The sequence below is a fragment of the Sporosarcina sp. P7 genome (assembly GCF_002743425.1).
Lineage (GTDB): Bacteria > Bacillota > Bacilli > Bacillales_A > Planococcaceae > Sporosarcina.
The window spans coordinates 1-115,343 of the sequence record NZ_PDZF01000001.1 but is presented as its reverse complement, the minus strand read 5'-3'; the positions used below and the strand labels follow the sequence as shown (position 1 = coordinate 115,343).

The window sequence follows — 115,343 nt, the reverse complement described above, 5'->3', positions numbered from 1 at the left end:
TCATTATGTTAATTTTAATTGGAGGAGATAGCTATGATGATCCCAAATTGGCTTGCGCAACGGGCCAAATTGACACCTGGAGCGTCCGCTTTAGTTACCGAACAAGGACACTGGTCTTATCAGGAACTATATGAGCAATCCCTTGAAATCGCACAACAACTTCATCATCTCGGTGTTCAGTCAGAGAGTAGGGTGGCGCTGCTAAGCCGCTCCAATGAACAAACGGTACTCTTCATCCATGCATGCTGGTTATTAAGTGTGCAAGTAGTCTGTCTGAACAATCGGCTGACAGAACAAGAATTACACTGGCAAATACGCGATTCCGAAGCAAAACTTGTACTTGTTGATGATCACATACAGATCCATCCGAATGTAGATGATATCGAGAGCTTATCTTATTCAGCAGTTCGAAAGTCTGAACGAAAAGAGTTCGTCATGTTAGAACAGTGGACTGAAGATCAGACGCTATCGATTATGTATACTTCAGGCACTACGGGTGTACCTAAAGGAGTTCGACAGACAGCGGGCAATCATACGTCGAGCGCACTTGCTTCTGCGCTAAATCTTGGGTTGTCCGATAACGATTCCTGGCTGTGCATGATGCCTTTATTCCACATCAGTGGACTTTCGATTGTCATTCGCGCAGTTATCTACGGAATGGAAATGCGTTTGTACGAAAAATTTGATGCAAAAGAAGCTGCTGCACACATTGTTGCGGGAAATGTAACAGCCATTTCGGTCGTTGCCTTGACGTTGGATCAAATTGTCCGTGTGATGGAAGCGGATCATAACAAAGCGCATCCTCAATTTCGTACTATGCTCGTTGGTGGCGGACCGGTGCCACTGGATTATTTGGAGCGCGCGACTGCATGTGGACTACCGATACTTCAGACATATGGTATGACTGAAACCTGTTCGCAAACGACGACACTTGGAAAAGCAGATGCAACGCGAAAGGTAGGTTCAGCGGGTAAACCGTTATTTTTTAATCAAGTTGCAATTAAAGATACCGTTCAACCAGGTGAAGTAGGAGAAGTGCTCATAAAAGGCCCTCACGTGACGCCGGGTTACATCGGAAGTCAAAGTACACGCAGTGCGCTGACCGAAGACGGTTGGCTTGCTACAGGGGATGCTGGCTATCTTGATGAGGAAGGCTATTTATTCATTGTGGATCGGCGTGCTGATTTAATTATTTCAGGTGGGGAGAATGTGTACCCTGCTGAAATTGAAAATGTGTTGCTAGCACATCCTGCTATAAGAGAAGCTGGCGTATGTGGTAAAGAAGATCCGCAGTGGGGGCAAGTACCCGTCGCATTTCTCGTTGGCTCAGCTGACACGGAAGAACTAGTAGAATTCTGTTCCCAGCGTCTAGCGCGTTATAAATTACCGAAAGAATTTCGCTTTGTGGAGCGACTGCCGCGTAATGCATCGAATAAACTAATGCGGTTCGAATTGAAAAAATGGTTATAAAAAAACAGTGGAGTATGCATCCACTGTTAGTCACCTAATGCTTTTTTTAGTACGTTCAGATTCTGTTCCATGAGAGTAAAGTACGTTTCTTCCTTCTGAATATCTTCTTCAGTAAGGACACTCAAATTATGCAGAGTAAGAGCTTCGGCATTCAGTTCTTTTTTGATGACTTCAGCTAATTTCGAGCTGACGTTTTGTTCAAATAAAATATACTGGATGTCTTGTTCTTTTGCATCTTTTACAAGTGAAGCTAGTTCTTTTTGTGAAGGTTCATTCTGAGAATCAAGACCAGATACAGCAAGTTGCTGTAACCCATAAGCTTCTGCTAAGTAGCCAAATGCTGCATGAGATACGAAGAAAGTTTTGTTTGGCGCTGCATCTGCCATTGTTTTAAATTCGCGATCCAATTCTTCTAGTTCATCATATAAAACATCAAAATTCTTCTTGAATGATTCTGCATGTTCAGGCAATTCATCAGATAACTCTTGCGTAATTTTTTCCGCGAGCTTCGTGCTGAGATAAGGAGATATCCAAACGTGTGGATCCACCGTGTCTTCATGTCCGTGCTCATCATGCGCATCTTCTCCGTGTTCATGGGAATGTCCCTCTTCCAACTCCTCGAAATCAATATAGTCAGCGATTGGAACAAATCGTACCTTTTCATTCTGCAATGTTTTCTCTGTTTTTTGCACAAAACCCTCAAGTCCAAGCCCAACATAGAAGAATAAATCCCCTTTTGCTAAGTTCATCATATCTTTCTGCGTAGGTTCAAACACGTGCTCATCTGTTCCAGGCGGATAGATGGATCTCACGTCAACATACTCTCCACCAATCCGCTCAGTGAAGTATTGTAATGGGTAAACAGTAGTGTAAACGAGTAATTGTTCGGATGACGTATCATCCGGTTCAGTAGTTGTACTATTGTTACAACCACTTAATACTAGCAGCAAAGCGGCTGCCAGCAGTAGTATACGATTTTTCATTCAAAAAGCCTCCGTGACGTAATCGGAATGATTACTATTTAGATTGTTTTCTCATCATACAAGATATGATGTATGTTTGCAACCTAGTACGGATTATTTAGTATCTGATTTTTTTGGAGGAACCGGATCAAATCCGCCTTTATGAAATGGATGACATTTTAAAATCCGCATTACCGCAAGCCAACTACCTTTTAGCGCACCGTGTGTCTCAATTGCTTCCACCCCGTAATGGGAACAAGTGGGATGAAATCGGCAAGAGGGCGGTGATAGGGGGGAAATAAACTTCTGATAGAACCGGATTATTTGTATACATGCTTTCTTCAGTATCTCCATCACCTTCTGACGTAATAAGGTTTAGTTTACCTATATTTGTGGTAAATGAAAAGAGAGAAGCATAAAACGATTAGGAGAGTGTTTTTTATGTCTAAGGAATTAATTCAAGAACTAAACAAACAAGTATCTACGTGGTCGGTGTTGTATGCGAAACTTCATAACTACCACTGGTATGTAAAAGGAAATCAATTCTTCACATTACACGCCAAATTTGAGGAATTATATAATGAAGCAACAGTGCATATGGACGAAATTGCGGAACGCGTACTGACTTTGGGCGGTGAACCAACTGCAACATTATCACAGCATTTATCTGAATCTGTGATCGACGAAGCAAAAGGCACAGAAAAAGCGAATGATATGGTGCAAACGTTAGTAGATGATTTTGACAAAGTAATGAAATCATTGAAAAAGGGTATGGAACTTGCATCAAAAGATTCAGATGATATGACAGAGGATATGTTAAATGCGGTTTATCAGAGCGTGGAGAAGCATCAGTGGATGTTAAACGCATTTCTCGGTGAAACAAACGAATAAAACCTTCAATCATCAAAATAGTAGCCGATAGTAGGAAGTGTATACCAGGAAGGAGTTGAACGATATGGATATCCATTCAATTATGTCCAGCCAGTTGAGAAGCTTGCAATCAACCGTTCAAATGAGCGTCATGAACAAGGCTCTTTCAATGGAGACTTCTGCTATGAATGATATGCTGAACGGCCTTGAAAACCAATCTGTAGCGTATCCAACAAAGGGCGTTTCAATTGATATTAAGGCTTGAATGAAGAGCACACATCTTGAATAAGTAGAGATGTGTGTTTTTTTATGGAAGTAGGCAGAAATACTGTAAAATATACTAAAATATAGTAGGGGGTATATTGAAGATGGCTCAAGGACAGTATTTGCGTAATTTAATTATCGAAACACCTTCTAAACCTGGGAATCTTGGCAAGGTAACTATGGCAATCGGTCAACTAAATGGAGATATTGGTGACATCCAGACGATTAAAGTAGGAACGCTTTCTACGATTAGAGAAATCGCGTTGCAATGTAATGATCAAGCGCATTTGGCTGAAATAGTGGTGGCGATTGAAAACTTGAAACAAGGTATTAAAGTTCAAGCGATTACAGATGATGTATTGCAAATGCATGAAGGCGGAAAAATTCATATGAAAGCCACTCATGAAATCCGTTCTCTGGCAGATTTACGGAGAGTGTATACACCAGGTGTGGCAAGTGTTTGCAAAACGATCCAAGAAGATCCGGAACAGGCAAATTATTTCACAGGTATTTCAAATACAGTGGCAATCGTGACAGATGGTACGGCTATTTTAGGGCTTGGAGATATTGGTCCTGTAGCGGGTATGCCGGTTATGGAAGGAAAAGCTGTTTTGTTTGATCAATTCGTCGGTATTAGTGGGATCCCTATTTTACTTGATACGAGCAATCCGGATGAAGTCGTAGAAACGATCAAACATATCCATCAAGGGTTTGGTGCGATTTTACTGGAAGATATCGGTTCCCCGCATTGCTTTGAAATCGAAGAGCGTTTGAAAAAAGAATTGCCGATTCCTGTTATGCATGATGATCAGCATGGTACAGCGGTCGTAGCATTGGCAGCAGCGCTCACAGCATGCAAGCATGTTGAAGTGGATCTGGCTAATGCTTCAGTCGGACAAATTGGTTTAGGCGCAGCCGGCTTAGCAATCAGTCGTATGTTTATGGCATATGGTGTAGCGGAAATGAAAGGAACAGATCCTAATCCCCATGCGAAAGAGATGTTAGCGAAGCACGGTGGGACTGTAGTTGAAACAATGGAAGAAATCATGGAGACATGCGATGTAGTCATTGCGACAACTGGTGTTGCTAATCTCATCAAGCCAGAAATGATTCGTAAAGGTCAAATCATTTTGGCTTTATCTAACCCCAACGCAGAAATCACTCCGGAAATCGCTTTGGAAGCAGGCGCAGCCTATGCGGCGGATGGTCGTCTAGTCAATAACGTCCTAGGCTTTCCGGGCATCTTTCGTGGTGCATTAAATGCAAATGCGAAAGCCATTACGTATCCCATGCTGATCGCTGCAGCTTTGGCCATTGTCGATAGCACTAAGCGTGACGATTTAGTCCCGCATCCATTAGATCCAAACGTACACATTAACGTAGCGTTGGCAGTTGAAAAAGTAGTGTATGAAGAACAAGATCAAGGAATTTAATTTTAAGGAGGCTGGGACACAACCTCAAAAGGTATGAAGAAGAAGACACTTTCATACCTTTTTTAATTCACTAAAACGTATTTATAAAGTTTAATTCGTTAGTAATCAAGAGTGTACCGAAGCGGAAAAAGGCCGACTCCTGCGGGATTCAGCGCGAATGTTGAGACCCCGCAGGTAGCGAGAGCCGTTACGAAGGACGGCTTTTGCGATTAAAAGCGGAGCGTTAAGAGCATGTATTTGCACTTAGCGACGAGGAGGCTCAAGCGCGCCCCGCGGAAAGCGCGCCTTTTGTAGCGTTGGGGAACGGACTGTTTTTTAAGTTTTGTCCAAGCCTCTTGTTTTTTCGTTGATGTAGAAAGCGTTCACCTGAAAGGTAGTTCAACGACGCTCCTGCATTCCATACATTTCTTTTGCTACATCAAAAAAGACGAACCCTATTACTGCAGGGTTCGCCATTTAGCATTGCAAGAAACAAATCAATCTTCATCGCAGAAATCGATAAACACATCATCGATACACTGAATGCCGCAGAAGCAGCTCAAATCAACCGTCAAGCATGTATTCGTAGGTCCAAAACCATTCACCTTACAAATTTTTTCATAACAGATTTTTCCGTCCGTCGTAATATCAAACGGGTGTCCGTTATACAAAGGCTGCAATACTTGAATGGTAGCACAGCAAGAATCAAACACGGTCTGTACACGAAAAAATACGGAAACACAGCTCGTATGTTTATGATGTGTCGATTTATGATTAGCTAGTGTCTCTTCTGCTGTCATTTTAGGATAATGCTTCCGTTTACCACCTCTAAATACGGCCTTGAAATAGTCCCCATTACCCGTCAGCAAACTGAACACGCGTGTGTTGACGCGGCCTCTAACCGGGCTAACCAAACTGCCAAGCGGCGCCATGAAACAATCTGTATCACACTCTACACAATCCACTTCCGGACACGTATTCTGGACGCGTTGGATAAAGCGTACTACTTCACAAATACAATTCGACTTATGACAGCCATCATGTTTGCTGTCTTTTTTTTCACATCCCACTACTGTCCACCTCCTGTTTGTCGTTCTCTATACTTTATGCATGGGTAATCGACATGACAGGGCGCTTTCCTCAATATGCATAAATCCGACATAAAAGATACATGCTAGACAGAAGGGAGGCGTCGCATTTGAAGAAGCTGAGTATATTATTACTTATTCTTGGTCTACTCACTGGTTGTAGTGAGAAAGGAACATATATTAAAAATACTACTCCGTACGATGAGCGTTCATTAGAGAATGTTTTGATGAGTAATGAACATGTGAAACTAGCAAAGGTACTGCTATATGAAGATGAGTTGCTAGCAGGGATTCGTGTCAATACGTTTTCCCGATTTCAAAAGAAAGCTATTGCCAACAAAATTCAAAAAAAATTGGAACGTGAGTATCCTGACTTAAAAGTCACAGTGTCGGCAGACAGTAAAATCTTATTGGAAACGGAGAAGCTGATCAATAAAAAAAGCGAGAAAAATTATCGAAAGAAAATTGATAAAATCAAATCAATTGAAAAGGAGCAAACCTAATGCAACAGGAAAAGTATGCCCAAATAGAGAAAGAGTTATCACCTAAACCACCCATTATGAAAAATGTCATTAAAGCTTTCTTAATTGGTGGTTTGATATGTCTAATTGGCCAATTTATTGCACTTTTTTATATTACGTACTTTGACTTTACGGAACGCACAGCGAGTAATCCAACTGTTGCCACAATGATTTTCATCGCCATGTTGTTAACGGGTTTTGGACTATATAAAAAGATTTCCCAATTTGGCGGGGCAGGTGCGGCGGTACCGATTACAGGATTCGGCAATGCCGTCGTCTCGGCTGCTATTGAACATAAATCGGAAGGATATGTACTAGGTGTTGGCGGGAATATGTTTAAACTAGCTGGTTCAGTTATTTTATTTGGTGTCTTTTCTGCCTTCGTTGTAGCGCTGATCAAGACTATCTTAGTGAAATTTGGTGTGGTCTCATGGTAAAACGAGGAGTGTTAACCTTTCATTCCAAGCCAAGTATTTATGCAACAGGTGTAACGGCAGGTCCATTGGAAAAAAAGAAAAGTGTGTTTGCGCAGCAATTCGACAAATCGTACGAAGATGAGCGTTGTGATTTGCCGACGAACGAAGACGGTCATAAGCAGTTAATGTATGATGCTGTATTGATTGCACTGAGTAAAGCGAAGAAACAGCCGGAGAAAATTGATTTCTTATTAACTGGTGACTTAGTCAATCAAATGACACCTTCTAATTTCACAGCCCACGCATTAGCTATTCCGTATATTGGTCTGTTTTCCGCTTGCGCTACTTCTGTTTCATCTATGATTACAGCGGCATTGCTCGCGGATGCGAAGCATGCAAACTGGATCGTGGCGGGTTCTTCTAGTCAACATAATGCAATTGAACGGCAGTTTCGATATCCGGTGGAGTATGGTTCACAAAAAGGAGCAACTGCACAGTGGACGGTCACAGCGGCTGGTGCTGTATTGATTGGACAACATAAACAAGGCACCCCAGTGATTGACTGTGCCACTGTAGGAAAAGTGATAGATATGGGGATGACGGATCCGTTGAATATGGGATCTGCAATGGCTCCAGCGGCCAGTGATACATTGATGAATCACTTAACAGGACATAGTAAAACGGTCGATGATTATGACACGATCATCACGGGGGATTTAGGAAGTAATGGTTTCAAAATCTTTAAAGCGTTGGCAAATGAAAATGGTTTACCGCATACGAAAAACTTTCGGGATGCCGGAGAAGAATTTTATGGAAATGATCCGTCCTTTAAAGCAGGAGCGAGCGGATCCGGTTGTTCAGCGGCGGTATTTTTTTCCGACGTGTATCAAAAGTTGCTGTCGGGAGAGTATAAGCGGGTTTTATTGCTGGCAACCGGTGCCTTACTATCCCCTTTGTCATTTCAACAAGGGGATACGATTCCGTGTATTGCTCACGCTATTGAACTGACAATGGATGAGGTGACGGCGCCATGATATCTATATACATTACATCATTTATAGTGGGTGGCTTGATTTGTGTCATCGGGCAATTACTGATGGATGTCGCAAAGTTAACGCCTGCTCACACATTATGTTCACTGGTTGTAGCAGGATCGGTGCTGGATGGTTTCGGCTGGTATGAACCGTTTATTGATTTTGCTGGTGCTGGCGCTACGATTCCCATTACTTCATTCGGGAACGCATTGACACATGGCGCGATGGCGGAAGCCGAGAAACACGGCTTGGTCGGTGTAGTAACGGGGATGTTTGAAGTGACAAGTTCGGGAATCAGTGCGGCAATTATTTTCGGACTAATTGGTGCATTGCTCTTTACTTCAAAAGGAAATATTTAAACTACCAAAACGCCCTCTCCAATTCATTCTTCTCTGCATATAGTAGAGAAGAAAGAAAGGAGGGGTTTTTCATGTACGGATGTTATCCATCTCAAGGTCACGGTGGTTACGGATACGGCGGAGGATGTGGTGAACGATATGGCGGTTCTTCATTCGTCTTGATTGTAGTTCTGTTTATATTATTGATTATTGTAGGCAGAAGCTATTTCTAAGGAGGAGAACTGAATATGAACGATTCATTCTTTAAAAAAATAGAATCTAAAACGGGCGTGCCGATGGAAGAAGTCTTCGCATTAGCGAATGCCATCCAATATGCCGATTTTAAAGATGAAAAACAAGTAAGAAAAATCATTCGAAAAGTTAGTCAAGTAGCTAAAAAAGACGTGCCACAATCAGTAGAAGATGAACTGGTTAACTCCATCCTGACAAGTGGAAAAGGATTGAATTTAAACGACATATCACAAATGCTAGGTGGTAAGTAAAATAAACTTACTAAAACAAGTTTATACTTCTAGCTAACTGGGTAAACTACTAATGAAAATATATTTAATAGGGGGTGCACATCATGGGTTATATCCTACCAATACCAAATTACCAAGCACAACAGTATGCAGAACGTATGAATAACGAACGTCATAATTTTGCTTATATCGGACGCGTAAATCCTGTGCGTCTGGAAAATGAGGAATCAAGCTATTGGGAAGATGTTCTGGCAGATGAGGAAAGACGTCGTGAAGAGCAGATGAAACAACGGAAAAATCGTGCACCTCAACCTTTAGTTAAAAATGGATTTATTGCGCCAAATCCAGCCCAATTCTCACCTGAAATTGCAGAAGTTGTAGGAAAGGGCCAATCGATTAACGCATATGTCTGACGCAAGGAAATACCCCTTACCACTAGAGTGGCAAGGGGTATTTTTTCTGTGCAATCAGTCGTTTAACAAACTTTTCTCCATGGCGCGATGAGGAATATCAGCGTCCATGAATTCGGGCGATGTTACGACGTAGCCTAGCTTTTTGTAAAAAGGCACAGCATAGGATTGCGCATTCAAAATAAGTTTTTTCATAGAATTCTTTCGTGCATGTTCTTCTAATGTATTCATAATTAATTTTCCAAGATGTTTACCGCGATGTTCAGGTAAAATACAGATTCTCTCTATTTTACCGTGTGCATTTACCAGACCTCTCATGCGGCCGGCACCGATTGGTTGATCTACTTCATCGTAGACGACGAAGTGGATAGCTTCTTGATCGTGTTCGTCCAACTCAAGGATCAGCGGGACGCCCTGTTCTTCCACAAAAACTTTCTTGCGGACGGAATACGCATCCTGCCGACCTTTTTCATCTGAGACGATTTTTACTGTAATCTGCAAATCAAGACTCACGATCAAGACGGAACGTTTCATAGACTGTCCACGATCCGTCTTCTAGTTGATAAAGTAAATGAATACGATCGATGACTTCCGTGTGGTCTACACCTACCATCTTCATTTGGTTAATCACATCATCGTGTTCACCAGAAGTCAGGTTTTGCGCAATTGTAACATGCGGAACAAAAGCATAATTGTTTTCATCGTGATAGAAGTTTACATTTAAATCCTTATGCAACGCGAGAATTTCGTCGTTCGGTACAACTTTAAAGTAAATCGTGTTCGTCGTTGGTGCGAACGAGCCAACTTTTGTAACTTTCAACTCAAAAGGGCTGTTTTTAATGGTAATTTCTTTTAACGCATTTGCTACTTCTTCAATTTCCTTGTCATTCGCTTCGAATGGATCTTTCAGCGTCATATGAGGTGTAATCAGCGAATAATGCGGATCATATCTCATCCGATAGCCGTTTGCTAAATCTTGAAGTTTTTTTGAAGGGAATGCAACAATACCGTATTTCATTTAAGTTTGCCTCCTTGTGAATTGACTGAATTTTAGGTACATCTATTTTAGTATATCAGAAAATAGTCCAACATGTCTCTTTCTATTACTAAAGGCTATTTATTTCAATCAGCGCACGGCGAATATCAGGTTGCCATGATTTCCATGTATGATCTCCATCTAGCTCTTCATAATAGTGAGGAAATCTTTTTTCTTTAATGATTTTATGCAGCTCTCGGTTAGGTGTTAGAAAATCCAATCTGCCGTCAGCAGTTGTGGGTACATCAGTTTCTTTATCACCGATCACATGGTAAATAGAAAGGTTTGCAGGGGTTTGATTGGCTTTAACTGCTTCGAGTACGTGTTCATTAACGAATGGTGAATGCAATACTACATTTCCAAAGCAGTTTGGATATTTTAAAGCGGTCAATAAGGAAATCGATGCTGCCAGTGAATCGCCCATCAACATTCTTGAAGAGCCCATTTGGTATGTTGGGTAGGTTTCATCAATATACTGAATTAACTCGTGCGCTAAAAAGCGGATATATGCTTTGTGTCGATCACCTTCTGGATGATACATACGTCTGCGTTCTTGCACCGTTTTGTATGGGATTCCTACGATGATGACCGGTTCAATAATTTCTTCTTCCATTAATTCATCGGCAATTCGACCAATCCGTCCGAGTTGAAAATAATCTTTGCCATCAGATACGAGCATGACATTATGTTTGTATAAAGGGGAATAGCGTGATGGCAAATATATCAATAGTTCCATTTCTTCTTGTAATTCATTACTGTAAAAACGAATTTCTTCAATTTTTCCTGGATTCATTTTGTAGGACCTCCATAATTAATGTACACTTACTAAATATCATACCGATAAATAACAGTGTAAAGCTAGTGAAAACTATTGCATATGAAGAGAGAGAGGGGAAATAATATGGATGAAGGTAAAAACATTGTTCATTCGGACGTTGTGACTGCGGCAACAAAAGACGCGTTGATCCGTCGTGGGGTTAAGATTGAAGATATTGCAAAAATTGTGTATGAACTGCAAGTGCCTTATAACAAAGGTTTGTCACTCGAACAGTGTATCGACTCAGTAGAAAGCGTTCTTCGTAAACGTGAATTGCAACATGCCATATTGGTTGGAGTTGAATTGGATGAAATTGCTGAAAGAGGTCAATTATCGGGACCGCTTCAGCAAATCGTTGAATCAGACGAGGGGTTATTTGGAGTGGATGAAACGATTGCATTGGGTGCGGTATACACGTATGGGTCAATCGCCGTTACTACATTCGGTCACTTAGATAAGAATAAAGTCGGCATCATCAACGAATTGGATACAAAAAAAGGAATTGGTATCCATACGTTCTTAGATGATTTAGTGGCAAGTGTGGCGGCTTGTGCGGCATCTAGAATTGCGCATAGAACGCGCGATTTGAAAGAAGCAGGCCTTACGTTTGAAGATGTACAAAATGGCAAGAGCTCATAATTAAAACGAACTGCTCTAGATCATCATTTCTAGCAGCAGTTTTTTTGTTGTAGATGAAATTAGTCAGTGCGTCTAGGATTACGGTTCTGTTATGAGGATGTGGTAAGCGGTGAGAGTGGAGAGTCCATTAGAACCACTACCTCTACCACGGCAGTCGCCTTCGCTGGAATAGGTGTTGGGGCAACACCTGATAAAGGCTATACATTTACGGGGGTCAAGAGCATAAAAGGAACAGGAAATAATATATAAATTATTATTATATTGACAAGTTAAAGCGCTTTCATGGTAGAATGGTAGTGTCTATGACTACAAAATGTAAAGGGGAGATGGTCACATGAAGAAAAATTCACTTCGCCTACTGGCGTTAGTTTCCATGCTTGCGCTTCTTGTGCTCGCAGCTTGCGGTAACGATGAAAAAGCCGACGGGAACAAAGATGAAGGTAAGACAGAGCAAGACTACAAGTTCTTGAGCTTACTTACTGGGGGAACACAAGGCACTTATTATCCATTAGGTGGATCTTTTGCTGAATTCATTACTGAAGAGACAGGAATCAAGACGACTGCTGAAGTATCTCAAGCATCTGCTGCAAACATGACAGCACTTAAAGATGGAGATGCAAACATTGCATTCGTACAAACTGACATCGCATACTACGCTTCTAAAGGTGAAATGATGTTTGATGGGGATGTAATTGACGACGTATCCGCTATTGGTGCACTTTATCCGGAAACAGTTCAATTGGTTACGTTGAAGAAAAACAATATCAAGACATTTGAAGACTTAAAAGGCAAAAGTATTTCAATAGGAGCGCCAGGTTCAGGAACAGCTGCTAACGCTGAGCAATTGCTTGAAATCCATGGTTTAGCTTTAAGCGATATCAAAGCACAAAACTTGGACTTCGGTGAGTCACAAGAAAGTCTACAAGCTGGACAAATTGACGCTGCATTCATTACAGCTGGAACTCCAACAGGTGCTGTTGAAGGTCTAAACGCTACTTCAGAAGTTTTCGTTATTCCAGTGGAAGAAGACAAAGCGGACGAATTAATCGAGAAATATCCATATTACACTAAAGAAATAATCCCTGCTGGAACGTATGGTTCCAAAGAAGAGACACCTGCAGTATCAGTAGGTGCAATGCTTGTGATGCAGAACGATATCTCTGAAGAACTTGGTTACCAGATCACAAAGGCAATTTATGAAAATGCTTCGAAAATCCAACATGCTAAAGGTGCTTTGATTAAAGCAGAAAACGGTTTGAATGGAATTGGTATTCCTGTACACCCAGGTGCACAGAAGTACTTTGACGAAGTGAACAAATAAACTGAATAAGTTATCGGATAGAATCATTTGGGGGCGGTAAAGCGAAAGCTTTATTCGTCCCATTCTTACTTTTTTAAAAACAATTAGCGGAATACATAAACTATTTTATCGTTTATATGTAATGAAACAGAAAGGATTTAGCGGATGAAATTACGAAAAATCGTTCTTCTGCTGACGTTTCTAATCGGAATTGTAATGCTGATCATCTGGTTTTATCCGTATAGACAAATGATCATATTTGAAGAGGTTCGGAGCGAACAACCAAAAGCGTATTATCTTCCATTACACGAGAATAGAAATTTTCAAATTCAATATATTCATTCAATCCATTTGTCCAATGTGAAAGAGCAGTATCGCATTACCGACAATGGAAAGCTCCGTTTCGAATTTATGCAGTATGAAGATGTAGCCATCGGTTTGCCGGGTTATGCAGAGGAAGGCGAAACACTGCAAGTAGAAGATGGTGTTTATACGCTTACATTCGAAAACCGCGTAATAGACTCGTTTGTTCTCTACGTAGGTAGGGTGAATACAGATCTGTCTTTGCGATATGAGCAACAAGATTATCATCTAAAAGAATTTCTTCAAAAGGGGCATTCTTATGAATTTCATGTGGCGAAGGTTTCAAATTATAAGATGTTAAAAGGAGTCAGATTAAATGAAAAATAATAAAGATCGGGAAAAAGATATTCCCGCTATCTCTGATGAAGAAATGGGTACACTTTCTGAACAAGAACAACTCGAAATTCTTCAAAAGTACGACCCTGAATCCAATACGAGAGATCTGAAAGGTCTTATCGGGAAGATTGTATTTTTCGGTTTGTTAGCATTTTCGATTTTCCAGCTGTATACAGCGATTGGAAAACCATTTACAGCTCAAATCCAGCGATCGATTCACTTAGGATTTGCTCTATCACTTATTTTCCTATTGTTCCCTGCTAGGAAAAAGATCAGTGTGCGTCGTGACAAAGTTCCGTTTTATGATATTATTTTATCCTTATTGGCGATAGCAGTTGGTTTATACTGGCCACTATTTATCGACGAACTAGTATTTCGTGTGGGGCGTGTATCCGATGTCGATTTAATTATCGGTATTTTAGCGGTTCTCCTCACACTAGAGGCAGCAAGACGTGCGGTAGGAATGCCGATCACAATCATTTCCGTAGTGTTTCTAGTTTATGCGTTCTTTGGACCTTATTTCCCAGGGTTCCTTGCACATAGAGGGCAAAGTGTGGAAAATCTCGTTCAACTCATGTTCTTTACAACGGACGGGATTCTCGGTACGCCAATCAGTGTATCCGCCACTTTCATATTCGTCTTCCTGTTGTTTGGAGCGTTCTTAGTAAAGACTGGTGTTGGTAACTACTTTAATGACTTGGCGGTAGTATTGGCGGGACGTTTGACTGGCGGACCGGCAAAAGTCGCTATTTTCTCAAGTGCTTTGCAAGGTACAATTTCAGGTAGTTCTGTAGCAAATGTCGTGGGATCTGGTTCGTACACGATCCCGATGATGAAGAAGCTAGGGTACCGAAAAGAATTCGCAGGCGGAGTAGAGGCAGCTGCGTCTACAGGTGGGCAGATTATGCCACCCATCATGGGGGCCGCTGCATTCCTGATGGTTGAATTTATCGGCGGCGTTACGTATTGGGAAATTGCCAAAGCAGCAGCTATCCCTGCGTTGCTGTACTTCACCGGAATTTGGATCATGACCCATTTCGAAGCAAAGCGTGTTGGTTTGCAAGGGATGGATGCCTCGCAAATTCCTAATCGTAAAGAAACGCTAAAAAAGATTTATTTATTACTACCGATTATAGGTATTATTGTCTTCCTATTAATAGGTATTCCGACGATGAAAGCGGCTTTACTCGGTATCGTATTAACCATTGCAGTAAGTGCAATTAGTAAAGAAACGAGAATTGGCTTTAAAGATATGATTGAGGCGTTAGTAGATGGTGCCCGTACAGCATTGGCTGTAGCAGCTGCAACAGCTTGTGCGGGTATTATTGTCGGTGTTGTCGTCAAGACGGGTCTTGGGCTTAGCTTGGCAACCGGCTTGATCTCGGCAGCCGGCGGTAACATCTTGCTCACATTAATTTTCACGATGTTCGCGGCAATCATTTTGGGGATGGGCTCTCCAACGACGGCAAACTATGTTATTACATCTACAATCGCGGCCCCTGCTATCATTACATTATTGATGCTAGATGAGCCTACAGGTGCAGCTGTGCCGATTGTAGTGGCGGTATCTGCACACTTATTCGTATTTTACTTTGGTATCATTGCAGATATCACACCGCCTGTTGCACTCGCTGCCTTTGCAGCCTCTGGTATTTCAGGTGGGGATCCGATCAAGACTGGTGTCACTTCCGCAAAACTAGCAATTGCTGCATTCATCATCCCGTACATGTTCGTCTTTAATCCGGCGATGCTGATGCTCGACTCGAGTATACTAGAGATTGTTTGGGTGACTTTGACCGCCATTATTGGTATGGTCGCAATCGGGGCGGGGATCATTGGTTTCTGGTATAGTAAACTGAACTGGATTCTGCGAGTCATCACGATATGTACAGGCATGTTGTTGATCTACCCAGAAACTATCACAGATATTATCGGTTTAGTATTATTCATCGTCTTGCTGGTGTCTCAGTGGATGGGTAATAAGAAAAATAATTCGCCAACATTGGCTTCAAATTAAATAATTTCTAAAAAGACTTGCCAGCTCGAAATGGAGCTTGCAAGTCTTTTATTTTACTAATGAAAGATAAGAATTTTCAGAAAGTTGTACACGCTCTTACATCTCTATAAATCTTGTTGGCTGAAAAGAACTAGATTAAATAGAATTTTTACTAGAGGACGGGTCTACTATATAAGGATTCCATCGAAACTTGAATTTCAAAACACATGATAAAATAAAAGTCAAGAAGCCGAAGGACCAAAAATAAGTCAAATTATTTTGGACTAATTACGCAGTTTTACCAACACGAGTTATGTATATACTACATATAAGCGAATCAGTCATAACGAATAAACTATATAGATCGGTACAGAAACCAATCAAATCAAAAAGGAGAGAAAATACTATGAGTACACAAGAGACATGGTGGGAAAACGTTTTTGAAGGGCACTTGGCACATGGTTTCAACAAAGAACGTATGAGTGAGCTGGATCATGAAGAGTTTTTATATTTTGAGAATGAATCAACAGAAGAACAATTAAACCCTATGCAGTAAGTGAAGGGAGAAGCGTCTCTGAATAGTCTAATAAACGTCCATAAAAGTCGGTAATTTTTCTAATGGTATAGAAGAATTATCGATTTTTAATTTCTTTGTTTACAACAAGGAAAGATAATGCTATTATAGTATTTGTGCTTGAGAGCCTAACTAACTCACTTCAATAGGCACATCCTAGTATGATCGATTCCGTAGCTCAGCTGGGAGAGCGCCACCTTGACAGGGTGGAGGTCGCTGGTTCGAGCCCAGTCGGAGTCATAGGTGCCAAACCTAAGTTATTTACCGTAGGAACACGGTTTATAACAATAAACAGTCCTATTAGACCGAATGTCTAGGGGCTGTTTTTTTATGTCTAGATTTTTTCACATGTACTGTCAAATGATATTCAAGCGCACCATCCGTCATGCGGTGAATAGTTATAATACGAGCACCTATTTAAATAAGCAGGAGGGCTAACATACAATGAAAAGAAAACAGATTACATCTAATGTACAAAAATATACAGTGGAAGAACAGATAGAGCTCTTGCCGTATTTATTGAAGGTTATGTCAAAAAGCAGTAGAAATTCAGTGAAATCCATTCTTACACGTGGCCAAGTTATGGTGGATGGTCAGATGACAACAAAGCATAATCAGCCGTTAGCGCCTGGACAAAAGGTGGAAATACAAAGCAATAAAACGGCTATAAATGTCTCTAAATTAGTCGGTGTATCTATTCTCCACGAAGATGACGATATTATCGTGATCAATAAAGATGCAGGCATTCTTTCTGTAGCTTCTGAAAAAGAAAAAGATCAGACTGCCTATAGAGAAATTACAAAGTATGTGAAGAGGAGTCATCCTGAAAACCGAATTTTTGTTGTGCACCGTCTGGATAGAGATACATCGGGTGTGATGATGTTTGCTAAAAACGAAGAAACCCAGCAAGCGTTGCAAAGTACATGGAATGAATCGGTAAAGGAACGTTTGTATACTGCGCTTGTCGAAGGGAAAGTACGTACACAATCAGGAACTATTTCGTCTTGGTTAACGGAAAATAGTGCATTCAGAGTATATTCAAGCCCAACTGACAATGGAGGACAACATGCCATTACACATTATAGAAGAGTACAAGCGAATAAAAGTTGCTCATTGTTGGAAGTTCTTCTGGAAACCGGCCGAAAAAATCAAATCCGTGTGCATATGGAAGAATTGGGTCATCCAGTGATGGGTGACAAAAAGTATGGTGCTACAGGCAACCCTTTGCGTAGAGTGGGACTTCATGCCACAGCTTTGTCTTTTCTACATCCACGTACAGGGGAATTAGTTCGATTTGAAGCGGAAGTACCGCAAATCTTCATTACGCGCTCAAAATAAAAAATGGTTCATTTTGCAGTTCCTTAGGATATCCAAGGAACTGCTTTTTTATGTGATTTCATTCAAATGTATAGTTGAATGGCTAAATTGACAAAATATCTTGAATTGCATATACTAAAATTAATCAATCAAACGGACGGTTGAATGTTGAAAGGTAAAATGAACGAATTTTTGAGAGGACTGGTCACATGGCTTCTGAGAAAAATGTCTATCGCCTGCAAAATTTATCGTGCACAAGTTGTGCTGCGAAATTCGAGAAAAATGTCCGGCAGATTGAGTCTGTGGAAGATGTGCAGTTGAACTTTGGTGCATCCAAATTAACCGTTGCGGGAGAGGCTTCTATTTTGCAATTAGAAGAGGCTGGGGCATTTGACGGTATTAAAGTGTTTCCTGAAAAACAGCGGATTAGTAAACAACATACGCCTTTTTGGAAAAAACGTGAAAATCAAACGACTATTACTTCGTTAGTTTTGCTACTAGCAGGGTATGCAGTATCTACCGCAAATGGTGATCATAACTGGCTGTCGATTGCTCTGTTTCTCTCTGCCATTATAATCGGTGGATTCAGTTTGATGAAGGAAGGATTAACGAATCTTTTTAAACTTGAATTTGATATGTCTACATTGATGACAATCGCAGTCATTGGGGCTGCACTCATTGGTGACTGGGCAGAAGGTGCGGTCGTAGTGTTCCTCTTCTCTGTCAGTGAAGCATTGGAAAGTTATTCAATTGATAAAGCGAGAAATTCCATTACATCACTAATTGAAATCGCCCCTACAACGGCCATTGTACTTCGCGGAAATAATGAATTGGAAGTAGATGTAGAGGATTTACGAATTAATGATGTGATTTTGATTAAACCGGGACAAAAGATTGCGATGGATGGTGAAGTGATCCAAGGTGACTCATCCGTTAACCAAGCCGCCATTACAGGTGAGTCTGTGCCCGTACACAAAGTACTAGGAGACGAAGTGTTTGCAGGTACCTTGAATGAGGAAGGTGCAATGCAAGTCCGCGTGACGAAACTAGCTGAAGATACTACGATTGCCAAAATCATTCACTTAGTAGAAGAAGCTCAGGCGGAAAAAGCACCGACACAACAATTTGTCGATCGCTTTGCGAGATACTATACACCAGCTATTTTAGTTATTTCTTTACTGATCATGATTATACCTCCACTTTTAATAGGTGGAGTATGGGGTGAATGGTTCTATAAAGGTCTTGTCGTATTAGTAGTTGGCTGCCCTTGCGCATTAGTCATCTCCACGCCTATTGCGATCGTTACCGCGATTGGGAACGCTGCACGCAATGGTGTATTGATCAAAGGTGGCATTCATTTAGAAGAAACGGGACAAATCAACGTGGTAGCTTTTGATAAAACAGGTACGCTGACTGAAGGACGTCCGGAAGTAACAGATGTCGTGTCGGTTTCTTCATTAACAGAAGATCAAATAGTGCAACAAGCAGCTTCTATTGAGAAGTTTTCCCAACATCCATTAGCCTCATCGATTATGCGGGCAGCGGAGAAATTACCGCTTGGATTACTGTCGGTACATCAATTCCAATCCATTACAGGCAAAGGCGCAAAAGCTATGATTGGAGAGCGTGTCGTACATGTGGGAAGTCCTAATTTATTCCGGGAAATGAACACAGTGGCAGAATCCATTGAACAGCAGATTTTAGCGTTTCAGAAACAAGGTAAAACCGTTATGCTCGTCTGGTCTGAAGCGGGTTTAGAGGGAATAATAGCAGTAGCTGATCAAGTGCGTAAAAGTAGTGTGAAGGTTATCCAGAAGCTTCATGAGATGGGTAAGAAGACGGTGATGCTAACGGGTGATAATCAATCGACCGCTCTAGCAATTGGAGGGCAACTTGGGTTATCGGAAGTCAAAGCAGAATTATTACCCGATCAAAAAGTCGAGATGATTAAATCATTAGGTCAATATGGTAAAGTAGCAATGGTGGGTGACGGAGTGAACGACGCGCCAGCATTAGCTACAGCAAATGTCGGTATTGCAATGGGAGGTGCAGGAACAGATACTGCACTTGAAACGGCAGATATTGCATTGATGGCAGATGACTTGGAGAAACTTCCCTATACGATCAAATTAAGCTCGCGCACGAAACAAATCATTGTACAAAATATCTCGATCGCACTTGGTTTAAAAGTACTTGCGCTACTTCTCATTATTCCAGGTTGGCTGACATTATGGATGGCGGTCATGGCAGATATGGGTGCGACGGTCATTGTCGTATTAAATTCATTGCGACTCATGAAAAATAAAATATAAAATACGTAGAAACTTCAGTCGAATCAATCGTCTGAAGTTTTTTCTATTGAATAAAATGGTAGACTGATAACAACAACAATCATGAGGAGTGTGGATAATTTGGCAATGACCAGTCTGGAACTTGAAATGATTATGAACAAACAGAAGCAATATTATGTCTCAGGAGTAACGCGTAGTATTTCATTTCGAAAAATGATGCTGGAAAAGCTGTATAAAGCGATTCAAAAGCATGAGAAAGAAATCTCGGATGCATTGCATAAAGATCTACACAAACCTCCGCTCGAAGCCTATGTAGCAGAGATAGGCTTTGTGTTATCCAGTATTACACATATGATGGATCACTTGGAAGAATGGGCAGCGCCTGAAAAAGTTAAGACACCACTCCATTTACAACCGGCAATGAGCTTTATCGTGAAGGAACCATATGGCACTGTATTGATTATCGGACCCTTTAACTATCCGTTCCAACTGTTGATTGATCCGTTAATAGGCTCGATCGCAACAGGGAATTGTACAGTGTTGAAACCTTCGGAAGATGCATTGCATACAGCTGCTGTCGTAGACAAAATCATTTCAAGTGTCTTTCCAGCGGAGTATGTAACCGTTGTGCATGGTCACAAAGAAGAGACACAACTGTTACTTGGCGCACCATTTGATTATGTATTCTTTACCGGAAGTGCAAAAGTAGGGAAAATCGTCATGAAAGCTTGTGCGGAGAGATTGACTCCATTGACACTAGAATTGGGCGGAAAAAGTCCAGCCGTTGTCGATCATACCGCAGATATCAAAAAAGCGGCAGAGAAGATTGTTTGGGGTAAGTATATGAATGCAGGTCAAACATGTGTAGCACCAGACTATGTATTAGCTGACGTTTCGATTTACGATGAGTTGTTAACTGAAATGAAGAGCGCTATCCAACGTTATTACGGGAAGGATGCACAGAAGAGTGCTGACTACGGTCGCATAATTGCGGATCGTCATTTCGATCGGCTGGCGAAAATATTAGAGCAAGATCAAGCATATATCGTAGAAGGCGGCAAGACAGATGCTGCGGATAAATACATCGAGCCGACGATTTTAGCGCTTTCGGACTGGAATAGCGCAAGTATGCAAGAGGAGTTATTTGGGCCGATTTTGCCTGTTCTTCCGTATGATAATTTAGGTGTGGCCATTCAGCACATTAGCATGTTACCTAAGCCGCTTGCTGCATACCTTTTTACTGAAAACGATGAGGCAGTCAATCATTTCATCGAAGTATTGCCTTTTGGCGGTGGTTGCATCAATGACACCATTTCACATGTGGCCAACATTCATTTACCGTTTGGCGGAGTAGGGCCTTCTGGAATGAATCAATACCATGGAAAAGCAAGTTTTGAAACATTCTCCCATTCGAAATCCATGATGAAAAAGAGTACCGCAGTATCGGTGCCTATAGCATTTCCTCCATATAGAGGGAAATTGTCAGTAGTAAAGCGTTTCATTCGCTAACTGTAAGGAAATTCAAACTATTGAGATGCGCTTTGCTGTCTTTTGACCAGCAAAGTGCCTTTGTGATCACCGATGATCTTTTTACAAATCAACATCATTCAAGTAACGGACAATAGGAGTAAATATTTCGGCATGATATAGAAACTTCACGCTATATTCCATGCTGGATGTGATAAGAAAAGATGCGTATAATAGGAATGATAGATACATTCTATAACACTTCATTTTCCAGAATAAAAAACCTTTTTGAATTACTATTCGCCTTTTTGTTATACTTACACGAGTTATTCACCAACGTATTGGAGGAGACCAAATGAACACGAAAGATTTACTATCTGTACTACCTGTAAAAACAATTAAAGGAACATTACCTGAAAATATAACAGACGTAGCGGTCGACTCAAGAGCTGTTCAAGACGGAGGGGTATTTGTTTGTCTAAAAGGTTATACAGTGAATGGTCATCACTTCGTCAAGAGTGCATTATTGAGTGGCGCACGTGTTATTATCGCATCAGAGCCTATCATAATAGATGAAGACCGTACAGCGGTCGTCTATGTCGAAAACACATCAAAAGCGATTGAGCTATTGGCATCTAAGTACTATCAGTATCCTTCGAAGCGGATGAAAATGATCGGTGTTACTGGAACTAATGGAAAAACGAGTGTCGGCAACATCATTCATGACATGCTACGACAGAATGATGAAAAAACAGCTGTTTCTGGTACGATTGGTTTTAAATTAAATGACATCCTCTATGAAACGGAAAATACAACGACTGATGTTTTGACTACTCAGCAGATGATTGCGCAAGCAGCAAATGAAGGTTGCGAATCAATGATCATGGAAGTGTCTTCACACGGATTAGTTGAAGGACGATTGGCAGGAACGGAATTTGATATCGCGATCTTCACTAACTTAACGCATGATCATTTGGATTATCACAAAACGATGGAGAATTACAGTGCGGCGAAAGGTTTACTGTTTGCACAATTGGGTCAGCAACTTGATCAACAAAAGTATGCAATCATCAATGCTGATGATCCATGGAGCAGTAAGATGATCGAAATGACATCGTTCCCAATTTACACATACGGTATTCATGTGAAGTCTTCATTCCAAGCAACAGCGATTGAAATGCAGTCGAACTTTACGAAATTCCAATTGCATGCTCCAGATGGAACGTTCCCCGTTACGATGCCGTTGATTGGAGAGTTTAACGTCTATAATTCGTTGGCCGCAATTGCAGCGTTATATGCGAAAGGAATGGCGACAGAAGATATTTTACCGCTACTGGCGAATGTATCGACAGTGAAAGGCCGTCTTGAAAAAGTGGAAACATCTTTACCACTGACTATTTTCATCGATTATGCACATTCGCCGGATGCGATTGAAAAAGCGATTGCTACAGTGCAACCTTTAAAAAAGGAAGGCAACCGTCTATTATTCTTAATAGGAACGGGAGGCAATCGTGATCGTCTTAAGCGCCCAATCATGGGAGAAAAAGCGGCAGCGGCAGATTATGTTGTCTTTACGACAGATGATCCACGAGACGAGCCATACGAGTCGATCTTATCGGAACTTAGTGCCACTATGCCGCATAACCAGTACGCATGTATAGGGGATAGAGAAGAAGCAGTGCGTCATACTATTGAGCAAGCAAATGCGGGAGACATCATTATATTTGCTGGAAAAGGTCACGAAGATTTTCAAATTATCGGCAATACGAAATATGCGCATTCGGATGCAAACATTGCACTTGAGGAAGCAACCAAAAAGTTCGGCGACACACCCATCAATAAGTGAAGTACAGTTTGGAATTGAGAGTTTATAGTTTTTTAGTCAATTCAATGAAAACCATTGAAATGCATTCCTATTCTCTCTATGATAGAAAACGTAAGCAAAAGGAGAGTACAATGGATGCAAAAAAATAGACATGATGAAATCACATCGCGGCGAACGTTTGCGATTATTTCTCACCCCGATGCCGGTAAAACGACAATTACTGAAAAGTTACTATATTTTGGCGGAGCGATTCGTGATGCTGGTACAGTTAAAGGAAAGAAATCAGGAAAGTTCGCTACTTCTGACTGGATGGAAATTGAAAAACAACGTGGAATATCTGTCACTTCTTCCGTTTTACAATTTGACTATGCAGGCAAACGTGTCAATATTTTGGATACACCCGGACACGAAGACTTCAGTGAAGATACGTATAGAACGTTAATGGCAGTGGATGCTGCCGTCATGATGGTTGATTCAGCAAAAGGAATCGAGCCACAGACCATTAAATTATTTAAAGTATGTAAAATGCGCGGAATTCCTATCTTCACATTCATTAATAAAATGGATCGCCAAGGTAAAGAGCCTTTGGAGCTAATGGAAGAACTAGAAGAAGTGTTGGAAATCCAATCTTATGCAATGAATTGGCCAATTGGTATGGGGAAAGAGTTCCTAGGCATTTACGATCGTTTCAATGAACGTATAGAGCTAGCGCGTCCGAATGCAGACGAGGAACGTTTCCTTCCAATCGACGAAGACGGTGAGCTTGCAGTAGAACACTCCATGAAAGAGACTTCTTACTATAAGCAAGCACTAGAAGATGTCATGCTATTAAATGAAGCTGGGAACGACTTTGATGAAGAACGTATCGCTAAAGGCGATTTGACACCTGTATTCTTCGGTAGTGCGTTGACTAATTTTGGTGTTCAGACATTTTTAGAAACATTTTTACAATTCGCACCTGAGCCTCAACCTAGGTTAACGAAAGATGCTGAATTTGTAGATCCTGAGTCTGAAGTTTTTTCAGGCTTTATCTTTAAAATTCAGGCTAACATGAATCCTGCACATCGGGATCGGATTGCATTTGTTCGAATCGTTTCTGGTGAATTTGAGCGTGGCATGACGGTAACGGTTCCGCGTCTTTCTAAAAACTTCAAGTTAACGCAAACGACTCAATTCCTTGCAGATGACCGCGAAACTGTCAATCAGGCAGTAGCAGGCGATATTATTGGGTTATATGACACAGGTAACTACCAAATTGGTGACACGGTCATCAGTGGTAAAGCAAACTTTCAATTTGAGGCGCTTCCACAATTTACTCCCGAGCTTTTTGTTAGAGTAAATGCTAAAAACGTCATGAAATCCAAACAGTTCCACAAAGGAATCTTACAGCTTGTGCAGGAAGGAGCTATTCAGTATTACAAAACATTGCATACGGAAGAAGTCATTCTCGGTGCAGTGGGGCAGCTTCAATTCGAAGTTTTCGAACATCGTATGAGAGCGGAATACCATGTGGAAGTCCAGATGGAGACAATGGGATCCAAAGTAGCGCGCTGGATTGAAAACGAAGAAGATGTAAAAGAGACCATGGCAGGACAACGTGCATTACTCGTAAAAGATCGATATGATCACAAAGTTTTCTTGTTTGAAAACAATTTTGCGATGCGTTGGTTCCAAGATAAATACCCGGATATCAAACTGTATAACCAATTATAAATTGTAAAATATACGGCCCGGACGGATTCATTGTAATCCGTCCGGGTTATTTGTTAAAATTGTGAATAATTTTTGTGTGTATTCGTTATGATTCGAGCAAATATCGGTGAAAGTACGCTATTCAGGTGGTATGGTGGAAAGATGAAAAGGTTTCTCCAGCTGGAGCGCTGAGAAAAGAGAGGAATAGATCAATGAAGATTAGTAGTTTTTCGGTCAAACGACCCGTTTTTACGTTAGTCACTATGTTTCTTGTCATTATTTTAGGTGCAGTATCCTTCTTTAAAATTCCTGTTACATTAATTCCTGATCTAAATCCGCCGGTAGCGGTAGTGGTGACGAATTATCCGGGTGCTTCACCAACGGAAGTAAGTGAGAAAATCACTAAACCGTTGGAAGAAAGTTTATCGACAGCTCCTGGCTTAAAGTCGATGCAGTCTTCTTCTCGAGAAGGAGCCAACTTAGTATTCTTACAATTTGACTGGGATTCTTCGATTGACGACGTCCAAATGGATATCCTCCAACGGATTGATCAAGTAGAAATGCCTGACGGAGCTAATAAACCACGTTTCATGAAGTTTGATCCCTCTCAATTCCCGGTCATCCAATTATCTTTACGCTCCGTCGATCAAGACACGAATATACGGAAGATTGCAGAGGAGCTAGAGAAAGAATTACGCCGTATTGAAGGTGTAGCCAGTGTCAACGTGTCAGGTAAAATCATTGAAGACGTTCAGGTTATTTTAGATCCTGATAAACTAAAAGAATTTAGTTTAACGCAATCCGATGTCGTGCAAGCAATACAAGCTAGTAATGTATCTATGCCAGGAGATCCGATTGACACGAGTGATGGTAGAAAGTTAACTACAAGAATCTTAAGTACTGTACAAAATATCTCGGATGTACGAGGTATCCAAATAGGCGCTAATCCTCAGACAGGTGACAAAATCAAAGTCTCTGACGTGGCGGATGTTGCTTTGTTGGAGCCGGAAGTACAGACAGAAACACGAGCCAATGATGAGCAAGCTGTATTATTGTCTGTACTTCAAGAATCAGGAGCAAATACTGCAACTGTATCTAAAGAGTTTAAAAAATCATTGGATAAGTTATTGGAGAAAGACGCATACAAAGATATTGAATCTGATGTGATGTTTGATCAAGGGGACTATGTACAGATCGCCATTGGCAATATCGGTCAGTCATTAATTCTTGGTGGTTTGTTCGCTATGCTCGTATTATTTGTTTTCTTACGTGGAATTAAGAGTCCCATCATCATTGGAGTAGCAATTCCATATTCGGTTATTGTAACATTTGTTCTCATGTATTTCGCAGACTTCTCGTTAAACATCATGACACTCGGTGCACTTGCTCTAGGGATTGGGATGTTAGTTGATAATGCCATTGTCGTAATAGAAAATATTGAGCGTCATTTAGCAATGGGGAAAACACCAACAGAAGCAGCGAAAGATGGTTCTAAGGAAGTGGGCGGGGCGATAACCGCGTCTACGTTAACTACCCTAGCTGTTTTTGTACCGATTATTTTCATTACGGGAATCATTGGTCAAATCTTCACGGAGTTCGCATTAACGATTTCATTTAGTTTATTTGCGTCGTTAGTTGTTGCATTGACTGTCGTGCCTATGCTTGCGAGCCGTTTGTTGAAAACACCTGATGAAGAAACACTCGAGAAAAAGAATCGTGTGAAGAAAAATCAGAGATTCGAAAAATCCGTCAAGTGGGCTTTAGGTCATCGTCTACTCGTGTTACTACTCACAACCGCTTTACTAGTAGGAAGCGTATTCGGAATTCTAAAAGTAGGAACGGAATTCCTGCCTGCTACGGATGAAGGATCTTTCAGCGTCAATGTAAAGTTACCAAATGGTGCTTCACTCGATGCGACAAACGATGTAGTAAAACGAATTGAAGAAGAAATGAAGAAACAAGACGACGTGGAAGTGTATGTCAGTTTAGTCGGCGGAACTCAGCAAAGTATGGCCCAAGGTGGATCAGAAAGCAATATGGCAGAAGTGTATGTAAAACTGATCCCACTAGAAGACCGTGACCGCTCCGTCTTTGAATTTGTAGACAAAGTACAACCAGTCGTAGAAGATGAAATCGGCGATGAGGCAGAAATCAGTTTCAACATGCAGACTGCTGCTGGCTCGAGTCCAAACACCTTATCATTCTCCTTACATGATACGAATGAGGAACGGTTAGGAAAAGCGGTATCAAAGCTTGATGAGAAATTGAGTGAAATGGATACTGTAACTGACGTCAAAAATGATTTGGTAGATACGGTAGAGGAAATAAAAATTGAAGTGGATCGTGACAAAGCTTCAGATGTCGGATTGGCTCCATATCAAATAGCGCAAACGGTTAGTGACGTTACGCGAGGTGTCTTTGCTTCACAAATCGTCTTTGAGAAAACAGGCGAAGTAGTTGGAGTGAACGTTAGCTATGATGAACGTTTCCGCAATAGTGTAGATAAGTTAAAGGAATTGGAATTAAAAACACCGCTGGATACGTTTGTTAAATTGAAGGACATAGCGGATGTGGAAATCGCAGAAGGTCCTGCAACGATTGTACGTGTAGATCAAGCACATTCAGTCGCATTTACTGTGAAATATCTATCCAGTGAATCATTGGGAGATATGACGAAAAAGGTGAATGATATTGTAGAGGACCTCGATCTACCAAGTGAAGTAGAACTTTCATACGGGGGAGATCGCGAGTTATTTGAAAATGCGATTAACGATATGTTATTGGCGATAATACTGGCAGTGATATTGGTATATATCGTAATGGCTGCACAGTTCGAATCGTTTAAATATCCATTCGTTATCATGTTCTCTGTACCTCTTATGTTAATCGGTGTAGCCTTAGCGTTATTCTTCACGAATACACCAGTTAGTGTAACAGCAGTCATAGGTCTTCTCATATTGGTTGGGATTGTGGTCAACAACGGAATTGTGTTAGTTGATTACATCAATCAGCGTAAAGAGGCAGGACTTAGTTCGTATGATGCCATCATGTCGTCTGTACGTGACCGTGTGCGTCCAATCCTCATGACAGCCCTCACAACTATATTGGGCTTACTACCGTTAGCGCTAGGCCTCGGTGAAGGTTCGGAGTTGAACCAACCGATGGGGATTGCAGTAATTGGCGGATTGATCAGTTCCACGTTCTTGACATTGTATATTGTTCCCATCATTTACAGTTTGTTGGATCGGGAGACGCGTCGAGGTAGGAATACGCCGAAGAGAGAACACGCTGTAACGGAAGATCAGCCTGTTAAGATAACGGAAACTGTAACCGTGACAGTAACGGAAACTGTAACGGTTAGAGAAACCAAATAATGCATACTGCCGGCAAATGGTACTTTTCGTTTGTCGGCTTTTTTTGTTATATTGAATAAATCATGTCAAGGAAAAGTATAGTGGTAGGAGTAAACTATACAATGGACAGTACCCACGCGATACGCTTACATCTACATCAAAATAGTTATGCATACTAAATTGAATAGCTCTACAGGCATCGCCTAAATCATTTGCAAATCAAAGTTATCATGTTATAATACTTTAAAAGTATCCGATAACTTAATAACTTTTGACGCAATGTCAAGGGGGAGTAGCTATAGGGAAACCTATTTCATAATCGTCAATACGTGACCGCCACAATGGTCATCGGTTATGATAGCTGGATTTTGAACGTAAAATTCCAACTTAGCGAGACCTTTGCCTAATTATTAGGTGAGGGTCTTTTTTATTTTGTAGAAAATAAGGAGGCATTATGTTGGATCCGATTTTATTAGAATATGCATGGGTACTCCTAGTGTTAATTGTACTCGAGGGCCTATTAGCGACAGACAACGCGGTAGTAATGGCAGTAATGGTAAAGCACTTACCGAAACTCCAACAAAAGAAAGCATTATTTTATGGTTTGCTAGGGGCATTCGTCTTTAGATTCACTGCACTATTTATGATTACGTTTTTAGTGAAGTTCTGGGAGATACAAGCAATCGGTGCCATTTACTTATTGTTTATATCCGGTAAAAATATATACGATAAAGTGACCCATAAGCCAGAAGGGCATCCGAATAAGAAACCTAAAAAACAATCCGGTTTCTGGATGACTGTGTTGAAAGTGGAACTGGCAGATATTGCGTTCGCTTTGGACTCTATGCTTGCGGCTGTTGCGCTTGCCGTAACATTGCCTGAGTTAGGTAACTTCCATATCGGTGGCATTAATGGTGGGCAGTTCGCTGTAATGTTGCTAGGTGGTATGATTGGTTTGGTCATGATTCGATTTGCAGCGAAACAATTTGTGGTAATGCTTGAAAAGTATCCAACCTTGGAAACTGCAGCATTCTTAATTGTCGGATGGGTAGGTGTAAAGCTAGTTGTATTAACGCTGGCACACCCTGCGCTTCTCATCATTCCAGAAGCATTCCCACACTCTACAATGTGGAAAACAACATTCTGGGTTGTGTTATTAATCTTAGCTATCGGCGGATATCTACTGGCCGTTGCCAAATCTAAAGTGAAAGCTAACAGATAATACGAAAGCAGTCTCTTCCATGTGAACGGAAGGGACTGCTTTTTTGTTGCCTCAGTTTAGAAGTGTATAAAGAGTGTAATGTTCTATATATAGCTATCTTTTCATTAAGGGATTTGATAAAGTAGGAAAATGAAGTTTCCGTTATGAAAGGAATTTGAAAAAGATGAGGCTTTCCAGGGAAGTTTTTCATAAGTTTACCCCAGCACAGATTATCGCCTTCTACTACTTTTTGGCAATTGCATCTTCTTTTGTCTTGTTAAACTTGCCGGGTGTCTATAAACCGGGCGTGAAGGTGGCCTTTATAGATAGTTTATTTACGGCTGTGAGCGCCGTCAGCGTAACGGGCTTGTCTTCTATTAGTATCGGAGAAACGTACTCTGTATTTGGTATTTGCATGATCATGCTCGTCCTTCAGCTCGGTGGTATTGGCATCATGTCATTAGGAACATTTTTCTGGCTACTTGTAAAGAAAAGAATTGGCATGAGAGAGCGGCAACTGATTATGGTGGACACGAATCAGTACACATTACAAGGTGTCGTTCAATTAATACGTCACATCATCCAAATTATCGTAGCCATTGAGATTATTGGCGGTGGTATTTTAACACTATATATTTATCGTTCTTACAATTCATTTAGTGAAGCGTTGTTGAATGGCATGTTCATGGCGGTGTCTGCAACTACGAATGCGGGTTTTGACATTACGGGTTCATCGATGATACCGTATCATGATGATTACTTCGTGCAACTTATACTAATGATATTAATTATTTTAGGTGCTATTGGCTTTCCGGTTCTGATTGAAGTGAAGAGCTTCTTTTCGAAAAAAGTGCCGCATTTTCGCTTCTCCCTTTTCACTAAGATTACGACCGCGACATTCGGTATTCTGTTACTCGCAGGTACATTCACTATTTGGGTGTTGGAATCATTGAATTCATTTAAAGGAATGAGCTGGCATCAGCAATTTTTCACGGCGTTATTCCATTCAGTTTCTGCACGATCGGCGGGTCTTGTGACGTATGACGTAACGCAATTTAGTGAAGCAACAGATATTTTTGTCAGTGCGCTCATGTTCATTGGTGCTTCGCCCAGTTCAGTAGGTGGCGGTATCCGCACGACGACCTTTGCTATTGCGCTATTATTTCTCATTAACTTTGCGAAGGGGAATGACGTTATACACGTTTTTAAACGCCAAATTAAACTAATTGACGTATTCCGATCGTATGCAGTCATCCTCGTAGCGTGCTTTATGGTGTTGGCGGCATTATTGTTGCTATTACTTACGGAGCCTGGAATACCTGTAATCCCGTTGTTATTTGAAATCACATCCGCTTTCGGAACGTGTGGCATGTCACTTGGTATTACAAGTGATTTATCAGTGTTCGGTAAAGTGATTATTATGGTGCTAATGTTTATCGGTCGAGTAGGTTTGATATCGTTCATCTATACGATAGGTGGCAAATCGAATAAAACACCTTATCATTACCCAAAAGAGCGTGTAATTATTGGTTAATAGGAAATATAAAACCGCAGCAAGCGAATTTTCGCATGCTGCGGTTTTATTATAGATAAACGGTGTCTAGTGCTTGTTCAGACAGATGGTAGTGCTGTGCTTCTTTACCTGGTGTGTATTGGACAATCAGATAACCGGGATCTTTTATTACGGATAGATCTTCTTTTAATTTAGCAGAGGTCTTTGTGATGAAAACTTGCTTTCGAATCGTTCGTTCAGTGTAATCCATTGACTCAAACGTATCACCAAGCAAATGTGGGGAACGTAAGAGTAATTGATAGACCTCTTTTAACTCTTCTTCAGGCACACCAGAATTCCACCAGATCTTTCTTGGCAAAAACTTTTGATGAAGTAAATAGTCCATCTTCAATAGACTTTCTGCTATAGAAGTATCGATTTTCAATACTTCTTCTAGGAAGCGTTCCAAGCGAGTGAATAAGTCTTCGAACTGATGACCGATTCGTGACCAACCTTGCTTCTCCCAAAATGCTCCGAATAATTGGAAGAAGTCAAATGGTGTATCGACCAATTCTGTGACAATATACTCCATAGAGTGTATAAATCGACCTGAATTCCAATATTTCTCGAGAATGTCTTCTGTTTGTTTAATCTTCAGCATATCATCAAAGGACAGGACATTATTTGATACAATTTCATAAGGGGCGGTGTCGATGTAACGATAACCATATTGCTCTGCCTGGATACGTAAACCAGTTCCGCGTAGTAGCTTCAAAAAGCCTAACTGTAATTCTTCAGGTCGTAAAGCAAACACTTCGTTGAACGTATCACGGAAAGATGCATAATCTTCTTCAGGAAGTCCAGCAATCAAATCAAGGTGCTGAGCAATTTTTCCACCTTCTTTTACCATAGTGACCGTTCGCGATAACTTAGTGAAATTTTGTCTTCTTTTAACCAATTCATTGGTTAGGTCATTGGTAGATTGGACACCAATTTCAAATCTAAATAGGCCTTTGGGTGCATTGTCATTTAAAAACTGAATCACTTCTGGTCGCATGATATCACCGGTGATCTCGAATTGAAAGACGGTTCCAGGCAAATGTTCATCTATAAGAAACTGGAACATTTCCATTGCATAACTTCTACTAATATTGAATGTACGGTCGACAAATTTAATCGTTTTTGCGCCATGTTGCATCAAGTAGCGAATGTCTTCTTTTATGGTCTCTCGATTAAAGTATCGAACACCCACTTCGATTGAAGAAAGGCAGAATTGACAAGAGAATGGACAGCCGCGACTTGTTTCGATATACATTACACGATTTGTGAGATGCGGAATATCCTCCGGAAAACGAAAAGGGGAGGGTAGTTCCCGAAGATCCAATTTAGGACCTGGAGCTGTAATCTTTAATTTTCCTTCTGTACGATAGGCAATACCCTGTACAGAAGAAAGATCAGTTTGTCCATCGACTGCTCGAAGTATATCCTTAAACGTCTTTTCGCCTTCTCCTATCGCAATAATATCAATTTCCGGTACTCTTTTTAACCACTGATCATAGTCATACGTTACTTCAGGTCCACCACAAACTATAATGGTTTTAGGACTTGTCAGTTTCAGCATACGAATTACTTTTATAGTTTCTTCTATATTCCAAATATATACGCTAAAACCTACGACGTCTGGAGAATGTTGATATAGCTCCGAAACGATAGAGAGCGTTGGATCATGAATGGTAAATTCAGCTAGTTCACAATGAAATTCAGGTGCTGCATAAGCTTTCAAATAGCGAATTGCAATATTGGTATGTATATATTTAGCGTTTAATGTAGATAAAATGATGCTCATGACAAAACTCCTAATCTCAAAATAATATAAGTAGTTGAAAATAACAAAATAGACTATAAGCCTATGTGAACAAGTACGTCATTATGGCATAATAAGAATCAATCAGAATTTACTTCCAAACGAGAAAAAAATTACAAGTAAGTAATTGATAGTTGCTACTTTATGGGGGGGACTGCTACAGTGTTAAACACACTAGATATCAATCGTTATCTAGAAAGTTCACTTTTTAAAATCGTCTTAGATGAAGAGGGCGATATACTTAATATGACGGAAGCTGTTAAATTACTTATGCCTAAAGATTTCATACCACACCATATATCTGAAATATTTGATCATAGTTTGTTGGAACAAATAGAGAAGCGATTGTTTCTGATGAAAACAGAAACGATAGCCGATCAAACTGTATTGACTGGTCATCTAATTATGCCGAATAACAATCGTGAACCTTGTCATATTATATACCAACAATATAGCAGTAGGGCCCTTTTAACAATAAAAATTGGTGAACAAAATCATAAATTGCATCAACTTTATGAAAGTGCCTATTTAACGGCGACTATACCAATGGCGCTAGTGAATGAATCGGGGTATATCATTTCAACCAATGATTTATTTTCAGAAATATTCCCAGATCAAAATCCTAGTGAACTGTTACATCTACAAGATCTTTTTAATTTAATGGTTCCAACCTCTTCTTTTTCTTTTGAAGAATATATTTTAAAAGCTCTAACACAAGGATCTTCGACAGTGAAAATGTCTTACACATTTAAGGAAATACAGCGTTACCAAGACGTTAGTTTGAAACTGGATTGTAAAACACAAATGTTTATTTTACGAATTGAAGATATTACCGAACGAGAACGTCTATTTGAGCAACTAGCGCACTCCGATCAATTAAGCACGACTGGAGAAATTGCTGCAAGCATTGCACATGAAGTACGCAATCCGATGACAACATTACAAGGGTTCCTTCAACTATTGGAACACGAAGTAACTGGAAATGCCCAAATGTATGTAAACGTCATTCAAGATGAAGTCAAACGCATGAATGAAATATTGAACGAAATGCTCGCATTATCAAAACCAGCGGTTGACGAAATCACTGTATTTTCATTATCCGTTTTAATAGAAGACGTACTTATATTGCTTCGCCCTAAAGCATTGTTGGATCAAGTTCATTTAGTAAATGAATTTAATGCTACCGGGTCATTATTAATTAAAGCCAATCCTAACCGTATTAAACAAGTATTCATAAATCTTCTTAAAAATGCAATGGAAGCGATGAGTACAAATGATACGTTGTCTGTCTTGATAAGCGAAGGTGATCAGCAGAATGTAGATATCTTTATATCCGACACAGGGAGTGGAATGGAAAAAGAGATGCTTGAAAATTTATTCTTGCCATTTATTACAAACAAACCAGGAGGAACTGGTTTGGGACTTCCATTTGTTAAGAAAACCGTTCAAGAGTATGGTGGATCTATATCCGTTACTAGTGAGGTCGGTAAAGGAACAGTTTTCCATTTATCTTTCCCACAAATTTTCGTATCGTGATCAGAATCATTGAAAGTCCATATAGAAGAGGCCAATCCTATAAGGATAGGCCTTTTCTATATGGATATATCACTTGATTGTAGCTGCCATATTCTTAAAGTCTGTTATATGTTCGTTGTCTTCTTGAGCGTAAATGGTTACACGGATTAACTTGTCTTCACGTTCGATGACATAGCCTGTAAAATATCCTTCAGAAGAATCTACTACAGCACCCTTAACAGACAGAATATCATCAGCTTGTGGAAGATCTGTTTGCTCTGTTATCTCAACAGGTGTTCCACTGTTACTTGAAGCCGTCAACAATTCTTCCATATTTTCATAGAGTTCATCAAAAGTATAGGATTCCTCGTCTTTAGGCATAGTTTCGATTCGCATGAATATTTCGCCGTCTTCTTCTAGATATAGACTATCTCTACCTGGTTCTTCACTTGTAAGTTTATATCCAGGGAGTACCTTCATCGAGTAATCTTGTTCATCGCTTGTTGTTTCCACAGCATTTTTCATTGCATTGTCGACTGTTCCTACTTCAGTGTCTGTTTCATTTTTTGCTTCATTGTTGGAAGAAGTGCTATCTTCCACATCTGTTACGGGAGCAGCAGGTTCTTCGATAGCATTACCTGTTGTATCCTTTTCCGGATCTGCATCAGATGTTCCGCATGCAGCAAGCATGATAGAGGCCGTCAGTGAAGTGAAAATAATACGCCATTTGTTGTTCATATGGTACCTCTCCTTCTTATACTATTCTATTCTATTGGACGGATCACAGCGAGGAATGTTTCCTTCTTGCGAACTACTACTCAAAATGATATAACGTTTATGATTGATGACTGTTTTCTCCTGCATGACCGATTCATCGAAGTCTTTCATATACGTTAAGTCTACAATTACAGAGTTTTCGTTCACCTTTTCCACAATTCCTTGTAAGCCTTCCTTGAATTCTATAATATCACCTATTTCTGCAATCGTCATTCTAACCATCCTTTCTTCAATCATCATGTACTTTAAGCGAAACAATGAATCATACTATTGGGAATTCCTTTATAGTTTGCCTTATAATCTTCAAAACGTAAAGTCTTATTTCTAGAAATCAAGAAAATATACATATGTAAATAATGTCGTAAAATGTCGATGCTATTTCGGTTTAATAAAATTAAATTGTTGGTATATTAAAGAATAGAGTAATTATAGACGGAAGGTGTGCAACTAGTGCATAAATGCAATGTAGAAATTGAACGTGTAAGAAAACAACTAATCCAAGTCGCAGAAAAATATGGTATGAACGCTGAGGACACCATTGAACTTAGTCGTAAATTAGATGTATTGATTAATGAATTCAACGAGAAAAAAGAAACACAATCACCTTGAATTAATACCAAATTGAATGTTTAACTTAAAATAAAAGTGGGAACAATATAAATGAACACAGCAACATTCTCATTTCCCCCTTTTGTGGACCAATCTTGTATTGGTCCTCTTTTTTATGTCTGCTCAATTGTAAAAATATTTGAACTTCTGTACGATGGACATAAACATATATCATGAGGAGTGGGAATATGCAAAAAGAAAAAATTTCATTTATTGGTACAGGTGTGATGGGTTCTAGTATTATTAAGCATTTGCTTAACGCATCTTATGAAGTAACCGTATACACTAGAACGAAAACAAAGGCGGAACCATTGATGGCTTTAGGAGCTAAATGGGCTGATCACGTGGCTGAAGCTATTAAAGATGCGGACATTATTTTCACGATGATTGGCATGCCAGCCGACGTGGAGGAAGTGTATTTTTCCCGTCAAGGTATATTTGCAAACAGTCGCCCTTCTCAGACTGTAGTGGATATGACAACTTCAAGTCCAGAGCTAGCCGTTGCCATTGCAGAAAAGGCTGCATCACTACAAATGAATGCACTTGATGCACCTGTATCTGGTGGAGATATAGGCGCTCAAAATGGCACACTTTCTATCATGTGTGGGGGTCAAAAAGATTTATTTGAAGAGCTGTTACCAGTTATGTCTGTTTTCGGCAAACAAATTGTCTATCAAGGACAAGCGGGAGCTGGGCAACACGCCAAAATGTGCAATCAAATTACTGTCGCTGGAAATATGATAGGAGCATGCGAAGCGATTGCATACGCTATGAAGTCAGGTCTTGATCCGGACACCATGTTACAATCCGTCACTTCGGGTGCAGCGAATTCCTTTAGTTTATCAGATCTGGGTCCCAGAATTATTAACGAGAATTATGAACCCGGATTTTATGTAAAACATTTTGTAAAGGATCTAAATATTGCCTTACAGGAAACAGAAAGAATGAATCTGAAATTGCCAGGATTGCAGCTAGCTCGCGATATGTATACGGAATTACTCGCTAACGGTTATGGGGAAAAAGGAACACAAGTTTTGATTAAAAAGTATATAGAGTGAAATATAAGCAAATCATAGGAGCTTCTTAATATATGTCGTCTAAAGAATCCAAACGAACAAATTGCGAATGATTTATTGAATGTTAGGTATGCATACTTACTCACTTATTGCACATGCTCTTGCATATAGTATGTGCGAAAAGGAGGGAGTTATGATGTGGGATATTTGGTTGTGGCCTATGGTGTTTGTAACCGTCATTATGCTAGGGATCGGAATAGCTGGAGTAGGAAAAATGAGTCGTGCATTCCAGTTAAATGAAAAGGATCGTATACCGAATGTTGTAGCGAAGCATCCATTTACAATGAATCCATTACTGTGGATTATCATTATCGCTTCAGTTTTTATCTTTATCATCATTTTTTATTACTGGGCCTCTTTCTATTAAAGAAAGAGGTTTTTTGTTTTGTGAATCCGCTTTCTTTTGAGGTGAGAGATGGATTTTTGTGGTATGATGGATGGGAAGCAGTGAACGGACTTTTAGGTAAATGTATGTAGATGAAGAACAGAAGGAGCGATCACCTATGGTTTCTATAAACAATAAAGATTTTCTTACCGCACCCATCGTAGACCAAATTATTTCTTCGGAAAAAGTTGCTCACGTGCAAATTGGCAATAACGCAGAGCATGCGCTACTTGTTTTGACGAAGACTGGCTATTCCGCGATCCCTGTACTGGATAATCAGTATCATTTGAAAGGGCTCCTTGGGATTGGGATGATTACAGATTCCATTTTGGGCATGGAACGCATTGAATATGAGAGATTAGAAGATATAAAAGTAGATGAAATTATGGATACGAATCTACCAACGATTCGTGTTAATGACCGTTTTCAACGTGCTGTCGATCTATTGATTGATCATCCATTTCTCTGCGTTACAGAAGAGGATGGAACATTTGCAGGTATTATTACACGACGTGTGATTATGAAAGAGTTTAAAAAATATATTTACAATGTATAATGTATGGATGTAGATAAAACAGTGAAGCGAATATATCGGTAAAATATAAAAGGACTCCGATAAAGGGGTCTTTTTCTAATAGATGGAGTTGAAATAGCTGTGCGTAAAGAAACTAATCGGCCCTTTGTACTTGCTGCTGTTATGCTCGCTATGTTTGTGGGAGCAGTTGAAGCGACTATTGTTACCACTGCCATGCCGACGATCGCTTCCGAATTAGGTGGATTTTCACGATATAGTTGGATATTCTCATCTTATTTATTAATGAGTACCGTGACGGTCTTGATTTATGGAAAGTTAGCCGATTTATTTGGTCGAAAACCGATTTTTTTTATGGGCTTAACCATTTTTTTAATTGGTTCCATACTTTGTGGATTTGCCATCACAATGGAGCAATTAATTGTCTATCGTCTCATACAAGGTTTGGGAGCAGGAGCTGTTATGCCAATTGCGACTACAATTATTGGCGATATTTATTCAACGGAAGAACGTGCGAAAATACAGGGGTATTTGTCGAGTGTGTGGGGCGTTTCTGCAGTTTCGGGCCCTGTCATTGGCGGATTCCTTGTACAGTACGTAAGCTGGCAATATATATTTTGGGTGAACGTACCGCTCGGATTACTTTCAATGGGTGTCATTTATTTCTTTTTATATGAACCAAAAGAAACACAAAAAGCTTCTGTAGATTACAAAGGTGCTTTTTTTCTAACATCTGCTTTGGCGACCATCTTAATCTGGCTAGTAGAGGGAGGTCAAGGATTTGGACGTCTTTCAGCTTTTGGTATAGCATTGATCGTAGTTTCAGGGATTTCATTTTGGTTATTTTTTAGACAAGAAAAGTTGGCGAAAGATCCACTTATTTCTTTTGGCATATGGAAAAACCCTGTTATTTTATATGCGAATCTCGTCTCGTTGACGACTGGAGTTATTTTAATAGGGGTTTCTTCTTATTTACCTACTTACGTATCTGGAGTCATGGAACAACCAGCGATCATAGCAGGTTTCACATTAACTGCCATGTCAATTGGTTGGCCTTTAGCTTCCTCGTTGGCAGGGCACTTACTCATACGATTCGGTCCATTTCTCGTATCGTTTGCAGGTGGTGTGTCCCTTGTGATTGGCACCATGATGTTTGTCTTCATGAACGCGACGCTAGGGCCGGTATGGGCAGGGTGTTCAAGTTTCTTCATAGGTGTCGGAATGGGGCTGACCAATACATCCTTTATTGTGACGATTCAAGGAGCTGTGCCGCGCGTACAAAGAGGCTCGGCTACCGCAGCTAATATGTTCATGAAGAATTTTGGCAATACGATTGGTGCTGCTGTGTTTGGTGCCATTTTGAACGCTACACTCATTACCTATTTTGCCAAAGAAAAATTGCCCTACACGATTGATGATGTAAATACATTGTTAACCGAAGATGGTCGTTCGATGATTGCATCACAAGAGCTAATCAGTTTACAAAATGGTTTGGATAGTTCGTTGCACGGGGTGTATATTGCGATTGCCGTATTTGCAGTCATCAGCTTATTGTTGATTTTACGAATTCCACGAGGGAAGGTGCAAGATCATGTCAACAATTGAGTTGGATATCATCAAAGCTTTGGCTGAAGAAGGTAATATGCGCAAAGCGTCAGAGCGCCTTCATTTGTCTCAGCCTGCTTTGTCACAGCGCCTCCAGACGATTGAAAAAGAATGGGGCATGCAATTGTTCATACGTTCGCAAAAAGGGTTGGAACCGACACCCGCAGGCGAACACGTCATCAGCTATGCGAAGGAAGCATTGGCGAAGAAAGATGAGACGATGGAATTGATTGCCTCACTCGAAGATAAAGTACATGGAACATTGAAAATTGCTTGTGCCTCTATAATCGGTCAAACTTGGTTGCCCCAAGTATTGAAAGACTATGTAGCACTTTACCCCGACGCTAAAATTTCATTGATGACAGGATGGAGTTCAGAAATCTCCAAAGCATTGTATGAAGGGGAAGCGCATATTGGTATTGTTAGAGGGCAAACAGACTGGAAAAGTAATCGCGTCTATTTATTTCGTGATCAGCTCTATCTAGTAGATTCTGAAATCTCTACAATTGATGAATTAAAAGACACGAACCGTCACTTCATTCAGTATAAAAGTGATTCAAACTATTACATGGAAATCCAGCGCTGGTGGAATAAGCACTTCAATCAAAATCCAAGCCGTCAAATCGTAGTGGATCAAATTGAAATGTGCAAGCAACTCGCGTTGAAAGGTATAGGTTATGCCATACTGCCTTCTATCACATTGTCAGGCGATGAAAAAGTCAATCTGATCCCGTTGCTCAATAGCGAAGAAGAGTTTGAGCTGACACGTGATACATGGCTGATTGGCTATAGTTCTACTTTTGAATTGAAGCAAGTGAAGGCATTTGTAGATATCGTGCAGGAGTATGCGAAGTTATTAAGAAAAGATCATTAAAAAAGAACTTCCATTCAGTTTGGAGGTTGCTTGAATGAAGACAACCTCTATTACTACTAGAGATTGTCTTCATTTTTTACTATCACGACACTGTGTTATGGAGTTCTCGCAGATTCAATAAGTGGCTTGTTGTTTCTAGCCCAGTATAAAGCGAGAATATAGCAGAGTAAGAGAATGATTGTGCCGACTATATAGGGAGACTCCATATTCCAATCGAATATATATCCAGCTGTAGCGGGTCCAATCATGTTTCCTAGACTCATATAAGCATTCATCATACCGGCTGCGTAACCTTGTTCTTTACCGGCTAGTTTCGAAACTAAGGTGTTGACTGCTGGTCGCAATAATGAAGTGGCGGTTGAGAAGATCGTTGACACCAAGAGAATAGTGAAGAATGTATTCACGAATAAAATGCCTAACATTGCGAAAGCAGCTAAGACTAAATTGACTAAAATAATACGCATTTCGCCAAAACGTTTGAACAAACGATCGATGACAAATGTCTGGATGATGACACCTACAAATCCGCCGACTGTAATAATGACAGCGATTTGAGCAGGCGTATAGTTATACTTATGATCCACATATAACGAGATGGTGGATTGGAAATTGGCTAATCCGAATGAAAATACAAACATGACAATCAGCATAATGAAATAAGAAGTTTGTGTAGATCTACGCATTTGTTGGAAGATGTTTTCGTTCATTGTGCTTCCTTGCAGTACAGGCTTAGGGTTAGGTAGAAGCAATAAGGACACGATCGCCGCTAGAATAGACGCGGATGCAGCGAAATAAAATGGGAAATATAAGCTGATTTTAGATAAAAAACCGCCAATTCCAGGACCAATCATAAAACCTAAAGACATTGAAGCGCCAAGTAATCCCATTCCGCGACCGCGGGTTTGAGTGGATGTAATATCCGCTACAAATGCCATAGTAGGCGGAATAATAAAGGCGGCACCTAAGCCGGAAAAGAATCGTGCGAGATAGAGCATCCATAGTTCAGTTGATAAACTAAAAGCTAATTGAGAAAGTCCGTAGATAATTAAGCCGAAAATAATAATGCTTTTTCTGCCATATTTGTCTGAAAGATTTCCTGCAATCGGAGAGAAGATAAATTGTGCAAATGAGAACATGGCAATCAATAGGCCGAGTGCGCGTCCTGCGACTCCGAAAGTACCTAAGAATTCAGGCATAATGGGGATGATCAAGCCGACACCAGCCATTGCGATGAACATGTTGAACATTAAAATATAAAGTGCGATTTTTGTAGGTATTTTGTTCATTCGGCAGCTCGCTTTCTAAAAACTTTTTACTAATCGTATCATAAATAAATTGGCAATGTCTGTCTCGTGCTTGCTATAGGGTTTTATGACGAGAAGGCAGAAAAAAACGACTCCTTTTAGAAAAGAGTCGATGGTACAATTAATCTTCTTTCTTCATTTCATCTAGCACACGATTTACGCGTTTTTCTAGCATTTTCATACCACTTCCGCCAGCTTGGAAATGGCGTAATTGACCATCTTTGTCAAAGACGTAGTAGGAAGGGACATATTGGTTTTCAAATGCATCGTTTAACTTCAATTCGCTATCAACGAAAATAGGTTGTGTAATATCATGCTCAGCTGCTACTTCCTTGATTTGTTCCAAATCGACATCGTCTTCTGAACGAGGCATATGGACGGCTACCACATTTAGTTCCTCTTTGTATTGATCTCTGAAATTGTTTACATCCGGCATCGCTTCTTTGCACATGTGACAACTTACAGACCAGAAGTGGATCAGTGTCGGTTTTTCTCCAACAAGTTCTGATTTAGAAGTTTCACCATTCAACCAAGTAGTAGCACCTTGAAGTTCAGGCATTTGCTCACGTAATTTCATCAAGAATTCCTCCTAGCTAAGTGGGTGTATATAGTATGTGATAAAAAAATCCCCACGATTAGTGTAACGCGTGGGGATGGTTGTCCAAAAATTAAAGAGTTTTTTGACCTGGACGCCAGTTTGCTGGGCAAAGACCGCCAGTTTGTAGTGCCTGTAGTACACGAAGAGTCTCGTCCACGTCACGACCGATGTTGTTATGGAATACTGTCTGATACTGAAGTTCGCCTTCAGGGTTGATGATATAAAGGCCGCGTAATGCAATACCTTCTTCTTCGATCAATACACCGTAGTCGCGTGAAACAGAGTGGTTAGTATCTGCTGCTAGTGGATATTTTAGTTGTTCAAGACCATTGTCTTTACGATCAGTGTTGATCCAAGCAAGGTGAGTGTGGATAGTATCAGTAGAAACCCCGATTACTTCTGCATCCAAGTCTTCGAACTCATCGTAACGATCCGACATTGCAGTGATTTCTGTTGGACATACAAAAGTGAAGTCCATTGGATAGAAGAAAAGAACTGTCCATTTGTCGTTCTTCATGTTTTCTTGTAAACTAACTTTACCGAAAGATTTGTCAGCTAGTACTGCTTCCATTGTGAAATCTGGAGCTTGTTTACCTACCATACGCTCAGCCATTATATATAACCTCCAATTAGTCTTTTGTACAACAACATGACTGTCTTGCACAATTATAATTAGAATAACAAAAATTCATATAAAATTCAATTAGAATGACTCGAAGATAATAATAGTTATTATAAAGAGCGATACACTTCATATATTTAGGATTTGAGCATCTGATTACTCAAAGTCTTGTTTACAGTCAGAAGGTTTTACTGGGCGTGTTTGACATGTTTTACAATTAGGATCACAAATCATTTCTCGCCATTCATTGCAACCTTTACAGTAACGTGCGTCAAATTCATCGCTATAATGTAATGGCTCCATGCACTCTACGCAATGAGAGGCCATCTCTTTCCATGTTCGGATTTTTTTATTGTTTACTAGAAAAATTCCTTCTAGATGATTTTCTCTTGTTGCGGGTTCGTTTTTTCGATTCCGCTTGGCATCAGAGTCCAGATAAAAAAATAAATGGTCTTCCAACTGAATCCCTCCTCAATATATGGTTTTATTCTACTATGTCCTCTGCGAAAAAACAATAATCATGACTATTTTCCTGTAGGCTGTTTTCTGATTCTACTTATACTAGACAGTTGATTTCACCAACATTTTGTGTATAATGAGTGAGTTTACAACTGTTCATTCATTACAAGAAATAATATGTTTATGCAAGGAGGAAACGTATTGACTACTAACCCAATTATTCGTTTTGAGAATGTTACAAAACGTTATAATGAATCTACAACTGTTCTCGATCGTGTTTCGTTTGAAATGGAACGCGGTAAGTTTTATACATTACTTGGACCTTCAGGCTGTGGAAAAACGACTATTTTACGTTTGATTGCCGGATTTACGGAAGCGACAGATGGGGGAATCTTCTTTAATGGAAAGAAGATCAACTCCGTACCCGCAAATGAGCGCCAAGTGAACACGGTATTTCAAGATTACGCATTGTTTCCTCATTTGAATGTGTATGAAAATGTTGCATTCGGTTTACGCATAAAAAAAGTGAATAAGAATGAAGTGGATCGCCGAGTTAAAGAAGCCTTGAAGTTCGTAAATCTAGATGGGTATGAAACCCGTGAAATTACTGAAATGTCGGGTGGGCAGCGTCAACGCGTGGCTATTGCTAGAGCGATCATCAATGATCCTGAAGTGATTTTACTGGACGAGCCATTGTCGGCGCTAGATTTGAAATTACGTTCTGAAATGCAATATGAATTGCGGGAGCTCCAGCAGCGTCTAGGAAAAACGTTTGTTTTTGTTACGCATGACCAGGAAGAAGCACTTGCGATGTCCGATGAAATATTCGTCATGAATAATGGAGAAATTCAACAGTCGGGGACACCAATAGATATTTACGATGAGCCTATCAATCGTTTTGTGGCAGACTTTATTGGTGAATCGAATATAGTAACGGGAAGAATCATTGAAGATTATCTGGTAGAATTTACCGGTAAACAATTTCCGTGTGTAGATGGGGGTTTCTATCCCAATGAAAAAGTTGATATCGTCATTCGTCCTGAGGATTTGGAAATGACGACCGTTGAAAAGGGGAAATTAAGTGTCACTGTAGATACGCAATTATTCCGGGGTGTACACTATGAACTGTCAACGTACGATTCTGATGGGAATGAGTGGCTAGTCCATTCAACGAAACCAGCGGATGTAGGCACGTTAATCGGTTTAGATTTTGAACCAGCAGACATTCATGTTATGCGTTTGAATGAATCTGAAGCGGACTTTGATGCACGTTTGGAATCGTTTGGAGTGGCGGAAGATGAGGAGTAAAAATCCGTTACGTTTTATATATGCCACGCCGTATGCAGTCTGGTTAGTATTATTTGTGCTAGCACCGATTGCCGTCATTGTGTATTACTCATTTTTTGATTTATCAGGCCATTTAACGTTGGCTAACTATCGAAACTTCTTTTCATCGATCTATTTCAAATTAACGATAAGTTCGTTTTGGTATGCATTTCTTATAACTTTTTTTGCTTTATTGATATCCTATCCGACAGCCTACTTTTTAACGAAGACAAGGCATAAGCAGTTGTGGTTGTTACTCATTATCATACCTTCATGGATTAATCTGTTGTTAAAGACTTATGCATTTATCGGATTAATGGGCGTTTATGGGCCGATTAATGCCTTTTTGGAGGCTGTCGGGATAGGCAGTCAGCAAATTTTATTCACTGATTTCAGTTTCGTGTTTGTTTCCGTGTATATATTTATTCCATTTATGATATTGCCAATTTTTAATGCTTTGGATAAAATCAATCCTACTTTATTGGATGCATCGAAAGATTTAGGAGCGAATGCATGGGTGACATTTAAACGGGTGATTTGGCCAATGACTACGGATGGTGTGAAATCAGGTATACAAGTTGTGTTCATACCGGCACTCTCCCTATTTATGATTACCCGTTTAATTGCCGGCAATAAAGTAATTACACTTGGTACCGCAATCGAGCAACAATTCCTCGTTACACAAAACTGGGGAATGGGCTCTACGATTGCTGTCTTTCTCATCATCTTCATGTTCTTAATTATGATACTGACTTCGGGTAAAAAGGGGGGCATCATTAAATGAAGAAACTGGGAATTTTGCCGAGAGTTTATTTGGCAGCAGTCTTTGTAATTTTATATGCACCTATTTTTTATCTCATATACTACTCCTTTAATTCGGGAGATGGAATGTCGCATTTCGAATCATTCACTTTGGATCACTACCAAGCGGTATTTCAAGATACGCGACTTCTAATTATTGTCTTAAATACTGTCATTATCGCATTATTATCGGCCCTACTGTCGACAACAATCGGTGTGATTGGTGCGCTCATGATTTACTTCATGAAAAATAAATCTGCGCGTCAAGCGGTATTGTCGCTGAATAATATATTGATTGTCAGTCCAGATGTAATTATCGGTGCATCTTTCTTAATATTATTCACGTTGGTTGGTGTGAAATTGGGCTTTGCTTCGGTGCTAATTTCTCATATCGCTTTTAGTATACCGATCGTCGTCATTATGGTACTGCCGAAGTTATTAGAAATGAGTACGACGTTAATAGATGCAGCACGGGATTTAGGCGCTTCACGTAAAGATATATTGACGCGTGTCATATTGCCTTATATTAAGCCGGGGATTTTCGCAGGGTTCTTTCTTGCGTTAACCTATTCATTGGATGATTTTGCTGTTACTTTTTTCGTGACAGGAAATGGATTTTCTACCCTGTCCGTAGAAATTTATTCTATGGCACGCACGGGAATCACGTTGACAATCAATGCGCTATCCGGATTGATCTTCCTAATAACAATAATTCTAGTGCTTGGTTATTATATAATCGGAAATAAAGCAAAATCACCTCAGGGGGTGAAAAAATGAAAGGATTAATGAGTAGTGCGTTTGTGATCCTACTCGTTTCGGGTATCTTGTTGTTCGCTAATTATCAGCTCGAGCATAAGGCGGGGCGAGCAGGTAAAGACACGATTACAGTATACAACTGGGGAGAGTATATTGACCCAGACCTTCTGAAGCAATTTGAAGAAAAAGAAGGCATCAAAGTAATCTATGAAACGTTTGATTCGAATGAAGGTATGATGGGAAAAATTGAACAAGGGGGAACTGCTTACGATGTAACAGTTCCGTCCGAATATGCGGTGCAGATGATGAAAGAGAAAAATCTTTTACTGCCACTCGATTTCTCGAAAATTCCGAACGTTCAACATATCGATCCATACTTCATGAATTTGCCGTTTGATCCAAACAATCAGTATTCGATTCCATATTTCTGGGGAACAGTGGGTATCGCATATAATGCATCCTTATTGGAAGGTCAGACGTTTGAGAGTTGGGAGAGTTTATGGGATGCTTCACTGCGGCAGAAGCTCATTTTGGTCGATAGTGCGCGAGAAGTGATCGGAATATCATTGAATTCACTTGGCTACTCATTGAATTCCACTAGTTTGCAGGAATTAAAAGAGGCAACAGACAAGCTAGAAACGATGGGTCCGAACGTTAAAGCGGTTATAGGCGATGAAGTCACGCAACTTATGATCAATAACGAAGCGTCTGTGGCGTTGACGTGGTCTGGTCAGGCGGCAGATATGATTTCTGAGAACGACGACATTAATTATATCGTGCCGAACGAAGGTTCAAACTTATGGTTTGATAATATTGTCATCCCGAAAACCTCTACGAATGTTGAAGGCGCGTATAAATTTATTAATTTCATGCTTGATCCTGAAGTAGCAGCGCAAAACGCAGAATACGTGGGTTATTCTACACCAAATAAGGCGGCTTTGTCATTTATGGATGATGAGATTACAGGTGATGAACGATTTTATCCTGATGAAGAGGCAAGAAAGAACCTGGAAGTGTATGAAAATTTAGGTTTAGAAACACTTGGAGTGTATAATGAGTTATTCCTGAAATTTAAAATGGGATTGCGATAAGACATGTGACTATTCTCAATGGCGAGGAGTAATGAGATGAAAAAGGAATTTGTAGTAATTGGCTTAGGTCGTTTTGGCGGTAGTATCGTTAAAGAACTTATTGAATTAGAAGCCGATGTTATGGCGATTGATAAGTCACAAGAACGCGTAGAGGAATTTGCAAATATTGCTACACAAGCTGTGGCTGTCGATACGACGGATGAAGCAGCATTGCGGTCGTTAGGCATACGAAATTTCGAACATGTGGTAATCGCAATCGGTGAAAACATTCAAGCAAGCATTTTGACTACGTTGATTTTGAAGGAAATCGGTGTACAGCGAATTACAGTGAAAGCCCAAAATGACTACCATGAAAAAGTGTTGCGAAAAATCGGAGCGGATCAAGTTGTTCACCCTGAGCGAGATATGGGAAAACGCATTGCGAATAACTTGGTTTCGAATAATATTCTGGATTATCTGGAGTTATCCGATGAATACTCTATCGTGGAGATTCAAGCTAATAATCACATCGCAGGCTCTTCGCTAATAGATTTGGATATCCGTGCCAAGTACGGTGTGAATATTGTAGCGATCAAGCGTGGAACACATATATTAGTCTCTCCTCAGGCGATTGAGCAAATAGAAGTGAACGATGTGTTGATTGTGATCGGTTCTGATCTGGATATACATCGGTTTGAACGGAAGGCATTGCATTAATGAATAGAAAGTGCGAGAAGGGGAGAGCGCCGTTGATCGACGTTCCAGGCGTACCCTTTCCTATGGACCCGCGGTGAGCCAACCACGTCGCAAGCTCCCTTTGGTTGTCTCACCTGTCGAGCTGATCCATCAGTCGCCGCCTTTCACTTAGGAACAACTAGTGTTGTTTTTCAACTTGGAACATCTAGTAAATGGTTAAAAGATCGTATAAAAAATCCAAATAAAAAATGAAGGCAACCCCTAATTTATAGGAGTTGCCTTCAGTCTAGAGCAAGTGCTAATGTGCGCTTGCTTTTTTGTATGCTTTTTAGAGTTCCATAATGACAGGAAGGATCATCGGCTTACGTTTCGTTTTCTCGTATAAATACGGAACGAGTGTATCGATGATATCGCCTTTTAGGTTGTTGACGGAATCAGGTTTAGCAGCCAGTTTGCGTTGTAATGTTTTCGAAAGCATATATTGTGCTTCATTGATCATAGCGCCTGATTCACGCATATAGACGAAACCGCGTGAGATCAGGTCAGGACCAGATACTAAACGGTTCTTTTTGGTGTCGATGGTTGCTACAACGATGACTAGACCATCTTCAGAAAGAATTCGTCTGTCGCGTAGTACAACGTTACCAATATCCCCAATACCGCTTCCATCGATGTATATATCGCCTGAAGGTACACGTCCGGCAAGTCTTGCTGTCGAGTCAGTGAGTGCGAGTACATCACCATTGCCCATAATGAAAATGTTATCAGGTTCAACATCACAGTCTATAGCAAGTTGGGAGTGCATATTCATCATGCGGTATTCACCGTGGATTGGCATGAAGTATTTAGGTTTGATTAAACGCAACATCAGCTTTTGCTCTTCCTGTGACCCGTGACCGGATGTGTGGATGTTGTTTAATGGACCATGAATAACTTCTGCACCTGCACGGAACAATGAATTAATCGCTTTGTTCACACTTAGAGTATTACCTGGGATGGGTGAAGATGAGAAGATAACGGTATCACCAGGTTGGATTTGGACTTGTCTATGCGTACCGTTTGCGATACGTGATAGTGCAGCCATCGGTTCACCTTGGCTACCTGTACATAAAATCATTACTTTATTAGCTGGAAGTCGGTTGAGTGATTGAGCATCTACGAATAAATCTTTCGGAGCATCAATATAACCAAGTTCGCGACCGATCGTGATGGCATTATCCATACTACGCCCGAAGACAGCGATTTTACGACCAAAAATCTGCGCCGATTCGATCACTTGTTGTAATCTATGGATATTTGAAGCGAATGTAGCGAAAATAATCCGACCGTCTACAGTGCGGAAAATATCATTTAGGCTTTCTCCAACTTTACGTTCAGACATCGTGAAGTTCGGTACTTCTGCATTTGTACTATCTGATAACAAACAAAGTACACCTTCACTACCAATTTTGGCCATCTTATGCAAGTTAGCAGGTTCACCGACAGGCGTAAAGTCGAACTTAAAGTCACCTGTATGAACGATGTTTCCGGAAGGAGTTTTAACCACTACTCCGAATGCATCAGGAATACTGTGCGTTGTTCTGAAGAATGATACGGCGGTTTTACGGAATTTGATAAAATCATCTTCTTCAATTTCATGAATTTCCGTAGTGCGCAACAAACCGTGTTCTTCCAACTTATTGCGAAGTAAACCAATTGCTAATTTACCACCGTAGACGGGAACGTTCACTTTGCGTAATAGATAAGGAATTCCACCGATATGGTCTTCGTGACCATGTGTGATGAAAAGGCCTTTAATCTTATCAATATTGCGTTCGAGATAAGTGTAATCTGGAATTACATAGTCAATACCAAGCAATTCATCTTCAGGAAACTTAATTCCGGCATCAATAATGATGATTTCATCTTGGAATTGTACACAATACGTATTTTTACCGATTTCACCTAGTCCGCCTAGGGCAAAAACGGCTGTTTCATTGTTTTTAATAGATTTCATTGATTAGACCTGCTCAACGTGAAAGTCTGGGGAGGCTTGTTCATATGCTAAATGCTCGCCCTCCAGCTTTTGTACGTATTCAATCATAAGATCGCGATCTTTAAGTTGATCACGGACTTCTTTTTCTGATTCAGCTTCTACATACAAGCTGAGTGTGTTCTCGCGGACTGGAACTTCATGTACGTTTAAATGGTAATATACTTTAAAAATCATGTTTAACTCTCCTTTTTACGTTCCTAATAATACATATCATCAATAATAGCATGCAATTTCCCTAAAATAAAGAAAAGCCCACCAATTTAGTTGGCGGGCGTAAATGTCTAAGCAATTGTCTTTTTACCGAGCAGGCCATTAAGTCGTCTTAGCAGTTTGCGTTTTAGACGTTTGTACATGGCATCATCACTCCTTGACAAGACTGTAACAGAAAAACTTCGTCCTGTCAAGTGTAAGAGCTTTACTCTCTGTCGAATGCTGTTGCGCCGGGGATTTCCTTGTAAGGGGCATTCGCATCAATATGATCATAAAACATAATGCCGTTCAAATGATCGAGTTCATGCTGGAATGCAATGGCGGGTAATCCCTTTAGACGTTTTTTGATTACGTTTCCTTCTTTATCAAAAGCTTTTACGGTGATTCTTGCATACCGGGGAACATAACCAGGCACTTCACGATCTACTGATAAACAACCTTCACCGGTTTCTATATAGGTCTTTTCAACGGAATGGCTAATGATTTTCGGGTTAATAGCTATAAAGTTTTCCAATAGAACTTCGCCGTCAGGGATATGCAGAGCGAAGATTCTTTTAGATGCATTGACTTGTGGAGCGGCCAAACCGATGCCAGATCGTAAGCCGTATTTTTTACTCAACTCATCATTTTGGCTGTTGACGACATATTCCAACAGATCATCGCATAATTGACGGTCTTCATTACTTAAAGGAAAACTCACCTCTTTTGCTTTTAATCGCAACGTTGGGTGACCCTCCCGGATAATATCATTCATTAAAATCATTTCTACTCTTCCTCTCGGATATATTAGGTATAGTACAATCTACGATAAAATAGTAACTATTGTGCATGAAGGGTATATAATCGTAAAAACCAATTTCCTCTTATACAGTATAGACGAATGAGAAAAATGGTGAAAGAAAAAAGTATATAAAGTGTCTGGAGGGTTATTAATGAAGAAAGTAATTTGCGTATTGTTCATCTTCCTTCTACTAACTAGTTGTTCCAAAGAGACTGAAGTAACTCAACAACTTACAGATTTACTCGTGGTTCTGAATGAAAAAGAAAAACAAGGGAACAACTTTGGAAAGAAGTTACACGAGAAGGAGCAGAATGAACAAGTCTTGTTTATTGAGACAATGGAACTGACTCAACAGCAATATCAAGAAGTGAAACAACGAGTGGTTGCGATGAAAAAGTCTGCACATGAACGGGCTCAACTGTTAGAAAAAGAGGAAAGTGCTTTACACGAGTCGAAGAAAGCGATAGACCGGATGTCTGAGTGGGTAGAGCGTATGGAATTACATGATTCACTAGATGAAGTAGTTGAAGCATTGTATGAACGTTCTGAAATACAAGAGACATTCATCATGCAGTATAAAAAACTTATAGATAGTCAGACGCAATTATATACGCAAATTGAAGATCCATCCATCCGCGAGCATGAACTTCAAAAGCATGTTCGTGATGTAAATGATTTAATCACTTCTAGCCAACGATCACTTATAGAATTCAATGAAGCAACTAGGGAAGTAAACAGGTTAGTGGCCCGCGCTTTGAAAAGTTTAGAAAACAATAAAAAGGAAATATAAAGTAGTGAGTAGGTAGGATTAAAAGCGACAACTAGTACGCGATAGGTATTTGTAAGGACTTATCATTTCAGTTGTTATATGAATGTTCATTGATGACTTTCATAGATATAGATTGGCCGGTATGACCCAATAAAAGCAGTTCTGTACCAATACAGAAACGATATTGTGTTAGTACAGTACATTTTTAGAAAAATATAAAAATGATTAAAAGTCTTTGATTACAATGGTTGACCAAGCGCTCAGTTTTGCGTATACTAGTATTTATAAGAAGTTGTATCAATTTTATTTGAAAAAGATATAATACAGATACGAAGGAGAGATCAAGATATGGTAGCTAAAAAAGGTAATCAGTATGACCCGGTGAAAGCGCTTCAACTGATTGAAAGCCAATTTGATATGGTACAAATATTGAATGAGGAAGGAAAGATCGTTGATAAGGACTTAGATCCGAAACTTCCCGATGAGGAATTAGTGGAATTGATGAATCGCATGGTCTATACACGTATCCTTGATCAACGATCTATTTCTTTAAATAGACAAGGGCGTCTAGGATTTTACGCTCCTACTGCAGGGCAAGAAGCTTCCCAGTTAGCTTCTCAATATGTGTTGGAAAAAGATGATTTCATTCTCCCTGGATATCGTGACGTTCCTCAATTATTATTCCATGGCTGGCCATTGTATATGGCATTCCTATGGTCGAGAGGGCATTATGCAGGAAGCGTGATTCCTGATGGACTTAATATTTTCCCACCGCAAATCATTATTGGTGCACAATATGTCCAGGCAGCTGGTGTAGGTCTAGGCTTTAAGAAAAAAGGTCAAAAATCAGTCGTCATTACATACACAGGTGATGGCGGAACTTCGCAAGGTGATTTCTACGAAGGATTGAACTTTGCAGGGGCATATAAAGTGCCTGCTATCTTCGTCATTCAGAATAACCAATATGCAATCTCTACACATCGTGATGTACAGACTGCTGCAAAGACCCTTGCTCAAAAAGGTGTAGCGGCAGGCGTGCCAAGTGTATTAGTAGACGGAATGGATCCATTGGCGGTATACGTTGCAACACGTGACGCAAGAGAACGTGCAGTTAATGGAGATGGACCAACGTTGATCGAAACAATGTGTTACCGTTACGGACCTCATACGATGGCTGGTGATGACCCAACACGCTATCGTACATCTGATGTGGATAATGAATGGGAAAAACGTGACCCGATTGTGCGTTTTAGAACGTATTTAGAAGCCAAAGGTATTTGGTCTAAAGAACAAGAGGAAAAAGTAATTGAACGAGCAAAAGAAGAAATTAAAGAAGCTATCAAAAAAGCGGATGCACAGCCTAAACAAAAGGCGACAGACTTTATGAAAATCATGTATAAAGGCGATATGCCATTTAACTTACAAGAACAATTGGATGCGTATGCTGGAAAGGAGTCGAACTAATCCATGGCAGAATTAACAATGATTCAAGCAATTACAGATGCCCTTCGTACTGAGCTAAAGACAGATGAAAACGTATTGCTATTCGGTGAAGACGTAGGCGCAAACGGAGGTGTCTTCCGTGCGACGGAAGGCCTCCACAAAGAATTCGGCGAGGAGCGGGTTTTTGATACGCCGCTAGCCGAATCTGGTATTGGTGGATTGGCAATTGGACTAGCACTTACTGGCTTTCGTCCCATTATGGAAATTCAATTCTTTGGTTTTCTGTTTGAAGTAATGGATTCAGTGAGTGGACAAATTGCGAGAATGAACTTTAGAACAGGCGGCCATTTTAATGCGCCGATTACGATCCGTGCGCCATTTGGTGGAGGTGTAGCCACTCCGGAAATGCACGCGGACAGTCTAGAAGGTCTAGTAGCATCACAACCTGGTTTAACAGTAGTTATTCCATCGACTCCGTATGATGCAAAAGGATTGCTTATCTCTGCAATCAAAAGTGATGACCCTGTAATTTTCTTGGAACATATGAAACTCTATCGTTCATTCAGACAAGAAGTTCCTGAAGAAGAATATTCTATTCCTTTAGGCAAAGCTGATGTGAAGCGTGAAGGTAAAGATTTGACCATTGTCACGTACGGTGCAATGGTGCAGGAAAGCTTAAAAGCTGCTGAAGCGCTTGAAAAAGAAAATTACTCAGTGGAAGTAATCGATTTACGTACGATTCAGCCACTCGATATAGAAACAATTATACAATCTGTTGAAAAAACAAACCGCGCAATCGTCGTACAAGAAGCACAACGACAAGCGGGAATTGCTGCTAACGTAGTAGCTGAAATTACTGAACGCGCTATTTTGAGTCTAGAAGCTCCAGTGATGCGTGTGACTGCACCAGACACGGTATATCCTTTTGCGGCAGGCGAAAACACATGGTTGCCTAATGCCAAAGACATTGCAGCGAAAGCAAGAGAAGTTCTAACATTCTAAATAACTGTTGGACAATCCAGGAAGGGTGAATTACGTGACTTATGAATTTCGATTACCAGATATTGGTGAAGGTATACACGAAGGGGAGATCGTTAAGTGGTTCGTAAAACCGGGCGATGAAATCCAAGAAGATGATACATTACTAGAAGTACAAAATGATAAATCCGTAGTTGAAATTCCATCACCTGTATCAGGTACAGTGGAAGAAATTTATGTTACTGAAGGTACGGTAGCAGTTGTTGGAGATAAATTAGTACGTTTTGATGCACCGGATCACGGTATTCCAGATCATGAAGACGATGAAGAAAGTGCGGACTCTTCTGAAGAAGCAAGTGCAGAAAAATCTCATGAACAAGTAGGGGAAGCACTTGGTAGTGTAGATTCCAAGAAACCTGAACAGGCATCTGGAGAGCAGCAATCGACAGAACCGCAAAAAGAACAAAACATCGAGACAACTACTAGTGAGGTAGATGAAAATCGCCGAGTAATTGCGATGCCATCCGTTCGTAAATATGCACGTGAACAAGATGTAACGATAGCACAAGTGGCTGGGAGTGGAAAAAACGGCCGTGTATTAAAGGAAGACATAGATTCATTTAAAGCGGGAGATCAACAACAATCGGTTGAAGAAACGACCCAATCGCAGTCGACCGAGGAAACACCTAGCACTTCAGAGAAGAAAGCTCCTGTTTTTGAAGGTGAATTCCCAGAGACTCGTGAAAAACTGTCTCCTATGCGAAAAGCAATCTCAAAAGCAATGTCAAATTCAAAACACACAGCAGCACATGTTACACTGTTAGATGAAGTAGATGTTACAGCACTTGTTGCACATCGGAAAGAATTTAAAGCGATTGCAGCAGAGAAAGATGTGAAGTTAACATATCTTCCGTATGTAGTAAAAGCGCTCGTAGCCACATTGCGTGAGTTCCCTCAACTAAATACGTCACTAGACGATGCGACAGAGGAATTAATTCAAAAACACTACTACAATATCGGAATTGCAGCAGATACAGATCGCGGTCTAATGGTACCAGTTGTTAAGAATGCTGATCGCAAGTCCATGTTTGCCATTTCAAATGAAGTGAATGAGCTAGCTGGAAAAGCGCGCGATGGAAAACTTCAAGCGGCAGAAATGAAGGGTGCATCATGTACGATTACGAACATTGGTTCCGCGGGTGGACAGTGGTTTACACCGATTATTAACCATCCAGAAGTAGCTATTTTAGGTATCGGAAGAATTTCTGAAAAACCAATTGTAAAAAATGGTGAAATTGTAGCTGCACCTATGTTAGCATTATCATTAGTATTTGATCACAGAGTGATTGATGGCGTAACGGGGCAATTAGCGTTAAACTATCTTAAGGAATTAATAAGTAATCCATCACTTTTATTAATGGAGGCGTAAAGCAATGGTAGTAGGAGATTTTCCAATTGAAGTTGACACACTTGTAGTAGGTTCAGGCCCAGGGGGATATGTAGCGGCAATACGCGCAGCTCAACTTGGTCAAAAAGTTACCATCGTAGAAAAAGATACAATCGGCGGTGTTTGTTTAAACGTTGGATGTATTCCTTCTAAAGCGATGATTTCTGTTGGACATCGCTTTGTGGATGCTCAGAATGCAGATGGTATGGGAATCACTGCGAAATCTGTCGAACTAGACTTTTCTAAAGCTATGAAATTTAAGGAAAGTGTTGTTTCTAAGTTAACTGGCGGCGTATCAGGTTTGCTTAAAGGGAATAAAGTAGAAACAGTTGCAGGTGAAGCGTATTTCGTAGATGCGAACACTGTACGTGTCATGACAGACAACTCTGCTCAAACATATAAATTCAACAACGTTATTATCGCAACGGGTGCACGCCCAGTTGAAATCCCTTCATTCAAATTCACAGACCGTGTAATCAATTCTACAGGCGCTTTAAGTTTGAAAGAATTACCGAAAAAGCTTGTCGTTGTTGGTGGCGGCTATATTGGTACAGAACTTGGATCTGCTTATGCTAATCTAGGATCTGAAGTAACTATTCTTGAAGGCGCGGATGATATCCTTGCTGGTTTCGAAAAACAAATGACGCAAATCGTTAAAAAAGGCTTGAAGAAAAAAGGCGTTGAAGTAGTTGTGAAAGCATCTGCTAAAGGCGTTGAAGAAACGAAAGACGGCGTCGTAGTAACATACGAAGCTAAAGGTGAAGAAGTAAAAATTGAAGCGGACTACGTTCTGGTAACAGTGGGCCGTCGTCCGAATACAGATGAAATCGGCTTGGAAGGTCTTGGCTTGAACATGACTGACCGCGGTTTGATCGAAGTGGACAAGCAATGCCGTACAAATCTACCGAATGTATATGCAATCGGTGATATCGTAGCGGGACCTCAGCTTGCGCACAAAGCGTCTTACGAGGCGAAAATTGCAGCGGAAGCTATTTCTGGAGAAAAATCTGAAGTGGATTATATGGCTATTCCGGCTGTATGCTTCACCGATCCGGAATTGGCAACTGTAGGCTTAAACGAACAACAAGCAAAAGATGAAGGTTATGACGTAGTAAGCGGTAAATTCCCGTTTGCAGCTAACGGCCGTGCCCTTTCATTGGATGCTACAGAAGGTTTCGTGAAGCTTGTCGGTCGCAAAGAAGACGGTTTATTACTAGGCGCTCAAATCGTTGGGGAAAATGCTTCTGACATGATTGCAGAGCTTGGTCTAGCGATTGAAGCGGGTATGACTCTTGAAGATATTTCTATGACTATTCATGCTCACCCTACACTCGGTGAGATTTCTATGGAAGCAGCAGAAGTTGCTCTTGGTAAGCCGATTCACATGATGACGAAATAAAACAGCTAGAATTGAACAGCCCATGGGATTTTTTCTCATGGGTCTTTTTACATTATGAAAAATGGGGGACTTTCATGTGGGAAACTAGAGTGACAAAACTGTTTGGAATTGAATATCCAATTGTGCAAGGGGGACTTGCGTATCTGGCTTATTCAGACCTTGCTGCTGCCGTTTCGGAGGCGGGTGGACTTGGCCAAATTACAGCGATGAGCTTGACTTCACCTGACGCATTGAAAGAAGAGATTCGCAAAGTTCGCGAAAAGACAGATAAACCATTCAGTGTAAATTTTGCAATTGGTAATCATGGTAGATCCTACGAAGCGATGGTGGAAGCTGCATTAGAAGAAAAGATCGATATTATATCGGTTACCGGGGGAAATCCCGCGCCGCTTTTTGACATGTTAACCGGTACTAACGTGAAGAAGATGGTGTTGGTGGCTGCTAGAAGACAAGCGCAAAAAGCCGAAGAGATTGGTGCGGATGCTGTCATAGCGGTTGGACAAGAGGGCGGAGGGCATTTAGGCCGTGACGATATAGGTACGATGGTCTTAATTCCGAGGATTGTAGATTCTGTTAGTATACCGGTCATTGGTTCAGGTGGTATTGGTGATGGACGGGGCTGGATGGCAGCGCAAGCACTAGGGGCAGAAGGAATCGAGATGGGTACTCGTTTCATAGCGACAAAAGAATGTGTGGATGCATCACCTGCTTATCTTGAAATTCTTTTAGCGAGCAGTGAACAAGATACAACGATTATCAAACGCACGATTGGTGCACCTGCTCGTGCATTGACGAATGAATGGACAGAGAAGATTCTGAAGTTGGAAGCGGAAGATGCTGGTTACGAAGGACTGAAAGCATTTATTAGCGGGGAAGCAAATTGTAAATTCATTCACGATGGTATGAATGATCAAGGCTTTGGTTGGGGTGGCCAAGTAGCGGGTATGATTGAAGATGTTCCAAGCGTTGCCGAATTGTTTGAACGAATGAAAAAAGAAGCAATAACTATTCGAAAAAAATGGAGTGTCGGATAAGGAGAGAAGTAAATGGCAGGTTATCAATATCCACTACGTGCGGATTGGTCAACAGAAGAGATCGTGAAAGTGATTGATTTTTTCACAAAAGTGGAGCAAGCCTATGAATCGAGTATCGAACGAGACGAATTCATGAGATATTATCGAGCTTTCAAAAGTGTTGTTCCATCCATGGCCGAAGAAAAAACGCTATGCAAGGAATTTGAGGAAAGCAGTGACTATGTTGCATTTCGCGTAGTGAAAGCGGCAAGAGAGAGCCAACCAGGCGAACTGCTAAAGGTGAAAAAATAATCAAAGCAAAAGACACCCATTTTAAAAGGTGTCTTTTGCTTTGATTTCACTTCCTAATAGGCCTTTTACAAAACGCACTGTTGATCGAACGTGGAAGCATCCGCCTAGTATGTCGATCCATGGTGTGTTCCCACATGCAATTTTTATTTTAATCTAAAGAATGAATAACCACGTCATAAACAGGCAATAACTTCGTGAAAGTATCCTCTGCATACTCATAAAATTGCTCTTCACTCATTTTGGATGCTTCATCTCTTGAAAGGTGACGACCAACTAAAAACTCCGCTTTTTTCACCGTTTGTAGACGATCCAACAATTTTTCGAGACCTTCTACACCTGCTTCACTAATATGCTCAGCTTCAGGCTTCATATGGTCTCCGGAAACTATAAAATCTTTTGGTAAGGCAGTCATAACTTCCAAGTTTTTTTCTAAACGTGTAGCAATCCCTTTTTTATCGGGATTTTCATAAATAATTGCCAGTACAATGAATAAATGAGTGCTCCACAAGCCAATCTGAAAGTGAGGTAACGCTTTATAGCCTCTCTTAGCGGGAGCGAATGCTACCCAGCTATCCCGTGGCGGATTGACAGTTCGCCTCGCGTGTTTTGCAACATGTGGAAAAAACTCACCCGTACCGTGGGCGGAAAGGCGGTGTGCAAAATGATTTCCTAATTCTATGAATTTCGGTTGTACCTTTTCCTGCAAAGCTTTCATGCGATTATCCAAGCCATCAATGGTAAAAACGTCAAAATCATTTGATGACCAATAAGACTGAAACAAGAAAATCTCCTCCAGTTTGTAGTGACTACGTTTATCTTATCAGTAATTGGGGAATAATTTAAAATAACAAGGCTTCTAACCACTAAGAGTCGGAATTTTTGCATATCTTACTAATAAGACGGTTGGAGTCAAATATTAACTTAAAAGGGGTGCTACTTATGAAACAGGTCGTTCATTTTATCCGAAAAGAAGATGTTGAGAGAGAATATGTGAGAACTTTACAATTGGAATTGGATTATGAATTAGCTACTCTATACGACGCACTGCAAGACCAAGACACAGATCAAGTTGATAAAAGCAAACTACGATTGACGGAAATTCACAATGAAATGGAGACACTTAATGTTTTTTCGATGTAAGCATGGTTTAATAAAAGACATCCCCATTCACTTCAGAAATTGAAGGAAATGTGACGGGGTGTCTTTTTACTTAATATCCTATCACTGTTATCTCTTTTGTTCCGTTGCCTCTGTGTTATACTAGCGATAGTCGGAATGGGAAGAGGTGGCAGAATGAATCTTAATGCGATAGATCGATATGCGAAATCGTTAATCAAAGAGGCTGGCCACAAAATACGAGTGTCTTTTTTTAGTACAATTGACATCGATTCAAAGGCTGACGCTAATGATTTAGTTACCAATATCGATAAAGAAGTGGAAAGCTTTTTTGTAGAACGGGTAAAACAAGACTTTCCTGAGCATAAAATGGTTTCGGAAGAGGGATTTGGAGATAAGATATCTTCGCTTGACGGAATAATTTGGTTCCTTGATCCAATTGACGGAACGATGAATTTTATCCATCAGAGAAGGAACTTTGCGATTTCCTTGGGGATTTATGTAGACGGCGTGGGGATGCTGGGCTACATATATGATGTAATGCGGGATGAGTTATACCATGCAGCGAAAGGTGAAGGTGCTTATTTCAACGATGAGCGTCTACCCCAGTTGGAAATCACACCACTTGAAGAAGCGATCATCGGCATCAATGCTAGCTGGGTTGCGCCAAATCATCGCGTGGAAAATGAAAAAATTATTGAGCTCGTCACACGTTGCCGTGGGACACGATCATATGGTTCGGCTGCGATTGAGCTAGCATATGTTTCGTCGGGAAGAATCGACGCGTATATTTCTATGCGGCTGGCGCCTTGGGATATAGCTGGGGGAATCGTCATTGCGCAAGAAGTAGGAGCTGTAGCAACGAACTTAGAAGGTGTGAAACCACATCTACTCGGATCTGACACATTTATTGTCACACGTCCGGGATTACATGAAGAGATTTTATCGAAATATATCCGACTAAAATAAAAAAGGGGCTGTTTGTTAAACCAAAACGGTTTAATATACAGTCCCTTTGAGTTATTTATAGCGTGCCTTCTCTACGCATACGTGCTTTCGTTTTAAATCCGTTACCCATTATTAAAATAAGGGCGACAATGGCAAGGACAACAACGAATAGACTACGCATACCTACTCCAATACCAATTGCGGACATGGAAAGTACGGCACCGAGTGAATAAATTACGAAAATCCACTTAATGTCTTTCAAAAAAATCCCTCCATATAAATTAAAATATTATTTAATTAGACTATCTTGTGCTATAATAACACAGTTGAACATCTGAAATAAAGATAAACGGAGTGAAAAAATGACAAACGAACGTACTGATCTTAGGAATATTGCAATTATTGCCCACGTAGACCATGGTAAAACGACATTGGTCGACCAATTACTAAAACAATCCGGTATTTTCCGGTCGAATGAACATGTAGATGACCGCGCAATGGACTCAAACGAACTAGAGCGTGAACGAGGAATTACGATCCTAGCTAAAAACACTGCTATTGAATATAATGACACAAAAATCAACATCTTGGATACACCAGGACACGCTGACTTTGGTGGCGAAGTAGAAAGAATCTTGCGTATGGTCGACGGCGTAATTTTAGTTGTTGATGCATTCGAAGGTTGTATGCCACAAACTCGCTTCGTACTGAAAAAAGCTCTGGAAACAAACCTAAAGCCAATTGTTGTTGTAAATAAAATTGACCGTGATTTCGCAAGACCGGAAGAAGTAGTAGACGAAGTACTTGAATTATTCATCGAACTTGATGCGAATGATGAACAATTGGAATTCCCGGTTGTTTATGCTTCAGGATTCAATGGTACTGCGAGTCTTTCTCCAGATCCTGAAACACAAGAAGACACATTACGTGTTCTTTATGAATCCATTTTGGAAAACATACCATCACCAATCGACAATCGCAACGAACCACTTCAGTTCCAAGTATCTCTACTGGACTACAATGATTACGTTGGTCGTATCGGAATCGGACGTATCTTCCGTGGAACGATGAAAGTTGGAGAGCAAGTCGCAGTTCTTAAGCGTGATGGATCTGTAAAAACATTACGGGTAACAAAACTATACGGTTTCCTAGGCTTGAAAAGAGTCGAAGTTGAAGAAGCGTACGCAGGTGACCTCGTAGCCGTTTCGGGAATGGGTGACATTGATGTCGGTGAGACAGTTTGCCCAACCGATCATCAAGAAGCGCTTCCTGAACTCCACATCGATGAGCCGACGCTACAAATGCGTTTCTTAGTTAATAACAGTCCATTCGCTGGACGCGAAGGGAAATGGGTCACTTCACGTAAAATTCAAGAGCGTTTAGATCAACAGCTTGAGACAGATGTTTCATTACGAGTGGAACAAACAGATTCTCCGGACGAATGGATCGTATCTGGACGAGGAGAACTTCACTTGTCTATTCTTATCGAAAATATGCGTCGTGAAGGTTTCGAACTTCAAGTTTCTAAGCCACAAGTAATCATTCGCGAAATTGATGGTAAGCGTAGCGAGCCTTTCGAACGCGTTCAAATTGATGTACCGGAAGAACATACTGGATCAATCATCGAATCTATTGGTGAACGTAAAGGTGAAATGTTGGATATGATCAATAACGGTAACGGCCAAGTGCGTTTAATTTTCTTGGTACCCGCTCGCGGATTGATCGGTTATACAACAGACTTCCTTACATTGACTCGTGGATACGGAATCTTAAACCATACGTTTGACAGCTATAAACCAGTTACTACTGGTAAAATCGGTGGCAGACGTCACGGAGTTCTTGTGTCTATGGAGAATGGAACAGTAACTGGTTATAGTGTTATGCAACTTGAAGACCGTGGAACCATGTTTGTGGAGTCAGGTGCAGAAATCTATGCTGGTCAAGTAGTAGGAGAAAGTAACCGTGATAGCGATTTGACGATTAACTTAACGAAAATCAAACATGCTACTAACGTCCGTTCAGCTTCGAAAGACCAAACTGTTACAACGAAAAAGCCACGTCTTATGTCGCTTGAAGAAGCACTGCAATATATTGCTGATGACGAGTACTGTGAAGTTACACCAGAATCTATTCGTATACGTAAAAAAGTTCTAGACAAAAATGAACGTGAACGTATAAATAAAAAGAAAAAACTTGGCGAATAATAAAGATAGAAGGGAATGTATGGAATGAGAGTAGAAGATTCAGAAACGGTCTACAATCGGTTGTCGGGAACCGCTCGCATTATTTATGAATATGCGCCAAATTTCACGACAGCCGGCTATATTCTGTTTGCGCTCGTTTTCATCATGTCTGCTATTGTGTATAAGCTTGGATTTGCAAGGAAGATTGGCTTTGGTCGAAACGTTATCATTTATACGTTCCTATTTATTGGATGTATCATACTAACATTCTTAGCTTTCTTTCTTCCAATCGTAGAAGGACTGTTTGTGGCTGCTGCTATTCTTATTATCTATCGTGTTCGACGCATGAATGAACACAAAAAAGACTCCGTTACTGAGTAACGGAGTCTTTTTTGTTCGATTAAAAATCTTTTTCAGTCGGATCTGAGCTGCGGTGGAAAACAAAGTTGCCAGTTGCAATACGCTTCTCTGTTAAATTACTGATCCGCTCTCTACAAGTAGGGCACATATACGTATGAATGGGCCGGTTTCGTAATTTCTTGGCAAGCGGATTATCATCCTCTAATTGATCGTTTTGGTCACATATGACACATTTAACGCGCATTGGAATTTCTCCTTCAATCCACTTGGATAGCCTGGACATAACGAATCGGTGAATCTTGATTCGATCCGTCTTTAAACAGTACATGTACAGGACCGTCTTCTCGAAGAGGTTTGCCATTATGACTGAATTTGAAAATGACGTTGTTTGCTTCCTCAAGTGGATACGTGTATTTTTCGTCTTTTGTAATGAGTGTAAATGTTGTTGCATTTGCAGATGGAACAGCATTGTGTATGAATGGTTTCAATACAATACCGAAGCTGTTTGACAACATTTTATCTTTTTCATATCTTTTTTCACTTTTTAAAGTAGGTGGGTATGTGGCACCTTCCATGATTTCTCTAGACCAGTGTTTACCCATTCTTTCTTTATACTCTTCCATTTCATCTTTTTCAATAAAATCCTCTGAGAAGAATTTATCCAGATCAATACGACGATCATCAAATATCCAAACAGTAGGATCTAATGTTATTGCATGTTTCACGTTTCCGGTAATTGGTATAATAAGTTCCAAAATATATCCCCCTCAATCGATAGTCACTAGTTTTAGTATACCTTTTCATAGAAGATGTGAAAAGGATTTCATTTCGATTCAATTTTTTCATTGGGTAACGCTTGCATTTTGTAAGAGCAAAAGATACAATTTAGACATTAACACCTTGCGGGAATAATGAATAATGGGGGCGTCTCCATGGAAATAGAAGTTCAAGATACGTACAAAGAACAGGCCATGAAACAACTGCAAATCGATGCAGAGAAAATTGCAAAGCTAATCAAAGTTCAAATGGATAATTTAACGATGCCGCAATGTCCACTATATGAGGAAGTACTCGATACGCAAATGTACGGATTATCCCGTGAGATTGATTTTGCTGTTAAGCTCGGACTAGTCGAACAAGATAAAGGCCGTGAAATAATCTCTGTTCTTGAAAAAGAGTTAAATATTTTACACGAACTGTATACAAATAAATAAATGGAAGACTCAAACTACTCCAACAGTTTGAGTTTTTTATTTAAGACGACGAGGTACAATGAAAATGAAGACTTATATGAATCGAATTTTACGCAATTTTGACTATCCATTATTTTTTGTCTATTTACTGCTCTCTTTATTTGGACTGATTATGATTTACAGTGCAAGTATGGTGTGGGCTATGAATATTTATAACTTTGAACCATCTCATTTCTTTAGGAAACAAGTAACGAACTTAGCCATTGCGATACCAGCGTTTCTGTTGGTATCCATTATTCCTTACCGGCATTATAGAAATAAGAAGTTCTTGTATAGTACGCTAATCGTCATGTTTACTTTACTGGTCATTGTAAAGTTCATCGGATTCGGTGATGCTGTAGGGGCGAAGAGTTGGCTTTCATTACCGTTTGGAATAGGTAACTTACAGCCAACAGAAGTAGCAAAAATTGCATTTATCGTATATTTTTCAGGTGTATTTGCGAATAAATATTATGCAGGTACATTGGATGAAATTAAAACTACTATTTTCCCGACATTTTCTGTTTTAACGGCTTCTCTTTTATTAGTACTATTGGAACCGGATTTTGGAGCCACCATGATTTTATTCCTTGTTGCTATTTCTGTCATCATGGCAAGCGGAATGCAAGTGAAGAACTATCTAATCATCAGTCGTTTTTTCGCTTTGCTAGGCGTGTTAATCGGGATTGTTCTGTGGATTAAGTGGGATACGGTCATGACTGTTTCGCGTATGGGACGCTTCCTTGCTTTTACAGATCCCTTTGAATACATACAAGGTTCAGGCCTGCAAATTGTCAATGGATACATTGCAATTGGTGCTGGAGGGCTCAAAGGTGTAGGCCTCGGAAACAGTATTCAGAAACTTGGCTATTTACCTGAGCCACATACTGATGTTATTATGGCAGTAATCTCTGAAGAAACTGGACTGCTTGGAACGACGCTTGTTCTTGGAGGTCTCTTTTTCATCGTGATGAGAGCGTTTACGGTTGCACTGCGTACAAAAGACGCACATGCAAGAATGCTCGCAGCTGGTGTAGGTAGTTTGATTGCTATTCAAACACTGGTAAACTTAGGTGGATTGACAGGATTAATTCCGTTAACAGGCGTTACATTGCCGTTTATTAGTTATGGCGGTACATCTGTTGTGTTCTTGTCGATTGCGCTAGGTATTTTGATGAACGTTTCAATGTTTGTAAAGTATGAGAGATCAGAGTAGAGGGGATTGATTTGTTAGTGGAGAAAAGAGAGATTAAGAAAGTACTTGTCGCAAATCGCGGCGAAATTGCAATTCGTGTTTTTCGAGCGTGTACAGAATTAGGGATCGCGACAGTTGGAATTTATTCAGCTGAAGATCGTGCTTCACTACATCGTTACAAAGCTGATCAATCGTTTATTGTGGGTGAAGGTAAGAAGCCAATTGATGCATACTTGGATATTGAAGGGATAATCGACATCGCGAAAAAAGCAAATGTCGATGCAATTCATCCGGGCTACGGATTCTTAGCGGAGAATGCTCAGTTTGCAGCACGTCTAGAAGAAGAAGGAATTATCTTTATTGGTCCGACGTCTAATCATTTAGAAATGTTCGGTGATAAGGTAAAAGCTAGAGAGCAAGCAATATTAGCTGATATCCCCGTTATACCAGGTAGTGATGGACCAGTTACTTCTGTAGAGGAGGTTGCGGCATTTGGTGAACAGCATAGCTATCCAATTATTATTAAAGCTTCGTTAGGTGGCGGTGGTCGTGGTATGCGAATCGTCGAATCGCCGGAAGAAGTGCAGGAGGCTTATAATCGAGCGAAATCCGAAGCGAAATCAGCATTTGGTTCTGATGAAGTGTATGTAGAGAAATTCATTACGAATCCAAAACATATTGAAGTACAAATACTGGGTGATACATATGGGGAGATAGTCCATTTGTACGAACGCGATTGCTCTATTCAACGTCGCCACCAAAAGGTAGTGGAGATTGCTCCTTCTATTTCATTGACTGAAGAACTACGCCATGAGATTTGTAATGCTGCGGTTAAATTGTCGAAAAATGTATCCTATATCAACGCGGGGACTGTGGAGTTTTTAGTGGCTGATAATTCTTTCTATTTCATTGAAGTCAATCCGCGTATTCAAGTGGAACACACAATCACTGAAATGATTACAGGAATTGATATTGTGCAGTCACAAGTGCTTATCGCTGCAGGAGAATCCCTTCATTCTGAACGAGTGAACATACCAGAGCAACAAAATATTCCGTTATTTGGTTATGCTATTCAATCACGTGTTACAACGGAAGATCCTTTGAATGACTTTATGCCTGATACAGGAAAAGTAATGGTCTATCGTTCGAGTGGCGGATTTGGTGTTCGTTTGGATACAGGCAATGCGTATCAAGGTTCTGTGATTAGCCCGTACTATGATTCTTTATTAGTAAAGGTTTCAACTTGGGGTTCGACCTTTGGGGATGCTGCAAGTAAAATGCACAGAAATTTGAAAGAGTTCAGAATACGTGGAATTAAAACGAATATACCTTTCCTTGAAAATGTCGTATGTCATGAAAACTTTTTATCAGGCAATTACAATACGAGCTTTATCGATGAAACTCCAGAATTATTTGCGTTTGCTAAGAAACATGATAGAGGTACGAAAGTTTTATCGTATCTGGGAAATGTTACCATTAATGGATTCCCTGGTATCGATGACTCAACACGTCCTGTGTTGCATCCGGTACGTATACCCAAAATTGATGCTAGTATGCCGATACAAAATGGAACGAAACAAATTTTGGATGAGCAAGGTGCAGATGGATTAGTCGAGTGGGTGTTAAAGCAAGACGATGTACTGCTGACAGATACTACTTTCCGGGATGCACATCAGTCTTTATTGGCTACGCGTATGAGAACAAAAGAATTAACGCAGATTGCAACTGAAAGTGCTCATTTATTACCTGATCTTTTCTCATTTGAGATGTGGGGAGGCGCGACATTTGATGTAGCATACCGCTTCTTGAAAGAAAGTCCATGGGATCGACTCGAGAAATTACGTAAGCAAGTACCTAATGTCTTATTCCAGATGCTCTTCAGAGGAGCCAATGCAGTTGGTTATACAAACTACCCAGATAACGTCATTCGCGAATTCATAAAAGAATCGGCTGCATCAGGTATAGATGTATTCCGTATTTTCGATAGCTTGAACTGGATCAAAGGTATGGAAGTTGCAATTGACGAAACACGGTCAACAGGAAAGATTGCAGAAGCGACAATTTGTTATACAGGAGATATTCTGGACGACAATCGTGCTAAATATACAGTCAACTACTACAAAGAGATGGCCAAAGAACTCGAATCAGTTGGCGCTCATATATTGGCGATCAAAGATATGGCAGGATTGCTGAAGCCTGAAGCAGCTTATCGTTTAGTATCAGAATTGAAAGCGTCAACAAGTCTGCCAATTCATTTGCATACACACGATACGAGCGGCAATGGTATTTATATGTACGCCAAAGCGATAGAAGCGGGAGTGGACATTGTCGATACAGCTATTGGTTCAATGGCGGGAATGACTTCACAACCTTCGGCCAATTCACTTGCGTATGCAATGCAAAACAGTGAACGTCATGTACGTGCAAATACAGAGTCGTTAGAGAAACTTTCGCATTACTGGGAAGATGTGCGAAAATACTACAAACCTTTTGAAAGTGGCATGAACAGTCCACACTCAGAAATTTATGTTCATGAGATGCCTGGTGGCCAATATTCGAATTTACAACAGCAGTCAAAAGCAGTAGGTCTTGGAGAGCGCTGGGAAGAAGTGAAAAAAATGTATTCCCGCGTGAACTTCCTCTTTGGCGATATTGTCAAAGTGACACCATCATCGAAAGTAGTAGGGGATATGGCGTTGTTCATGGTGCAAAATGAATTGGACGAGCATACGGTCATTGCGAAAGGACAAACTATTGATTTCCCAGAATCCGTTATTGAGTTTTTCGAAGGCTCAATTGGTCAGCCATATGGTGGTTTCCCGAAAGAGTTACAGGAAGTAATATTGAAAGGGCGCAAAGCGATCACTGTACGCCCGGGTGAGTTACTAGAACCAGTAAACTTCCAAGACGTTCTAAAAAGGTTGACGGAAAAAATGGAAAAGCCCGCTACAATGCATGATGCGCTCGCTTACGTTTTGTATCCGAAAGTCTTTGAAGAATATATCGAAGTGAGAAAGCAGTTCGATGATGTTTCTGTTATCAATACACCAGAATTCTTGTATGGTTTACGTTTAGGTGAAGAAATCGAGATTGAGATTGAGTTCGGTAAAACACTTATCGTCAAATTGGTGTCGATCGGTGAACCTAATCCTGACGGAACACGCACGCTGTATTTCGAATTGAACGGACAGTCACGTGAGATCATTATCCAAGATTTCCAAGTGGAAACAAGAGATGATACAAAGCAAAAAGCCGATCCGACAAATGAAACGCACATTGCAGCTACTATGCCAGGAACTGTTTTACAAGTTGCAGTTTCAATTGGCGCGAAAGTAAAACGCGGCGAGCACTTGTTAATTACAGAGGCTATGAAAATGGAAACCACGATTCAAGCTCCATTTGCGGGAGTAGTCAAGGCTATATATGCAGGTCCTGGGGATTCCATCTCATCAGGAGACTTGTTGATAGAATTAGACCATTAAAAACAGCTTCCACATGTCGTTATGACTGTGGAAGCTGTTTTTCTATATACTTATACAAAAAGCGCGTAACAACCTTTAAAACAGTTGTTACACGCTCCTCACTTACTTCTTCTGCCGGCTGCGAGAGACTAGAAGAACTAGATACGTTAATAAGCCAAATAATAAAGTGATGAACAAGGAATGTAGCAATGCGAAATAGAGATTTAATTTAGTCAGTACGACAATCATCCCTGTGGTCGCTTGTGCGAGTACTAGGCCAAATGCGGTAATCCAACCCCAGTAAATAACACGTTGATCACTATAATGTTTAATGGCTTTTATTGCAATGAATCCAATCCATATGACAATCAATGCTGCGGCTAAACGGTGACCCATCTGTATCCACTCATACATATTGTTCGGTAAGCTAAATTCGTTATTCCGGCATAAAGGCCAGTCAGAACATATAAGGCCCGAACTAGTATGACGAACAAGTGCACCTGTGTATATAACAAAGTAAGAATAAATAGTTACGCCAATTGTGTGGAAACGTAATGTTTTGTCTATGCGTATTTTATCTGTATCAAATTTCTGGTCTACTTCAAACACCAATAAAGTTAATAGGAAGACGGACGCAAAGGAAATGAGCGAAATCCCAAAGTGCAAGGCCAAGATAAAATCACCTTGTCCCCATAATACTTGAGCTGCTCCGATCAATGCTTGTAGAATCAAGAAAAATACTGCCATGAAAGCTAAAAACTTTGTTTCGCGAACATGACCAAGTGCCCTCCACGACCATATAGCCAGTATGACGATGAAAATACCTACTGAACCTGTAACTATCCGGTGTGAGAATTCAATTAAAACTTCCGCTGTGATGTCGTCAGGAATAAGTTGTCCATTACAACCTGGCCAATGTCTTCCACACCCCATACCACTGTCGGTTTTGGTAACTAGCGCTCCGCCGAGTAAGATTGCGAGCATTCCAATCGTAGAAGCTACCCCAAACCATTTTAAAAATCTGTTATATCGCAAGTACGAAACACCTTCTTCTATTGAATTGACCATCAAAAGGTCGATTTACGTAAAAAATTGCCTGAATTCCAAAAATGATTATATAGAGATGTATAGCTAAATCTCGATGGTTTCCGCGGAATTGAAGCATCTATTGTAAGCTTTATGATAACGAAAAAATAACAGAAACACAATGCAAGAAGCTAATAAACCACTGATGTATAAGGCTTTTCACAAATTGTTCATAAAATAGTCTCTTTAACTTCACAAATGAGTGCCAGAAATGCATTACTATATAGAAGGTGAATGATAAAGACACAAAGGTTGCATAAACCGCTATAAATTGAGAAATGGTCTGGAAATTCCGGACGATTTTAGATATAGTAGGTGATAGGGTCTTTGCTGAAAACTTTGAAAGGAGGGTTATTATGTCAAACGGTCGAACGCTTTCGACAGTTGCAGATCCAAAAGTAGAAACCATTACCTTGTGGAAAGACTTTTTGGCGCTGATCAAAATAGGTATTGTCAACTCGAACTTGATCACTACGTTCACCGGTCTTTTTTTGGCATTTCAATTCACTGGTAAAAGTTTTCTCCATAACTTGGATCTACTGGTATTTGCAATTCTAGGTACTGGATTGATCATCGCATCTTCGGGCGCTATGAATAACTTGATTGATCGCGATATTGATCCCGTCATGTCGAGAACGAAGTCGAGACCGACAGTAACAGGTAGATTTAAAGCTCCCGCTGTGATGACGCTAGCTGTTACATTCCTGCTGGCTGGAGAAGTATTACTATTCTCTGCATCACCTATGGCAGGTTGGCTTGGCATCTTGGGTGTATTCGCTTATGTTGTTTTGTATTCCATGTGGTCTAAACGTAAGCACGTAAGCAATACCGTAGTAGGAAGTCTTTCAGGAGCAATTCCACCCCTAATCGGATGGGCAGCTGTTGATCCTACACTGCCAATGGGAGCGTGGGCATTGTTTTTAATTATGTTCATATGGCAACCACCGCATTTCTATGCGTTGGCTATGCGTAGAACAGAAGAGTATCGGGCGGCTAACATTCCGATGTTACCAGTAGTTAAGGGGTTTGAGCGGACGAAGAAGTCGATGCTTATGTGGGTATTGCTACTATTTCCACTGCCTTTCTTATTACCACAGCTCGGTACCGGCTTTATAGTATTTGCAACACTGTTGAATGTTGGATGGCTTTATTTATCTATTAAAGGATTTAAGGCCAAAGAAGATTTGAAATGGGCGACGGGAATGTTCGTATATTCTTTAAACTATATGACAATCTTGTTTGTATCCATGATTATTTTCTCTATATTCATCTAACGTATCGGAATTCTTTCTTTAAAACAGGAATTCATCATAAAGGGGCACTCAGTCCTCCAGAGTAGAAAAACATTTTTTTAGAAAGAGAGGTATTAGTTAGCGATGATTAAAGGACTCAAAAAGTGGCGTCTCTTTTCTTTACTAGCGCTTTTCGCTGTGTTCATGGCAGGTTGTGGTAATGAAGAAATTTCAACCTTCCAACCAGCTGGACAAGTCGCTAATGACCAGTTCAAGTTGTTGCTATTAGCATCAGGAATCATGTTACTGGTTATCATTGTAGTAGTAATTATTTACACTGTTGCATTATTCCGCTTCAGACGTTCCAAGTTGGGTGAAGATCATATACCAGAGCAAGTGGAAGGAAGTCACACACTTGAGCTGATTTGGACATTCATTCCAATCGTATTACTTTTGATTCTTGCTATTCCTACCGTTCACTACACGTATAAATTAGGTGATGTGAAAGCAATGGGAGCAGTTGATGAAGAAGGCAACGCTGAGAATCTAGTAGTAGATGTTACTGCGAAGTTATATTGGTGGGAGTTCGAGTATCCTGATCTAGGTATTGTTACAGCTCAGGAACTAGTAGTACCTACTGATGAAAAAGTTTACTTCAACTTGATCGCAGCGGACGTAAAGCACTCATTCTGGATTCCGTCAGTTGGCGGTAAGCTAGATACGAACGTGGAGAACGTAAATAAATTCTATCTGTCATTTGAGAAAGAATCCGATGGTTTGAAAGATGGCGTCTTCTACGGAAAATGTGCTGAGCTATGTGGACCTTCTCACGCATTGATGGATTTTAAAGTAAAAACATTACCGAGAGATCAATTTGACAGCTGGGTTACAGCTATGCAAAAAACTGCAGAAGAACCTGTTGTTGCAAATGCTGACGGCGAAAAAGTCTTTTCTCAAAGCTGTATCGGTTGTCACGCAGTTTCAGGTGTAGGTGAATCTGGTGCACAAGGACCAAACTTGGCTTCATTCGGTGATCGTAATCGTGTAGCAGGCTTCCTTGAACACGATGAAGAGAACTTGAAAGATTGGATTCGTGATACACAGAAACATAAACCAGGCAACACGATGCCTTCATTCAGTAAAGATCAAATTTCTGATGAAGACTTAGATGCATTAGCTGAATACTTAATGGGCTTAAAAGTTGCAAAATAATTTTCAAACGGAAATTGAATAGGAGGTAACACAGTGAGTTCAGTTGCTCAAAAAAGTGGCTTTGGCGCAACACTATGGGATTGGCTGACAACAGTCGACCATAAGAAGATCGGAATTCTGTATCTCCTCGGGGGATTATTCTTCTTCGTTCTAGGTGGTATTGAAGCGATGATCATTCGTCTTCAGTTAATAACACCAAACAACGATCTCGTAAGCGCAGGGCTTTTTAATGACTTAATTACAATGCACGGAACGACCATGATTTTCTTAGCAGCAATGCCGATTCTCTTTGGCTTTATGAACGCGATCATGCCTCTTCAAATCGGAGCACGTGACGTAGCGTTCCCATTCATTAACTCATTAGGTTTTTGGATGTTCGCATTTGGTGGTTTATTCCTTAATATCTCTTGGTTATTCGGTGAAGTTCCAGATGCTGGTTGGACATCTTATGCATCGTTATCACTTCACTCGCCAGGACACGGTGTTGATTTCTATGCAATCGGTTTACAAATCGCGGGTGGTGGTACGTTGATGGCAGGGATTAACTTCCTTGTAACAATCATTAACATGCGTGCACCAGGGATGACGTATATGCGTATGCCTTTGTTTACATGGACTACGTTTGTTGCGTCTGCAATGATTTTATTCGCATTCCCTCCGTTGACTGTTGGATTATTCTTCCTAACGTTTGACCGTATGTTTAGTGGTAACTTCTTTGACCATACGATGGGCGGAAACACGATTATCTGGGAGCATATTTTCTGGATTTTCGGTCACCCTGAAGTATATATCTTGATTTTGCCAGCATTCGGTATTTTCTCTGAGATATTCTCTGTATTTTCACGGAAACGTCTTTTCGGTTACACAGCGATGGTATTCGCTACAGTGTTAATTGGTTTCCTAGGCTTCATGGTATGGGCTCACCATATGTTTACAGTTGGTCTTGGGCCGACAGCAAACGCAATCTTCGCGGTAGCGACAATGGCAATTGCTGTACCGACAGGTGTTAAAATCTTTAACTGGTTGCTTACAATTTGGGGCGGTAGTATTAAAGTTACGACTCCAATGCTCTATGCTTTAGGTTTTATTCCTTCATTCGTAATGGGTGGAGTAACAGGCGTAATGCAAGGGGCAGCACCACTTGATTATCAGTTACACGATTCTTATTTCATCGTAGCTCACTTCCATTACGTAATTGTAGGTGGGGTAGTACTTGCCATTTTTGCAGGCCTTCACTACTGGTGGCCAAAAATGTTCGGTACGATTTTGAATGAGTTTTTAGGTAAAATCACTTTCGTATTCTTCTTTATCGGTTTCCACCTGACATTCCTAATTCAACACTGGTTAGGTTTCTGGGGAATGCCACGTCGTGTTTGGACGTTCATGGATGGACAAGGTTGGAACCTTGCAAACTTTATCAGTACAATCGGTGCGCTTTTAATGGCAATTGGATTTACAGTCATGGTAATCAACATCATTATGACAACTGTTAAAAATGAGCGTGTTGGAAATGACCCTTGGGGAGACGGACGTACACTTGAGTGGGCGATTCCATCACCACCACCATTCTATAACTTCCCTGCAACTCCATTAATCCGTGGATTGGATACATTGTGGGTTGAGAAGATGGAAGGTAGTAAGGAAATGATTACACCAGCTGAACCTATTACGGACATTCATATGCCACACGGTTCAATTATCCCAATGTTGATGAGTCTTGGATTATTCATCGCTGGATTCGGTGCAATGTTCCACCAGGAAACTTCATGGGGATTAGGAGTATTGATCTTTGGTCTTGCTTTCACGTTCGTAACAATGGCAACTCGTTCAGTGAAAGATGACCTTGGTTACTATGTTACAAAAGAACAAATCTTGCAAGATCAAGAAAATTTTAAAAGGGGGCGTAACTAATGGATTTGAATACAAAATTCACCCCTGAAACGTGGCCCGCTCATCCAGAGAGAGCTACTTTGGAAGCAAAGAATAAATTCGTTGGTTTCTGGCTATTCCTTGGCGGAGAGACAATTCTCTTCGCTACGTTGTTCGCAACGTATATGGCTTTGAAAAACAAAGGCCCGAGTGGCTTTGGTTTCACAACGCAAGAACTATACACATTGCCGTTAGTATTTGTGATGACTATGCTTCTTTTAACATCGTCACTTACAAGTGTCTACGCAATGTATCACTTGAAGAGTTTCAATTTCAAAAAAATGCAACTATGGTTAGGTCTAACAGCATTATTAGGACTTGGATTCTTGATGTTAGAAGTATATGAGTTCTCTCATTACGTTCAAGAAGGATTTACTTTCAGTAATAGTGCGTTCAGTTCCGCGTTTTATACATTAGTAGGAACACACGGGTTCCACGTAGCAATTGGTTTAGTATGGGTCACTTTGTTGATCTTCCGTAACTCAAAGCGTGGATTGAATTTGTATAACGCAACTAAATATTATACATTTTCACTTTATTGGCACTTCATTGACGTAGTTTGGGTATTCATCTTTACTGTAGTCTACTTGATGGGAGTGGTCGGTTGATGTCAGAAGTTCAAATGATTAAAAGATCTCCTGCAGAACAGTCACTGTCTCAACGTCGAGCAAAAGAATCAATGCGCAGCCAAATTGCGATGTTTGCGCTGATGATTTTCTTAACACTTGTATCATTTTCTATGGTGTTTGCTCATCTAAATGACGTTGCTGGTTTCTCGAAATTTTTTGTTATTCCAACATTATTCCTCTTTGCAGCTGTACAAGTTGGTCTTCAACTATACTACTTCATGCATATGAATGAAAAAGGACATGGCGTACCACAAATGTTTATGTTTACAGGTGCAATGTTAGGATTTTTGATCCCACTAACATTTGTAACAATCGTTTGGTGGTAAGCAATAGAAAGGGCTTATGGATTCTTCCATAAGCTCTTTTTCTATTCACTTTTAGATGAAATTGTCAAAGTTCGTACATTGAGTTATGAGCTATATGCTCGTATAATAGGCATAGGTAAGAACTTTGTCGACTTCGTGCTGTGATCGAATATCAATTGTAAATAACTCCGTATTACACACAGAATAGATTTAGTGGGTTAATTATTAAAGGAGAGTGATTGTTTTGCCGTTAAGTATTTTTGGTTTTAGGGCTTTGTGGAGTCCTTATTTCTTAATAGCCATAGCACTTGGAATTGTTCTATATTATCTCATAACGGTTAAATGGCGAGATCGATTTGAGGGGTCACAGCCGTTAACGAAACGACAGGCCGTGTATTTTTTAGCTTCCATGCTGTTACTGTATATTGTCAAAGGCTCACCCATGGATTTAATCGGTCATATTTTATTTTCTGTCCATATGGCTCAAATGGCTATATTGCTTTTGATTGTAGCACCGTTCTTCATAATTGGCATACCGAACTGGGTATGGGAAAAACTTTTATCATTCACGATGTTCAAGAAAGTATTCATGCTATTAACTAAACCGCTCGTTAGTTTATTACTGTTTACATTTATGTTTTCGATGTATCACTATCCACTCATTCTGGATCAAGTGAAGTTGAGTTTGCCTTTACACACGCTGTTCACTATCACACTGTTCTTCTCTGCTATTTGTCTTTGGTGGCCAGTAGTGAATACAGTAAAAGGACAACCGCAACTACACGGTTTGAAAAAAATAGGATATGTAATATTGAGTGCATTGCTCATTACACCTGCTTGTTCGTTAATCATCTTCGTGGACGTACCGGTGTATGAAACGTATAGCAGTGGTGAAGCATGGCTGCAAGCGATGGCACTCTGTGTACCAAGCGGAACTCTAGCAGGTCTGTCAGGCCTTGGCATCTCGGGACCTGAACTATTCACAAATATGCCTACGCTGTATGATCAGCAATTAGGTGGAATCTTGATGAAAGTTATTCAAGAACTTGTTTATGTAGTCGTTATTGGCCGCATTTTCTATAGCTGGTCAAAGTTTGAAAAAGACAATGCGGATGAAATCACACGAAAAGATTTACTCAAACGCCATAACTTAACTATGCATGGCTGATTGTGCAAAAGGGAGTTAGCGAGTAATAGGACTACCCTCAGCCCAGCGGTACTATTTTCATCAGCTTATCTGCTATTTTGGTCGCGATTGGATGGTAGTTGATACGGCAAAGAAAAATGGGAGTATACCAAAAAACCATGTTACATCTGCTATCTGATTTTTTACAGTCATTACAAGGATCGTCATGTGCTTGTTGCTGTATGTCTTTAAGAAAAGTAGAGAAACAACTTCAGTATGTAAAGTAATTCGTAGTATTTCATATTTCATTTTTAGACTGAAGCCATACCCTAAAGGGTGGGCTTCAGTCTTTTTTATCTTGCAAATTCATAAAGTCGTACGTTGTACATATGAAAAGGGATACCTCTATGGAGATATCCCTTTTCGTTTTAAATCTTGAAATTCAGTTTAATGATGCCTGCTTCTCTCGCTGTATTAAAAAGTATGACGAGCAGTGGTCCAATGAAGAAACCGAGAATACCGAAAAGTTTCAAACCGATGAACATTGCAATCAAAGTAGGTAATGGAGACAATCCGATTTGTGAGCCCATTACTTTTGGTTCGACTGTTCTTCTGATAATCAAAAGGATTGTAGCTAATATAGCTAATTTTGTCCCCATTGCGATATCGCCTGAAACATACTGGTAGATCGACCAAGGCGCGAGAATTATAATCGAGCCGAGTATCGGAATGATATCAATAATCCAGATCACCAACGCCATCACTACTGCATATTTAGGAATGATTACGAGTAAGCCTATAAAGGAAACGGCTAGAATAATTAGGCTGACCAGCAATTGGGCTTTAACGAATCCTACTATGACGAAACGTAATCGGTTCATCATATAGTGGACTTTTTCTGCAGTAGCTTCAGTTAAATGAAAGTAAAATGTTTTCTTCAAGTTTGGCAATTCCAACATGAACAAAAATAAAGCGATCATGAACACAATAAAGCTAACAAGGAAATTGGGGATATCCGATATTATGGCTAAAATTCGATCGTAACTTAAAAGTGTAATGATAGAAATCCGAATGGATTCGATGATTTCATTGAATTCGTTCTCCAGCATAGCCAAAATATCTTCGGGCATGCCTACTGTGTACTGAAATAGCTTGCTTTGCGTGTTAATCCATACACTTGAGAGAGAATTTAAGTGATTCGGAATCTCTTTTGTGAAATTAACTATTTTTCCGATGAGTGTAGTGACGGTATAGAAAAGAACAAGCACACTAATTCCAACAAATACGATAAAATTCACAATAACAGAAACTTTACGCTTCCACTTAAATCGTATTTCTACCCATTTTACAAGGGGATCTAAGAATAGTGCCGTAAGCAAAGCCAAAATAATAGGAATGGAAACGGGTAAAATAAAGAATATAATAACCAATAGTACGATGATACCGAATGCAATCATAATATTACGTTTTGTGAGCAATTTCAAAAGTAATCGTCCTCCACATAGATACTGTTTTTATTATAACCAAATTAGTGGAGTAATAGTAGAAAAAGCCAAAGAACATTTAGCTCTTCGGCTTTCCCATATCATTACAAACTATATTGCTTTAACTCGTCATATACCTTCTTTAACGTTAGTTCGCAATCCTTAACTAAGCTAGCAGGGAAGTCTTCTTCTTCGCCATACTCAACACCGTGTGGGTAGTAGTGCTTTCCTAGAACAGGTTGCTTTAGACGAACCGTAGCTTTTCTACCATCGATATCGCCCTCAACCAGATCGCCGAAGACGCGCAAGTAGTATGTACCTTCTTTAACAATATACTTCTTATCGAAAGTTACACGCTCATAATCCCATTGTCCATCAATTTCAAGATTGTTCTTATTCATAATTTCTTCCATTACTCGTAAATCTGCTACAAGGCCTTTAAGGCCAATATTTTCAACATACATCTGTATATCCCCCTCTATGTTCGTCCTGACGAATACGTATACTATTATATCATAAAACAAATCGTTTTTAGTTGCAATGACAACATTGTGTCAACGCTTTCTTTCCTGTCCGATATAGGTGACTATAGTGTGTGTCTTCTGTACAATATAAGAATGTTACCAATTTAGAATTGATGTTCATTTTGAATAAATATTCACCGCAAAATGAATTCTTGTAATTTGTAATATTATTATAGGAGTAGTATATAAAGAGTGGAAAGGAAGATAACATGTGGAGTGTAGGATGGAAGATTCTTGTTTTGCTTTTGATCGTAATGGGAGTCTTTTATTTCATGACTGATAAAATAAGTGAAAATTTGCCCCTAGAGTCACCGGTACAGCATGGTTCACCGATTGCCGTTCCTGAAAAAGGTCCATCGATAGGCGGAGAAGGTATGCCGAGACCCAATGAAGGCATGTCAGTACTTGTTGGGCAAAAAATTAATAAGCTGGAAGAACAATTTGGTAAACCTTCAAGGATTGAACCATCGAGTTTTCAGTACGAATGGTGGGTTTATACGGAAGAACCGCGTTTTATGGCAGGGGTTTTGAATGGCAAAGTGAACCAAATATATACTGCTGATCCTACAACAGATTTAGCTCCGTTTAAAATCGGACAAAACGTACAGGATATTCACCGCTTTACGCCAATTGAATCCGAGATTGACGTGACGATTAATGAAAATATTTATACATTTTCGTTAAATAGTGAAGATATTAAGAATCGGCTTCTTATACCCTATGAGAATTTGTATGTACAATTATATATAGATCAAGTAGATGGCGGGATCGAAGGTGTACGGTTCATCAATCCGACTACTTTGGTGAAACATCAGCCTTATGACATGACCTATCTTGGAGAAATGATGGAAGCGCCAAAGCCTTCATCTACTGTTCAGACTGAAGTGGATCGCGCGATGGAGCGACAGACATTTGAATTGACTAACCAATTGCGTGAAGGGCATCAACTGCCTCTTTTATCATATAATGATAAGCTGGCCACACTTTCAAGAAAGCATAGCCAGGAAATGATATTCCGTAAATATAGTTCTCATGATGAAGGACCTGGGGAAGTGTTTGCTGATCGATTAAAAGGTGTTGGACTAACACCAAGCAAAGCAGGCGAAAACATAGCGTTTAATTATATTGATGCCATTGAAACTGTACATGGTTGGTTAAATTCTCCAAAACACCGGGATGTCTTACTGAATCCGAATTTCACGCATACCGGCATTGGTGTTTATAATAAATACTATACTCAGTCATTTATGGCGCAGACTGAATCGGAAAACTCCATACATGACGACTAAGGAAGAATCCATGTACCTTCCTCATTTGATGCGATGCCTCGTATATGAAGAGGCATCGCATTTTGCTTTGCATACACTGCTGCTTTTTCCTGAATAATGGGTCGATTACATTTTAATAATGGAAGAAATTCATCGAATGTGAGTCGATCAAAACGCTTATAATCAGAAGTAGTGTGAGGATCTGCTGACATGACGCCTGGTACATCTTTGAAAAACTCTACATGATGAGCTTGTAATGCAGAGGCTAATGCGATCGCTGTCAAATCACTGCCACCTCTACCGAGAGTCATAAACTTTCCTTGTACATTCATTCCTTGGAAACCGGGGACGATGATACATGAATGCGTTTGAAGTGTACTGACAATATGTGTACTGTTAATTTTATCAATCGTTGCGTTACAGAAATCTCCCGATGTGCGAATGCCTGTATTTTGTCCATAGACAATTGTGTTATCTATACCTTCTGTAGATAATTCTGCAGATAATACAGCTGAAGCGATTAATTCACCGCATGCAGCGGCCAAGTCTCTGGCTTCCCCGGATTTTGAGAAGGAGTCCGTAAGAGTAAGTAAATTGTCTGTGGAATAGGCGTCGCCCCTTCTACCCATTGCAGAGACTACAACAATGACGGCACGGTATTTCGACAACGCTTGTCGAATATGCTGAATACACTTGGTACGTTGTTGTTGATTCTGCATGGCAATTCCGCCAAACTTCTGGATAATCATAGAATCCCAACTTTCTTCGTGACATTCTTCTTACGCCTTTCATAGAATACTTTATGCTTCGTTTCATTATATTCTCTGAAGAATAAAATGTTCGGGAAGGGGCGGGAGACCTTGCTTTTATCTGAATTACTAAAAGATTGGCCATGCACTATTTTACAGGGTTCAATTCGGCGAACGATCGATGGGATCACGGAATCTTCAAAGAGGGTCAAGAAAAACTATGTATTTGTAGCAAAGAAAGGCGTTAAGACAGATGGCATGATATTTATTGAAAAAGCGATAACAAATGGAGCCAAAACGTTGGTAATCGATCGAGATAACCTAGATCGAACACGCATACCAGAAGAAATTACGGTCGTTCTGATTCCTGATAGTTCGCTATTTATTTCCTATGCAAGTGCGAAGTTTTCAGATAACCCGGCTGAAGAATTATGCATCATTGGCATTACGGGAACAAACGGTAAAACTACAGTCAGTCACTTTACCGGGCAATTATTAAAAGAACTCGGACATAAAACAGCTGTTATAGGAACGACGGGTCTTTACATTGACGGTAAGCTAACAGAGACGATTCGAAATTCTATGACGACGATGCCGGCTGAACAATTACATCCTTTTTTACGTAAATGTATTAAGCAACAAGTGACCCATATTGTTCTTGAAGCGTCTTCAATTGGGTTATCCACCAATCGTTTAGCGCACTGCCCGTTAACTGTTGGTGTTTTTTTGAATATTGGGATGGATCATTACGCAGAACATGGAGGTAGGCAGCCATACATCGACGCCAAAAAACTACTCATTCCATTGGCTGATCAGCTTGTGATGAATGAAGATGACGAGACGTGTCGTGCTATAGGAGAGGAATTAACTACACCACCAATTTATTTTAGCAGTCGACATATTCATGGCACGCAACAAAAAAAGGTTCTACTTGCTAATCAAGGTCATCATAACGAAATGAATGCAAGAGCGGCTATAGGAGCTCTCATGGCACTCGGTTATTCATTACGCGCAATAACCCCCCATTTGCATGCTTTGCGTCTTCCAACTGGACGTCTGGAGAAATACGAAGAGGCGGGTATTGAAGTGTATGTAGACTATGCTCACACACCAGACGCTTTGCAAGCGGTGTTGGAAGCCTTGTCTGAGTCCTCCAAACGGTTGATTACTGTATTTGGATGTGGTGGAGGGAGAGATCGTCAGAAGCGTCCACAAATGGGTGCGGTAGCGGCTCACTACAGTTCACACGTAATTTTGACTTCAGATAATCCAAGAATGGAAGATCCGTCACAAATTATTGTGGATATTTTGGCAGGCATGGCGGGATTTGCTACACCTGTCGAAATCTTCATCGACCGTCACCAGGCAATCCAATACGCTGTCACACAAGCACAGCCTGGCGAGATTGTGCTCATTGCAGGGAAAGGACATGAACAAATCCAGCAAATAGAGAATCAGACGACGCACTTTTGTGATATGGAAGAAGTAAAAAAATCATTTTGTAATCGAAATGCCAAAAAGTAAAAGTTTAAATGAATAGTCGAGGAACTAATTTTTTGTTATGATAGTTGTGATAGGAGGTGCGGCAATTGGTGATGATGACAGATGAGTGGATGCGAGTCATCGATATGGCGGAAGAACTTTCCGATATGCTGCTGTGTTCTGAAGTGGTGAAAACCTATCAAGACGCACATAACCGTGTATATTCAAACGTCGATCTGCGAAAAAAGATCATGGATTTCACTAAAATGAAAGAACAATATGAGGATGTGCAGCGTTTCGGGCGCTATCATCCAGACTATAAAGTAATTATGAAGGAAATTCGACTTCAAAAGCGTGAACTGGATTTGCAAGATGAAGTGGCTGCCTTGCGTCTGGCTGAAAATGACGTACAGGATCTGTTGGACGAAATTGGTATCTTGATTGGCCGGTCTGTTTCAGAAGCCGTGAAAGTACCAGCAGGCGACGGCACATTCTCTAACAGCTCTTGTGGCGGAGGTTGTGGTTCAGGCGGTAGCTGTTCTTGTTCGGCATAAATTATTTCATAAGAATGAGTAACCCCCTGCGGAAACAAATTTGCAGGGGGTTACTTTTTAAATAAAGTTTGTATCAAAGGAGCAAGCAAACGTTAAGCAACATTTTGCGTGAAAACATGTCCACAGTAAGCATTCTAGTCACTTTGAGTCTTTAGTTTTCATTAAAGAATGTCAACAATTGTTTTGGATAACTGGTTATGAAACCATCGGCGTCCAATTTAGCTATTTTTGGAAGTTCATCCGTTTCATTCAATGCGTAAAATACAGTTATATTGAGATCTTGTAAAAAGCGGACGAAGCCTTCTGAAGCAAGTGGGAACATACCAAGTTTTTCAGGCAGGCAGAATAGATCTGCGTTTGGCCGGTACAGATGACCGAACTTGCTCGTGTAAGCGACGTATGCTTTTTTTATTTCTTCACTTCCAGCACCTAAAGCAACAGAATTCTGCGCATACAGATTAAATCGATCGATTTGTTCATCGTATTGACTCGTCACTACAACACGTTCAGTAGCATCCATCTCTTTTAATAATCTCCACAGTTTGGAAGGGATTAAACTTCCTTCATATGTTGTAGGGCAATCATTCATAGAGACGACAAGTAAAAGATGGGGGAACTTTTCCAACAGTTCACGTAACGACACACTAGATAAATCACTACGCAAAGTATCAAGATCATGGGCATTATGATGTTTTGTCAGGATTTCATCTACCGCAGAGTCGGCTATTTCATTGGAAAGCAAAAGTTCTCGGTTAGGCACTAAAAGAATGTCTTCATCTTTCGTGAGTTGTATATCGACCGCAAATCCGTGAACACCTAAATCAGCAATCTCGGTATAAGCGGTAAGTGGGTCAACTTCTGTATTTTGGCACAGTTGTGCATCGGTTAAAATAGCTACTTCAGAAAAACTAAGCGCTTTCTTTTCAGCACGTGGTTCTTGTTTTGCTATCACTTTTGTAGCCGCCCATGCAGCCACACTTGCAGCTCCGACAGTTAATGCAACGTTTGTTTTCCTTCCCAATCTAAAACCTCCCCAATACTATAATGAGTTTTCACATTTTTGTTTAGCGATGTTTATACTTCAACTGAACAGAAAATACTTGTATCCAATCATCTTGTAAAAAACAAAACAGATTGGATTCAGATAAATGTCTTCTTAAGTGTAACCTATTCCAGAGAAGGTGTGCAAACAAAGATTGAGGACGGGCCTGGTTTCATATATACGCAAACATTTCATATGCAAGGTTGCAGGACTTTTCTCACCTATGGTATTGTATGAAGTAAGAAAGAGGGGGAGAATCATGATTGATCGACAAGGCATAATTGTCTATCTCCATCATTTAAAACAAGCAAAATCATTGCGCAAATTCGGGCATGTTCATTATATTTCTAAACGAATGAAATACGTTGTGCTTTACTGTGACATGGAAGACGTGGAAACGACAATTACTAAGTTGGAGCGTTTATCGGCTGTACGGAAAGTATTGCCTTCACAGCGTCCCTTTGTTAGCACGATATATGAAAATGCAAAGCCGGATAAAGCAAAAGAATACGATTATAAAACAGGTTTGTAAATTGCTGCCGCTTATTAATTTAGCGGCGGCAACAAGTGGTTTAAGCGTAAGATACCAGTAATATATTGGTAAAATAGCTCATTCTCAGCAAATTCAGTTGAATGTTTTATTTCAACTTTGACAGGCTTTTTATTTAGCGACTCAGCATGCTCAACAAACAAGTCATAACGTTTCGATGGTTTGTCCGCAGAATAACGAATTCCTTCTCTGCAAATATAGATCGGCATGAAATGACTGTTTTCAGTTGCCGGCGTAAGAGAAACTGCTAATGACAATTGTTCATTAGATTTATATTTGGATGAAAAAATATAGGACTTATGAATTCGGTCGGCGTTGGTAGACATGATTTCGAGTAATTCATAGATGTCGCTATAGCCTTCCCCTAGTTCGATAAAACGTTGTTGGATCATAATCAAGCGCTTCCTTTCAGGCGATTAGTAATGGTTCGTGTCCATCATACCATGTGATGAGGTGTTGTACGTTGAAAGTTATTATAAGGATTTTATTTCTTTTGGCGGCAGTAAACGGAGGACTCGTTTATTTGCATTACAGCCAATCGGCCAATGCAAAGGGAGAAGGCGCGAATTCAAATACGTATCGTCAGGAAATCGAAGTCATCAATCGAGCGGATGGATTGTACATTCGTCACCACTTTTATAACTTGTCAGATGGTAGACACGAGATTATCTGGCCGAAAGGAAGTGTGGAGCACGGATGCGAAGCAGAGGACTCCTCCGCATGCGCTCGACTCAATGATTCTCTTGTGGCATTTGAAGAAGGTGAAAGTGGTCAACAATCCGTTCAGTATAAATTGCTGAAAAAGAAACCGCTTACCGAGCGTAAACTATTTAAGGAGCCATTTGTGGTTCTTCGGGAGGCAAAGCCACTCACGACAGTTCTTCACGTGACAGATGAGCAAGGTATTGGTGGCATGTGGGTGTCTGGATTGGAACGTGTAGGAAAGGCAAATAAAGAGCGTATTACTTATCGTTTATATCGTGGCGTAGGATTTGTTAATGAGCTGTATTGGCAGAAACAGGACGTGCCACTTGCGTACTCTTCAAACAAGCTGACAATCTTCGGTGAAGGTATCGATAAAAAGTATAATGACCGACTGGTTAAAATGCTAGAAGCTATCGGCGGGAATCATATAAGTGTAGTGTTAGCTTCAAGTAATCAGCCGTTGTATGCGGAACGCTTTATTATAGAGAAAACGGACAATATGTCGCAAGTAATAAAACAAGTAGCCAGAATGAGTGTCCAGTCGCGTTTCACTTTCCAAACGGACGAGCCGTCCATAAGCAGTATGATAGCCTCTATACTTGTAGATGAGCCTATCGGAACAAAAGCGGAACAAGCAGCATTTACTCGTTTGAAAGAATCCATCTCTGCAGAGCAATACCAACAATTCCGTCAAAACATTCAGGAGACAATAGGTAAAAAAATATCTTCATCCGATTTGGATCGGTCGTTATCAAAGATACTAGCGTTCGACACGCACTATTTTCATAAAACGATGAAGGAGCAGCGGTATACCTATCCTTTTTTGTTATTGGATCCACGGACTGTATGGCTTGATGGGGAAGAAGTTCCGGAAGTGAAGGTACTAGTACAGGATGGTAAAAGTTTTTACTCTGCAGAAGAATTATTGTCCAAAATGGGCTATTCGATTCGTTCAAACGAGCAGTCGATTTATTTCGACAGTCCAAATCGCACCTATCGTTTTTCTAAAGTACAACCTTTCTACATTATGAATAATCGCAAATATGATTATACGGAAAAGCCTTATATCACAATCAATAAAACGTTATACTTTGATGAAAATTGGTTGCGCCGAATCTTCTTAGTGTTAATTGATAAATCGGATGAAACTATTTCTATCGAACAAATTGAAAAGTTACTAAAGGAGATGGAAAAAGAATGAGAGTCATTTCCGGTTCGAGAAAGGGTACGTCATTGAAATCCTTACCCGGGACGTCTACGCGACCGACATCAGACAAGGTAAAAGAGTCTATTTTCAATAAAATCGGTCCTTACTTCGATGGAGGAACTATTGTTGAGTTATTTGGCGGTAGTGGCTCCGTTGCCATTGAAGCGTTATCAAGAGGGATGGAACAGGCTATTGTATTTGAAAAGAATCCTAAAGCGTGTGCTATTATCAAAGTAAATACAGAAAAGTGCCGAATGGAAGAATATCTGCGGATTGAAAAAAAAGATGCACGACAGGCAGCTGCGATTCTTAAGCAGAAAGAAGTCTCTATTGATCTGCTATTTGTAGACCCCCCCTATGCAACGGTTGAATACTATGATGTAATTAAAGATGTAATAACACAAGGATTGCTAGCGGACGATGCAATTATTATTTGTGAACATGATAAACACATAGACTTGCCTGAACACTACGATGCATATGGTCAAATCAGTTCCGCTGTTTATGGAAGTACTGCTATTACGATTTACAAGAAAAGAGGCTAACGACATGACACAAATCGCAATCGTACCGGGAAGTTTCGATCCGGTAACGAATGGACATTTAGATATTATAGAAAGAGCAGCAAAAACATTCCAAGAAGTCCGTGTTGCCGTAATGAATAACTCTTCAAAAAAACCGTTATTTACAGTGGAGGAGCGTGTTGCTTTGATTCAGGAAGCGATATCGAAATATGACAATGTCAAGATTGATACTTCTGCAGGACTGTTGATAGATTATGCACAAGAAGTTAACGCTTCGGTCATAGTTCGTGGGTTACGCGCCATTTCGGATTTTGAGTATGAAATGCAAATCACGTCGATGAACCGGGTACTGGATGAAAGTATTGAAACGTTCTTCGTGATGACAAAGAGTCAGTATTCGTTCCTTAGCTCAAGCATGGTCAAAGAAGTGGCACGTTACGCTGGAGATGTCTCCACGCTCGTACCCCCCCATGTCAATGTAGCTCTGATGAGAAAGTTCGGAAAGTTAGGATAAATAATTAAAAAATGATAAAAAAGGCTGGGACAAAACCCAAAAAGGTATGAAGGAGAAGACACCTTCATACCTTTTTTAATTCACTGAAACTTATTTATAAAGTTTAATTAGTTAGTAATCAAGAGCGTATCGAGGCGGAAAAAGGCCGATTCCTGCGGGATTCAGCGCTGAGACCCCGCAGGTAGTGAGAGCCGTTACGAAGGACGGCTTTTGCGATTAAAAGCGGTGCGTTAAGAGCATGTATTTGCACTTAGCGACGAGGAGGCTCAAGCGCGCCTTTTGAAGCGTAGGAGAACGGACTGTTTTTTTAAGTTATGTCCCAGCCACCTTTTGTGTAGCAGTAAGTTTTCCAACGAACACTTCCCTTTGAAGCGCACATGCTCTCCCAAACAACTAGACGTGTCACAGCGGTAGTTTTCAATACTTTCTCAATAAATCCAAATGAACAATACAGGGACGAGTAACGTATTCCAGACCCTTGCAAACACGTAAGGAAGTATGCGAATACCAGCGCTCCTCGCGATCGTCATAACCTGCATATGAATACTCATACCGTTGATCGAAAGGATAGCCGCAATGAGCATCGGATAAATCGCATCATCGGCAAAATGCTCGGTAGCCGACTGGACACCTGAAGTCATCTCGAACACTGCGAGCAATAAAGTTTTGGTAACGCCCATATCCACAGTGATGATAGAAGATATGGAATGCGAAAGCACATTACTGAGGGAAGAGAAGAAAATGACCGTGGTGGCCACTAACAATATGACGGATGAACTGTCTTTAATAGAGCGCAGCAAAGGTGACGTTTTATGTTGTTGGGGGATGAATGGGACAGATGGCTGCTGATGCCGACTTCCCACAAGCGACATGGCCAATATGAAAAACACGATATTAGCCAGATGAATGGCGAGCAACAATTTCCAACCACTTGTCGTGCTGCCGAATAATTCGTTACCCACAAAGCCAATAATGAACATAGGTCCTGGTGCATGACAGGATGCGACAAGCAAACAACTTTCAGCGGCAGAGATCTCTCCATTTTTTTTCATTTCGCTAACGGTCACGGCTCCTACCGGAAAGCCTCCAAATGAACCTAGCACATAAGCTTTTATGTAACGACTCCATTGACTAGTGCCTTGTTTGCTAGGCATTTTCAATAACCACTGCGTTAAAATAATATATGGTAGCAAATAGGGAAGTAACGCATGAGTGAATAATTGGATGCCTGAAATGGCTCCTTCATGTGCGACATCTGGTTGCAAAATAAATAAAATAATTAGCGCCCAGATGAAGAGTACGTTACTCATTGTTCAATACGGCAGGGTCGTAAATAAAAAGCATCTGTCGCACTCCTTCCTAATTTTTGAAATACAAGAAAATCTACCGTAATATATATGTAGTATTCGTACAGGCTATTAATGGAGGTGAGCTTTTATGAACATGCGTAAGTGGGGAATCGCTGCGGTAATCCTACTAGTAGTGGCTTTTTTAGCACTTTATCCGTTAGATATGTATATTTCTCGACCCGGCGGAGCTTATGATTTGGCGCCACTCGTAGAAGTAGTAGGCGGAGATACTGACGATGTAGGAACATTTAGCTTGATGACAATTGCGATTGGCAAGGCGACACCTGTAACGTACGCTTGGTCAAAAATTTCAGATAAAGTGAAGTTGTTGCCGGCCACGCAAGTGAGAAGACATGGTGAAAGTGATGCGGAGTATGGAGTGCGTCAGAAAAAAATGATGGCTGATTCTAAAACACATGCCATATCGGTAGCATTTGAGAAGGCAGGATTACCTATCAATAGAAAATTCACAGGAGTCTTTGTTGCAGGTGTATTACCAACAGGAGCTTCTGCAGGAAAGCTCGAAGTAGGAGATATCATTCGATCGATTGATCAACTAAGGCTTGCTTCAACAGAAGCATTTATGCGTGAAATCGGTGATATGCATGAAGGTCAGAAAGTGCATCTGCAAGTACAACGTGGACAACAGCTGTTAGATGTTCCGGTAGAATTAAAAGAACTTCCGGGGACGGACGGACGAGTAGGTCTTGGAATAGAGTTTGAAGAACAGATTAAATTGGAGACAGAACCAAAGGTTGATATACGTACAGAAGAAATCGGTGGGCCTTCAGCGGGTTTAATGTTCACACTGGAATTGATGAACCGCCTAGTGGATGTCGATTTAACGAAAGGCTATACTATCGCAGGGACTGGCGAGATGCATGAAGATGGGTCAGTGGGACGAATTGGTGGAATTGATTTTAAAATCATAGCAGCTGATCGTCAAGATATGGAGATATTTTTCGCGCCTGACGATGAATTACCGGAGGAAGTGAAACAGAAGAATCCGCAGCTTCTCTCAAATTATGAAGAAGCGAAAGCAACTGCGGATAAAATCGGCACAAAGATGAAAGTTGTACCGGTCAAAACGATTGACGATGCACTAAGTTATTTGGAAAAACTACAGGAAAAGTGAGTCATCACAGCAATATGGGCGGTGTTTTAAAATCAAGACCTGGCTCTTTGTGAATACCACACATATAAATATCCGTACTTTTACTATCTAACAAAAGTGATGGGTCTTTGTGAGAACCTACCCGAGTGATAAGTGGTAAAGTCATTTCTTTTTTCACTGTGCGTAAATAACTTCGTCCGTTTGCAGACATACCTAATAGCCGTAAATAAGATGGACTCGTAATTTGTGCACGGGTTGATTTTCGATAACCAATCAAAACATGTACTAGCATTCGTTGTATGCGCGTCCATGTGTAACGTTTGGATTTGACGGCATGCATAAATTCTTGAAATGTAGCATGTTCTTTTGCAGCGCGCCATAAAGCAAACTCAATACCTTCCGTAATATCTGCAATGGACGCTAATTGCTCAGGTCCTTCACGAAGAATTGTGTACCGAAGAAATGGGTAGAGATGATTCCAGCTTTGATGAGGCTGTTGACGAAGAAGCTTAAAGGAAGTTGTAGGCATGAAAGACTGAACGTGCGCGACATCGGTCGCAAACAATTCCTTGCGTATTCCCGTTGCGCTAGCAATAGTATCCTCAGGTAATGCGGCATCATGATAATGTGTTCCTTTTCGCTCAAGTGTGACGGCGATCAATCTCGATTGAATTTCTTTTACGGCTTGCATATAATGGAATCCTAGAATGTTATTTGGCTCTGATAAATCAGCGAGTGGTTCTTCAGTGGTGCGTGAAATTGCTTCATATGCAATTCGCAATGCATTCGGATAACTGATCCCTTCCTGTATGGAACTCTTTATGGTTTTTTCATAAAGTTCTTTCTGTGTATTCATTGTGTCCAAACTATTCAAAAATGGTGCGATACGTCCTTCTTCACTTCCGAAGCAAATATACTCGCAGCGGAGAGCGTCTAGGATTCGTACGGCCCCTTTCGCGAATTGAGGAGCATGTGCTGTGGAAAAAGCATATGGCAACTCGATGACAAGGTCTGCACCACTAGCAAGGGCCATGCGTGCTCGTGTCCATTTATCGACAATCGCTGGTTCACCGCGTTGAAGAAAATGTCCACTCATCACAGCAATCATAACATCTGCATCTGTTAGCCTTTTAGCTTCGTTGAGATGGAACAAATGGCCGTTATGAAAGGGATTATATTCGACGACAATACCAGTAGCTATCAATGAAATCCTCCTCTGTACTTGCGTATATTGAATTATACCGTTAAACTTGTTAAGGTGACAAGAAAATATCTTGACATCCCTTATTTAAAATACTATAATCAACATTGTTGTCTTGAGGTGATAGACATGAAATGGTCCATTCATCAATTACGGAAACATAGGCAAGGCCCGCTACTGTTTGACGAAGCAGTGAATTTGGATTCCGTGAAAAATAGGAATGAAGAAATTAGGGCAATTCAGCCTGTTCGAGTAAGTGGAACATGTACAATTGGTGAGAAAAAGTTAACATGCCAGCTTCGGCTAGAAGGTTCAATGATTTTGCCTTGTGCACGTACGTGGGAAGACGTCGATTATCCATTCTCCATTGAAACAGTTGAGCAATTCAGCTGGGACGACGAGACACTTCAGATGGATGATGAAATTCATCCGGTTGATGGGGAAACAATTGATTTTACTCCTGTATTGGAAGAACTGATTTTGCTTGAAATCCCGCTGCAAGTATTCTGTGAAAATGCAGATGAGATGCGACAGGTGGAAGGTAAAGGTTGGTCCTATACAACCGATGAAGAATTGGAAGCGCAACGACAAGAAGCAGAAGAAAAAGTGGATCCTCGTTTAGCGGGATTGGCTAATTTTTTTGAAACCGATAAAGAGTAAACCCTTATAAGGAGGTGCCCCCCAATGGCAGTACCAAAGAGAAGAACTTCTAAAACGAAGAAAAATTTGCGTCGAACTCATTTCAAAATTGAAGCGCCAGGTATGACTACTTGTAACAACTGTGGCGAAATGAAATTGGCACACCACGTTTGCAAATCTTGCGGACACTACAAAGGAAAAGACGTTGTAGGCGAATAATTTAGATTCTACACAACGAATGAAAGGCTATCTTGAGACCATGGCTCAAGGTAGTCTTTTTTGTTGTGCATAAAAATGGTATGCTAAAAGAAAAGGGGGAATTTTTTTTGTCTTATTCTATAAAGATCGATCAATCAATTGCATATTTTACAATTAATCGTCCTGCCATGCGAAATGCGGTAAATTATGATGTCATGGAGGGACTCGAATTCTTTCTAGATAAAATCGAGGATGACCCTGAAGTTTCTTTTGCTGTCATTACAGGAGAAGGCGACTTGGCATTTTGTTCTGGTGGAGATCTTAGTGATTTTCACGGCTTTCAGACCGCGGAGGATGCGTTTCCGATGCTTAGCAGGGGGGCAAGTATTTTATATCGTATCGCGACATTACCGATGCCTACAATAGCGCTGGTAAATGGGGCAGCTGTTGGTGGCGGATGTGAACTGGCAACGGCTTGCGATTACCGATTGGTTGCATCACATGCAAGAGCTGGATTCATTCAAGGTACTTTGGCGATCACGGCTGGTTGGGGTGGAGCTACCCTATTATTCGAGAAAAACGGCCCACATGACCGTTTGCTTCAATTCACGGGCGGTGCTGGCATTCATTCACCTGAACACCTACTAGATCTTGGATGGGCGACTGAAGTGTATGAGGGGGATACGCAAGCAGCTCTTGATCAATTTCTAGCTCCCCAGCTTAAAGTACATAGAAATGTACACCGTGCGTATAAATCTATCGCCACTAGGAAGTGGGAGGCTAACGGGCTTGAACACGCCATGCAGGAAGAAGCTCGCGTCTGTTCCATTCTTTGGGAAAGTGACGCGCATCATGAAGCTGTCCAAAACTTTTTAACAAAAAGTAAGTAAACTTTCAGTCCCGACAGGCATACACTATCGGGACTGTTTAAAATGTACTTGAAAACGGTTTCATAGATAAGATACACTATCTGTAAAGAAGTTATTTTCAGCGAGTGTTTGCATTCGAAATGTGAGGAGTGATTGTATGCAAGATGTAAAAGCCACTATGGCAGGTACGATATTTCAAATTGAAGTAAAAGAAGGAGATCCTGTGACAAAGGGACAAGTTGTCGTCATTTTGGAATCCATGAAGATGGAGATTCCGCTAGAAGCTGAAGTAGATGGAACGATTAGTAAGATCCACGGTGCTGAAGGTGATTTTGTAGATGAAGATGAAGTGTTAGTTTCCATTCAATCGTAATGAAAGGAGGGAAGTTCTTTGACAAACGAATCAACAAGGACGACGTATAATGAAAAACTTCAAAAAATCACTGACCATGTTATGGCGGGTGGTGCAGAAAAATATCATGAAAAATTGGAAGAGCAGGGTAAGTTATTCGTCAGAGAACGGTTGCGCCTTTTATTTGATGACGGTAAGTATGCAGAGGATGGAAAATTTGCGAACTGTGAAGCGAAAGATCTACCTGCTGATGGAGTGGTTACAGCCACTGGGAAAATCAACGGTCAAACGGTTTGTGTTATGGCTAACGACTCTACAGTTAAAGCAGGTTCTTGGGGTGCAAGAACGGTAGAGAAGATTATCCGCATTCAAGAAACAGCTGAAAAGCTTCGTGTGCCATTACTATATTTAGTGGATTCTGCAGGTGCACGTATTACAGATCAGCTAGACATGTTCCCGAATCGTCGTGGAGCCGGTCGTATTTTCCATAATCAAGTACGTTTATCGGGTGTCATCCCACAAGTATGTCTTTTATTTGGGCCCTCTGCGGCAGGCGGTGCCTATATACCAGCTTTCTGTGATATTGTCATCATGGTAGAAGGCAATGCCTCAATGTATTTAGGTTCACCAAGAATGGCTGAAAAAGTTATAGGTGAGAAAGTGACGCTAGAAGAAATGGGTGGCGCACGCATGCATTGTACGGTAAGTGGATGTGGGGATGTGCTAGTAAATACTGAAGAGCAAGCGATTGTAGAAGCGCGTAGGTATCTATCCTACTTCCCAGCGAACTTTGAAGAGTCTACTAGAATAGCGGAACCCCGTGGGGTAAAGGAAGGTCGTTCGTTGGAAGAAATCATTCCCGAAAATCAAAATGCTCCTTTCGATATGTATGAGGCGATCGATCAATTAGTGGATAACGGTAGCTTGTTCGAAATCAAGAAGTTGTTTGCGCGGGAAGTCATCACTACACTTGCACGTATTGACGGACGTCCTGTAGGAATCATTGCCAATCAGCCCAAAGTAAAGGGGGGCGTGCTGTTTGTGGACTCAGCGGATAAGGTAACGAAGTTCATTACATTATGTGATGCTTTCTCTATTCCGTTGTTGTTCCTTGCGGATGTACCAGGGTTCATGATAGGAACGAAGGTGGAACGACAAGGTATTATTCGTCATGGAGCCAAGTTAATTATGGCAATGAGTTCCGCCACTGTACCAAAAATTTCAGTTATTGTACGTAAAGCATACGGAGCGGGACTGTACGCGATGGCAGGTCCTGCATTCGAGCCGGATGTCTGTATTGCGTTACCGACTGCGCAAATCGCTGTAATGGGTCCTGAAGCAGCTGTCAATGCGGTATATTCGAATAAAATCGAAGCCATTGCGGACCAAAAAGAGCGTATTGCATTTATAAAGAAGAAACAGCTAGAATATAAAGAAGAAATCGATGTCTATAAAATGGCTTCGGAACTTATCATTGATGAAATCGTTGCACCTCATAATCTACGGTCAGTGCTTGCTGAAAGATTCGAATATTATAAAACGAAAAAAATTGTGAATTCTTCGAGAAAACATCCTGTCTATCCTGTATAATAAAATGTACCAACAGAGACGCCTTCACTGGGTCTCTTTTTTAAGGAGGTAAACTATGCGATTTGTAGTGGTAGGAGCAGGATCCATTGGATTATTAATTGGTTCCTATTTAGCTCAACACCAGGCAAATGTCATCTTTTGGGTAAGACGTGAGGAACAAGTAAAACACTTACGTAGTGGTCTAGTAAGAGAGCCAGAAAACTTTACATATGAAGTAGATTCAACCATACATATTAAAGAGTTGCCGTTAGACGCATTATGGATTATTGCTGTCAAGTATGATGCGTTACACGCTGTATTATCCGAAATCAGTGCTCTACCTATACAACCGGATTTATTATTCATTCAAAATGGAATTGGGCATCTATCGCTGATTGAGCAGTATCCACTTGGACATGTGTCGTTTGCGACGGTCGAGCATGGTGCAAAGAGAATAGATGATCGGACAGTATCGCATAATGGTATTGGACCTATTAACATCGTGGGAAATGAAATGATTGCTCCCACCATACAGTGGATGCAAGAAATAGATCCACATAATTTTCCCATTACTACACAACAAAATGCAAAACAGTTATTATTTCGTAAAGTCCTCATCAATTGTGCGATCAACCCACTAACAGCATTGTTGGAAATTAGGAATGGACAGTTATTAGAAAACCCCTACTTCCATTTATTATTCCGTCAGCTGTGTGAAGAGTTGCTCAATAACTTTGAAGAGTATAGTGATCTATTGAGTTATGACGATATAGAAGAGGTATGCCGTAAAACAGCCGACAATCAATCTTCTATGCTGGTAGATAGAATAAAGGGTCGGAATATGGAAATTGAAACTATTTTAACGGCAGTGTTGAAAGAAATTAATCAAAAAGGCGGCGATGCTCCCTTTTTGCAAATGCTTGAGACTACACTGCTTGGAATAAACAGGAGTGAATGTGGCGGATGTTGACGAATATACTTGGAGCGTTATTATTGTTCCCTTTTATAATTTTAGTTGTATTAATTATTGTTGCAAAGAAAATAGGGTTACCTAAGAAGAAGAGGGTCGGTTGGGCAGTAGACTGGACTACGCCGTTTATGGTACTCACCGTTTTGATTTTGATTCGTGCAATTTGGGATGCTTGGCTTCCCATTTTGTTAATCGGAATATTGTGTTTGGTTGCTATCGGGTTTGCAGTAATAGAACGTTCGAGGGAAAAAGAGTTTCGGACGTCTTGGGTATTACGCAGAACGTGGAGAGCGTATTTTCTACTCTTAACAACAGCATACTTTCTACTGTTCATTACCGGAATTACAGTGCAGATCATCCGCTACGTGAACTAATGAGTCCTCATAAGCGTATCTATTCAACCTGATCGGATGAGGTGATATACTGGCTGTAGTATGGTACAAAAAGGAGTTTGTGAGATGGACTTGGACACAATGGAGTTGCCGAAAAAGAATAAATTGATGGAAGCGTATCGTCACGATCCACAATTTTTCCATAAATTTTTTGAATATGAAATGACACCTATAGGGTATGAAGAAAGAGCGGCAGAATTACAACGACGGTCTTTTCAAAGGGAACAGCTGGCTGCTACTGTAGAAAATTATATGAAGCCATTTGGAATATCAGACTTGGCTGCACAATATATTCAAGAGCTTTCTGAAGATGCGTTGGTAGTAATTGGTGGACAGCAAGCAGGGGTTTTGACAGGACCTTTATATTCTGTTCATAAAGCTATATCCGTGGTTTTATTGGCACAAAAACAACGAAAAGAATTAGGCAAATCTGTAGTGCCAGTGTTTTGGATTGCTGGGGAAGATCATGATATTAACGAAATCAATCATACATATACTGCGGAGGCAGGAAAAGCAATGAAGCGGCAGTTTAAACAGCCGACCATTTTAAAAACGATGGCTTCAGACACACATTACGATCAAAAAGAAATGACCGTGTATATTAGAAAGATTTTTAAAAGTTATGGAGAGACATCTTATACGCAAAAATTGTTGCGTGATGTGCTACAAACCGTAGAACAACAACAGAATTTCACAGATTTCTTCACTTCATTAATGAATGACCTATTTACTGCGCATGGATTATTATTTATGGACGCAGCTTATAAGCCATTGCGTCAATTGGAGTCACCTTATTTCTCACAGATGATTGAAAATACGGAAGCAATGGCGAAAAGCATTTACTATGCAGAACAACAGCTTCACACGTATGGTCATGCAAAGCCCATCGAATCGGAAGAACAGGATGCCAATCTGTTTTATGTTCATGATACAGGTAGGGTACTACTCAGAAGAAAAGATGGCAAATTCATTAATGAACAAGTAGGTGTATCTTTTACAGAACAAGAAATGCATACTATTGCGAAAAATGAGCCATGGTTGCTTAGTAACAACGTAGCCACAAGACCCATTATGCAAGATCTCGTATTTCCAGTATTGGCATTTGTCGGTGGACCAGGAGAAATAGCATATTGGTCTTTATTAAAAGAGGCATTTCACATAATGGGAATCAATATGCCGGTAGTCGTACCAAGGCTTTCAATTACTTTGGTCACTAGGCAAGTTCAGGAAGCGTTAAAGCTTACGGGTACTACTATGAATCAAGTAATGAATTACGAACTACCGGAACTACTGGAAAAATGGCAAGAACAACAGCGAGATGAGCAATTCGATCGTTTGTTGGCAGAAACGAAGAATCAATTACAAATGCAGTACGAACAATTGCAGTCACATCTAGAAGCAACAGATCCGGGACTGCTGCAATTGCTCGATAAAAACCTGCAATTCCATAATAGTCAGTTTGAATATTTACACAGGAAAAAAGAGCAGTCGATTTTGCTTAAGAACCACGTGCAATACGAACGTTTTCACATTATTTCGGAACAGCTATTTCCGGAAGGCTCCCTGCAAGAGCGTCTCTATTCGCCATACTTTTATATGAACCAGTTCGGTGAAGGAATGATTGACGAGCTACTGAAACAACCTTATACGTATAATGGATCGCATCAGTTAATCTTTTTATAAGAAACCACTTAAACCCGTCATTCGTTCTATACATGGCGGGTTTTGTTTGCGTGTAAAAGATTGGTAAGCAAATTTGTTGTGGTAGGGATTGTCGTTTCAGAGGTGATGTATTTCCGGAATATCGCAGAGAATTAATCGTCTAAGTGATACTCCACTTATGTTTCGCTTTTTCCGGATGAACTGAATGTAAAATTGAACGCAGATAAGTTTAAATGCAACACAATCCCCCATACTAACTTCAATAAAAGATCTGTAGTCCACTCCGCTTTCTCGGCAGACAAAAAGCAACTCTAACGACAGCTTCCGGCCTTCGTACTCACTTGTAGACTTTCCAATTGATAGTGAACATTCTCAAAGGTGCTAACTTGAGAAAATTGCGAAAAAAGTAGTTTTTTCGGGATACAGAAGGGAAAATAAATTAGAAAGAAGTACTATTGACACATTTTAAAAATTATGCGAAGAAAAATGGTGTAGTGGGTGGAGGAAAGTGGGGGGATGTGGTACATTATTTCATACAGTGGGGTGAATTATATGTTCATGGGTGAGTATCAGCATTCAATCGATATAAAAGGTCGACTGATCGTTCCTTCAAAATTTCGGGAGCAATTAGCAGAAGGCTTTATTTTAACCCGTGGACTGGATAATTGCTTGTTTGGATATCCACTGGATGAATGGCAAAAGCTTGAAGAAAAATTGAAAGCATTGCCGGTTACAAAAAGAGATGCACGAGCATTCACTCGTTTTTTCTTCTCAGGAGCAAGCGAAGCGAATCTCGATAAGCAGGGGAGAGTAAATATACCTGCAAACCTACTAGAATTCGCGAAGATTGAAAAGGACTGTATGATTATCGGCGTATCCAGCCGGATTGAAATCTGGTCTACAGAACTATGGGAAGCGTATTACGAGGAATCTGAAGAATCATTCAATGACATTGCAGAAAACCTTATTGATTTTGAATTTTGAAAGCAGGCGGAATAACCATGTTTAACCACACGACAGTATTACTACATGAAGCCGTTGAAGGCTTGAATGTAAAAGAAGATGGCATTTACGTGGACTGCACACTTGGTGGTGCAGGTCACAGTGAAGAAATTGTCAAACTTCTATCATCCGAAGGACAACTAATTTGCTTCGACCAAGATATGACAGCTATTGAAGCAGCACAAAAAAAACTATCAAACTATACTGCACAAGTACACTTCGTCCATGCAAACTTTAAAGACTTGAAAAGTGAATTAGTGAAATTGGGGATCTCTCATGTAGATGGGATTTTATATGACCTAGGAGTTTCATCTCCGCAATTGGATACACCGGAGCGAGGCTTCAGTTACCATCATGATGCACCGCTAGATATGCGTATGGATACCTCTGCACCATTGACAGCTTTTGAAGTAGTCAATGAATGGTCGTATTCAGATTTGGTCAGAATATTCTTCCGCTATGGTGAAGAAAAGTTCTCGAAACAAATCGTTCGCAAAATTGAAGAAGCACGTGCTAATGCACCTATCCGTACAACAGGTGAACTGGCTGAGCTTATTAAGATGGGTATTCCGGCTGCTGCGAGAAGAACCGGAGGTCACCCCGCGAAACGTGTGTTTCAGGCTATACGAATTGCGGTAAATGATGAGTTGGGAGCAGCTGAACAATCTTTGACCGATGCACTCACGTTATTGCGAGAAAATGGTCGGATTAGCGTAATTACCTTTCATTCACTTGAAGACCGTTTATGTAAAACAATTTTTAAGGAAGCATCTTCCATGCCGGAGTTGCCGCCAAACTTACCAATTATACCTGAGGGCATGGATCCGGAATTCCGTCTTATTACACGAAAGCCGGTCATCCCTACAGATGAAGAAATAAAGCATAATAAACGTGCCAGATCAGCGAAATTACGAATTATAGAGAGAAATTAGAAAAGGGGAATAGAGCAATGGGACTAGAACAACGGAACCTTAATACGTCACTGACACCGGAGATAGAACAACATACAGACTTAAATCAGCCGCAGGTTGTCCGTCGTGTAAAAAAACGTTTTTCTAAGGGTGAAAAGATATTGTTTACTTTATTTGCGGCATTTACAATTGGATCTTCTTCAATGCTTTTACAGACACATTCAGATATAAACGCTGTAAATAAAGAAGTGCAGTTGATGAATTCCGAAATTGAAGATACTGCAAAACAGAATACTGAATTGTCCATTCAAGTAAGTGACAAATCCACATACGAACGTATTTGGAAAAAAGCACAAGAGAATGGTTTAAACCTTAACGAAAGTAACGTAAAGGTCGTACCAGGACGATGAAGAAGTTTCGCTTTCAATGGGGAGCCTTTCTAATGTTTGTAGTATTCGGAGGGCTCTTTTTCATATTATTCGGCAGAATTCTTTTTATTCAAATGACCGGCCAAGTAGATGGTAAAGAGTTAGCGAAAATCGCTGCGAACCAATATGAAAAACATGCCGTCTTACAAGCAAACCGCGGGGCAATTGTAGATCGAAACGATGTGCCGATTGCATCGGATACGTTAAGTTATCATGTAGTTGCTGTTCTTAATGAAGCGGCTAGTAAAAACAGCAAGAGAAAATATCATGTTGTTGATTATAAAGAGACGGCTAAAGTACTGGCTAAGTATTTACCTTTAAAAGAACGTGAAATTTACGATAAAATGAAAAATGCTAGAGAAGGCGCGTGGCAAATTGAATTTGGACATGCGGGTAAAGATCTGAACCGTGAAACGGTTTTGAAAATGAAGGAAGAACTCGATAGAAAAAAATTATCGGGTATTTTGTTTGTGGAAGGTAAAAAACGATTCTATCCTAACGGTCGATTCGCATCTTACTTAGTGGGCTTTGCTCAAAAAGAAGAATTGGAAAACAATCTTACCGTCACCAAAGGGAAAATGGGGCTTGAGAAAACATATAATGAGCAACTAACTGGTATCGATGGAAAAGTGAATTATCAATCGGATGGTTGGGGATATTTATTGCCCACAGCTAGCAAACAAATTACAGAACCCAAAGATGGCCAGACGATTAAGCTTACTTTGGACAAGACGATCAGTAACTTTGTAGAAGAAGCAATGGATCAAGTAGAAGAGGAGTATTCTCCAAAGAAAATGATGGTTCTCGTATCTAATCCTAAAACCGGTGAAATCCTGGCAATGAGTCAGCGACCGACATTTAACCCGATGACGCGAGAGGGTCTGACGGAAAACTGGTTGAATGATGCAGTTGAACAGACGATTGAACCAGGTTCCCCTATGAAGATGTTCACATTGGCTGCTGCAGTAGAAGAAGGTAAATGGGCACCGGACGATTACTTCAAATCTGGATCTTATCGGATCTATGACCGAGTGATCAGAGATGTGAACGTAGACGGTTGGGGTACGATTACGTTTATGGAAGGGTTGCAACGCTCCTCTAACGTGGGAATGGCATATCTTCTGGAAAGAATCGGCGATCAGAAATTCATTGAATATGTTCATAAGTTTGGCTTTGGTAAACAAACTGGAATTGATTTGCCTAATGAAGCGGCAGGTGTAGTACTCGACAATTATCCGGCTGAACGACTAACGACCTCCTATGGGCAAGGTTCTACAGTTACACCATTACAAATGATACAGGCTGCTTCTGCTATTGCGAATAACGGTGTCATGATGAAACCATATGTAATTGACCAAATCATTGATCCGAATACAAAAGAAGTGCTGGAGAATCATGAACCTGAAGAAAGTGGAACACCGATTTCCGCAGCAACAGCCAAAGAAGTGCGGGAAATCCTTGCGACAACAGTGACATCAGAAAATGGTACTGCACAAAAGTATCATCTTGAAAATTATGCAGTAGGCGGTAAAACAGGTACGGCGGAACTTCCCAAAACAGATGGAAAAGGGTATATGTCTGGCCCCGGGAACTATTTATATTCGTTCCTTGGAATGGCACCGATTGATGATCCGCAGCTTCTGATTTATGTAACTGTTCAGCAACCTAAATTAAAAGCTGGTGAACAAGGGTCTGATCCTGTATCCAAAGTGTTTAATCCAATTATGGAAAACAGCTTAAAATATTTGAACATTGCTCCTGATGATGAACAAGTGATTCCTGTCAAAAAAGTTGGGGATTATGAAAGAGAAGACGCGGAAACAGCAGCTTCTCTAGCGGTGGAAGATGGTTTCCAAACTGTATTAATCGGAGAAGGTGGCAAAGTAACGAAACAAATACCAAAAGCCGACACGAAATTACCGGAGGATTCAATTATTTTGTTGGAAACAAAAGGGGATACGACATTCCCGGATATGACAGGTTGGTCTAAAAAAGTGGTGCTCTCATTTATGAACCTTTCGAAGTTAGACATTCGAATCAACGGAGAAGGTTACGTTGTGGGACAAAGCGTAACAGAAGGAACAGTAGTAAACAAAAAAGATCCGATTGTTGTTGAACTTCGGACGCCTGAACAGCAGTATAATAAAAAGAAAAGTAATGAAGATAAGGAACAGAACGAAGAAGTGCAAATCATGGGAGGCTAATGAATAGCGCATGATTTCACAGCATACCTTAATAGAAAAAAGGTAGTGAGTCATTGCGTTCATTTATTGATATGCAGTCCAAAAAACGTTTACGTGCAGTCTTCCTAGGCTTTCTTATCTGTCTATTACTTGTCATAGGAAAACTATTTCATGTCCAAATCGTCAAGCATGAGTGGCTGACCGAAAAAGCAGAAGAAAATTGGGACATCGAAATTCCTTTTGGTGCCATGCGTGGAAATATTACGGACCGAAGCGGTAAGTTAATTGTTGGTAATAAACTAGCACCCACACTGTACTTCATGCCAGCTCAAAATCCTGACATTTCTAGCGACATACCTGCAATTGCCAAAATCCTTAACATGCCGCCGGAAACGTTAGAAGAAAAACTGAAGAAAAAAACCTATATGGTGAAATTAGCTCCGGAAGGAAAAAACATCACGAAGGAGCAGGGAGATGAAATTACTAAACTACAAGTAGCTGGCTTGTATGTAGGTGTAGATTTCGTCCGCCATTATCCATATGACGATCTGTTGGCACGTTTAATCGGTTTTACTGGCTATGATGGCAACGGCTTGGCGGGTATTGAGTATGCGTATGATGAAATTTTAAACGGAACAGGGGACAAAGTGCGACTGTTCACGGATGCCAAAGGAATTGCATTGCCTCATGTAGAGGATAGTTTTGAACATGGAAAAAATGGATCCACCTTGGAACTAACTATCGATTTGAAGATGCACCAAATTGTGGAACGCGAACTGATCCAAGCAATGGAGAAGTATGATGCAACACAGGCACTGGCAATCATAATGAATCCAAAAACGGGCGAATTATTGTCACTGGCCTCCGTACCTGGTTTTGATCCACGGGAATACCAATCAGCCGATTCCACTATCTATAACCGGAACTTGCCTGTATGGATGACATACGAGCCTGGTTCCACATTCAAAATTCTTACCTTGGCGGCAAGTTTGGAAGAAGACGTCATCGACTTGGAGAATGAAAACTTTTATGACCCTGGTTATAAAGTCGTTGCAAACGCTAGATTACGGTGTTGGAAACGAGAAGGACATAAAGATCAAACATTTTTAGAAGTTGTAGAAAACTCATGTAACCCTGGTTTCATTACGATGGGGCAGCGACTCGGTAGTGAAAGATTAGATCGCTATATTCGTGAATTCGGTTTTGGTAGCTCGACAGAGTCAGGCATTGCTGGAGAATCGAAAGGTATTTTGTTTTCCAAAGAAGCATTTGGACCGGTAGAGCAGGCAACCACTGCGTTCGGGCAAGGAATCTCAGTCACGCCCATCCAACAAGTGCAAGCAGTTGCCGCAGCAATTAATGGCGGTAAACTCTATAAGCCCTATATCGTCAAATCGATAAAGGACTCTGAAGGCAAAACGTTAAAAGAATTCGAACCTGAATTAAAAAGACAAGTAATTAGCGAGGAGACATCAGCTAAAGTGCGGCATGCGCTTGAATCGGTTGTAGCAAATGGATCGGGGCGTAATGCATTTGCGGATGGACTTCGGATCGGCGGTAAAACAGGGACAGCACAGAAGGTAGAGAATGGTCGCTATAAAGATGGTGATTATATCGTCTCCTTCATTGGTTTTGCGCCTGCAGATGATCCGGAACTGCTCGTATATCTAGCTATTGATAGTCCAAAGAATTCCATTCAATTCGGAGGAGTCATCGCTGCGCCAATTGTCGGACGGATTATTGAAGAAATCGCTCCAATTGCTAATATTGAAAGAAGAAAAGAACAGTTGGAAAAAGAATACCGATGGGGAGACGCGATTACATTCCGTTCACCTGATTTACTTGGAATGAATGAAAAAGAATTACTGTCACAAAATTACACGTTCAAAGTTAAGTGGCATGGAAAAGGCAAGAAAGTCATTCGACAGTTGCCTGCTCCCCATACTTTGATGACCGTGGAAGACACGATTCATTTATACACAGAATAGCAGTGCTTCACTGACACGCAATTGATAGTAGAAGGAGAACTTGACATGACACTCGGCACCACAGTCACGATAATCGCTGTCGCATTTTTCGTATCAGCGATTATCGGGGTGATCATCATCCCATTACTTAGAAGGTTGAAATTTGGTCAAAGCATACGGGAAGAGGGCCCGCAAGCACATTTAAAGAAAGCGGGTACGCCTACGATGGGCGGGCTCATCTTCCTTCTTTCCATATTGATTTCAACACTCACTTTATCTTACATAAACGACACATTAACTACTCATACGATTGTGTTATTGATCGTGCTGGTTGGTTTCGGAATCATCGGCTTCCTAGATGACTTTATTATCATCGTGGCGAAGCGCAACTTAGGGTTGACATCACTTCAGAAATTAATCGGTCAGATTATCATTGCGATTGTCGCCTTTTTCTTACTGAAACTAGGACCATTCGAAACTAGCGTAATGATTCCTTTCACAGAAATTGGAATAGATTTAGGTGTGTTTTATGTGGCATTTTTGGTCTTTTGGCTTGTAGGTTTTTCAAACGCCGTGAACTTAACGGATGGCTTGGATGGTCTGGTTGGTGGTACATCAACTATAGCATTCTCTGCATTTGGTGTATTTGCTTTAGCATATGAGCAAAACGATATCGCGTTATTTGCATTTGTAGTAGCAGGTGCAATGCTTGGCTTTTTATTATTCAATATCAAACCAGCAAAAGTATTTATGGGGGACACAGGTTCATTGGCACTAGGTGGCGCACTCGCTATGATTTCGGTATTGATCAAACAAGAATTATTGTTGTTGATCATCGGAATTGTATTTGTAGTAGAAACGCTATCTGTCATCATTCAAGTCATCAGCTTTAAAATGACTGGAAAACGCGTCTTTAAAATGAGTCCTATTCATCATCACTTTGAATTATCAGGCTGGTCTGAATGGAAAGTAGTGATTGTGTTCTGGGGTGTGGCATTGCTTGCTGCCCTCGTACCGGTCTTCTTGGAGGTCATGTAGATGAAGAATACAGAACAATTCATAGGAAAAAGAGTACTTGTAATTGGTCTTGCGAAGAGTGGAGTGGCAGCAGCTGGTTTGCTTCATCGTTTAGGTGCAGAAGTTGCGGTTAATGACTCTAAACCGCTAGAAGGCAATGAAGAGGCAATGGAACTTCAAACCGAAGGAATTGAAGTTATTGGTGGGGGACATCCAAGTGAATTACTAGAACGGAATTTCGACTTCATCGTGAAGAATCCGGGGATTCCTTATAGTAATTCGTTGGTAGCGAGTGCTGTTGAGCAACATATCCCGATTTGGACCGAAGTGGAATTAGCAGGTATTCTCAGTGAAGCACCGATTATTGCCATTACGGGTTCAAACGGTAAAACCACAACCACCACATTGCTTTATCACATGCTCAATATGGCAAAGAAAAAACCGTTGATTGCCGGCAATATTGGAACGGTTTCTTGTACAGTGGCGGAAAAAGCCCATGCGAATGAAGTAATCGTACTCGAAGCTTCTTCATTCCAATTAGCTGGAACAGAAAGCTTTGCACCGCGAATTGCCATATTTACGAATTTATATGAAGCGCACTTGGATTATCATGGAACGATGCAAGAGTATTTGGATGCAAAATTGCAAATGGCTCGCAATCAAACTTCGGAAGAATACTTGATTTTTAATGCGGATCAAAAGTTAATCAAAGAATCGGTAGAATCATTTGAAGCTCAAAAAGTTCCTTTCACAGTACTTGGAAAAACCAATGAGGGTATCTCGGCAGATGAAGACTGGATTTATTGGCTTGGTGAACCTTTCATAGAAATTAAATATATTAAATTACCGGGTCGCCATAATTTAGAGAATATCTTATCAGCAACAGCAGCGGCCATATTGTCAGGGTGTGAAAAAACAGCGATAGAAAATGTCTTAAGTTCTTTCACTGGTGTTCGCCACCGTATGCAATTCGTTCGTGAAGTGAACAGTCGTACCATATACAATGATTCGAAAGCGACAAATACATTAGCGACAAAAAGTGCGCTTTCCTCATTTAAGAAGCCTATCGTTTTGATTGCGGGTGGACTTGACAGAGGGCATTCATTTGAAGAATTACGACCGTTTATGAAAAATGTCCGCGCAGCCGTGATGATAGGGGAGACAGCAGAGCGTTTTGCAGAGTTTGCGAAGTCTTGTGGTGTAACGGAGACGGCACAGGCATCGACTATGCAGGAGGCTGTTGAGAAGGCCTATGCGTGTAGTTGTGAAGACGATGTGATTTTATTGTCGCCTAGTTGTGCAAGTTGGGATCAATACAAGAACTTTGAAATACGAGGCGACGAATTTATTGATGCTGTTATGAAATTGTAAATTCGTTGTAATAGCTTGTGAGTAAAATGAAGAACTGACTGATTAACTTGAGGAAGGATGCGAACGCTGGAGAGAACCTACCGAATAATCTTTTTGACAACCGCCTTACTATTGTCTTTGATTGGATTAGTTTTTGTACAATCGGCAGGATCTTATTGGGGAGAAGTTCATTATCAAGATTCTTCTCCGTTTATTGTCAAGCAAGGCATTTATATGATTATTTCCTTGGCAGTTGCTTATGTGCTAGTCAAAAGTCCGTTAACATCACATCCCAAATTCTGGACGTATTGCTATATCGCTTCAATTCTTATGTTGATAGCTGTATTGATCCCAGGTATTGGAGCGGTGAGAAATGGTTCTCAAAGCTGGATCGCGTTCGGTCCGATCAGTTTACAACCGGCAGAATTCGTGAAGGTGGCTTTACTTGGGAAGTTAGCCAGCGGTATGAAGAAGCACAAAGAAAAGTCTTGGCAATGGCAACATTTTGCCTGGATTTTATTACCTGCCACGTTGATTATGTTGCAACCAGACCTCGGATCGGCCGTCATCATGATCGTGTCTGCTTTTGTCATTCTTTTCTTGGCGGGCTATCCATTGTCATTCTTTATCTTTCTTTTCGTTTCAGGAATCGGTGCTTTTATCGCACTCATTCTAGCTGCACCGTATCGTTTGGATCGAATTAAATCCTACATTGATCCGTGGAATGACCCTCTCGGTACGGGATTTCAAAGTATTCAATCCTTATTTGCAATTGCCCCAGGCGGATTATTCGGTCACGGCTTCGGGAATAGTCGTCAAAAGTTTTTGTACTTGCCTGAACCTCAAAATGACTTTATCTTTTCAATCATTGCGGAGGAAATTGGCTTTATTGGTGCAGCGTCTATCGTATTGCTGTTTATCTTGTTGTTCGCTTCTGCATTCGGCATAGCGATTCGGCTGAACAACTGGAATTCTTTTTTAATTGTCACCGGTATGGTGTCCATGGTAACTTTCCAAACGTTTTTAAATATGGGAGTCGTTTCAGGGTTGCTGCCTGTGACAGGGGTGACGTTGCCTTTCATTAGTTATGGAGGATCCTCGCTGTTGACCACTTGGCTTGCCGTTGGAACAATTTTACACTACTCTGCGAATAAAAGGGCAGGATGAAGGGAGAATAGGATGTGGAAAAAATAATAGATATTGAAGATCGGATTCCATCCATGCGTAAAAAACGCAGAAGAAAGGCCAATATGAGCTTTCTTTTGCTAGTCGTGATATTCGTCCTTGTTCTTCTTGCCTTGTTGTATTTCCAATCTTCATTAAGCGATGTTTCGAATATATCCATTAATGAGACTGTTTTACACGAAGGTGAGGAGTATAAAGATCAGAGTGGATTGTATAAGGGGCAATCACTGTGGGGGTTCCGTGCTAAAGATATAGAAAAAAATATCAAGAAAATTCCTGGCGTGAAGGATGCTCAGGTGAACCGTGATTTTTATAATGATGTTTCTATTCATGTTACAGAATGGGAACCGGTTGCCTTTATAGAGAATAAAGGACAATATGATCTATTGTTGGAAAATGGTGAACGCTTAGAAACTACCGATCCAGATATCCTTTCGCATGCCCCCATTCTATCAGGTTTTACCGATCCTGAAGTGACGGAACGAATGATCAATGAACTACAAATGATGGATAGTACAGTTTTCGAACTCCTGTCAGAGCTTCGTTATCAAGGAGAAGAAAAAATTGACGTATTTATGAGTGATGGATATGAAGTTCATGCGGTAATTCTAGGCTTCGCTGATAAAATGTCCTACTATCCGGATATCATCGCTCAATTGCCTAAAGAAGAAAAAGGCGTTCTAGATATTGAAATTGGCGTGTACTTTAAAACCTATACAGATTTCTACAAAGAACCAGTACCGATAGATGTGGAGATCCCACAGCCTACTGAAGAGTCAAATACAACAAAAAATAAACCGGTCGATGTAGAAACGAATAAGGAGGAAGAAAGTGAGCAAAAAACTGAAGAAAACTAGAGAGAAACGCGGCAAGCAATTAGTGCTATCCATCGTATTTCTAGTCCTAGGCTTCATGCTTGCGTTTTCCTACCGTACAATTGGCAGTAAGCAACAAATGCTGGATTTAGAGCAAACCAATTTATTTCAGCAAGAAGAACAGTATCGGGCAGATTTAATCGAACAGCAAGAAAGAAATAAGGAATTGACGAATGAATTACTAGAGAAGCAGAAAAAAGTGCATTCGTTTGAACAGGATTTCTCCGACAAAGAAAAAAATCATGCGGTCCTTGTAGAAAAAGCACGAGATTTAAGATTATTGCTTGGCGATATTCCGTCAAAAGGTGCGGGGATAAAAGTGACATTGGAAGATGCGGACTATGATCCTTCAATACAAAATCCGAATGATTATATCGTCCATGAGAGTCACGTTTTACGTGTAATCAATGAATTGAAAATCGCAGGTGCGCAAGGAATGACAATCAACGGGCAACGGATTAATTCGAATTCGTACATAAAATGTACAGGCCCTGTTATTATGGTTGATGGTAGAACGTTTCCAGCACCTTTTATTATAGAAGCAGTAGGAGATCCGAAAGTGCTATCACCGGCCCTACATTTAAAAGGCAGTGTTATAGATGGCTTGTTGAGAGATAATATCGTCGTCACATTAGAAGAAATGAAGGAAGTTCAACTACCTGCGATTCGTGACGAAGTATGAGGGATTGTGGGGGGGTAGAGTGAAGCAAAAAACACACTGGAAGTTCACGTTGATTCTCGGTATAGTGGGATTTGTATTGGCTTTACAATATAACACGATGAATACCATATCTCCGCGAGACACACGGGATTTATGGGCTATACGTAAAGAATTATCAAGTGAAAAGAAAATCCACTCTGAACTTTTAGAAGAAATCAGAGGAATTGACCAGACGCTTGCTGCTTATAACGCATCACCCGAAGCGAATGCAGCAAATGTGTTGCAAGATACATTGGATAAATTGTATAAACAAGCGGGATTCATGCCGACCACTGGTCCAGGATTTGTAATAGAAGTCGCGCCATCTCCAGAAAGTATTGCGCTTGGTTATGAAATAAAGCCAGTATCATCTGAACTGCTGGCTTGGTTTATTAATGTGGTGAATCAACAACAAGGTAATGAGTTGGAGATTGACGGCAAACGCTTTACTACATTGAGTTGGATTCGGGATATCAATGGTAATCTGACAGTCAGTGGGGAAGTGGTTTCTACACCACCTTTCAATATTAAAGTCGTTTCTCCTTCGAAGGAAGCAAGTGAAGAGTTGTATAATCAATTATTGACAACTACTATTCAAGATGAGTTTTATTTGGACGACTTAATTTTGACCATTAGTGAACCAACGGACCGTATTACGTTACAAGGCTGGACGGGCGGTTTTGAAAATCGATTTTTAAAAGAACAAACAAAGGAGTAATGACAATATGTGGCTACCCTTACTTGGGCTCCTCCTTGGCGTTTCACTAGGTTTGCTCTCGGATATACAGATCCCGCAAGTTTATAATAACTATTTAACTATTGCGATTCTCGCTGCATTTGATACACTATTTGGTGGAATCAGAGCATATCTTCAGCAAGTGTATGACGATCGAATATTCGTCAGCGGATTTTTCTTCAATATACTTTTGGCAGCAGCACTTGCTTTTATTGGTGTACACTTAGGTGTTGATTTATATTTGGCAGCAGTTTTCGCTTTTGGTGTACGATTATTCCAAAACATCGCGGTCATCAGAAGAATCCTGCTCGCAAAATGGACGGGGAGAAACAAAAATTCCGACACAAATACGTAATATTACATGTTTTTAGAAGAGGGTGTTGAAAATATTTAGACAAAGCAGTCATAATACAATAGAATGGAAGTTACTAGTTACATTAAGGAGGTGTCAATAATTGAGTAAATCAAATCATTACGTATCACTTGATATAGGATCATCCACAATTAAAGTCTTAATTGGGGAGATGGATCAAAATGCCCTGCATGTAATCGGTGTAGGAAATGTTCAATCTGCTGGAATTCGCAAAGGAACAATTATTGATATTGATGCCACTGTCCAGTCAATCCGTAAAGCGATTGAACAGGCTGAAAGAATGACAGGCTTGAAAATTGAAGAAGTAGTTCTTGGCATACCTGCAAATGGCGTCCAGTTCCAAAACGTCAAAGGCGTTGTGGCAGTGAACTCTGAAAATCGTGAAATCACAGATGATGACCTAGAAAGAGTTATGAAATCATCACAAGTAATGAATGTTCCACCCGAAAGAGAATTCGTCAATTTGGTGCCAAAGCAATTTATTGTCGATGATTATGATGAAATCACAGATCCCCGTGGTATGATGGGAGTAAGATTGGAAATGGACGCAACGTTAATTACGACGTCCAAAACTCAACTACATAACATTTTACGCTGTGTAGAAAAAGCTGGTTTACAAATACGCGAAATTTATTTGCAGCCATTAGCGGCAGGTACATTCGCATTATCCGAAGATGAAATGTATCATGGAACTGCCTTTATTGATATTGGCGGAGGATCAACTACGGTTTCGGTGTTTGCTGAAAATCGTTTGATTAGTACATCTGTATTACCTGTTGGCGGAGACCATATTACAAAAGACCTGTCGATCGTCTTAAAAACACCTACAGAACAAGCAAGAATGATTAAGCATCAGTATGGACATGCCTATTATGATGATGCTTCAGACGAAGAATTATTTGAAGTGCCAGTAGTAGGGTCAGATGCAAAAGATCAATATAGCCAGCGATATATCTCTGATGTTATCGGTTCACGTCTTGAAGAATTGTTCGAATTGATTCTCGAAGATTTGTATGCAACAGGCATCCGTGACTTGCCTGGAGGTATCGTCATCACAGGCGGTACGGCTAAACTGGACGGAATTTTACAGTTGGCTCGTGATGTCTTTAAAACAAGAGCTAGATTGTACACACCAGAATATATTGGTGTCCGTGAGCCAATGTATTCTACTGCGGTTGGCTTGATTCGCTATGCGTATATGGAAGATGTGTTCTTCGGTTATGAAGAAGAGCAGGTTGGGGCACCTCAAACGCCAGATTCCATTTATGAAGTTGCGGAACCTGTAGCTCGGCCAGTTAAACCGAAGAAAGAAAAAGGTCAAGGATTCATGAAACGCGCTAAAAAAGTATTCGACAATTTCTTTGAGTAAAACATTATGTTAGACGGGGAATTGCAGATAATTTAGAGGAGGAAAATCAATGCTTGAATTTGAGACGAACATAGATGCATTAGCGGTAATTAAAGTTATTGGAGTGGGCGGCGGCGGAAACAATGCGGTAAACCGTATGATTGAACATGGAGTGCAAGGCGTAGAGTTTATCGCGGTTAACACGGATGCTCAAGCATTGAAATTATCATCGGCTGAAATCAAACTACAAATCGGTGAAAAGCTGACTAGAGGACTAGGCGCTGGCGCTAACCCTGAAGTAGGTAAAAAAGCAGCTGAAGAAAGTAAAGAGCAGATCGAAGAAGCTTTACGTGGAGCAGATATGGTCTTCGTTACAGCTGGTATGGGAGGCGGAACGGGTACGGGTGCAGCACCAGTTATTGCTCAAATCGCCAAAGATATTGGTGCATTAACAGTAGGCGTGGTCACACGTCCGTTCACTTTTGAGGGGAGAAAGAGATCTACTTCGGCAGCTGGCGGTATTGCAAGCATGAAAGAAGCAATCGATACGCTAATTGTTATTCCGAATGACAAGTTGCTAGAGATTGTAGATAAAAACACTCCTATGCTTGAAGCGTTTAGAGAAGCTGACAATGTATTGCGCCAAGGTGTTCAAGGTATCTCGGATTTGATTGCAGTACCTGGATTGATCAACCTCGACTTTGCTGACGTGAAAACAATTATGTACAACAAAGGTTCTGCATTGATGGGTATTGGTATGTCTACCGGTGAAAATCGTGCAGCGGAAGCAGCGAAAAAAGCTATTTCTAGTCCATTGCTTGAAACATCAATCGATGGAGCCAAAGGTGTCCTAATGAATATTACAGGTGGCTCGAACTTGAGCTTGTTTGAAGTACAGGAAGCAGCTGATATTGTTGCCACTGCTTCAGACGAAAACGTTAACATGATCTTCGGTTCTGTCATCAACGACGATTTGAAGGATGAAATCATCGTAACAGTCATCGCGACAGGATTTAACGAAGAACAATTAGCTCCATCAAGACAACGTGGTGCTGGTGTAACGGGGGGCGTTCGTCCACAACGACCTGTACAACAGCAACCGACAACACAAAGCAGGTATGAAGAGCAACCACGTTACGAACAACAAGCTGAGCCAAGACAGCCACAGGTTAATCAGCATCAGCACGAAGAACAACTGGATATCCCTACGTTCTTACGTAATCGTACGCGTCGTAAATAATAAATAGAACTAGCTTCCCGCAAGAGATGAAATTCTCATGCGGGAAGCTTTTTTGATTTCAACATCCCGTGATGACTCTACGCATTTAAAAATATGTCGAAGTTTTTATTGGAAACAAACCAAAGCCCGACAGGTTTTTCATTAAAGCCATGATAATCTGTTTGTAAGGAGGCCGGCATATGTATGGAGAACTGATGATAGGGATCAATATGCTCTTTAACTACGCCATCCTATCGTTCACTAATAAAGTGGGAAATCATCAAACGAGCAAAAGGAGGTTATGGAGTGCGGCATTTCTCGGTGCCTTCTTTATTACATTGTTCCCGTATTCTTTGCTAGCGATGATCTTCACTTTTTTAGGAATGACGTATATTGCATTTGGACAAACGTTTAGTAGTTGGAAAAGTTCGATCCTCGCTGTACTGATCGCAGCTTTCTTTGCAGGAGGAATGTTGACCTTGATCTATGCTCAGATAAGTGTCAGCGTAAATCAGAGCTTTTTATTCGTAGCGATTGGTCTAACATATCTATCGTTATACATCGTGAAGCATAAATGGATTGACACACGCATGATGAATAAGTTAATGAGTTTTACACTTGACTCAGAATTAAATTTATGGGAAAAATCTATTCCGCTTAAGGTATTCATCGATACGGGTAATCATTGCGTAGAACCATTGTCAGGAGATCCTGTACATTTTATCGGCTTTTCGGCAATCAAAGAACAGCTGCCAGTCGACTTCGCTTCAGCACTAGTGTCCTGGAACCCTGAAAAATCTCCAGACTTGGCCAGTTTCCCTGCTACTTATCAAAAGAGTCTTCGGTTAATACGATTGCAGACTGTTCAAGGTGCTTCGTGGGCTGTCGGAATCAAGTATGATAGCTGGTTGCTCGAAGGAGAGTTATTGCCTGTAGGATATATCGTCTTGACGAAAGAACAGCATCAATACCCTCAAGGTGCAGCGGCTATTTTGCAAATGAGTGCGATGGATGTACTAAAAGAAGAAGGGAGAACGGCTATATGTTGATAGAAGTAAAGAAATGGGTTTCTTATATTGCGGGATTCTTCAGACGAAAAGGCGGCATATTTTATATTGGTGGACATGAATCTCTTCCTAAGCCTCTCGATAAAGAGCAGGAAGCTAAAATGATTGCTGCATTAATGAATGGAGATGCTGCGGCACGGGATACATTGATTGAAAAGAATTTACGTCTCGTTGTCTATATCGCAAGGCGCTTCGATAATACGAACACGAATATTGAAGATCTTATTAGTATAGGAACTATCGGATTGATCAAAGCAATCGAAACATTTAAAGCGGATAAAAATATTAAGCTTGCGACATATGCTTCCCGTTGTATTGAAAATGAAATTTTAATGCATTTGCGTAAAACGAATCGAATTCGTTCAGAGATTTCATTTGATGAGCCGTTAAATTCGGATGCCGATGGCAATGAGTTACTTCTTTCAGATATCTTGGGGACGGATGAAGATATTATTATAGACGATGTTGAGAAAAAGCTGGAGCGGCAGTATATGATCGATGCGATTTCCATTTTAGATGAAAGAGAACGTTATATTATGGAGCAACGATTCGGACTGATGGGAACGAATGAAATGACACAAAAAGAAGTGGCGGATCTTCTCGGTATTTCACAGTCTTATATATCTAGATTGGAAAAGAAAATCATCTCTGAGCTTCGAGATCGACTAAATCAGCCAATTTCATAACTGGACTTTTCGGCAGAAATTGGCGATTCGTGAATTCGCATATTCTAAAGAGTTGAGGACACACTACTCTGTACACTCACCTATAGAATGCGGAGGAAGAGCCAATGGTACGTACAAGAGTAGAAATTTGTGGCATCAATACGTCCGAGCTGCCTTTATTAACTGCAGATGTGATGAAAGAGACATTCATCCGTTTGCAAAGCGGTGACGAATTTGCTAGAGATGAATTGGTATTTGCGAATTTACGTCTCGTACTTAGCCTTGTTCAACGCTTTAACTATCGTGGAGAGCAGGCTGATGATTTATTCCAAGTTGGTTGTATTGGGTTGTTGAAAGCCATAGACAATTTTGATTTAAAACATAATGTCCGGTTTTCCACCTACGCTGTGCCGATGATCATTGGAGAAATAAAGCGACATCTTCGTGATCATCATGCCGTTCGTGTATCCAGATCGTTACGTGATATCGCTTATAAAGCAATCAGGGCAAAAGAACAGTATGTCAACGAACATCAACACGAACCAAGAATTTCAGATCTCGAGAAAATCACCGGCATACCGGAAGAAGATATACTCTTCGCCTTAGATGCCATACAAGACCCCATGTCGTTGCATGAGCCAATGAACAGCGATGGCGGTGATCCAATTTATATGATGGATCAGCTACATGATCAAAGAGTATCAGAGGATCGCTGGATGAACTACGTATCCATTAAAGATAAAATGAGCGAGCTGGACGAACGTCAACAGCTAATCGTATCCAAACGATTTTACCTCGGTCAGACGCAAACTGAAATTGCCAAGGAGCTCGGGATATCGCAAGCGCAAATTTCGAGAATTGAGAAGCATGCGATGGAGCAGATTCGGCTTGGAATTGAGCAGAAGAAATAGTGATTGATATACAGAGACTGTCCTTTCCACATAAACGTGGGGAGGCAGTTTTTGTTTTTGTTGGCGAAGTGAGTGGGTGAGGGGAAGGCAACGTTACTCTGCGTTTCAGGCGGACGCGTTTGAAGTGACCCCCAAAAGTTGGACAAGTTTTATTACGCACTAAGCTGGTGGTGTGTCCGATATTCTATCGGACTCATCCCTAATTTTGATTTAATACGTTTGGAGTTGTAATAGGAGATATATTCGGCTAGC

Annotated in this window: 118 protein-coding genes and 1 tRNA gene; 90 read left to right on the top strand and 29 right to left on the bottom strand. The window is 40.5% G+C overall.

Annotated elements, in window-relative coordinates; genetic code table 11:
- Window positions 1-33: 33 nt before the first annotated feature.
- Entirely contained in the window at window positions 34-1,470 is a 1,437-nt protein-coding gene (locus tag CSV60_RS00590) for an o-succinylbenzoate--CoA ligase (RefSeq protein ID WP_099635715.1), read from the top strand.
- 26 nt (window positions 1,471-1,496) lie between these two features.
- On the opposite strand, the gene CSV60_RS00585 is transcribed toward CSV60_RS00590, so the two are convergent.
- Both CSV60_RS00585 and yidD read right to left on the bottom strand, forming a co-directional pair.
- Window positions 1,497-2,453 (bottom strand): metal ABC transporter solute-binding protein, Zn/Mn family, encoded by a 957-nt coding sequence (locus CSV60_RS00585; protein ID WP_099635714.1) that lies wholly within the window; start codon window positions 2,451-2,453, stop codon window positions 1,497-1,499.
- Window positions 2,454-2,546: 93 nt separating this feature from the next.
- The gene (gene yidD / locus CSV60_RS00580; RefSeq protein ID WP_099635713.1) at window positions 2,547-2,786 is read right to left on the bottom strand and encodes a membrane protein insertion efficiency factor YidD; all 240 of its coding nucleotides are present in this window, start codon (window positions 2,784-2,786) and stop codon (window positions 2,547-2,549) included.
- 87 nt (window positions 2,787-2,873) lie between these two features.
- Here yidD and CSV60_RS00575 point away from each other — a divergent pair, with 87 nt between their 5' ends.
- From CSV60_RS00575 to CSV60_RS00565, 3 genes are all read left to right on the top strand, one after another.
- Window positions 2,874-3,323, top strand: a complete 450-nt coding sequence (locus CSV60_RS00575; protein WP_099635712.1) for a Dps family protein — start codon at window positions 2,874-2,876, stop codon at window positions 3,321-3,323.
- A 64-nt stretch (window positions 3,324-3,387) separates the two neighbouring features.
- Window positions 3,388-3,567, top strand: a complete 180-nt coding sequence (locus CSV60_RS00570; RefSeq protein ID WP_099635711.1) for a putative motility protein — start codon at window positions 3,388-3,390, stop codon at window positions 3,565-3,567.
- Window positions 3,568-3,670: 103 nt separating this feature from the next.
- Entirely contained in the window at window positions 3,671-4,999 is a 1,329-nt protein-coding gene (locus CSV60_RS00565; RefSeq protein WP_099635710.1) for an NAD-dependent malic enzyme, read from the top strand.
- 476 nt (window positions 5,000-5,475) lie between these two features.
- Here CSV60_RS00565 and CSV60_RS00560 read toward each other — a convergent pair whose 3' ends face one another.
- Complete coding sequence (locus CSV60_RS00560; protein WP_099632417.1) at window positions 5,476-6,048, bottom strand: CotY/CotZ family spore coat protein; 573 nt, start codon at window positions 6,046-6,048, stop codon at window positions 5,476-5,478.
- 128 nt (window positions 6,049-6,176) lie between these two features.
- Between CSV60_RS00560 and CSV60_RS00555 the strand changes: the two genes are divergently transcribed.
- The 7 genes from CSV60_RS00555 (at window position 6,177) to CSV60_RS00525 (ending at window position 9,270) form a co-directional block, all read left to right on the top strand.
- The gene (locus tag CSV60_RS00555) at window positions 6,177-6,569 is read left to right on the top strand and encodes a hypothetical protein (protein WP_099635709.1); all 393 of its coding nucleotides are present in this window, start codon (window positions 6,177-6,179) and stop codon (window positions 6,567-6,569) included.
- Complete coding sequence (gene spoVAC / locus CSV60_RS00550) at window positions 6,569-7,024, top strand: stage V sporulation protein AC (RefSeq protein WP_099632415.1); 456 nt, start codon at window positions 6,569-6,571, stop codon at window positions 7,022-7,024. The genes CSV60_RS00555 and spoVAC overlap by 1 nt, the downstream gene beginning before the upstream one ends.
- A complete protein-coding gene (locus tag CSV60_RS00545; protein WP_099635708.1) occupies window positions 7,018-8,037 on the top strand; it encodes a beta-ketoacyl-[acyl-carrier-protein] synthase family protein in 1,020 nt (339 codons plus the stop codon). The genes spoVAC and CSV60_RS00545 overlap by 7 nt, the downstream gene beginning before the upstream one ends.
- Window positions 8,034-8,396: a stage V sporulation protein AE gene (spoVAE, locus tag CSV60_RS00540; protein ID WP_099632413.1), complete on the top strand. Its 363-nt coding sequence runs from the start codon at window positions 8,034-8,036 to the stop codon at window positions 8,394-8,396. Before CSV60_RS00545 ends, spoVAE begins: the two co-directional genes overlap by 4 nt.
- Before the next feature lie 71 nt (window positions 8,397-8,467).
- Window positions 8,468-8,608, top strand: coding sequence for a YjcZ family sporulation protein (locus CSV60_RS16100; protein WP_099632412.1), 141 nt, complete (start codon window positions 8,468-8,470; stop codon window positions 8,606-8,608).
- Between the two features lie 15 nt (window positions 8,609-8,623).
- The gene (locus tag CSV60_RS00530) at window positions 8,624-8,878 is read left to right on the top strand and encodes a stage VI sporulation protein F (RefSeq protein WP_099632411.1); all 255 of its coding nucleotides are present in this window, start codon (window positions 8,624-8,626) and stop codon (window positions 8,876-8,878) included.
- Between the two features lie 83 nt (window positions 8,879-8,961).
- Window positions 8,962-9,270: a hypothetical protein gene (locus tag CSV60_RS00525; protein WP_099632410.1), complete on the top strand. Its 309-nt coding sequence runs from the start codon at window positions 8,962-8,964 to the stop codon at window positions 9,268-9,270.
- A 54-nt stretch (window positions 9,271-9,324) separates the two neighbouring features.
- On the opposite strand, the gene CSV60_RS00520 is transcribed toward CSV60_RS00525, so the two are convergent.
- From CSV60_RS00520 to CSV60_RS00510, 3 genes are all read right to left on the bottom strand, one after another.
- The gene (locus CSV60_RS00520) at window positions 9,325-9,801 is read right to left on the bottom strand and encodes a GNAT family N-acetyltransferase (protein WP_099632409.1); all 477 of its coding nucleotides are present in this window, start codon (window positions 9,799-9,801) and stop codon (window positions 9,325-9,327) included.
- Entirely contained in the window at window positions 9,770-10,285 is a 516-nt protein-coding gene (locus CSV60_RS00515; RefSeq protein ID WP_099632408.1) for a YjcG family protein, read from the bottom strand. Before CSV60_RS00515 ends, CSV60_RS00520 begins: the two co-directional genes overlap by 32 nt.
- 88 nt (window positions 10,286-10,373) lie before the next feature.
- Window positions 10,374-11,096 carry an alpha/beta hydrolase gene (locus CSV60_RS00510; RefSeq protein WP_099635707.1) on the bottom strand — a complete coding sequence of 241 codons (723 nt, stop codon included), beginning with the start codon at window positions 11,094-11,096 and terminating at the stop codon, window positions 10,374-10,376.
- Window positions 11,097-11,204: 108 nt separating this feature from the next.
- Here CSV60_RS00510 and CSV60_RS00505 point away from each other — a divergent pair, with 108 nt between their 5' ends.
- The 14 genes from CSV60_RS00505 to CSV60_RS00445 all read left to right on the top strand — a co-directional run bounded on the left by CSV60_RS00505 (window position 11,205) and on the right by CSV60_RS00445 (window position 31,008).
- Window positions 11,205-11,759, top strand: a complete 555-nt coding sequence (locus CSV60_RS00505) for a phosphatidylglycerophosphatase A family protein (protein WP_099632406.1) — start codon at window positions 11,205-11,207, stop codon at window positions 11,757-11,759.
- Between the two features lie 334 nt (window positions 11,760-12,093).
- A complete protein-coding gene (locus CSV60_RS00500) occupies window positions 12,094-13,080 on the top strand; it encodes a TAXI family TRAP transporter solute-binding subunit (RefSeq protein ID WP_099635706.1) in 987 nt (328 codons plus the stop codon).
- Window positions 13,081-13,224: 144 nt separating this feature from the next.
- The gene (locus CSV60_RS00495) at window positions 13,225-13,749 is read left to right on the top strand and encodes a DUF1850 domain-containing protein (RefSeq protein ID WP_099635705.1); all 525 of its coding nucleotides are present in this window, start codon (window positions 13,225-13,227) and stop codon (window positions 13,747-13,749) included.
- Entirely contained in the window at window positions 13,739-15,775 is a 2,037-nt protein-coding gene (locus CSV60_RS00490; RefSeq protein ID WP_369823557.1) for a TRAP transporter permease, read from the top strand. The genes CSV60_RS00495 and CSV60_RS00490 overlap by 11 nt, the downstream gene beginning before the upstream one ends.
- Window positions 15,776-16,160: 385 nt before the next feature.
- Complete coding sequence (locus CSV60_RS15925) at window positions 16,161-16,310, top strand: hypothetical protein (RefSeq protein WP_180960147.1); 150 nt, start codon at window positions 16,161-16,163, stop codon at window positions 16,308-16,310.
- 185 nt (window positions 16,311-16,495) lie between these two features.
- Window positions 16,496-16,568 (top strand) — tRNA-Val (locus CSV60_RS00485).
- A 204-nt stretch (window positions 16,569-16,772) separates the two neighbouring features.
- The gene (locus CSV60_RS00480) at window positions 16,773-17,666 is read left to right on the top strand and encodes an RluA family pseudouridine synthase (RefSeq protein WP_099635704.1); all 894 of its coding nucleotides are present in this window, start codon (window positions 16,773-16,775) and stop codon (window positions 17,664-17,666) included.
- Between the two features lie 188 nt (window positions 17,667-17,854).
- Entirely contained in the window at window positions 17,855-19,957 is a 2,103-nt protein-coding gene (locus tag CSV60_RS00475) for a heavy metal translocating P-type ATPase (protein WP_099635703.1), read from the top strand.
- A 99-nt stretch (window positions 19,958-20,056) separates the two neighbouring features.
- Window positions 20,057-21,445 carry an aldehyde dehydrogenase gene (locus CSV60_RS00470; RefSeq protein WP_099635702.1) on the top strand — a complete coding sequence of 463 codons (1,389 nt, stop codon included), beginning with the start codon at window positions 20,057-20,059 and terminating at the stop codon, window positions 21,443-21,445.
- Between the two features lie 313 nt (window positions 21,446-21,758).
- A complete protein-coding gene (locus tag CSV60_RS00465) occupies window positions 21,759-23,249 on the top strand; it encodes a UDP-N-acetylmuramoyl-L-alanyl-D-glutamate--2,6-diaminopimelate ligase (RefSeq protein ID WP_099635701.1) in 1,491 nt (496 codons plus the stop codon).
- A 114-nt stretch (window positions 23,250-23,363) separates the two neighbouring features.
- Complete coding sequence (locus tag CSV60_RS00460; RefSeq protein ID WP_099632399.1) at window positions 23,364-24,941, top strand: peptide chain release factor 3; 1,578 nt, start codon at window positions 23,364-23,366, stop codon at window positions 24,939-24,941.
- 191 nt (window positions 24,942-25,132) lie between these two features.
- Complete coding sequence (locus CSV60_RS00455) at window positions 25,133-28,294, top strand: efflux RND transporter permease subunit (protein ID WP_099635700.1); 3,162 nt, start codon at window positions 25,133-25,135, stop codon at window positions 28,292-28,294.
- 436 nt (window positions 28,295-28,730) lie between these two features.
- Complete coding sequence (locus CSV60_RS00450; protein ID WP_099632397.1) at window positions 28,731-29,495, top strand: TerC family protein; 765 nt, start codon at window positions 28,731-28,733, stop codon at window positions 29,493-29,495.
- A gap of 163 nt (window positions 29,496-29,658) precedes the next feature.
- Window positions 29,659-31,008: a TrkH family potassium uptake protein gene (locus CSV60_RS00445; protein WP_099632396.1), complete on the top strand. Its 1,350-nt coding sequence runs from the start codon at window positions 29,659-29,661 to the stop codon at window positions 31,006-31,008.
- A gap of 49 nt (window positions 31,009-31,057) precedes the next feature.
- On the opposite strand, the gene CSV60_RS00440 is transcribed toward CSV60_RS00445, so the two are convergent.
- Entirely contained in the window at window positions 31,058-32,812 is a 1,755-nt protein-coding gene (locus tag CSV60_RS00440; protein WP_099635699.1) for a B12-binding domain-containing radical SAM protein, read from the bottom strand.
- 180 nt (window positions 32,813-32,992) lie between these two features.
- On the opposite strand from CSV60_RS00440, the gene CSV60_RS00435 reads away from it, so the two are divergent.
- Entirely contained in the window at window positions 32,993-34,366 is a 1,374-nt protein-coding gene (locus tag CSV60_RS00435) for an ATP-binding protein (protein WP_158233140.1), read from the top strand.
- Between the two features lie 69 nt (window positions 34,367-34,435).
- Here the strand turns inward: CSV60_RS00435 and CSV60_RS00430 are convergent, their stop codons facing one another.
- Together CSV60_RS00430 and CSV60_RS00425 are read right to left on the bottom strand one after the other, a co-directional pair.
- Window positions 34,436-35,083 carry a hypothetical protein gene (locus tag CSV60_RS00430; RefSeq protein ID WP_099635697.1) on the bottom strand — a complete coding sequence of 216 codons (648 nt, stop codon included), beginning with the start codon at window positions 35,081-35,083 and terminating at the stop codon, window positions 34,436-34,438.
- 21 nt (window positions 35,084-35,104) lie between these two features.
- Entirely contained in the window at window positions 35,105-35,335 is a 231-nt protein-coding gene (locus CSV60_RS00425; protein ID WP_099632392.1) for a YkvS family protein, read from the bottom strand.
- 237 nt (window positions 35,336-35,572) lie between these two features.
- Here CSV60_RS00425 and CSV60_RS00420 point away from each other — a divergent pair, with 237 nt between their 5' ends.
- The 6 genes from CSV60_RS00420 to CSV60_RS00395 all read left to right on the top strand — a co-directional run bounded on the left by CSV60_RS00420 (window position 35,573) and on the right by CSV60_RS00395 (window position 40,203).
- A complete protein-coding gene (locus CSV60_RS00420) occupies window positions 35,573-35,731 on the top strand; it encodes an aspartyl-phosphate phosphatase Spo0E family protein (RefSeq protein ID WP_099632391.1) in 159 nt (52 codons plus the stop codon).
- Between the two features lie 188 nt (window positions 35,732-35,919).
- Window positions 35,920-36,789 carry an NAD(P)-dependent oxidoreductase gene (locus tag CSV60_RS00415; protein WP_099635696.1) on the top strand — a complete coding sequence of 290 codons (870 nt, stop codon included), beginning with the start codon at window positions 35,920-35,922 and terminating at the stop codon, window positions 36,787-36,789.
- A gap of 154 nt (window positions 36,790-36,943) precedes the next feature.
- Window positions 36,944-37,174, top strand: a complete 231-nt coding sequence (locus tag CSV60_RS00410; RefSeq protein ID WP_099632389.1) for a hypothetical protein — start codon at window positions 36,944-36,946, stop codon at window positions 37,172-37,174.
- A 136-nt stretch (window positions 37,175-37,310) separates the two neighbouring features.
- A complete protein-coding gene (gene cbpB / locus CSV60_RS00405) occupies window positions 37,311-37,748 on the top strand; it encodes a cyclic-di-AMP-binding protein CbpB (protein WP_099632388.1) in 438 nt (145 codons plus the stop codon).
- A 141-nt stretch (window positions 37,749-37,889) separates the two neighbouring features.
- Window positions 37,890-39,329 carry an MDR family MFS transporter gene (locus CSV60_RS00400; protein WP_199173195.1) on the top strand — a complete coding sequence of 480 codons (1,440 nt, stop codon included), beginning with the start codon at window positions 37,890-37,892 and terminating at the stop codon, window positions 39,327-39,329.
- Window positions 39,316-40,203 carry a transcriptional regulator CcpC gene (locus CSV60_RS00395; protein ID WP_099632386.1) on the top strand — a complete coding sequence of 296 codons (888 nt, stop codon included), beginning with the start codon at window positions 39,316-39,318 and terminating at the stop codon, window positions 40,201-40,203. The genes CSV60_RS00400 and CSV60_RS00395 overlap by 14 nt, the downstream gene beginning before the upstream one ends.
- A gap of 95 nt (window positions 40,204-40,298) precedes the next feature.
- Here CSV60_RS00395 and CSV60_RS00390 read toward each other — a convergent pair whose 3' ends face one another.
- From CSV60_RS00390 to CSV60_RS00375, 4 genes are all read right to left on the bottom strand, one after another.
- Entirely contained in the window at window positions 40,299-41,489 is a 1,191-nt protein-coding gene (locus CSV60_RS00390) for an MFS transporter (protein WP_099635695.1), read from the bottom strand.
- A 139-nt stretch (window positions 41,490-41,628) separates the two neighbouring features.
- A complete protein-coding gene (locus CSV60_RS00385) occupies window positions 41,629-42,084 on the bottom strand; it encodes a TlpA family protein disulfide reductase (protein ID WP_099635694.1) in 456 nt (151 codons plus the stop codon).
- A gap of 91 nt (window positions 42,085-42,175) precedes the next feature.
- Window positions 42,176-42,718, bottom strand: a complete 543-nt coding sequence (locus tag CSV60_RS00380; RefSeq protein WP_099632383.1) for a peroxiredoxin — start codon at window positions 42,716-42,718, stop codon at window positions 42,176-42,178.
- Between the two features lie 165 nt (window positions 42,719-42,883).
- The gene (locus CSV60_RS00375) at window positions 42,884-43,186 is read right to left on the bottom strand and encodes a hypothetical protein (protein WP_099635693.1); all 303 of its coding nucleotides are present in this window, start codon (window positions 43,184-43,186) and stop codon (window positions 42,884-42,886) included.
- Between the two features lie 201 nt (window positions 43,187-43,387).
- Between CSV60_RS00375 and CSV60_RS00370 the strand changes: the two genes are divergently transcribed.
- The 5 genes from CSV60_RS00370 to CSV60_RS00350 are packed head-to-tail and all read left to right on the top strand — an operon-like array spanning window position 43,388 to window position 47,856.
- Window positions 43,388-44,494: an ABC transporter ATP-binding protein gene (locus tag CSV60_RS00370; RefSeq protein ID WP_199175222.1), complete on the top strand. Its 1,107-nt coding sequence runs from the start codon at window positions 43,388-43,390 to the stop codon at window positions 44,492-44,494.
- Window positions 44,484-45,296 (top strand): ABC transporter permease, encoded by an 813-nt coding sequence (locus CSV60_RS00365; RefSeq protein ID WP_099635691.1) that lies wholly within the window; start codon window positions 44,484-44,486, stop codon window positions 45,294-45,296. Before CSV60_RS00370 ends, CSV60_RS00365 begins: the two co-directional genes overlap by 11 nt.
- Window positions 45,293-46,090: an ABC transporter permease gene (locus CSV60_RS00360; RefSeq protein WP_099635690.1), complete on the top strand. Its 798-nt coding sequence runs from the start codon at window positions 45,293-45,295 to the stop codon at window positions 46,088-46,090. Before CSV60_RS00365 ends, CSV60_RS00360 begins: the two co-directional genes overlap by 4 nt.
- The gene (locus CSV60_RS00355) at window positions 46,087-47,160 is read left to right on the top strand and encodes an ABC transporter substrate-binding protein (RefSeq protein ID WP_099632378.1); all 1,074 of its coding nucleotides are present in this window, start codon (window positions 46,087-46,089) and stop codon (window positions 47,158-47,160) included. Before CSV60_RS00360 ends, CSV60_RS00355 begins: the two co-directional genes overlap by 4 nt.
- 36 nt (window positions 47,161-47,196) lie before the next feature.
- Window positions 47,197-47,856: a potassium channel family protein gene (locus CSV60_RS00350; protein ID WP_085428510.1), complete on the top strand. Its 660-nt coding sequence runs from the start codon at window positions 47,197-47,199 to the stop codon at window positions 47,854-47,856.
- Window positions 47,857-48,163: 307 nt separating this feature from the next.
- Here CSV60_RS00350 and rnjA read toward each other — a convergent pair whose 3' ends face one another.
- The 3 genes from rnjA to def form a co-directional block, all read right to left on the bottom strand.
- Window positions 48,164-49,831: a ribonuclease J1 gene (rnjA, locus tag CSV60_RS00345; protein ID WP_099632377.1), complete on the bottom strand. Its 1,668-nt coding sequence runs from the start codon at window positions 49,829-49,831 to the stop codon at window positions 48,164-48,166.
- A gap of 3 nt (window positions 49,832-49,834) precedes the next feature.
- Window positions 49,835-50,044 carry a DNA-dependent RNA polymerase subunit epsilon gene (locus tag CSV60_RS00340; protein WP_099632376.1) on the bottom strand — a complete coding sequence of 70 codons (210 nt, stop codon included), beginning with the start codon at window positions 50,042-50,044 and terminating at the stop codon, window positions 49,835-49,837.
- Between the two features lie 241 nt (window positions 50,045-50,285).
- Complete coding sequence (gene def, locus CSV60_RS00335) at window positions 50,286-50,843, bottom strand: peptide deformylase (protein ID WP_099632375.1); 558 nt, start codon at window positions 50,841-50,843, stop codon at window positions 50,286-50,288.
- A 169-nt stretch (window positions 50,844-51,012) separates the two neighbouring features.
- On the opposite strand from def, the gene CSV60_RS00330 reads away from it, so the two are divergent.
- From CSV60_RS00330 to CSV60_RS00300, 7 genes are all read left to right on the top strand, one after another.
- Window positions 51,013-51,651, top strand: coding sequence for a YkyA family protein (locus CSV60_RS00330; protein ID WP_099632374.1), 639 nt, complete (start codon window positions 51,013-51,015; stop codon window positions 51,649-51,651).
- A gap of 327 nt (window positions 51,652-51,978) precedes the next feature.
- Window positions 51,979-53,094 carry a pyruvate dehydrogenase (acetyl-transferring) E1 component subunit alpha gene (pdhA, locus tag CSV60_RS00325; RefSeq protein WP_099632373.1) on the top strand — a complete coding sequence of 372 codons (1,116 nt, stop codon included), beginning with the start codon at window positions 51,979-51,981 and terminating at the stop codon, window positions 53,092-53,094.
- Between the two features lie 3 nt (window positions 53,095-53,097).
- On the top strand, window positions 53,098-54,075 hold the full coding sequence (locus CSV60_RS00320; RefSeq protein WP_099632372.1) for an alpha-ketoacid dehydrogenase subunit beta: 978 nt from the start codon (window positions 53,098-53,100) through the stop codon (window positions 54,073-54,075).
- A 34-nt stretch (window positions 54,076-54,109) separates the two neighbouring features.
- On the top strand, window positions 54,110-55,480 hold the full coding sequence (locus CSV60_RS00315) for a dihydrolipoamide acetyltransferase family protein (protein WP_099632371.1): 1,371 nt from the start codon (window positions 54,110-54,112) through the stop codon (window positions 55,478-55,480).
- A gap of 4 nt (window positions 55,481-55,484) precedes the next feature.
- A complete protein-coding gene (lpdA, locus tag CSV60_RS00310) occupies window positions 55,485-56,897 on the top strand; it encodes a dihydrolipoyl dehydrogenase (protein WP_099632370.1) in 1,413 nt (470 codons plus the stop codon).
- A gap of 74 nt (window positions 56,898-56,971) precedes the next feature.
- Window positions 56,972-57,931: an NAD(P)H-dependent flavin oxidoreductase gene (locus tag CSV60_RS00305; RefSeq protein WP_099635689.1), complete on the top strand. Its 960-nt coding sequence runs from the start codon at window positions 56,972-56,974 to the stop codon at window positions 57,929-57,931.
- A gap of 12 nt (window positions 57,932-57,943) precedes the next feature.
- Window positions 57,944-58,222, top strand: coding sequence for a UPF0223 family protein (locus CSV60_RS00300; RefSeq protein WP_099635688.1), 279 nt, complete (start codon window positions 57,944-57,946; stop codon window positions 58,220-58,222).
- A gap of 148 nt (window positions 58,223-58,370) precedes the next feature.
- On the opposite strand, the gene CSV60_RS00295 is transcribed toward CSV60_RS00300, so the two are convergent.
- The gene (locus CSV60_RS00295) at window positions 58,371-59,003 is read right to left on the bottom strand and encodes a YktB family protein (protein ID WP_099635687.1); all 633 of its coding nucleotides are present in this window, start codon (window positions 59,001-59,003) and stop codon (window positions 58,371-58,373) included.
- A gap of 158 nt (window positions 59,004-59,161) precedes the next feature.
- On the opposite strand from CSV60_RS00295, the gene CSV60_RS00290 reads away from it, so the two are divergent.
- Together CSV60_RS00290 and CSV60_RS00285 are read left to right on the top strand one after the other, a co-directional pair.
- Window positions 59,162-59,362 carry a hypothetical protein gene (locus CSV60_RS00290; RefSeq protein ID WP_099632366.1) on the top strand — a complete coding sequence of 67 codons (201 nt, stop codon included), beginning with the start codon at window positions 59,162-59,164 and terminating at the stop codon, window positions 59,360-59,362.
- 153 nt (window positions 59,363-59,515) lie between these two features.
- Window positions 59,516-60,307, top strand: coding sequence for an inositol monophosphatase family protein (locus tag CSV60_RS00285; RefSeq protein WP_099632365.1), 792 nt, complete (start codon window positions 59,516-59,518; stop codon window positions 60,305-60,307).
- 55 nt (window positions 60,308-60,362) lie between these two features.
- On the opposite strand, the gene CSV60_RS00280 is transcribed toward CSV60_RS00285, so the two are convergent.
- Window positions 60,363-60,548, bottom strand: coding sequence for a YlaF family protein (locus CSV60_RS00280; RefSeq protein WP_099632364.1), 186 nt, complete (start codon window positions 60,546-60,548; stop codon window positions 60,363-60,365).
- A 100-nt stretch (window positions 60,549-60,648) separates the two neighbouring features.
- On the opposite strand from CSV60_RS00280, the gene typA reads away from it, so the two are divergent.
- Both typA and CSV60_RS00270 read left to right on the top strand, forming a co-directional pair.
- The gene (typA, locus tag CSV60_RS00275; RefSeq protein WP_099632363.1) at window positions 60,649-62,490 is read left to right on the top strand and encodes a translational GTPase TypA; all 1,842 of its coding nucleotides are present in this window, start codon (window positions 60,649-60,651) and stop codon (window positions 62,488-62,490) included.
- 24 nt (window positions 62,491-62,514) lie between these two features.
- Window positions 62,515-62,850 (top strand): YlaH-like family protein, encoded by a 336-nt coding sequence (locus tag CSV60_RS00270; protein WP_369823556.1) that lies wholly within the window; start codon window positions 62,515-62,517, stop codon window positions 62,848-62,850.
- Between the two features lie 19 nt (window positions 62,851-62,869).
- On the opposite strand, the gene CSV60_RS00265 is transcribed toward CSV60_RS00270, so the two are convergent.
- Complete coding sequence (locus CSV60_RS00265) at window positions 62,870-63,073, bottom strand: YlaI family protein (protein ID WP_085133126.1); 204 nt, start codon at window positions 63,071-63,073, stop codon at window positions 62,870-62,872.
- A gap of 13 nt (window positions 63,074-63,086) precedes the next feature.
- A complete protein-coding gene (locus CSV60_RS00260; RefSeq protein ID WP_099635685.1) occupies window positions 63,087-63,584 on the bottom strand; it encodes a hypothetical protein in 498 nt (165 codons plus the stop codon).
- Between the two features lie 177 nt (window positions 63,585-63,761).
- Here CSV60_RS00260 and CSV60_RS00255 point away from each other — a divergent pair, with 177 nt between their 5' ends.
- The 3 genes from CSV60_RS00255 to pyc all read left to right on the top strand — a co-directional run bounded on the left by CSV60_RS00255 (window position 63,762) and on the right by pyc (window position 68,738).
- Window positions 63,762-64,043 (top strand): Fpa/YlaN family protein, encoded by a 282-nt coding sequence (locus CSV60_RS00255; protein ID WP_085133128.1) that lies wholly within the window; start codon window positions 63,762-63,764, stop codon window positions 64,041-64,043.
- A 64-nt stretch (window positions 64,044-64,107) separates the two neighbouring features.
- Entirely contained in the window at window positions 64,108-65,277 is a 1,170-nt protein-coding gene (locus tag CSV60_RS00250; RefSeq protein WP_099632360.1) for an FtsW/RodA/SpoVE family cell cycle protein, read from the top strand.
- 17 nt (window positions 65,278-65,294) lie between these two features.
- Window positions 65,295-68,738 carry a pyruvate carboxylase gene (gene pyc, locus CSV60_RS00245; RefSeq protein ID WP_099635894.1) on the top strand — a complete coding sequence of 1,148 codons (3,444 nt, stop codon included), beginning with the start codon at window positions 65,295-65,297 and terminating at the stop codon, window positions 68,736-68,738.
- Between the two features lie 102 nt (window positions 68,739-68,840).
- On the opposite strand, the gene CSV60_RS00240 is transcribed toward pyc, so the two are convergent.
- On the bottom strand, window positions 68,841-69,785 hold the full coding sequence (locus CSV60_RS00240; protein ID WP_099632359.1) for a COX15/CtaA family protein: 945 nt from the start codon (window positions 69,783-69,785) through the stop codon (window positions 68,841-68,843).
- A gap of 374 nt (window positions 69,786-70,159) precedes the next feature.
- Between CSV60_RS00240 and cyoE the strand changes: the two genes are divergently transcribed.
- The 6 genes from cyoE (at window position 70,160) to ctaG (ending at window position 76,278) form a co-directional block, all read left to right on the top strand.
- Complete coding sequence (gene cyoE, locus CSV60_RS00235; RefSeq protein WP_099632358.1) at window positions 70,160-71,077, top strand: heme o synthase; 918 nt, start codon at window positions 70,160-70,162, stop codon at window positions 71,075-71,077.
- 102 nt (window positions 71,078-71,179) lie between these two features.
- Window positions 71,180-72,247: a cytochrome c oxidase subunit II gene (coxB, locus tag CSV60_RS00230; RefSeq protein ID WP_099632357.1), complete on the top strand. Its 1,068-nt coding sequence runs from the start codon at window positions 71,180-71,182 to the stop codon at window positions 72,245-72,247.
- Window positions 72,248-72,280: 33 nt separating this feature from the next.
- Entirely contained in the window at window positions 72,281-74,158 is a 1,878-nt protein-coding gene (locus CSV60_RS00225) for a cytochrome c oxidase subunit I (protein ID WP_099632356.1), read from the top strand.
- Window positions 74,158-74,784 carry a cytochrome c oxidase subunit 3 gene (locus CSV60_RS00220; protein WP_099632355.1) on the top strand — a complete coding sequence of 209 codons (627 nt, stop codon included), beginning with the start codon at window positions 74,158-74,160 and terminating at the stop codon, window positions 74,782-74,784. The genes CSV60_RS00225 and CSV60_RS00220 overlap by 1 nt, the downstream gene beginning before the upstream one ends.
- The gene (locus CSV60_RS00215; RefSeq protein ID WP_099632354.1) at window positions 74,784-75,131 is read left to right on the top strand and encodes a cytochrome C oxidase subunit IV family protein; all 348 of its coding nucleotides are present in this window, start codon (window positions 74,784-74,786) and stop codon (window positions 75,129-75,131) included. The genes CSV60_RS00220 and CSV60_RS00215 overlap by 1 nt, the downstream gene beginning before the upstream one ends.
- Window positions 75,132-75,354: 223 nt before the next feature.
- Window positions 75,355-76,278, top strand: a complete 924-nt coding sequence (gene ctaG / locus CSV60_RS00210; protein WP_099632353.1) for a cytochrome c oxidase assembly factor CtaG — start codon at window positions 75,355-75,357, stop codon at window positions 76,276-76,278.
- A gap of 386 nt (window positions 76,279-76,664) precedes the next feature.
- On the opposite strand, the gene ytvI is transcribed toward ctaG, so the two are convergent.
- Window positions 76,665-77,720 carry a sporulation integral membrane protein YtvI gene (gene ytvI / locus CSV60_RS00205; RefSeq protein WP_099635684.1) on the bottom strand — a complete coding sequence of 352 codons (1,056 nt, stop codon included), beginning with the start codon at window positions 77,718-77,720 and terminating at the stop codon, window positions 76,665-76,667.
- Between the two features lie 104 nt (window positions 77,721-77,824).
- Window positions 77,825-78,184, bottom strand: a complete 360-nt coding sequence (locus CSV60_RS00200; protein WP_099632351.1) for a YugN family protein — start codon at window positions 78,182-78,184, stop codon at window positions 77,825-77,827.
- Between the two features lie 332 nt (window positions 78,185-78,516).
- On the opposite strand from CSV60_RS00200, the gene CSV60_RS00195 reads away from it, so the two are divergent.
- On the top strand, window positions 78,517-79,533 hold the full coding sequence (locus CSV60_RS00195) for a CAP domain-containing protein (protein ID WP_158232957.1): 1,017 nt from the start codon (window positions 78,517-78,519) through the stop codon (window positions 79,531-79,533).
- Here CSV60_RS00195 and CSV60_RS00190 read toward each other — a convergent pair.
- Entirely contained in the window at window positions 79,530-80,261 is a 732-nt protein-coding gene (locus CSV60_RS00190; protein ID WP_099632349.1) for an amino acid kinase family protein, read from the bottom strand. The two genes, CSV60_RS00195 and CSV60_RS00190, sit on opposite strands and share 4 nt — an antisense overlap.
- A gap of 111 nt (window positions 80,262-80,372) precedes the next feature.
- On the opposite strand from CSV60_RS00190, the gene CSV60_RS00185 reads away from it, so the two are divergent.
- Entirely contained in the window at window positions 80,373-81,785 is a 1,413-nt protein-coding gene (locus CSV60_RS00185) for a UDP-N-acetylmuramoyl-L-alanyl-D-glutamate--2,6-diaminopimelate ligase (protein ID WP_158233139.1), read from the top strand.
- 68 nt (window positions 81,786-81,853) lie between these two features.
- On the top strand, window positions 81,854-82,297 hold the full coding sequence (locus CSV60_RS00180) for a YlbF/YmcA family competence regulator (protein WP_099635893.1): 444 nt from the start codon (window positions 81,854-81,856) through the stop codon (window positions 82,295-82,297).
- 151 nt (window positions 82,298-82,448) lie between these two features.
- On the opposite strand, the gene CSV60_RS00175 is transcribed toward CSV60_RS00180, so the two are convergent.
- A complete protein-coding gene (locus CSV60_RS00175; RefSeq protein ID WP_099635682.1) occupies window positions 82,449-83,318 on the bottom strand; it encodes a glycerophosphodiester phosphodiesterase in 870 nt (289 codons plus the stop codon).
- Between the two features lie 280 nt (window positions 83,319-83,598).
- Between CSV60_RS00175 and CSV60_RS00170 the strand changes: the two genes are divergently transcribed.
- Entirely contained in the window at window positions 83,599-83,871 is a 273-nt protein-coding gene (locus CSV60_RS00170; protein ID WP_029052395.1) for a YlbG family protein, read from the top strand.
- A gap of 14 nt (window positions 83,872-83,885) precedes the next feature.
- On the opposite strand, the gene CSV60_RS00165 is transcribed toward CSV60_RS00170, so the two are convergent.
- Window positions 83,886-84,281 (bottom strand): DUF7147 family protein, encoded by a 396-nt coding sequence (locus CSV60_RS00165; protein ID WP_369803192.1) that lies wholly within the window; start codon window positions 84,279-84,281, stop codon window positions 83,886-83,888.
- A gap of 71 nt (window positions 84,282-84,352) precedes the next feature.
- Between CSV60_RS00165 and CSV60_RS00160 the strand changes: the two genes are divergently transcribed.
- Genes CSV60_RS00160 through coaD form a run of 3 tightly spaced genes read left to right on the top strand, consistent with a single transcriptional unit; the run spans window position 84,353 to window position 86,839 of the window.
- Window positions 84,353-85,795: a hypothetical protein gene (locus CSV60_RS00160; RefSeq protein ID WP_099635681.1), complete on the top strand. Its 1,443-nt coding sequence runs from the start codon at window positions 84,353-84,355 to the stop codon at window positions 85,793-85,795.
- On the top strand, window positions 85,792-86,346 hold the full coding sequence (gene rsmD / locus CSV60_RS00155; RefSeq protein WP_099635680.1) for a 16S rRNA (guanine(966)-N(2))-methyltransferase RsmD: 555 nt from the start codon (window positions 85,792-85,794) through the stop codon (window positions 86,344-86,346). The genes CSV60_RS00160 and rsmD overlap by 4 nt, the downstream gene beginning before the upstream one ends.
- A gap of 4 nt (window positions 86,347-86,350) precedes the next feature.
- The gene (coaD, locus tag CSV60_RS00150) at window positions 86,351-86,839 is read left to right on the top strand and encodes a pantetheine-phosphate adenylyltransferase (protein ID WP_099632344.1); all 489 of its coding nucleotides are present in this window, start codon (window positions 86,351-86,353) and stop codon (window positions 86,837-86,839) included.
- 428 nt (window positions 86,840-87,267) lie between these two features.
- Here the strand turns inward: coaD and CSV60_RS00145 are convergent, their stop codons facing one another.
- On the bottom strand, window positions 87,268-88,149 hold the full coding sequence (locus CSV60_RS00145; RefSeq protein ID WP_099630832.1) for a hypothetical protein: 882 nt from the start codon (window positions 88,147-88,149) through the stop codon (window positions 87,268-87,270).
- Between the two features lie 127 nt (window positions 88,150-88,276).
- Between CSV60_RS00145 and CSV60_RS00140 the strand changes: the two genes are divergently transcribed.
- Window positions 88,277-89,323 carry a SepM family pheromone-processing serine protease gene (locus tag CSV60_RS00140; RefSeq protein WP_099635679.1) on the top strand — a complete coding sequence of 349 codons (1,047 nt, stop codon included), beginning with the start codon at window positions 88,277-88,279 and terminating at the stop codon, window positions 89,321-89,323.
- A gap of 4 nt (window positions 89,324-89,327) precedes the next feature.
- On the opposite strand, the gene CSV60_RS00135 is transcribed toward CSV60_RS00140, so the two are convergent.
- A complete protein-coding gene (locus CSV60_RS00135) occupies window positions 89,328-90,506 on the bottom strand; it encodes a nucleotidyltransferase (protein ID WP_099635678.1) in 1,179 nt (392 codons plus the stop codon).
- A 126-nt stretch (window positions 90,507-90,632) separates the two neighbouring features.
- Between CSV60_RS00135 and CSV60_RS00130 the strand changes: the two genes are divergently transcribed.
- From CSV60_RS00130 to sigG, 25 genes are all read left to right on the top strand, one after another.
- Window positions 90,633-91,163: a YceD family protein gene (locus CSV60_RS00130; RefSeq protein ID WP_099630835.1), complete on the top strand. Its 531-nt coding sequence runs from the start codon at window positions 90,633-90,635 to the stop codon at window positions 91,161-91,163.
- Between the two features lie 24 nt (window positions 91,164-91,187).
- On the top strand, window positions 91,188-91,361 hold the full coding sequence (gene rpmF / locus CSV60_RS00125; RefSeq protein ID WP_099630836.1) for a 50S ribosomal protein L32: 174 nt from the start codon (window positions 91,188-91,190) through the stop codon (window positions 91,359-91,361).
- Between the two features lie 107 nt (window positions 91,362-91,468).
- Window positions 91,469-92,230 (top strand): enoyl-CoA hydratase/isomerase family protein, encoded by a 762-nt coding sequence (locus tag CSV60_RS00120; protein WP_233189492.1) that lies wholly within the window; start codon window positions 91,469-91,471, stop codon window positions 92,228-92,230.
- A gap of 136 nt (window positions 92,231-92,366) precedes the next feature.
- Window positions 92,367-92,582: an acyl-CoA carboxylase biotin carboxyl carrier protein subunit gene (locus CSV60_RS00115; RefSeq protein ID WP_099630838.1), complete on the top strand. Its 216-nt coding sequence runs from the start codon at window positions 92,367-92,369 to the stop codon at window positions 92,580-92,582.
- An 81-nt stretch (window positions 92,583-92,663) separates the two neighbouring features.
- Complete coding sequence (locus CSV60_RS00110; protein ID WP_099635891.1) at window positions 92,664-94,151, top strand: acyl-CoA carboxylase subunit beta; 1,488 nt, start codon at window positions 92,664-92,666, stop codon at window positions 94,149-94,151.
- Between the two features lie 55 nt (window positions 94,152-94,206).
- Window positions 94,207-95,100, top strand: a complete 894-nt coding sequence (locus tag CSV60_RS00105; protein WP_099635677.1) for a ketopantoate reductase family protein — start codon at window positions 94,207-94,209, stop codon at window positions 95,098-95,100.
- Window positions 95,094-95,474: a DUF3397 family protein gene (locus tag CSV60_RS00100; RefSeq protein ID WP_158231992.1), complete on the top strand. Its 381-nt coding sequence runs from the start codon at window positions 95,094-95,096 to the stop codon at window positions 95,472-95,474. Before CSV60_RS00105 ends, CSV60_RS00100 begins: the two co-directional genes overlap by 7 nt.
- 84 nt (window positions 95,475-95,558) lie before the next feature.
- Window positions 95,559-97,175: a bacillithiol biosynthesis cysteine-adding enzyme BshC gene (gene bshC, locus CSV60_RS00095; protein ID WP_158233138.1), complete on the top strand. Its 1,617-nt coding sequence runs from the start codon at window positions 95,559-95,561 to the stop codon at window positions 97,173-97,175.
- A 531-nt stretch (window positions 97,176-97,706) separates the two neighbouring features.
- A complete protein-coding gene (gene mraZ / locus CSV60_RS00090; protein ID WP_099631023.1) occupies window positions 97,707-98,138 on the top strand; it encodes a division/cell wall cluster transcriptional repressor MraZ in 432 nt (143 codons plus the stop codon).
- A 17-nt stretch (window positions 98,139-98,155) separates the two neighbouring features.
- Entirely contained in the window at window positions 98,156-99,088 is a 933-nt protein-coding gene (gene rsmH, locus CSV60_RS00085) for a 16S rRNA (cytosine(1402)-N(4))-methyltransferase RsmH (protein ID WP_099635675.1), read from the top strand.
- Window positions 99,089-99,105: 17 nt separating this feature from the next.
- A complete protein-coding gene (gene ftsL, locus CSV60_RS00080; protein ID WP_099630842.1) occupies window positions 99,106-99,477 on the top strand; it encodes a cell division protein FtsL in 372 nt (123 codons plus the stop codon).
- A 32-nt stretch (window positions 99,478-99,509) separates the two neighbouring features.
- Window positions 99,510-101,699: a penicillin-binding transpeptidase domain-containing protein gene (locus CSV60_RS00075; protein ID WP_233189491.1), complete on the top strand. Its 2,190-nt coding sequence runs from the start codon at window positions 99,510-99,512 to the stop codon at window positions 101,697-101,699.
- 71 nt (window positions 101,700-101,770) lie between these two features.
- Window positions 101,771-103,666, top strand: coding sequence for a penicillin-binding transpeptidase domain-containing protein (locus CSV60_RS00070; RefSeq protein ID WP_099631024.1), 1,896 nt, complete (start codon window positions 101,771-101,773; stop codon window positions 103,664-103,666).
- Window positions 103,667-103,711: 45 nt separating this feature from the next.
- Entirely contained in the window at window positions 103,712-104,683 is a 972-nt protein-coding gene (gene mraY, locus CSV60_RS00065; RefSeq protein ID WP_099635673.1) for a phospho-N-acetylmuramoyl-pentapeptide-transferase, read from the top strand.
- Window positions 104,684-106,033, top strand: a complete 1,350-nt coding sequence (gene murD, locus CSV60_RS00060) for a UDP-N-acetylmuramoyl-L-alanine--D-glutamate ligase (protein ID WP_099635672.1) — start codon at window positions 104,684-104,686, stop codon at window positions 106,031-106,033.
- A gap of 57 nt (window positions 106,034-106,090) precedes the next feature.
- A complete protein-coding gene (gene ftsW / locus CSV60_RS00055) occupies window positions 106,091-107,179 on the top strand; it encodes a putative lipid II flippase FtsW (protein WP_099630846.1) in 1,089 nt (362 codons plus the stop codon).
- A gap of 14 nt (window positions 107,180-107,193) precedes the next feature.
- A complete protein-coding gene (locus tag CSV60_RS00050) occupies window positions 107,194-108,054 on the top strand; it encodes a cell division protein FtsQ/DivIB (protein WP_099630847.1) in 861 nt (286 codons plus the stop codon).
- Window positions 108,029-108,754 carry a DUF881 domain-containing protein gene (locus tag CSV60_RS00045; protein ID WP_099630848.1) on the top strand — a complete coding sequence of 242 codons (726 nt, stop codon included), beginning with the start codon at window positions 108,029-108,031 and terminating at the stop codon, window positions 108,752-108,754. The genes CSV60_RS00050 and CSV60_RS00045 overlap by 26 nt, the downstream gene beginning before the upstream one ends.
- 19 nt (window positions 108,755-108,773) lie before the next feature.
- The gene (locus CSV60_RS00040) at window positions 108,774-109,490 is read left to right on the top strand and encodes a DUF881 domain-containing protein (protein WP_099635671.1); all 717 of its coding nucleotides are present in this window, start codon (window positions 108,774-108,776) and stop codon (window positions 109,488-109,490) included.
- Window positions 109,491-109,497: 7 nt separating this feature from the next.
- The gene (locus CSV60_RS00035) at window positions 109,498-109,863 is read left to right on the top strand and encodes a small basic family protein (RefSeq protein WP_099630850.1); all 366 of its coding nucleotides are present in this window, start codon (window positions 109,498-109,500) and stop codon (window positions 109,861-109,863) included.
- A 169-nt stretch (window positions 109,864-110,032) separates the two neighbouring features.
- Window positions 110,033-111,250, top strand: a complete 1,218-nt coding sequence (gene ftsA / locus CSV60_RS00030; protein WP_369802722.1) for a cell division protein FtsA — start codon at window positions 110,033-110,035, stop codon at window positions 111,248-111,250.
- Between the two features lie 49 nt (window positions 111,251-111,299).
- Entirely contained in the window at window positions 111,300-112,469 is a 1,170-nt protein-coding gene (ftsZ, locus tag CSV60_RS00025) for a cell division protein FtsZ (protein WP_099635670.1), read from the top strand.
- Window positions 112,470-112,648: 179 nt separating this feature from the next.
- Window positions 112,649-113,497: a sigma-E processing peptidase SpoIIGA gene (locus CSV60_RS00020; protein ID WP_099630853.1), complete on the top strand. Its 849-nt coding sequence runs from the start codon at window positions 112,649-112,651 to the stop codon at window positions 113,495-113,497.
- The gene (sigE, locus tag CSV60_RS00015) at window positions 113,491-114,201 is read left to right on the top strand and encodes an RNA polymerase sporulation sigma factor SigE (protein WP_099630854.1); all 711 of its coding nucleotides are present in this window, start codon (window positions 113,491-113,493) and stop codon (window positions 114,199-114,201) included. Before CSV60_RS00020 ends, sigE begins: the two co-directional genes overlap by 7 nt.
- A 104-nt stretch (window positions 114,202-114,305) precedes the next feature.
- Window positions 114,306-115,091 carry an RNA polymerase sporulation sigma factor SigG gene (sigG, locus tag CSV60_RS00010; RefSeq protein ID WP_085133171.1) on the top strand — a complete coding sequence of 262 codons (786 nt, stop codon included), beginning with the start codon at window positions 114,306-114,308 and terminating at the stop codon, window positions 115,089-115,091.
- Between the two features lie 152 nt (window positions 115,092-115,243).
- On the opposite strand, the gene CSV60_RS00005 is transcribed toward sigG, so the two are convergent.
- Window positions 115,244-115,343: IS3 family transposase (locus tag CSV60_RS00005; protein ID WP_143560918.1), on the bottom strand; the 100-nt coding region annotated here is incomplete at its 5' end.

What these genes read in the sequence shown, in the direction of transcription:
- CSV60_RS00590 (WP_099635715.1), top strand. Translation starts at nt 34, where the DNA reads ATGATGATCCCAAATTGGCTTGCGCAACGGGCCAAATTGACACCTGGA.
- CSV60_RS00585 (WP_099635714.1), bottom strand. Translation starts at nt 2,453, where the DNA reads ATGAAAAATCGTATACTACTGCTGGCAGCCGCTTTGCTGCTAGTATTA.
- yidD (WP_099635713.1), bottom strand. Translation starts at nt 2,786, where the DNA reads ATGGAGATACTGAAGAAAGCATGTATACAAATAATCCGGTTCTATCAG.
- CSV60_RS00575 (WP_099635712.1), top strand. Translation starts at nt 2,874, where the DNA reads ATGTCTAAGGAATTAATTCAAGAACTAAACAAACAAGTATCTACGTGG.
- CSV60_RS00570 (WP_099635711.1), top strand. Translation starts at nt 3,388, where the DNA reads ATGGATATCCATTCAATTATGTCCAGCCAGTTGAGAAGCTTGCAATCA.
- CSV60_RS00565 (WP_099635710.1), top strand. Translation starts at nt 3,671, where the DNA reads ATGGCTCAAGGACAGTATTTGCGTAATTTAATTATCGAAACACCTTCT.
- spoVAC (WP_099632415.1), top strand. Translation starts at nt 6,569, where the DNA reads ATGCAACAGGAAAAGTATGCCCAAATAGAGAAAGAGTTATCACCTAAA.
- CSV60_RS00545 (WP_099635708.1), top strand. Translation starts at nt 7,018, where the DNA reads ATGGTAAAACGAGGAGTGTTAACCTTTCATTCCAAGCCAAGTATTTAT.
- spoVAE (WP_099632413.1), top strand. Translation starts at nt 8,034, where the DNA reads ATGATATCTATATACATTACATCATTTATAGTGGGTGGCTTGATTTGT.
- CSV60_RS16100 (WP_099632412.1), top strand. Translation starts at nt 8,468, where the DNA reads ATGTACGGATGTTATCCATCTCAAGGTCACGGTGGTTACGGATACGGC.
- CSV60_RS00530 (WP_099632411.1), top strand. Translation starts at nt 8,624, where the DNA reads ATGAACGATTCATTCTTTAAAAAAATAGAATCTAAAACGGGCGTGCCG.
- CSV60_RS00525 (WP_099632410.1), top strand. Translation starts at nt 8,962, where the DNA reads ATGGGTTATATCCTACCAATACCAAATTACCAAGCACAACAGTATGCA.
- CSV60_RS00520 (WP_099632409.1), bottom strand. Translation starts at nt 9,801, where the DNA reads ATGAAACGTTCCGTCTTGATCGTGAGTCTTGATTTGCAGATTACAGTA.
- CSV60_RS00515 (WP_099632408.1), bottom strand. Translation starts at nt 10,285, where the DNA reads ATGAAATACGGTATTGTTGCATTCCCTTCAAAAAAACTTCAAGATTTA.
- CSV60_RS00510 (WP_099635707.1), bottom strand. Translation starts at nt 11,096, where the DNA reads ATGAATCCAGGAAAAATTGAAGAAATTCGTTTTTACAGTAATGAATTA.
- CSV60_RS00505 (WP_099632406.1), top strand. Translation starts at nt 11,205, where the DNA reads ATGGATGAAGGTAAAAACATTGTTCATTCGGACGTTGTGACTGCGGCA.
- CSV60_RS00500 (WP_099635706.1), top strand. Translation starts at nt 12,094, where the DNA reads ATGAAGAAAAATTCACTTCGCCTACTGGCGTTAGTTTCCATGCTTGCG.
- CSV60_RS00495 (WP_099635705.1), top strand. Translation starts at nt 13,225, where the DNA reads ATGAAATTACGAAAAATCGTTCTTCTGCTGACGTTTCTAATCGGAATT.
- CSV60_RS00490 (WP_369823557.1), top strand. Translation starts at nt 13,739, where the DNA reads ATGAAAAATAATAAAGATCGGGAAAAAGATATTCCCGCTATCTCTGAT.
- CSV60_RS15925 (WP_180960147.1), top strand. Translation starts at nt 16,161, where the DNA reads ATGAGTACACAAGAGACATGGTGGGAAAACGTTTTTGAAGGGCACTTG.
- CSV60_RS00480 (WP_099635704.1), top strand. Translation starts at nt 16,773, where the DNA reads ATGAAAAGAAAACAGATTACATCTAATGTACAAAAATATACAGTGGAA.
- CSV60_RS00475 (WP_099635703.1), top strand. Translation starts at nt 17,855, where the DNA reads ATGGCTTCTGAGAAAAATGTCTATCGCCTGCAAAATTTATCGTGCACA.
- CSV60_RS00465 (WP_099635701.1), top strand. Translation starts at nt 21,759, where the DNA reads ATGAACACGAAAGATTTACTATCTGTACTACCTGTAAAAACAATTAAA.
- CSV60_RS00460 (WP_099632399.1), top strand. Translation starts at nt 23,364, where the DNA reads ATGCAAAAAAATAGACATGATGAAATCACATCGCGGCGAACGTTTGCG.
- CSV60_RS00455 (WP_099635700.1), top strand. Translation starts at nt 25,133, where the DNA reads ATGAAGATTAGTAGTTTTTCGGTCAAACGACCCGTTTTTACGTTAGTC.
- CSV60_RS00445 (WP_099632396.1), top strand. Translation starts at nt 29,659, where the DNA reads ATGAGGCTTTCCAGGGAAGTTTTTCATAAGTTTACCCCAGCACAGATT.
- CSV60_RS00440 (WP_099635699.1), bottom strand. Translation starts at nt 32,812, where the DNA reads ATGAGCATCATTTTATCTACATTAAACGCTAAATATATACATACCAAT.
- CSV60_RS00430 (WP_099635697.1), bottom strand. Translation starts at nt 35,083, where the DNA reads ATGAACAACAAATGGCGTATTATTTTCACTTCACTGACGGCCTCTATC.
- CSV60_RS00425 (WP_099632392.1), bottom strand. Translation starts at nt 35,335, where the DNA reads ATGACGATTGCAGAAATAGGTGATATTATAGAATTCAAGGAAGGCTTA.
- CSV60_RS00415 (WP_099635696.1), top strand. Translation starts at nt 35,920, where the DNA reads ATGCAAAAAGAAAAAATTTCATTTATTGGTACAGGTGTGATGGGTTCT.
- CSV60_RS00410 (WP_099632389.1), top strand. Translation starts at nt 36,944, where the DNA reads ATGTGGGATATTTGGTTGTGGCCTATGGTGTTTGTAACCGTCATTATG.
- cbpB (WP_099632388.1), top strand. Translation starts at nt 37,311, where the DNA reads ATGGTTTCTATAAACAATAAAGATTTTCTTACCGCACCCATCGTAGAC.
- CSV60_RS00400 (WP_199173195.1), top strand. Translation starts at nt 37,890, where the DNA reads ATGCTCGCTATGTTTGTGGGAGCAGTTGAAGCGACTATTGTTACCACT.
- CSV60_RS00395 (WP_099632386.1), top strand. Translation starts at nt 39,316, where the DNA reads ATGTCAACAATTGAGTTGGATATCATCAAAGCTTTGGCTGAAGAAGGT.
- CSV60_RS00390 (WP_099635695.1), bottom strand. Translation starts at nt 41,489, where the DNA reads ATGAACAAAATACCTACAAAAATCGCACTTTATATTTTAATGTTCAAC.
- CSV60_RS00385 (WP_099635694.1), bottom strand. Translation starts at nt 42,084, where the DNA reads ATGAAATTACGTGAGCAAATGCCTGAACTTCAAGGTGCTACTACTTGG.
- CSV60_RS00380 (WP_099632383.1), bottom strand. Translation starts at nt 42,718, where the DNA reads ATGGCTGAGCGTATGGTAGGTAAACAAGCTCCAGATTTCACAATGGAA.
- CSV60_RS00365 (WP_099635691.1), top strand. Translation starts at nt 44,484, where the DNA reads ATGAGGAGTAAAAATCCGTTACGTTTTATATATGCCACGCCGTATGCA.
- CSV60_RS00360 (WP_099635690.1), top strand. Translation starts at nt 45,293, where the DNA reads ATGAAGAAACTGGGAATTTTGCCGAGAGTTTATTTGGCAGCAGTCTTT.
- CSV60_RS00355 (WP_099632378.1), top strand. Translation starts at nt 46,087, where the DNA reads ATGAAAGGATTAATGAGTAGTGCGTTTGTGATCCTACTCGTTTCGGGT.
- CSV60_RS00350 (WP_085428510.1), top strand. Translation starts at nt 47,197, where the DNA reads ATGAAAAAGGAATTTGTAGTAATTGGCTTAGGTCGTTTTGGCGGTAGT.
- rnjA (WP_099632377.1), bottom strand. Translation starts at nt 49,831, where the DNA reads ATGAAATCTATTAAAAACAATGAAACAGCCGTTTTTGCCCTAGGCGGA.
- CSV60_RS00340 (WP_099632376.1), bottom strand. Translation starts at nt 50,044, where the DNA reads ATGATTTTTAAAGTATATTACCATTTAAACGTACATGAAGTTCCAGTC.
- def (WP_099632375.1), bottom strand. Translation starts at nt 50,843, where the DNA reads ATGATTTTAATGAATGATATTATCCGGGAGGGTCACCCAACGTTGCGA.
- CSV60_RS00330 (WP_099632374.1), top strand. Translation starts at nt 51,013, where the DNA reads ATGAAGAAAGTAATTTGCGTATTGTTCATCTTCCTTCTACTAACTAGT.
- pdhA (WP_099632373.1), top strand. Translation starts at nt 51,979, where the DNA reads ATGGTAGCTAAAAAAGGTAATCAGTATGACCCGGTGAAAGCGCTTCAA.
- CSV60_RS00320 (WP_099632372.1), top strand. Translation starts at nt 53,098, where the DNA reads ATGGCAGAATTAACAATGATTCAAGCAATTACAGATGCCCTTCGTACT.
- lpdA (WP_099632370.1), top strand. Translation starts at nt 55,485, where the DNA reads ATGGTAGTAGGAGATTTTCCAATTGAAGTTGACACACTTGTAGTAGGT.
- CSV60_RS00305 (WP_099635689.1), top strand. Translation starts at nt 56,972, where the DNA reads ATGTGGGAAACTAGAGTGACAAAACTGTTTGGAATTGAATATCCAATT.
- CSV60_RS00300 (WP_099635688.1), top strand. Translation starts at nt 57,944, where the DNA reads ATGGCAGGTTATCAATATCCACTACGTGCGGATTGGTCAACAGAAGAG.
- CSV60_RS00290 (WP_099632366.1), top strand. Translation starts at nt 59,162, where the DNA reads ATGAAACAGGTCGTTCATTTTATCCGAAAAGAAGATGTTGAGAGAGAA.
- CSV60_RS00285 (WP_099632365.1), top strand. Translation starts at nt 59,516, where the DNA reads ATGAATCTTAATGCGATAGATCGATATGCGAAATCGTTAATCAAAGAG.
- typA (WP_099632363.1), top strand. Translation starts at nt 60,649, where the DNA reads ATGACAAACGAACGTACTGATCTTAGGAATATTGCAATTATTGCCCAC.
- CSV60_RS00270 (WP_369823556.1), top strand. Translation starts at nt 62,515, where the DNA reads ATGAGAGTAGAAGATTCAGAAACGGTCTACAATCGGTTGTCGGGAACC.
- CSV60_RS00265 (WP_085133126.1), bottom strand. Translation starts at nt 63,073, where the DNA reads ATGCGCGTTAAATGTGTCATATGTGACCAAAACGATCAATTAGAGGAT.
- CSV60_RS00255 (WP_085133128.1), top strand. Translation starts at nt 63,762, where the DNA reads ATGGAAATAGAAGTTCAAGATACGTACAAAGAACAGGCCATGAAACAA.
- CSV60_RS00250 (WP_099632360.1), top strand. Translation starts at nt 64,108, where the DNA reads ATGAAGACTTATATGAATCGAATTTTACGCAATTTTGACTATCCATTA.
- CSV60_RS00240 (WP_099632359.1), bottom strand. Translation starts at nt 69,785, where the DNA reads ATGGTCAATTCAATAGAAGAAGGTGTTTCGTACTTGCGATATAACAGA.
- cyoE (WP_099632358.1), top strand. Translation starts at nt 70,160, where the DNA reads ATGTCAAACGGTCGAACGCTTTCGACAGTTGCAGATCCAAAAGTAGAA.
- coxB (WP_099632357.1), top strand. Translation starts at nt 71,180, where the DNA reads ATGATTAAAGGACTCAAAAAGTGGCGTCTCTTTTCTTTACTAGCGCTT.
- CSV60_RS00220 (WP_099632355.1), top strand. Translation starts at nt 74,158, where the DNA reads ATGGATTTGAATACAAAATTCACCCCTGAAACGTGGCCCGCTCATCCA.
- CSV60_RS00215 (WP_099632354.1), top strand. Translation starts at nt 74,784, where the DNA reads ATGTCAGAAGTTCAAATGATTAAAAGATCTCCTGCAGAACAGTCACTG.
- CSV60_RS00200 (WP_099632351.1), bottom strand. Translation starts at nt 78,184, where the DNA reads ATGTATGTTGAAAATATTGGCCTTAAAGGCCTTGTAGCAGATTTACGA.
- CSV60_RS00195 (WP_158232957.1), top strand. Translation starts at nt 78,517, where the DNA reads ATGACTGATAAAATAAGTGAAAATTTGCCCCTAGAGTCACCGGTACAG.
- CSV60_RS00190 (WP_099632349.1), bottom strand. Translation starts at nt 80,261, where the DNA reads ATGATTATCCAGAAGTTTGGCGGAATTGCCATGCAGAATCAACAACAA.
- CSV60_RS00170 (WP_029052395.1), top strand. Translation starts at nt 83,599, where the DNA reads ATGATTGATCGACAAGGCATAATTGTCTATCTCCATCATTTAAAACAA.
- CSV60_RS00165 (WP_369803192.1), bottom strand. Translation starts at nt 84,281, where the DNA reads ATGATCCAACAACGTTTTATCGAACTAGGGGAAGGCTATAGCGACATC.
- rsmD (WP_099635680.1), top strand. Translation starts at nt 85,792, where the DNA reads ATGAGAGTCATTTCCGGTTCGAGAAAGGGTACGTCATTGAAATCCTTA.
- coaD (WP_099632344.1), top strand. Translation starts at nt 86,351, where the DNA reads ATGACACAAATCGCAATCGTACCGGGAAGTTTCGATCCGGTAACGAAT.
- CSV60_RS00145 (WP_099630832.1), bottom strand. Translation starts at nt 88,149, where the DNA reads ATGAGTAACGTACTCTTCATCTGGGCGCTAATTATTTTATTTATTTTG.
- CSV60_RS00140 (WP_099635679.1), top strand. Translation starts at nt 88,277, where the DNA reads ATGAACATGCGTAAGTGGGGAATCGCTGCGGTAATCCTACTAGTAGTG.
- CSV60_RS00130 (WP_099630835.1), top strand. Translation starts at nt 90,633, where the DNA reads ATGAAATGGTCCATTCATCAATTACGGAAACATAGGCAAGGCCCGCTA.
- rpmF (WP_099630836.1), top strand. Translation starts at nt 91,188, where the DNA reads ATGGCAGTACCAAAGAGAAGAACTTCTAAAACGAAGAAAAATTTGCGT.
- CSV60_RS00115 (WP_099630838.1), top strand. Translation starts at nt 92,367, where the DNA reads ATGCAAGATGTAAAAGCCACTATGGCAGGTACGATATTTCAAATTGAA.
- CSV60_RS00110 (WP_099635891.1), top strand. Translation starts at nt 92,664, where the DNA reads ATGGCGGGTGGTGCAGAAAAATATCATGAAAAATTGGAAGAGCAGGGT.
- CSV60_RS00105 (WP_099635677.1), top strand. Translation starts at nt 94,207, where the DNA reads ATGCGATTTGTAGTGGTAGGAGCAGGATCCATTGGATTATTAATTGGT.
- CSV60_RS00100 (WP_158231992.1), top strand. Translation starts at nt 95,094, where the DNA reads ATGTTGACGAATATACTTGGAGCGTTATTATTGTTCCCTTTTATAATT.
- bshC (WP_158233138.1), top strand. Translation starts at nt 95,559, where the DNA reads ATGGACTTGGACACAATGGAGTTGCCGAAAAAGAATAAATTGATGGAA.
- mraZ (WP_099631023.1), top strand. Translation starts at nt 97,707, where the DNA reads ATGTTCATGGGTGAGTATCAGCATTCAATCGATATAAAAGGTCGACTG.
- rsmH (WP_099635675.1), top strand. Translation starts at nt 98,156, where the DNA reads ATGTTTAACCACACGACAGTATTACTACATGAAGCCGTTGAAGGCTTG.
- ftsL (WP_099630842.1), top strand. Translation starts at nt 99,106, where the DNA reads ATGGGACTAGAACAACGGAACCTTAATACGTCACTGACACCGGAGATA.
- CSV60_RS00075 (WP_233189491.1), top strand. Translation starts at nt 99,510, where the DNA reads ATGTTTGTAGTATTCGGAGGGCTCTTTTTCATATTATTCGGCAGAATT.
- CSV60_RS00070 (WP_099631024.1), top strand. Translation starts at nt 101,771, where the DNA reads ATGCAGTCCAAAAAACGTTTACGTGCAGTCTTCCTAGGCTTTCTTATC.
- mraY (WP_099635673.1), top strand. Translation starts at nt 103,712, where the DNA reads ATGACACTCGGCACCACAGTCACGATAATCGCTGTCGCATTTTTCGTA.
- murD (WP_099635672.1), top strand. Translation starts at nt 104,684, where the DNA reads ATGAAGAATACAGAACAATTCATAGGAAAAAGAGTACTTGTAATTGGT.
- ftsW (WP_099630846.1), top strand. Translation starts at nt 106,091, where the DNA reads ATGCGAACGCTGGAGAGAACCTACCGAATAATCTTTTTGACAACCGCC.
- CSV60_RS00035 (WP_099630850.1), top strand. Translation starts at nt 109,498, where the DNA reads ATGTGGCTACCCTTACTTGGGCTCCTCCTTGGCGTTTCACTAGGTTTG.
- ftsA (WP_369802722.1), top strand. Translation starts at nt 110,033, where the DNA reads ATGGATCAAAATGCCCTGCATGTAATCGGTGTAGGAAATGTTCAATCT.
- ftsZ (WP_099635670.1), top strand. Translation starts at nt 111,300, where the DNA reads ATGCTTGAATTTGAGACGAACATAGATGCATTAGCGGTAATTAAAGTT.
- CSV60_RS00020 (WP_099630853.1), top strand. Translation starts at nt 112,649, where the DNA reads ATGTATGGAGAACTGATGATAGGGATCAATATGCTCTTTAACTACGCC.
- sigE (WP_099630854.1), top strand. Translation starts at nt 113,491, where the DNA reads ATGTTGATAGAAGTAAAGAAATGGGTTTCTTATATTGCGGGATTCTTC.
- sigG (WP_085133171.1), top strand. Translation starts at nt 114,306, where the DNA reads ATGGTACGTACAAGAGTAGAAATTTGTGGCATCAATACGTCCGAGCTG.